This is a genomic window from Oscillatoria sp. FACHB-1406, assembly GCF_014698145.1.
In the GTDB taxonomy this organism is placed as follows: Bacteria; Cyanobacteriota; Cyanobacteriia; order Cyanobacteriales; family Spirulinaceae; genus FACHB-1406.
Window position 1 is genome coordinate 1 of the sequence record NZ_JACJSM010000008.1, and the last position, 115343, is coordinate 115343.

Here is a 115343-nt window from a genome sequence, read left to right on the forward strand (position 1 = left end):
GTTGCGAAAATCCCCCGAGCGTAGTCGAAGGGGAAGGAAACAGAAACCTAAATCGTGAGGTTTGGGAATCACCGTGGCTTTAGCCCGGTGAGGATGTCAACTTACTATTGGCATTAAGATGGGGCTGAATAATTGACAATGGATAATGGATAACGTTTTTAGGCAGTCAGAAGTTGAACTGAAATGGTGCGTTACTACTGCCGTGACACAGCTAAAAACGTAGATTAGGTAGGGTGTCGTTAGCGAAGCGTAACGCACCGAAATGCCAAGATTTGAGCGTTTTTGACTGATGCGTACAAATAAAGGTGTGTCATCGCACGACTGGAGTTAAAAGCGTCATGTACTAAGATGGTGCGTTACGGCGCGCCGAAAAATCAGTTTTTTTGGATGAAATTCAAGTTGCGCCTAACGCACCCTACTAGAAAACTTATTATTCACCCTTCATTATTCATTCCCCACGCTTGCCGAGCGAGACGATGAATTTCTTGCCAGGGTTGTTGAGTGGCGCGCGCGAGGCGGGCGCAATCTTCGTATTCGGGGTGAACATTGAGGATGGAACTATCGGGAGCGCAATTTTTGCGAGCGATTTTAACGCGAACCGTGCCGTAAGGCGTTTCGACGGGATGAATTTCTCGCGGTAGAATTTGGCGTTTTTGGAGGCGGTGGCGAATTCCCAAGGTGGTGGTTTCTTGAAATACAATCTTTTGACAAGTTTGGCTGAGTTCGGGATGACAAATAGCGGTTAGGAGAAAACCCGATCGCGATTTTTTCATGCCGATCGCTTGAGTAAAAACATCGAGCGCTCCCGCTTCTAATAGCGCTTCCATTGTATAGGCGATCGCTTGCGGGCTGAGATCGTCGAGTTGCGTCTCTAAAACCGCGATCGTTTCAATTTCTTGCGGTTCTTCGGTGGCATTGACATCATTGAGTTGCGCGTCGGCAAGGGCGACGGTCTCAATTTCTGGCTGTCTTTGGCTAGAATGATGATGGGAATGATGTTCGTGCTGAGTTTCCACCGTTGGGGAAGATTCGCCCAACCAAAGGCGGAGAATGTTGGGGATGGGCAGGTCGCGGGAACCCGCACCTAAACCGACGCGCTCTAATTTTAGCGCGGGGGGCGGCCCGAACCGATGGGCGAGGGTCGTCGCGATCGCGGCTCCGGTGGGGGTAACTAGCTCTTTATCAATGCCGTTGCTATAAATCGGCACTTGGCGAGTTTCCCACAACTTTAATACGGCCGGAGTTGGCACGGGCAGCAAACCATGAGCCGCGCGTACCGTTCCGCCGCCGGTTGGCATCGGCGAACAATCGACGCGATCGACTCCCAACCAATCCAACCCCAAACAACTGCCGACAATATCGACAATCGCATCCGTCGCGCCGACTTCGTGGAAATGGACTCGTTCCGGTTCGATTCCGTGAACGGCACCTTCCGCGATCGCAAGATTGCGAAATACTTCTAAACTCCACCGTTCTGCCCGGATCGGCAAGTTCGCCTGTTGAATAAGAGTTTCAATCTCTGGTAAATGACGAGCTTTAGGGTGGTGCGCCTCGTCCGCCGTCAAATTCACATCGACTTTCGTGGCAATTTGACCGTTGCGATGGACTTTACGGACGCTTAGCTGATACTCTTGCTCGAGACCTAAAGCTTTGAGATGTTGGCTTAAATATTCCCAAGGAACGCCCGCATCGACGAGCGCTCCGAGACACATATCTCCTGATATTCCTGTCGGACATTCTAAATAAGCAATTTTAACCATTGCGATCGAGAGTGTTGAAACTTTTAATAAATCGCGATCCAAAATTTAACCCAAATGGCAACTTTCTACTCAATTCATCCCGAAAACCCCCAAAAGCGCAGCATAGAGAAGATAGCTCGCGACTTACAAAATGGGGCGATTATGCTCTATCCCACCGATACAGTGTACGCGATCGGCTGCGACATCAATGTTAAATCAGCAGTCGAACGAGTCCGCCAACTCAAGCGCCTCTCGAATGATAAACCGCTGACGTTCTTGTGTTCGTCCCTCTCGAACATTTCCGAATACGCTAGGGTGAGCGATCGCGCCTACCGTATCATGAAACGTTTGATTCCCGGGCCTTATACCTTCCTCTTACCCGCCACCAAGTTAGTCCCCAAACTGGTGATGGATCCCAAACGCAAAACCACCGGGATTCGCGTCCCCGACAATGCCATCTGTCTGTCACTGCTCGAAGCGCTGGGCAATCCCGCCGTTTCTACTTCCGCGCACATCCCCAACGAAGATGGCGCTTTCCCCACGTTAGGTTTGGAGAAGCAACGCCTGTTTGATACCCTGGAGCCGTTAGTGGATGCGATTATCGACGACGGTTCCGAACCGGGATCTCAAGTATCCACAATTCTAGATTTTACGAGCGAGGAACCTGAAGTCGTGCGCAAAGGTCTAGGATGGGAAGCCGTGGAAGATTTGAATGTCGCCTCGAGCTATTAAGACGCACGCCGATTGGAATTAGAGGTTTTGCTCGACTTCCGAACTGACCCTGTTCGCTGCACCTATCTCGCTTCTAAAGAAAAACTGTCCTCGAAGTCCTCTCAGTTCCGCGCGAACTGTTTTTCTTAGCGCGACGCATACACCTTCTGAGTTTGGAATTTCGATTTCGGAAAGCTTATACCAGTTCGTCGATCGGTATGCGATCGCGTTGTTTTTTTCGGGTGCTAACCCCACGATAAAAAACCCTCAAAGCTAGACAGAGCAACGATGTGAGTCACATTTTTGCCCGCTCGCCAGAGGACGCGATCGCACTAACTCTGGCTTGTGACACATTCAGTCCCCACGGATATTGCCCTGAGACCTACAGTGATAAGTGTCAGGGGCAAGGGAAAGCAACATCTCGCTTCCGCCCGAACCCAACACGACTGAATTGCAACTACCTGGGTGACTACCATGAATGCTAAACTTTGTCAAGCTAACTATTCCGCGATCGAAACCGCCTACAGCCAATTTGAAAGCCTAGAAGACGCTCACTTCCTGTCACTACAGCAACTCATCCTCGACGAAATGCAAGCTAAAGTCGGCGCGAACTCGCGTTCCTTGCAATCTGTCGCCGAACGCATCGCTCGCGAAGTCGAACGAGTCTGTCGTAAAAGCGCTCGCATTCAAAGCTCTGGCGATATCAAATCGCACCTCATCCACCTCGGACACCATCGCATTAACAAATGCCTGTATTACTACCAAAAAGGCTCGCAGCGCGGACGTACCGAACTGCACGCGAACTTAAGCATGATGGTGTATCGGCACATCGCGCGCGCCGACGCTCAACTCGGTTTCTCCGCTCGCTATAACGCCATTGAAGACTTCCTGCAAGACTTCTACGTCGAATCCTTGCGCGCCTTCCGCAAAGAAAACGAACTGCCTGCGGACTACCAACCCCGCACGCCCCTCGAACTTGCAGAATACATGGCGTTTACCGAACAGTATGCCAAGCGCCGCATCAATCTTCCCAACGGTTACAGCCAACAATTAATCATCCTGCGCGCCCAAAGCTTTGCGCGCCGCCAACCGCACGAAACCGCCATCGATATCGAACAAGCGGCAGAATACGGCAAAGGCGAAGAAGGGGAACTGCAAAGCCGCAACCCTGCCGTCCAACAAGTGCGGGCGCAAATGGTTGCTGAAACGCCGGATCCTTGGGAAGATGTACGTCGCGATCGCGTTGTTAATTCCTTGATTCAATACCTCGAAGCTCAAGGACATTCCGACTGCGCCGACTACCTCGTACTGAAGCTTGAAGACCGCTCCGCTGCTGAAATCGACGAAATTCTCGGTCTCACGCCGCGCCAGCGCGACTACTTACAACAGCGCTTTAAATACCACGTCGAAAAATTCTCCCGCGCCTCTGAAAACTGGAAACTCGTCCATCAATGGCTCGGCGCAGATCTCGACCAAAAATTAGGTCTTAATAGCGAGCAATGGCAAGCCTTACTAACGCAATTGTCCGAAGTTCAACGCGAACTGTTGCAACTCAAACAAGAAGGCAAAAATGATGCGGAAATCGCTAAAATGCTGAAGCTGAGTGCTAAAAAACTGCAAAAGCAATGGACGCAGATTCTCGAACTCGCTGCTAAAGTCCGCAACAGTAATGCCAATTGAGGGGAAATGGGTGGCGATAGCCCCAAGCACTCGACTGAGGCTTCCCGCTTCCCCCTCCCTCAATATTTTTATTTTAAAATTTAAAGTAACTCCATTAAGAACCTCACTTTTTAAGCAAGAATAAGGTACGTCTCTAAACATAATAAAGTCTTTGCTGGTGGGCGCTGCCCACCCTACAAAATGTCTCTTTAAGCAAAAATTACGATCGATAGCTAGGGCTTTGGTGCGAGAATAGCGAAAAAAGATTTGACCTCAACAGAGCAATTAACGGCTCCGAACGTTATACCAATTTAAGATTGCGTTGCCTAGAATAAACTCTCCTAAATTCTCAGGATAACGGTGCGTTACGCTTCGCGCTCCACACCCTACTTTTCATTCTATGCAGCTTCACATCAATCTGGTCTTGTCAATTATCAATTATCAGTTTTACTCTTTACGTCCTGTCAGCCAATACGTTACCATATCGCCTTTCCCTTTAACAGGAATTAATCCGCGCTTTTCAAAGGAATAGCGATCTTTCAACAGTTCGTAAGTTGCTTCAGTAACTTGAATCTTACCTGCTTCGCCTTGAGATTCCATGCGCGAAGCAACATTAACCGTATCGCCCCAAAGATCGTAAATAAACTTTTTAATTCCAATTACGCCAGCAACCACCGGGCCGCTATTAATGCCGATACGAATTTGGAAGGGGTTGTCCAAATCGTTCTTAAATTGCTGGATGCTTTCTAACATTTCTAAAGCCATATCAGCGATCGCGGCGGCGCGATCGGGGCTAGGTACGGGAAGACCGCCCGCTACCATATAAGCATCTCCAATGGTTTTAATTTTTTCCAGTCCGTGACGCTCGGCGAGTTGGTCGAAACTGGAAAAAATTTGATTGAGGAGATTGACTAACTCTAAAGGAGAAGTGCGAGCAGAAAGAGGAGTAAAACCGACAATATCGGCAAATAAAACCGTAGCATTATCGAAACGTTCAGCTAACGATCCTTCATACTGTTTGAGTTGCTCGACAATGGCTTTCGGTAAGATATTAAGCAATAAACGTTCGGATTTTTCTTGTTCGATTCGCAGCTTTTCTTCAGTTTGCTTGCGCTGGGTGATGTCATCGACCGTTCCTTCATAAAACAGTAGGTTGCCGCTATTGTCCCGCACGGCGCGCACGTTTTCCGATACCCAAATAATGCTGCCATCTTTCCGATAGAGTTGGGACTCGCAGTGGTAGACTGCTTCTTGTTCTTCGAGCATCGTGACAAGCTCGGCGCGCCGCTGCGGATCGACGTACAACTGTCGGCCGATATCGACGATATTGATTTTAAATTCGGCGGCAGAAGAATAACCGCACATTTTAACTAAAGTGGGGTTAGCGCTCAAAAAACGTCCATCAGGCGTAGTTTGAAAAATTCCTTCAGCAGCATTTTCAAAAATACTGCGATACTTAGCTTCAGCGCGAGCTAGAGCATCCATCATACGCTTGCGTTCGGTGATATTGCGCGCCACCCAAATTACACAATTGTTGGGCAGGGGGGAAACGCTAGCCGCAAACCAAACTTCTTGCACGCTGCGAGCTTTGAGTGAGGGGTCGATTTGTCCGTCGGACATGAGGACGCTATATTCGAGGTTCAGGGTTTGTCCGGTGTTGAGGACGCGCTGAATCTCGGCGACAAAAAAATCGGCTTCTTTGGGACGCAGGACATCGTAGACTGTTTTACCGATGCGATCGGGTGTCGGACTGTAGAGAATTTCGGAGTTCGTGGAAATAACTCGAACGTAGCGCCCTTCTGCGTCAAAGACGGTGATGATATCCGTCATGGCGGCAAAAAGCGCCCGAAGTTCGGCTTCAGAGTTGCGCAAGGCGATTTCAACGCGCTCGCGTTCTGCGATTTCTTTGAGCAGTTGGGCGTTGGCTTGTTTGAGGGCAGCAGTGCGCTTTTCAACGCGCAATTCGAGTTGTTCGTAAGCTTGTTGTAGGGCTTCTTCTGCTTTTTTGCGCTCGGAGATATCTTCGATGGTGCCTTCGTAGTAGAGGAGAGTCCCGGTTTCGTCGCGCACGGCGCGGGCGCTCTCAGATATCCAAGCAATGATACCGTCTTTGCGATAGATCTGCGCTTCAAAACCGATAACGCGATCGCGTTCTTCTAACAGTTGTCGAAAATACAGTTGTTGCTGGGGATCGACGTAGATTTGAGTTTTGGAACGACCGAGTTCTTGGAGCAATTCTTGAGTAGAATTGTAGCCGTAGATGCGAGCTAAGGCGGGATTGACGCTGAGATAGCGACCGCTAGGGCTAACGAGAAAGATGCCTTCGACAGCGTTTTCAACGATGCTGCGATATCGCGCTTCCGTTTCGAGGAGGGCTTTTTCGGCAGCTTTGCGATCGCTAATATCAATCCCGACGAAGAATGCGGCTTGCTTATTGTTGTATTTTTGACCGACGATCAAATAGTCGCGGCTGGTTCCTTTAACTTGTGCCGAAACTTCCCGAAAGGCTTCGGATTGGTCGCTCTTAAAAAACTCGTGCAAAAAGGTATTAAACTGCGAGCCAGTGCCGAGAAAGCCAATATCTTGACCGACAAAGGCTTCCCGACGAATGCCAAAGGTTTTAGCGAGATGCTGGTTGACTCCTAAATAACGCAGATCGGAACTCACGCAGGAGACAATACCGGGAACGGTTGCTAAGATGGCTTCGAGTTGGTCTTGGGCTGCTTTAAGTTCGATTTCCGCTTCTCGTCGTTTGGTGATGTCGATTCCGACGGTAAAAGCAGCGCGACTGTTGGCGTATTTTTTAGCGACGACGAGATAACTGCGCTGGCGCTCTCGAGCTTGGACGGAAATTTCGCAAGCATCATCTTGGCGCTCGCTGGCAAAGAAATTACTAATAAATTGACTGAATTCCAAACCCGTACCGAGAAATCCTAAATCTTGACCGACGAAGGTTTCTGGAGGTACGCCGAAGACGCGCGCTAAATTGCGATTGACTCCTAGGTAACGCAAGTCGGAACTGACGCAGGACACCATCCCCGGAACGGTTTCGAGAATGGTTGCGAGTTGGTCTCGCACGGAGGTGAGTGTGTGCTGCACTTGATAGTGTTCTACCACCTCTTGGACGAAAAATTCGTTGGATTCTTCTAAAGCGGCGGTGCGTTCTTCAACCGTGCGGGAAAGTTCGATCTCGGCGAGTTTGCGTTTGGTGATGTCAATGCTGTTGCCTTCGTAGTATAAAATCGTGCCGTCGCGATCGCGGACGGTTTTAATATTTTCAGATACCCAAAAAGTGCTACCGTCTTGGCGATAGGCTTGATACTCAAATTCTTTAACGGAGTCTTGCTCTTGGAGTAAGGTTTCTAGTTCTGCGTAGCGTTTGGGATTGACGTACACTTCCAGGGCGATATCGTTGATGCTATTACTCATCTCTAAGGGCGAGAGATAGCCGAAGATTTGCGACATGGCAATGTCAACGACCATGTAGCGGCGATCGGGGGTACTCTGGAAAAATCCTGCCGCCGTGTTGTCGAGGATGTTACGATACAGCACGAGGTCGAGGCCTTGGCGATCGCAGAGCAATCTTTCCTGTTCGGCCACGCGCTGGCGTAGAGACACTAATTCTTCAATTAGTTGAGCCTTCGTTTTATCTTGGTCTCTCATGAGTTTTGGATTGTCTGCCAAACTGGAAGGATTCATCGTTTCCCTTGAGTGCCGATCTGAACCGCACGCCCCCGGCGGGAGTCGCGAAGTCGATCGCGTCGTATCCTTCCTCTCATCACTCTCAACTTTCAATGGCTCGGTCGAGAGGGCTGCCTGTTCGCCTTCCGCAGAATTTTCGATGGCTCGACAGCCAGTAGAGACCCCGAAGATTAAACTATATTCCACCACGATAACTCGATCTTTCAGATAAGAGAAGGTATAGATCTAAAGAACAGAACTAAACTCGGCCATCGGGACATTTTTCCTTTCTTCTGGCAATCCGACTCGAGCCGAGCCATCGTTTTTAGAGCGATCGAGTTGGTTAAAAACGGCTTGGTGCGCTAGGTTCCGTTTTTTTTGAGGAGGGCGCAACGCCCAAAAACTCGATTCCTGACGGCCTACCCTTCAAAGGGTGAGGCTCGAAATCGATCCGTCGGTTGCAAAGGTTGGGTACAATTGCCAATACGATTTTGCTGCGATGACTTGGGCGCTAAGGAACCCTACCCGCGCGATCGCGTCAATGGGTTGGGAAAGCTCTACCCCTGACTTTCCCAAACCTCCGTTCAATCTTATGTTTCAGCATCAGGAGTTTTCTCAAGGGTTATGAATACCAAACTTTCTCAGATCGGTACGGCTTTAATCGCTTCATCTTTTTTCATCTCCAGCAGTCTTGTTTCTGCGAGCGCCGCCCCAAAAACGCCGCAACTGCTCGCTCAAAACCAATATCCGCAGAATTTGCGAAATGAGTACATGAATGCTTGTAAGCAACGCGCGATGGCTGAAGGGTTAAATCAATCGCAGGCTCAAAGGCTGTGCCAATGTACCCTCGGACGCTTGCAAGCGCGATTTACGACCGCTCAATTCCGCGCTCTCAATCGCCGCGCGGCGGAAACCGGTCAAACGCCTCAAGCATTTACCGATATCGGTATGGCCTGCTATCGTCAGTTAAATAGTTAAGAGCGATCGGTTATAGCGCTGCTTGACGGGTGAATGTCCGTTTCTAAACGCACAAAAGTCTTACTGGGTGGGCAACACCCACCCGATCCAATGTCTTAACCAAAGTGCGTAGCGCTAGATCGGTCAATCGTGTTGGCTATTTGATATGACGTTGCATAGAATGTAGCTCTTCCTCTAATCTTCTCGATCGAGGAAGACTCTAAAATTGACTGTTGACTGATGACTGAATGGCACTGACTTAAGGCGGGTGGGCGCTGCCCACCCTACTGTAAAGACGTTGTATACAACGTCTCTACAGGCGATTTTTTAGATTTTTTAACTCTGACTTCAGTGCCATTCACTGATAACTCGCTTATTGTTCGCCGATCGCTGCTCGCAGATAACTGTTCGCTGAAAAAATGGTAACTTGGCGCGAAAGATTAAATATTTCACGGTGGGCGATCGCGCATCCTTGGCTGACAACGAGCTTTTGGATCGCGGTTGCTGTCGCCGGAGCGCTGGCTTTTAGCAGCCTTAAATACGCACTTTTTCCCGATATTACGTTTCCCGTTATTATCGTTCGGGCAGAAGCACCGCTAACGGCAACCTTAGATACAGAACGACAATTGACGTTACCCCTAGAGGCAGCCCTAAAAACGCTCCCAGGAGTTGATAGCTTGCGTTCCTCGACCTATTCAGGGCGAAGTATCTTGAATTTAGCCTTCGCGGTAGGAAGCGACCTAGAAGGCTCAAAAACGGTAGTTGAGACGCGCCTCAAACAGGCTCAGTTGCCTCCCGATAGTACCTTCGAGGTGATGCCGCTCAATCTCAATGAATCGACGGCGGTGAGTTACGCGCTTCAGTGGCGGGGGAACGGTGCGGCGGAGACGGAGAAAATTATCGAGGATTTAACAAAAGTTGCTCGAGAAAAAATTCTACCCGCGATCGCGAAACTACCCGGAGTGCGTCGCGTCGATCTCCTGGGGAACGATACCCGACAAGAAATTGCGAACGCCGAGAAAATCGATATCCCTCAAAGTCTCGTTCGTTTGAACGGCGAAAATGTCCTCGCATTTCGGGTTATCAAAGAAGCCAAAGCCAATACCTTAGAGGTGGTGCGTCAAGTCGAAACAACCGTGCAAGCGCTGCAAAAAACGCTGCCCGATGTGCGATTAACGCTGGCAGAAACGCAAGCTGAATTCATTCGCGAAGCCACGCAAGCCACCATTGAAGCCCTATTGGGAGCCATTATCTTAGCGGTTTTGGTGATTTATCCTTTTTTGCGAAGTTGGCGAGCGACTTTGATTTCAGCGCTGGCGATCCCGCTGTCGTTGCTGGGAACGTTTATCGTCATGGCGATCGCGGGATTTAATCTAGAAACCATCACGCTGCTCGCCCTCGCCTTAGTTATCGGTATTATCGTAGACGACGCGATCGTCGATGTCGAAAATATTTCGCGTCACATCGAAGCGGGCGACGCACCCAAACAAGCCGCCCTTAAAGGAACTGACGAAATCGGCTTAGCCGTCAGCGCAGCCACCCTCACCATTGCTGCCGTTTTCCTTCCCGTTGCCTTCATGGGCGGAACCATCGGTCAATTTTTTAAACCCTTTGGCTTAACGGTTTCTGCCGCAGTTCTCATTTCCCTACTTGTCGCGCGTACCCTTTCTCCCGTTCTTTGCTTTTGGTGGTTGCGTTCTTCCCTCGGGCGCGCCAGCAAATCCCCAAACAACCCCGACGAGCCGAAATCTTCGCTGCTGGAGCGTTTATATCGCCCCCTCTTGCAATGGTCGCTCTTGCACCGCAACATCGTTATTGGACTGGCGATTCTCAGCTTTGCTGCGGGTGTTGCCCTCATTCCCTTAATTCCCAAGGGGTTTATTCCCAAACTCGATCGCGGCGAGTTTAATATCGTCTTTACTTCGCCCTTACCTTCCGTACCCGCAGGCAATCCCCAGCCTGCCCCCGCCGCCTCTCCCGCTCGCACAGAGAGCGATTCCGGTTCGAGTTTGGAAGCCGGGGCGTTTGATTGGATAAGCGAGTTAAAAAAATCGCCAGAGAAAGCCTTATTGAGCGAAGCGCGAGGAATTGCCGAGCAGATTGAAACGGTAGTTTTGCCCGCTCCGGAAATCGAATCGTCCTTTGCGGTGATGGGCGTGCGAGGACAACCCAATCAAGGGAAAATGTACTTGAAACTGAAGCGCGATCGCCAACTCTCTACCGCCGAAATTCAAGAACAACTCCGCCAACAACTCGCAGAACTGCAAGCAAAATTCCCCAACCTCAAAGCCGTTAAAATTAACGTCGAAGATATCCAATTTGTCGATACTATCGACCAAAAGCCCCTACAAATTGCTCTGATTGGCGATGATTTAGCCAGCTTGGATAAAGCTGCCGCCGAACTCAAAACCCGCGTCAAAACGCTACCGGGATTCGTTGAAGTTGAAGTATCTAGCGAAGGCAGCGATGCAAAAAATCCAGCCCTTATCGAGCGTCTCGACGGGCAGCGCGCCGTCTATTTTAGCGCCAACTTGCAGCAAGGAAACGCCCTCGGCGATGCCACGGAGGAAGTAATGGCGATCGCGCGTTCTTTAGTTCCTCCCGGCGTAACCCTCGATCTCAAAGGCGATGCAGCCTCCAGTAGTACCGTCCTCAACAGTTTTGGCGCAACCTTGGCGCTTTCCACCGTTTGTATGCTTGCCGTCTTGCTGTTGCTGTTCCGCCGCTTGCTCGAACCCCTCGTTGTCGGTTTGTCGCTGCCCCTATCCCTCGTGGGCGCGATGTTAGCCTTGCTCTTAACTCAGAGCGATTTCGGCATGATTTCCCTGATTGGGTTTATCTTTTTACTGGGATTGCTTGACAAAAATGCCGTTTTACTAACCGACTATGCCAGCCAATTACAAAGAACGGGTTTAAGCCGCGATCGAGCAATTCTGGAGGCCAGTCAAGCGCGCTTGCGCCCGATTTTAATGACTACTTTGTCTACTATTTTGGGAATGTTACCGCTTGCATTAGGATTAGGAGCGGGAGCGGAGTTGCGCCAACCGATGGCTGTTGCTATTATCGGCGGATTAGTAACCTCAACCTTACTCAGTTTAGTAGTTGTCCCCGTGTTGTATTCGCTGCTCGAAGATATTTGGGGGAAATTAAGACTTAAAAAATAGAAGATGAAGATAGAAGAATTAATTAACGCCGTTGAAAAAGCCGACTCTGCTGAGGAACTTTTAGAAACAGTGGAAGCGCTCGCTGCTGTCGCCGATGAAGCTGCAATTCCGACGTTAATTGACGTTTTAGGTTACAACAATCCTGGTGCGGCAGTTGCGGCGGTGGATGGATTAATTGCGATCGGCCAGCCCGTCGTTCCCATCCTGCTCCAAGAACTCGACGGGTATAATTATGGGGCGAGAGCTTGGGCAACGCGCGTGTTTGCAGGGATTGGCGATCCCCGCGCGATCGATTTATTGCTGCGCGCCGCTAGCAGCGACTTTTCCCTGAGCGTGCGCCGCGCCGCCGCTCGCGGTTTGGGAACCCTGCGTTGGGAGATGCTACCGGAAGAGCGACGAGAAGAGGCAAAGTCTCAGACGCTCGAAACTTTACTATTGGTGACGAAGGATCCGGAATGGGTGGTTCGCTACGCTGCCGTGACGAGTTTGCAATCCTTAGTAGCCGTCGTGCCAGAGTTTAAGCCGGAAATCTGCCAACACTTAGAGCAAATTGCAGCAACGGACGGAGAATTAGCCGTTTGCGCTCGCGCTCGTATGGCGCTGGGGGCTGCGCGTTGATTTAAATCCTCCTTCTTCCGAACCCATACCCGCAAGTTTGACAAGCGACTAAGATTGCGCGCACCGCTACGCGGATCCCCTTGGGATCGCATTTTTACCAGAGCAATTGACGGCTCCGAACGTTATCCATTGTCCATTATCTAATACGTTATCCATTATTCATTATCAATTATTCAATACGTTATCCATTGTCCATTATCAATTGTCAATTATTCAATACATTTCAGCCATAACTCGATTCCGACCTGCTATCTTTGCTTGATATAACTGTTTGTCAGCGCATTCAATAAGCGTGGAGGGAGAAGAATCTGCGATCGGAACAATCGTCGCAACTCCAAGACTTATAGAAACAAACCGATCGATGAGCGATTCAGCGTGAGGCAGTTGTAAATCTTTAACGGCTTGGCGTATGCTTTCTGCCATATGAGTAGCACCCTCAATTCCTGTATTGGGCAAAATTACTGCAAATTCTTCTCCACCATAACGGGCAGCTAAATCGTGGGAGCGATGAATTTTGCTATTGAGAGTTTGAGCGACTTATTGAAGACAACCATCACCAGCGGGATGTCCGTAGTAATCGTTGTAGCGCTTGAAATAGTCAACGTTCATGAGAATCAGCGATAGCGGCAACTGTTCCCGTACAGCCCGTTGCCATTCTTGGGTCAAGTGCAGATCGAAGCAACGACGATTCGCGACTCCAGTCAAGCCATCCACCATCGTCAGTCGTTGCAATTCCTCGTTAGCCTGCTGAAGCGCCAGAGTTCGTTCCTCAATCTTTTGCTCTAACTCCAAATTGAAGATTTGCAAAAGCCGCTTTTGTTGTTCTAGATTAGTAAATAGCCCACTAATCGCTTCGGATAATTTCGCAATTTCATCTTTTCCAGAAAAAACTGGGATATGAATATTTGTATCGCCACGCCGAATACGATGAGCGGCGATCGCGATCGCTAAAACTGGATTGAGAAACTGTTCGGCAATCCACCAAGCAAGAGCGCTACTCGCAATACCTAATGTAATGCCCCAAAGAATAATTTGTTGTTGCAGGACAGAAGCTTTTATAAAAGCTTCTTCTGTGGATTGTCGAACCAGCACAATCCAACCCAAACCCGGGTAATCTTCAAGCCCTTGAGTTGCAGCAAAGCCAGTCAGATAAGTCCCATCTGGCCACCGTTCTACTAAAAAGCCTCTTTCCCCATCCCGAACCGCCCGAACGCTTTTAAGATGAGAGATCGATGGAAACCATCCGGGTTCAAATTGTTTTTTTTGGCTGCCAGAGTCAACAGCGGGTGTCAGCAATACCTCTCCCGATTGAGACAGAATCATCGCTTCGACATGGTAGCGATCTTGTAGCGGCTTTAATAAGTCATCTCGCACATCTTTTGCCCAATTCCAGTAAAGATGCGCTCCTAATACTCCCTCAACTTTATTGGGATTTGTTGTACTAAAGACGGGTGCTGCAATATCAACAAATCTGAGGGGTTCGCCGTTGGGATTGGGGTTGGGTAGGAGAGGGGCTAATAGCTTTGCCTCATGCACATCCTCAACTACAGCACCTTGCTTACCCTGAATAAACCAAGGGCGGCTCGAGACTTTCTTTCCTTCTAAAATCTGGTTGGTACTGGCGACAACCACACCCTCAAAATTGGTTAAACCAATCCAGGCATAGTTCTTGTAAGCCTTCTGGAGTCGGTTGAGGAGAGCGCGTTTACTGGTAAGGAAGTGACGAGAATCCCGAATCACTTCCAAGGTAGAAAGCATCCGGATCTCTTGATAGTGGACGAACATATCTCGATCCAGATTCCTGGACATCTGGTAAGCTAACTGTTCCACAAAGCGACTACTATCTGCTTTGATTTGGGTTTTGCTAGTGTTACCCACAATCCAGGATAACAAGAGGGAAAAGAGCAAAGTCGTTGTTGCGATCGCTAATCCCAATCGCTTCTTCAAGCTTCGACGGGGATCCAAGCGTTTTAGCCACTTCTTCTGCATGAGGTCTTGGCAGTACAATTGCATCTTGACGAGTTCATTCCTTTGAAAGACTTTCCCCGCATTGAGATAAGTATTGCACTCGTTGCTGCCTTGGGTCTTGCATGGCTAGAAGGTATTTTAGGAGAATACAGATCTGGATTTGCTTGTGATGGTGCGCTACTTTTTAGCTGGCGCACCCTACAATACTAAGGAGCGATCGCGATCGTCAAATCTTATCTGGGTTTAGCGATCGTTGGTAAGGGCATAGCAATGCTCATTTTAAGGTGTAGGGTTGACCTTGCTATTCCGCATCAAAGTTATAAAAAAGTGGTAAAAACTAGCAATGCCTACCCTCTAGATTGTGGTAGGCAAAGTAATGAATCGAATTTTTTTTAAAATATAGCGCTACGCAACTCAGTTAGGACATCGGGTAGTAGACTAGCAAGCTTAAAACAGTGGGCAATTTCTTTTTTTGTATTTATGGTAGACATCGGGTAGGGTAGGCAGCGCCCACCAGCCCAGACTTTAATGCCTTTAGAAACGTACATTCACAACCGAGTATTGCTATAGATTGAATTGCTTTTCTCTCCCGACAAGTGGTTTCCAAAGTGAGTTATTTTGTCTCATTGTGTTGGCGCGTTTCTGTTAGCCGTCTCTAACCATTTCATTCCCATTTCAATCGGGATTCCGAGGTACGGACAAAGGATTTTGATGAGTTCGATTCCCCCAGCTAAGAACATACCGCGAATTCGGGTATTAGTTTGAACTTGTTCGTCTACGCGACGAACGAGTTGTTGTTGTTCGCTTTCGGTGGTTGCGGGGTAAGTTTGGTTGAGTTGGGTTAGTAATTGTTGAATTTCTGCGGCAGCATTAGCTAAAGTTGGAGAGGGATTATTGATAAAGTCGCGTTCCACATTTCCCGCTGCACCGGTGACGGGTGCATTAAAATTCATTTGGACTTTGCGCGATTCTGACATAGTTGTAATAGCCCGATCGAGGGAATTAAGAATGGGATGATTTTGGTAAATTTGTGCCAGAGCGGAGATCGCGTTCTGACGGACAATGGAATCGCGATCGCTTAATGCTGCTTCACAAAGTGCCGAGATCGCGTCTTCGCAATCAACTCCCATTGTAGCTAATGCTTTAGCAGCTTCGATACGCACTAAAGAAGATTCATCATTCAGCAACACGAAGCGAATCACCTGAATCACGCGAGATTTTGACTCATTCATTAGGGTTCGCTGTAATGTTCTCCTAAAGCGGTTAGAGCTAGAATCCGAACAGTAGGATCTTCGCTTTGTAAGTTTTGCAGGATGCGGGCGATTGCTTCGGGAAAGTCTTCGGGTGCGGGGGGTTGACTTACTGGGGCGCGATCGCTGGGGTTAAGGTGAATTTGTAAGCAAGGATTTGTTTCGATATCTTCGTACCGTTGAAAGTCGGCAATCAGTCCGCTATTTTTCATCACCTCAATGAGATGAAAAGCTAAAGGTGTTGCCGGAATTTCGGCGGTTAAATTTCCTGCGGTTTTCGCTGCTCGAATTCTCTCCACAATCTCGGTAATTTCATGCTCTTTTTGAAGCCGGAGGGATTCTGCGATCGGTTCCTCTGAGTCTGATTCCGAGAGAGCGCTAGGTGTTAATCCCGGTTCGAGACTCCGAGAGCGTACTAGCGACAGGACAACAACATTTTCCAAAGAAGTATTGAGTCGTTGCGCTTCAGCGAGTAGGTGTTGTTCCAGTTCATCGGGAAGTTCAATTGTTAATTTTCTCGTCATTATCTTTTAGGTTTGGATTATTTAAATTGCCTTCAACAATCCCCGCCGCCCCTGTGACATTACCATAGAAATTCATTTGTACGGATGAAGGTTCTGATTGGGTAGCTTTTGCGTCCTCAACGGGGGGAGAATGAAAAAGTGGGTAGTTATAAAACTTGCAGCGCTCTTGAATTTTTTCGATGATTTCGGTGGTGTCGTATTTTTGCCTTAAGAGTAATTCCCACATCTGAGGTAGGACGCGATCGGGCGCAATATTTCCTAATGATTCTGCTGCCGCCCCACGAACATCTGAGTCTTTATCCTGTAAAGCCGAAATTAGGGCATTGACGGCGGCTTCATTGCCGATATTTCCTAATACCTCTGCTGCCCTCCAACGAACATATGATTCTTTATCTTGTAAAGCCGAAACTAGGGTATTGACAGCGGCTTCATTGCCGATATTTCCTAATACCTCTGCTGCCCTCCAACGAACATATGATTCTTTATCTTGTAAAGCCGAAATTAGGGCATTGACGGCGGCTTCATTGCCGATATTTCCTAATGCCTCTGCTGTTGTCCTACGAACAGATGAGTCTTTATCTTGTAAATCCAAAATGAGGGCATTGACAGCGGCTTCATTGCCGATTTTTCCTAATGCTTCTGCTGCCCTCCAACGAACCGATAAGTCTTTATGCTGTAAAGCCGAAATGAGGGAATTAACGGCGGCTTCATTGCCGATTTTTCCTAATGCCTCTGCTGCCCTCCTACGAACATATGAGTCTTTATGCTGTAAAGCCGAAATGAGGGAATTAACGGCGGCTTCATTGCCGATTTTTCCTAATGCTTCTGCTGCCTTCTCACGAACAGATGAATCTTCATCCTGTAAAGCCGAAATGAGGGAATTAACGGCGGCTTCATTGCCGATTTTTCCTAATGCCTCTGCTGCCGTCCTACGAACATCTGAGTATTTATGCTGTAAATCCAAAATTAGGGAATTAAAGGCGGCTTCATTGCCGATATTTCCTAATGCCTCTGCTGCCGTCCTACGAACCGATGATTCTTTATCTTGTAAATCCAAAATGAGGGCATTGAGAGCGGCTTCATTGCCGATTTTTCTTAATGCCTCTGCTGCCGTCCTACGAACAGATGAGTTTTCATCCTGTAAAGCCAAATTTAGGGCATTGACGGCGGCTTCATTGCCGATTTTTTTTAATGCCTCTGCTGCCCTCCTACGAACATATGAGGATTTATGCTGTAAAGCCGAAATGAGGGCATTGACGGCGGCTTCATTACCGATATTTGCTAATGCTTGTGCTGCCGTCCAACGAACCGGTAAGTCTTCATCCTGTAAAGCCGAAATGAGGGCATTGAAGGTGGATTCATTGCCGATTTTTCCTAATGCTTCTGCTGCCGTGCTACGAACCCATGAGAAATCATCCTGTAAAGCCGAAATGAGGGGATTGACGGCGGCTTCATTGCCGATAGTTTCTAATGCTTCTACTGCCTCCCAACGAACCCATGAGAAATCATCCTGTAACAGTTGTGCTAAACAAGCAACCGCACAACCCGATCGCGTCATCCCCAATAGCTTAATCTTAAAATCTTCGGGAACTTCTAACTGCTCGACTAACTCAACCGTTTTGCCCTGAAACCTCGGTTGCACCTCTCCCGCCAACCTTGCCCCCAACATCAAATCCACTTCCAACGCCAACCGCACGACTCGCACCGCCTGCGTTTCTTCCTCCAACAACGCCAGCATCAAAGCTACGGGTTCCGTCCACTTCAAGTAATTCAAATAATCCCGTTTCAACTTGGCATCATTCATCTTTGCGACTTGCGGCAACAGCGCTTCTGCTGCGTAATATTCTTGCAATAATTGGTGGCGAAATTCAATTTGGTCGTTACTCGCCAGTTGCAGGAGATGATGTTCGAGCAAGTCTTCTAAAAATTCCTTCGCCCGCGTGGGAGAATAAGCAACTTTGTCCTTAAGAAATTCTGCTAGAATGCCTTCTGCTTCTCGCCGAGCAATCGCAACGCGCAGTTCCGTTGGCGTTTCTCCCTGCATCATGGCAAAGGCTAAATGCTGCAATGACTCTCCCCACCAACGCCGCGACTCCGGGGCAACAGGGACATCTTCTTTAATTTTGCATTCAAAACTTTTGGCGAAGCAGCGGAACACTAACCCCAAATTGGGCGGAATGGTTCCGGTTTGTTGGAATAACTCGCACAACATCCACAGCAGCAGCGGCGTTTGCCCGAACTCGCGCAATCTCCCTTGCAAGCGCTGCAACATTTCTTCTCCTTGTTGGGGCAGGTAAGCGCGGACAAACTGCCGCATCTGCGTTTCGTTGAGGGGCTGCATTTCCAACCGCTTCTCAATCCCTAAGTCGCCCCCCACGCCAATATCCCGCGTCGTGAAGATGGCGGGTACACGACCATAATTCTCTCGAAACGCTTTCAAGTCCCGCCGCGCTTTGTCGTTGGGTAATTCATTGACTCCATCGAACAGCAGCAACAATCGTCCACAATTGAGCAATTCTTTGATTTCTGGCTGTTTTAAGCGCAACTGGTTCCGCCGCAAGGCATTATCGATTAAATCGAGGATAGAGGTTTGATATTGCCGCAATTCCACGAGAATCGGAATTTCACCTAACCCAATCTTCCCGTCCCCTCGTCCCCCCGTCTCCCCGTCTCCCCATCCCTCCCTCATCCGCAAGGATTCTTCCAGCAGCAATCGCACCAACGCCGTCGATTTCCCCGAACCGGGCCGCCCGACTAAAAGCACGTGACCTTGCGCGTATTTCTGGATGCCTTGCAGGACGGGCAATCGTTCGATTTTTTCTTTGGCTGGTCTTTTCGGGGATTCCTCGTTTTCTTTTTTATCCTTCGGTAACACCGTCTCCACCATCAAGCCAAAATCGAAGGGCGAAAACTGCGATTCTTCGCGAATCTTGCCCTCAACATCGGTAACGGTGTAAAGATTCCACCAGCGTCGATACTTCTCGTTCTCGCAAATGGATTGAAGGTAGGCGGAAAAATCGGGTTTCACCATGCCATCGGCAGCGTGCGGGTACTGCTTCTATTTTACGTGGAGTTTTTTAGGGATTCTAGGATGAATTCGATCTCAATGGTGCGTTACGCTTTGGCTAATGCACCCTACGGTACGAGTGGGGATGGGCATGGGGCTCTTAATGGTGCGTTACGCTTTGGCTAACGCACCCTACGGTACTACGGTACGAGCGAGGATTTTGGTTAACGCGCCCTACGGTACAATCGAGCTTGGCGATCGAGGACGGAGAATAGAAGTAGTGAGAGCTTGGGTGAAAGTGCTGTTCGCGATCGCGCTTTGGTTGGGATTGGGGTTTTGCGGCAGTCCGGAGGCGCTGGCGGGGCGTTTGGGCGAGAGAGTTGCAGCCTTTCCGCAATGGCACGGCAAACCGCCCGTTGCGCCCGCAAAAGGAGATTTAGTTTATCCGGATTGGATGGCGGGAAACTGGCAAGTTACTGAGACTTTGGAGGAAATGGTTGCGCCTTTTGCGCCCGATTTAGTCACCCCCGGATTTGAGGGAAATCGCCGCTATTTAAAGGAAGCGATCGCGTTTCCGGTACGCTTTAATAGAAGTTCCACCGGAATTATTGCCGATCGCGCTTTTAATTCCCTCAACATCGGTAATGCTTATTTAGGAGAAGGGGCGGTGCGATCGGTTAAAGTCGATCCAGACAATCCCAATCGCCAAATTACTCAACTGCGAGAGGGGGGCGAATTCGTTTCTGTTATTACGAAACGAGGCAAAGAAATTCCGGCGAAAGAGCGCTTTATTACCACCGAAGTGAGCCAACAAATTTTTCGCAGTCCTACCCAACTTTATCTTAACGAAGTAGAAACAACGACCCAATATCAACACTCGGAACGCGATCGCATTTCAGCCGAACAAATGACGGCTATTTACCTCTCGCCGCGCGATCCCGACTACTTCAAAGCTGGGAATGCTCCCATCGCCCTCTATCGCTATCATTTGGAGTTATCTAAACTTCAACTTCACGAGACAGAAGATGAATAATGGATAACGTATTGAAGAATTCTGAAAACTGAGTCAACTGTTAATGATTCACCAAAGCCTTAAATAAGGACGTTGTATACAACGTCCCTACCATTAATCGCTCGGCTAGACTGAAGACGAAATCAAACCTCTATTTAAGATTGATTTAGGACTATTTAACGTCCGCCGACAGTAATCGAATCGACTTTTAAATGCGGCTGTCCGACAGTAACGTAAATGCTACCGCTGACCGAACCGCAAAAACCTGCCGCCAATCCTAAATCGTTGGAACACATCGAGATTTTATTCATAATCTCTTTGGCTTCGCCGATTAAAATTGCGCCCTTCAACGGCTTCGTAATTTTGCCGTTTTCAATTAAATAAGCTTCATCGACTCCAAAGTTAAATTCACCCGTCGCGCCGACGCTACCGCCGCCCATTTTTTTGCAATAAATGCCTTTATCAACGGAGGAAAATAGGTCATCACTGCTATAGCTTCCGGGAGCGATATAAGTATTTCGCATCCGCGAGGCGGCGGCATAGGCGTAACTTTGACGGCGGCCGCTTCCGGTGCGCGGATGTCCGGTACGGAGGGAACCGGCGCGATCGCTGAGGAAGTTTTTCAGGATACCATTCTCAATTAATAGAGTACGCTGGGTCGGCATTCCTTCATCGTCCATATCAACGCTGCCAAACGCTTCATCGGTGCGCCCTTCATCCCACGCCGTCAAGCTTTCATGGGCAATCTTTTCGCCCTTTTTATCCATAAATGGGGTCGTTTGCGCTTCGATTTGCGTTGTCTCCAGCAAATGTCCGCAAGCTTCGTGGAAAATCACGCCGCCGAATTTATTCGCCATAATTACCGGGTAGTTTCCCGATTCGACATAATCGGCATAAAGCATCTTTCCTGCCGTTTCTGCCAATCCTTCCGCTGTCGTTTCGTAATCCCAAGTGCGAAGGAAATTAGGGTTGCTGGTATCGCCGTCGCGCTGGGCGTTAGAGGAACGGTGTTCGCCATCAGCACACAGAAGATTAAAGCCGACTGACTGGGTTAAGCGAATATCGCGGGCAAAAGTACCATCGCTGGCTGCAACTAGGACTTCTTGCCAATCGCGGAAGTAGGACGCGCGGCGAGATTGAACGTGGGAGGCTTTTTGATTGAGTTTGTCGTTGGCGGCGAGTAAGATATCGCCCATTTCTTGCATGGAACTAACTTGACTCAACCACGTTTCTTTATCCTTTGCGGTGGCATAGTCGCGGAACAGTTCGAGGTAAATTTCTGGGATGTGAGCGTTGGGGGAAGGCAGGCTGAGTCCGAGAATGCCTAAAGCTTTTTCTAATGCCGATTTTAAGCCCTTGAAGGTCAGGTTGTTGGTGCTGACGTAGCAATCTCTTTTACCGCGAAAAACGCGCACGCCCGCGCCAGTGGAGAGGTTGGGTGAAATGCTGGTAATGCGATCGTCTTCGGCGAGGCAGCTAATATAATTGGTTTTTTCGAGGAAGAATTCAACGAAGTCTGCACCGGCGGCGCGTCCCAAACCGAGGAGGGTGGATAGGGGCGTTTCCCAGGTGAGGTCGAAGCGATCGGTGGGGGTAGGATATTGGAGGGTAGGAAGTTCTTTGGAGAGGAGGAGGGTCGGTGGCATAGGGTTTTTTTCGATGTTCTTAGCAATCTAGCCTTGATTTCCAGTTTGACACACTCTCCTCTAGAATTGCTACGCTACACATTGAGCTTTGGGGATGGGTTCCCCTATGGCGTTGAATTGTTTAAGGATGTTTAGGAAGATAAGATTAATGAGAGAAATTTTAATTAGCTTCGTCGCGATCGCGATTTGTGCTGTAATCTTTGTGCTGGGTTTGACGTTCGGCACGGGCGAACGTACCGATGCTGTTGCGGCCCCCGTTGAACCGGCTGCCGCTGTCGCTACTGCCCTCCCAACCGCAGAAGGAGCTATGCTGGTAGCGACAAACGAACAACAGGAAACAAAGAACATGGAAAATACCGTCACCACCGATTCGGGGCTGCAATATGTCGATATAGTGGAAGGAACGGGCGCGCAGCCCCAAAAAGGGCAAACGGTGGTCGTTCATTACACCGGAACTCTGGAAAATGGAAGCAAGTTTGATAGTTCCCGCGATCGCAATCAGCCCTTTTCTTTTAAGCTAGGAGTCGGTCAAGTAATTAAGGGTTGGGATGAAGGAGTCGGTTCCATGAAAGTGGGCGGACGGCGCAAACTCATCATTCCCGCCGACCTCGGTTATGGCGCGCGCGGTGCGGGCGGTGTGATTCCTCCCAATGCTACGCTAATTTTTGATGTGGAATTGCTGAAGATTGCTTAAGAATCGATGATGGAAGGCGGGGCAATTTCAGGAGAGGACGCGCGATGGCTAACCTTTCCGATATTGCCCCGCTTGTTGATACTGCTAAGTTTAGCTTTCTATAAAAATTAAAAGGTATGATTTGCGGACTGTTAGCAGGAGCGAGTTATCCCCTGCGTGCGATAAGACTTTTTCAGAAAGCACCCCGCCTCTTGGGTTTTCTTATCGTTCCCATCCTACTCAATGCTGTCATTGGAACTGTTTTGTACGCGGGCTTACTTTTCCCGTCTTGGCAGGGCTTAACGAGTTTAACTCAACTGCTGGATCTGAAATTCGATGCTTGGGTTGCCAATCGAGCGGCTTGGCTGCATTATTTTGACTATGCTATTTTGGCATTGGGATGGCTATTGCGGGCGCTTCTCGTGCCAATTTTATTGTTAATTACGGGCTTTATTTTTTTGCAATTTGGATCGATTTTGGGCGCGCCGTGGTATGGAAAATTATCGGAACAAATTGAAGAGTTTCAGTTAGGTCGCGTTGAGATTGTTGAGGTTAATATTTTTCAGGATATCGGGCGCGCTTTGCTTTTTGAGGTAAAAAAGATCGGGCTGTGGTTAGCGATCGGTTTGCCTTTGTTATTGCTTAATTTTATTCCGGGATTGGGAACTGCGATCGCGACGGCGGGAGGAATTACCTTAACCGCAATGATTGCCTGTTTGGACTTTCTCGATGGGCCTTCCGAACGTCGCCGTTTCAGCTTTCGCAAAAAGCTAAGCTTGGTGTTTCAAACGTTCCCCGCTAGCGTAAGTTTTAGCGCGCTTTGCTGGCTTCTTAGCAGCATTCCTTTGGTTAATTTAGTGACTATCCCCATCTGTGTCGCTTCCGGGACGCTATTTTGGTGCGATCGCGTTTTGCCGAAACTTTCGCCAGTTCGCTCTGCCCGACTTTCTAACCCTTCACTCGAATCTTAAGGGCTGCTTCAGCATACTGAAACGACCATTCCTTCCCGTGCTAAGCAAATATTAGGAGTTATCGCTCTGAGTTTCTGTTCTACGGTATCGAGAAAATTGTCATCATCGTCGGGATGATACATTGACAAGACAACTTCTTTGGCGCGAGATTCCTTCGCTAAGGTCATCCTAGAGTGCAATGATGAATTCAGGCTAGCGAGCTTTAATTTAGATTCGCCCTGTCGCAGTACCATCGGTGCATCTAAAATCACCAGTTCTGCGCCCTTCGTCAATTCCAATAACAGATCGTAGCAGCCCTCAAAGAGCGCTTGCGTCTCTGTCGCGTAGACGACAGACTTCCCTTGATACTGAATGCGATAAGCCAAGGACGGACAAGTTTCTTTTAAAAATTTGGCTTCTACTAATACATCGTCCAATTGATAAGTTTTATTCTCAGTTAGGTTATGAAATTCCATTGCCGATTGCATAACTTGCATGGGAACGGGGAAATTTGGGCCTAACATTTGGGCTTGCAGGCGCTCTTTAAATGTAGTTCCGTCGAGCGTCCCCGCCCCGTAGATATGGAAGCGATTAATGGGAATAAAACCGGGGACAAAAAAGGGAAAGCCTTGAATTCTATCCCAATGGTAGTCCGTAAAAAAGAGGTGAGCTTCGACCGGCATTTGACCGAGCAAACTATTACCCAATTGACGCAATCCCGTACCGCCATCAAAAATTAAGCGCTTGTCGTTCAAACGCATTTCCACGCAGGAGGTATTCCCGCCATAGCGGAGCGTATCTTGACCTGGAGCCGCTACTTGACCTCTAACTCCCCAAAATTGAATGTCAAAGTGTGCTGCGGGGTTTTCCTCCCGGACATCCATAGGGTTCATCTCTCGTTCTAACTTTAGGCGGGCTGACTGGGTTGCTGATACCATGTTTACAGGGGAAGAACGCTGCGGGCTGAAAGCAGTGGTGACGAAGGAGAGCGAGCTAATAATTGCTTGCCCTAAGTCGCCCGCAACGTAAAAATCGAAAGCGAAGGGCAAGACACGGCAGATTTAGATCGGTTATAGCTCCCAATATGCGTAAGGATAGGAGCTTGCCAACAAAATTGGGTCGTATAAATAATAGGAAGCTGGAAATTGCTCCCCCGATCGATTGGCACCCTCAACCCGAGCGGACAAGAAGTAAGCCGGTTGCCCCTAATACTACCGTAAGAAGCCCTAAAAATTGGTGAGCTATGTCACAGCAAAGGAGCCTTTTTAGGGCTGGGACTGCCTCTCAATTCTAGGGGAGCGATCGCCCAGTTAACCCGCCGCTTTGATACACTGTTCGATCAGTGCGGTAACATCGCTTCCTTGCTTCCAGCCGAGGATTTCTGTCTCTTTTCGCTCTAAATTCTTGTACGTCCGGAAGAATTCAGCAATTTCCTCGAGGCGATGGGGAGAAATGTTTTCTAAGGAGTGAATTTGTGCGTAGCGGGGGTCTTTAGCAGGAACGCAGAGCAGCTTTTCATCGCGATCGCCGCCGTCAATCATTTCTAGCATCCCGATGGGGCGGGCGGCAATCACGCAACCGGGGAAGGTGGGTTGGTCGATCAGAACCATTCCATCGAGGGGATCGCCATCATCGGCGAGGGTATTTGGAATGAACCCGTAGTCGTAAGGATATTGGACTGAGGAGTAGAGGACGCGATCGAGAGCGAAGGCGTTCAAATCTTTGTCAAATTCGTATTTATTTTTGCTCCCGGCTGGAATTTCGATTAAAACGTTGAGCAGTCCGGGTTTGGGTTGAGGGGGAATGCGCGATAAATCCAAGAGAGTGCCTCCGAAATAATAGACGACGTTAAAAATGCGACAGCGCAGTTTGCGATCGCGCTGCACTCGGGGGAAAAGCAAGAACTTTTCCTCCAAGCTAGCATTCTATACGCAATTCGGCCGTCTAAAACGCCAACCTCGTTGGAGTTCCAAGATTGTCTGGTGCTGATTTAACGGTGGCTGGAGTCTCTTGAATTTATAGGGGACCCAACTTGTCTAAAGCGTAAACGTTCGGGGGGGAAGATGCCCGGTTATTACTGGAGGAGTAGTACGCAATGCTTAAAGTCGGAACCAGCAAGGTTAAAATCGCGATCGCGGTTCCTAATATCTGCGCCCATCTTATACTCGGAGGGTCGGACGCAGGGGTAGAAGAGCTACTCAGATCCATAAAAAAATTGAAATGTCTAAAAGGTTAGATGCACGTTTAAAGTTCGCAGTCGAGAAGCGACTCCGCTACTTTATATTATTCTAACGACTTCTTAGAAATCGAGTTGTATTAACGATCGCGAATTCTTATCGGAAAATTCGCTACAGGCATCCGCCTTTGAGAAGAACTTTTCGAGGAAAAAGACAAAATAAAAAACCGCCGCAGCAATCGGGGCGGTCTGGATAAGCAATCGGAGGGTGTTGTTAGTCTACGATCGCGGAAAATAATAGTTTGTTACCGATTTTACAAGCTTGCCTAACGTCTCCTAATTACGAACCTTAGCGTAGGCGCGCATCGGTTCTTTGATAAAGCGAATGTAGAAATGCTTAAAGCTCGATCTCAGCACGCGCGGCAGCCCGAAATCAATCGGCATCATCGCTTCAGGTAACTTCCAATCGGGGCAGCTTAAAGCGCTCGGAGATTGCAAGGGAAATTCAATCGCCGAGCGCTCCGGCAGGAGTCCCAAACGCTGAGATGCAGCCGCAGTGGGGACAACAGCCGGATCGACATTCAAAATTTCCATGAAAGCGCGATCGAGAGCAAACACATTCGCCGATGCCCCCAAAACGCCCAAAAATTTGGGTTCGCCGCCACTCGGCCCGTTCCCCTCATGACCGATAATACCGTCAACGATAGTTAAATTCGGCGCGATCGCCCTTGCCGTCTCCACCAGCATTTCCCCAAAACGGTCGGCATCCTTCCCCGCTTCCATGTGCCACCAAGCCTTCATCTTACCCGGCACGCAACCAAACAGATTTTTCACGCCCAACGTCAGCGTTAACTGAACGTGGGACTTCACCTTGGGCAGATTAATCAAAACATCGGCTTCCATTGCTTCCTTCGACAGGCGCAAATGACCGAATTGCTCGCTTTCTGTCGCGTAGCGATGGCCGCTGAACTCCACAATCGGCAGGTCGAGGTCTTGAATCAACGGCAGATAGCCATTACTTTGGACGATACCCCGAACCGTCCCAAAAGCAGGACTATCGCCCAAAAAAGGTTCGCCGCCCGCTTCCCGCACCAACTGCGCGACGCAATAGACCAATTCCGGACGGGTAATACATTCCTTACCCGGTCTGCTACCGGTCAAAAGGTTGGGTTTGAGCAAAACGCGATCGCCTCTTTTAACAAAAGCCCCCATTCCCCCTAACGGTTCCAGGAGCTTTTCAAGATCGGCGCGCAGGCGTTGGAGTTCGTAAGACTCGGCACGAAGTAAGCTGACAGTCGGCATAGATAAATCGTTAATCGTTATAGATAGTAAAAAAAAACAAAGGTTTTGAACTGTAACCTCATTCTTACCCAAGGCTAACCATTTCTAACGTCTCATACTCGATAAAAACCTAAATTTTGAGCCTTGCGACCCAAGAATACGGCTTGCAGCTTACGATAGAGTTAGGACTTCAAACTCCGGCGAACTCGCGTCCAAAGGGCGTTTCCGCGCCGCTGATTTGATGCCGCGTCACTGGCGATGCAGTCAGAAAATTGTTCTATCGATTGCTGAAAGAGTTGACGTTCAATGAAAACAGTTAGAGAATAAGGCACATCCATCGGTCGCGTTCTGCGGGCGCTGCACCGAAAGCGCTAAATCGCCAAGTCGCTGTGAGATTTATATGAAAGATCGAGAAAATCGCAATCTCCGGTCTCCTGTTGGAGCTTCTAAGTCTTCTTCGGGAAATTCTGGAAGTCAGTTGTATCGGAGAGAGGGACAGCCAGCCTCTCGCTCTGGACTTTCAGAAACCGGTTTGCAACCGAGCCAAGAAGCGACTCGCTCTGCGGTGACTGAGACTCCGACCCCAGAGCAGTTGCCGGAAGATCGATTGGACACCGTTGACTCCGAGCGTTTTCCGGTTCCGCGTTGGGTGTTTGCGTGGGCGTTGGCTTGGCAATTTTGGGCGGTTGCGGTGTTGGGCGGAGCGGGAACATTAGGGTTTTTGGCAGCAAATTCTTTATTTAAGCTGCCCGCGCTGCCGAGTTGCCCGAGCTTATTTTTACCGCTAGCGTCCGGGTCGGTGCGCCTTTATTGCGCCCAAATCGAAGCAGATAGACAGACGACGGAGAGCTTATTAGAAGCGATCCGTTGGGTAGAAGTATTACCAAAAGAACATCCCTTGCGCGGTGAAGTCGATCGCAAAATCGAAGAGTGGTCGCTTCAAATTTTAGATTTAGTCGATGAAACCGTACAAGCGGGTTATTTAGATCGAGGGATTGCCGACGCGCGCCGCATTCCGAAGTATGTGTCAGCGTACAAGCTTGTAGAAGAACGCATCGCTAAGTGGCAGTCGCTCTGGAGTAAGGCAAACAAGATCGTTTTGGAAGCCGAAAAGTTGATGCTGGACTCGAAATGGGCTTTAGCCTTTCGGACAGCCTCGAAACTGACGACTTTAAACAATAATTACTGGGCAACAACGCGCTACAGCCAACTGGTCGAAAAAATTCGTCTGGCTCAAGAAGAAAGCGCAAAACTCGATAAAGCCTTTGCGTTGATGAGGCAAGGCGGTACGGATAATTTATTTGAGGCGATTAAGCTTGCAGAAGAAATTAAGCCGGAGAGTACCGCTCATCGCGAGGCCCAGAAGTTACTGGCAGAGGCTGGGAAAAAACTGTTAGAAATCGCGATGGAACGCTTGGAAGCAGGCGATTGGTCGGCAGTAACCGATATTACCAACCGCATCCCCGCCAAACTCGAGATTCAAGAAGAAATTAAAGATGTGAATAGTTTGGCGGAAGCGGGTTCTCAAGCGGGTTCGGGAACCGCAGATGGGCTACAAGCTGCGATTGATGCAGCAAAAAGCGTGCCTCCGGGTCGTCCCCTCTACAATCGAGCGCAGCGCTTGATTGGACGTTGGGAGTTGGAGATTCAAGATATCCAAACGCTCGCTAAAGCCGAAGAGTTAGCGAATGGCGGCGGGACAAATTATTTGATGGCGGCGATTGCGAAAGCGCGCTTGATTCCGCCCTCTCATCCTCGCTATCGCGAAGCTCAACGCAAAATCGCTCAGTGGACCGACCAAATGCAGCCTCGAGAAAGTCTACCGATAGCGCAGGCGAATCCAACAGTCGAGAGCGGGAATACGGGGGATTTGCAACGAGCAATCGACGAGACACAATCGGGTTCTTCCAGCAGTATTGCTTTTTCTCCAGATATCCCAACGCGATCGTCGCGCGCTGTCCCAGATGCCCCCAGTACGAGTACGGATAGCGCGGCGGCCAGCGGACGCGAATTGGATGGTAATGGCGAAGTGCAGCGCCAGAGCGAAGGTTTGGGCAGCGAAGTACGAGGGCGGCTCGAGTTGGACCGCGCTCGTCAAATGGCGAGGGGAGGAACCTCGAGCGCGCTTTCGTCGGCGATTCGCATCGCGCAACAGGTCTCGAGCGACAGTCCGCTTTATAACCAGAGCGTCCAAGAGAGTAACAGTTGGAGCGAGCGCATTCTGTCTTTGGCGCGAGAACAGGCGGGTTCTAATTTAAGTCAGGCGATTGAGACGGCGCAAAAAGTTCCCGACGGGACTTCGGCTTATGCCGCCGCTCGCGCTCAAATTGAAGCTTGGCAGCAGCAGTTACAGCCGCAAATTCCGGCGAATCCGCCCGCGATCGACCCGCAATCCCAAACGCCGCCCTCTACCTCGGATAATACTTCTTTTTAAGCTCCATTTTGTGGTATAATGGGGGCTTGCACTGCGGGTATAGTTTAGTGGCAGAACGACAGGTTCCCAACCTGTCAGTGCGGGTTCGATTCCCGCTACCCGCTTTTGGGAGCGATAGAAATCTTCTTTCTTAGCGCGTAGTGATTAATGCTCGAAGGTAATATGAGTGAAGATAAGGTTATTGTTCCCTTGGATGTACCGACGGTAGAGGAAGCGATCGCGCTTTTAGACCGTCTCCCGCAAGTGAGTTTCTGGAAAGTTGGCTTAGAACTTTTTGTCAGTACCGGCCCGGAACTCCTCAAAACGCTCAAACAGCGCCAAAAACGCATTTTTCTCGACCTCAAGCTGCACGATATTCCCAATACCATTGCCGGTGCTTGTCGGGCGGCGGCACGCTACGAAGTCGATTTCCTCACGATTCACCCGACAGCGGGGCGCGCGGCGTTGAAAGCGGCAGCCGAAGCGGTTGCCGGAAGCCCGACGCAACTCCTCGCCGTGACGCTACTGACCAGTCTAAATTCTCGCGACCTGGCCTTCGACCTCAAGGTTAGCCTCGAACTGCCCGACTATGCTTTACAAATGGCTCTTCTGGCGCAAGAATGCGGCATTACGGGTGCAGTGTGTTCTCCGCAGGAAGTGGAACAGTTGCGACAAGCGTGCGGCGACTCAATGACCTTTGTTTGTCCGGGAGTACGCCCTTCTTGGGCTGAAAAAGGCGACCAACAGCGCGTGATGACTCCCCAGCAAGCGTTTAAAGCGGGGGCTAATTATCTCGTCATCGGACGACCGATTACTGCGGCAGAAGATCCGGCGGCGGCGTGGAATAAAATTGTTGAGGAGATTCGCTAATCGCTAATTCCCTGACCGGCGAGAGTGAGAAGAATGGGAGATACAATTATTGGCGCGATCGCATCAATTCCGTTCTTGCTGTCGGGGACTTCAACCCTCGCCGCGCCCAACTTTAATCTTCTTCTCTCTTCAACCCAAGGCACAATTCAACCTCGTTCTGTTTGTCCTGCGGATTTAGAAACCTTAACGCAATTGATGTTGCGGGATTTGCCCGGTTATGCTAATCGGGTATTGCGGCGCTCGGATATTCTCGACGTTCCCAATGATAACTATACATTTTCCGTTATTCTCGCCGGACGCGCTGAATACGAACCCTTGGATCTCAGCACGATTCCTCAATCTCAAATCGAACAAATCCAAGACCCCAATCCCCCCAAACAAGTCTTTTTCACCACTTTAGAGCAAACTTTCACCGCCCAAAAAAGTTCGAGTCGGCAAAATTATCATTGGCTGTTTCTGGTAAAAGGAGAAAGCGGCTGGCAGCCTATCTTGCTGTTTACTCAATTTGGTTCCTCCGACAGCAAAAAATTTCCTACGCCGCCCCGGGAAACCAGTAATGGAATTGTCGGTCAAGCTGTTAAACTTTGGTTGCGGGATTGCCGCGCTGGAAGCCTGCGTTAATTAATAGAAAGAAACGAGCGATCGACAAATTTGACACCAATGCAGAGACGTTTTTTTGACAATTTTTATATTGCCGTTATTTGTCCGATTATTGTTTTTTGGTTGATTCTTTATTCCTTCGAGTATCCACCTCCGGGTATTGACGATCTTTCTTTTGTCGGAACTGCGATTCACTACGTGCAAACCGGAGATTTTGTCAATCCCTGGATGGCTGCTTGGAATGAAAGATTAAAAGATAGATTTTTTATCCAGCCGCCCTTTCATGCCTACTCGCTAGCGATTTGGTTATTTTTATTCGGGGTTTCAACCAAAAGTTTACTGTTGTTTAACTGCCTTTGTTATTGTATTTTTTCTGGCTTTACAGCTTTAACGCTGGAACAATTTAAATTTTCTCGCTGGATCGCCTTAATTATCCCTATCTTTTATAGCCTTTGGATGTTTAGGATGGGATTGCGGCAAGATGCTTTAGGGATGGCTTATCTTGCGGTTGGCGTTTGGTTTTTGACTAAAGATCGCGTTGTAGAGTATTTTTTTGGATTTTGCTTTCTCGGTTCGGCTTTTTTATCCGCTCCCGTAACGATTGCGTACTCAATTCCGTTTTCAAGCGCTCTGATTGGTTACAACTTATCCCAATCTAAGCAACCCAGAAATCGTTATTTAGCTTTAAGAAGTTTGGCATTAATAGGAGCCGTGATAACGATATTTACGGTTCTGCTGTTTTGTCTAAATTTCAGACTTAACTTATTTTTATCCGATATGGCTTGGCATTCCAGCTTTCGGAGACAGTCCCTTGTAAATGCTCTCCCTGTTGCTTTTTGGATTGTAACGATCGGGTTTGGGGAAGTGATTTATGGTTCTCTGTATGGATTGTATATTATATTATTAAATCTTCTACTATTGAAAAAAAGGTTATTTTCCTCTAAAGTTAGAGTGTTTATTTTAACGTTGACGATTGCACTCATTCTTAACTTATTTATTTATGCGTCAACCGTAACCGGAATATTTAATTTCTTTTGTTGGGTTGGCATTGTCACGCTTGTTGCTGAAGCCCAAATCAGAAATCGAAGTAAAATTATTGTTATTGCGCTTTGTCTGTTTGTTTTTTTGTTGAATAATAGCCTCAATTTTATTACGATTTTAGGTTCCGAACGAGGCTCGGAAGCAACGTACCGCACCGCTCGAGAATTTGTCAACAATAACCCCAATCGAAAGTATGTTATGGATAGCTATGCGGTTCGTTTTGCGTTCGACTATAAGCCACCTGCCGGTATAATTGATTGGACGTTTTCTAGCCCCGCTCCTTTAGCACAACCGCTTTCGCTGGCGAATAAACCCGCTGATGTGGTTTATATTGTTTCTCCGACGGAAAGGGGAGGAACGCAAGGTTTTCCGGATTCGCCTCGCATCGAGCTTTTTGGTTATCGATTTGAATCTTTGGTTCGTAAGCCTTACGACTTGTTGATTATTGAATAAATTGGAGAGCGATAAATCGGATACGATGCAATGATTTAATAGGATAATAATAGGAGGAATATGGGACAAATTCGAGCGGTATTGTGCGGTTATTATGGCAAAGGAAACGGCGGCGATGAGGCTTTGTTAGCGTCGCTGTTGCAAATGTTACCCGATCGCGTGACTCCGGTGGTGCTGTCGGGCAATCCCCAGCAAACGCGCGATCGCTACGGGGTGGAAAGTTGCGATCGCTTTTCGGCGTTTGAGGTTGGGAAAGCGTTGCGAACTTCCCAAGCGTTTATCTGGGGCGGCGGTAGTTTGATGCAGGATGCAACCAGCTTTATCAGTCCGCTGTACTATGGGGGAACGATGGCTTGGGCGCAGCAACAAGGTTTAAAAACGATCGCGTGGGCGCAAGGAATTGGCCCTCTCCATCGCCGTTCGATTCGGGAGATAACGAAGAGAGTATTGCAAGGATGCACGGCAGTTAGCGTGCGCGATCGCGCTTCGGCTCGTTTAGTGGAAGAATGGAAGATTGAACCGCTACTCGCTCCCGATCCGGTTTGGGCGCTGGAAGATACGCCGGTGGAAGCGTTGGAGAACTTACCTTCGCCGCGCATTGCCGTCACATTGCGATCGCACCCCCAACTCACCCCTCAGCGCCTCCAAGTTCTCACCGAAGCACTCTACAAGTTGCAACGCGCCACCGATGCTTGCATTTTACTCGTTCCCTTCCAATTTTCCCAAGATTTAGAAATTGCTCGCGCGATCGCCTCCCAACTCCCCGGCAGCCATAAAATCTTGATGCTAGAAGATCCCAGAGAATTAAAAGGGTTATATGGCGGGGTAGAAATGGCGATCGGAATGCGCCTGCACAGCTTAATTATGGCAGCCGCCCGAGGCTGTCGCTGCTCGGCGCTTAGTTACGATCCGAAAGTGACGCAACTGATGAACGATCTCGATTTATCGGGATGGGAACTCGCCCAATTACCCGAAGATTCTCAAGCGATTGCAGACACATGGATTGATGATTTTGTCAAGGAAAAAGTATTAGAAATAGAAAAAATTGAAGCATTACGCGATCGCGCCCTCTTACACGGCAAATTACTCGAGCAATTTGTTTGTAATTCGTAATTCGTAATTCGTAATTCGTAGTTTAGTGTTGGTTCTTTGTTTTCTTGTCGGCAATTTTCTTTTTGATTTTCTGAGTTGAGACTACCAAAATTTTACCGATTTCATTCGCTTCTTGAAGAAGTAAAGAAAACTTTTTAGAGCTAACAACCTCAGCCTCAATTAAAATTTCAAGCCAATATTGCGTTTCTCTTGCTTCTTTCAAAGCAATTTCAAGTTTATGTAAAAAATCTCGATCCGATTGTGCAGACTGCGCTTCCCTAACATTAGCTCCAATAGAAGTTCCAGAACGTAGAAGTTGCTTTGCTAACGTTCGACTAGCTCCAGACTGTTCGTCTATAAAGCTACAGGCTTTAACAATACGAACTGCAAATTGTTTCGTTCTATCTGAAATCGATCTATCGTACATCACTACAAATCAAGAACTACGAATTACGAATTACGAATTACGAATTACAAATTACAAATTATCCTCGCCTTGCGCCCCCGTCCAAGCGTAGTTCACCACTTGCCCGCGTACAATCGGGCGATCGTCTTCAGCGGGAAGGGTTTGACTGTCGCTTCCTACCGACCACAGGGGCCAATCCTCTTCACCTAAACTCCCTGCTTGGAATAAAACGCGACTGGGATCGTTTTGACTCCAACCCAAAAGGATGGCATTGGTATATTCAAAACCCTCCGGTGCAACCGTCGCTGTTGTACCGCTGCGCCGATCCCAAATTACAGCATAATCCGATGCTTCGGACGTATTGAACAATCCTTCAAACTGGCGCGCCAATAAGCGATCGCCACTTTCCGACCAAGAAATCGGGATCGCGATCGAAATCGTTCCCGGCAGTTCCGCATCCTCGCTACCACCAAAGGGATTGCTTGCTAAAGGAGAACTCGGCGCGATCGTCTGTAAATCGCCGGTTTGCAGATTTTCCAAAAATAAAACGCTCGTGACGCGATTGGTAAAAAATTCCACTTCGGCTTGCATTTGCAGGCGACTATAAGCGGCATACTGACCGTCAGGAGAAATCAGCGAAGAACTGCGGTACAGTCGCACGGATAGATCCTGACCCATCGACAATTCAGCAGCATTGGCGAGAACCCAATTCCAAGGAATCGGATGGGGACTGTTGAGCGGATCGAGGGGGAATTCAGTCATGTTAGAGAACGATTATTGTTGAGTGTTGAAGAATGAATGGAGGATTGGCAATTCCTCGATTCATGTTAGCCGGAAGACTGTTATGGTACGATTTGTTCGGTGATAATACGAGAACAGCGTGCGCGATTCGCAAGTCCCCTCCATGATAGAATCTACCGACTCCAAGCGTTCGGTCAGGAAGCGGGTAGCTTCTAAGCCCTACAATACTCCTCCGGTCAATACGAACAATCCCGCCCCGAAAGTTTCGCCCGCTAATGCTGTCGGTCGCTGGCTGGGAGGCGTTCTATTCCGCTTGTTGTTGCTAGGAGTGGGCGGCACGTTGGCGGGAATTGCAGGATTGCTATTGGCGATTTCTTATCCCCATCCGAATGGTAACGAACCGTTGGTTGTTAGAGTCTGGAATGGATTACAAGTGAAAACCAAACAGCTTGACAAAAATCTCGATCGCAGCCCGGGTTCTTTGGACTCCTTGCCCCCAGTATCGCTGACGCGGGAAGAAAAGCAACAGTTAAAAAGTCAATTAGGCGGTTTGCAACAAGATTTTAATGCGTTGCGCGATCGCACTCAAAAAATCGAAGCTCGCCTTAGTCTACCCTCGTCTAACTTTGAACTGCCCCAACGTTTGGAAACGATCGATCGCACTTTACAACGCGCGACAACGTTGGTAGGAAGTACGGCAATTGCAGTCGAAAATGCCTCTGCCGCCACTAACCAAATTAAAGTTGTACTTCCGGCGGATGTCCTATTTACGCCTCAAAATACGCTTTCTAAAGAAGCCCCTTTGATTTTGGATACGGTATTAATCGACTTGCGCCGCTATACCGGTTCGACCTTGCGGATTGGCGTTCACAGCGATTCAGGGGGCAATTCTAAAGAGGATCAAGAGCGATCGTTCCGTCAAGCCGGAATTCTCAAAGATTACCTAAAAGAGCGTTTGGGTGACAATTACCGTTGGGTTACGGTGGGTTACGGACAGTCTCGTCCCTTAGTCGCGAACGATAGCGAAACGAACCGCCAGCGCAATCGCCGCGTCGAAATTGCGATCGATTGAGCAACATTACTGATTCGTAATTCGTAGTTCGTAATTCGTAATTCGTAATTCGTAATTCGTAATTCGTAGTTCGTAATTCGTAATTCGTAATTCGTAATTCGTAATTCGTAGTTCGTAATTCGTAGTTCGTAATTCGTAGTTCGTAATTCGTAATTCGTAATTCGTAGTTCGTAATTCGTAATTCGTAATTCGTAATTCGTAATTCGTAGTTCGTAATTCGTAATTCGTAGTTCGTAATTCGTAATTTCCCCATTCATAATTTGTAATTCCCCATTCATAACTCATCATTCATAATTCATAATTAACTAATGAAAGTTGTATTTTTCGGTACGCCGCAATTCGCCGTTCCTTGTTTGGAACGGTTGCTAGAAACCCCAGAAATTGAAGTAGTAGCAGTGGTGACGCAACCTGATAAACCGAGGGGGCGCGGCAAACAGTTGATTCCGTCTCCGGTTAAGGAAGTTGCAATCGCACACAATCTCCCTGTTTGGCAACCCAAACGCATCAAAAAAAGCGCGAAAACTATCGAAAAATTGCGACAGGCAGCAGCCGATTATTTTGTCGTCGTTGCTTACGGACAAATTCTCTCTCAAGAAATTCTCGATTTGCCGCGCGGGGGCTGCATCAATAACCACGGCTCGATTTTACCGGAATATCGCGGGGCAGCACCGATTCAATGGAGCATTTATAACGGCGAGACGGAAACGGGAATCACGACAATGCTTATGGATGCGGGAATGGATACGGGTGCAATGTTGCTGAAAGCGACGACAGCGATCGCACTCTTAGAAAATTCGCAGCAACTCGCCGAACGTCTGGCTTCTATCGGGGCGGATTTGTTAATTGAAACGCTGTTTAAGTTCGATCGCGGCGAAGTCGAACCGATTCCCCAAGATAACGCCCGCGCTACCTACGCACCTTTGATTCAAAAGTCTGATTTTAACCTCGATTGGACTCGCAGCGCGATCGCGCTGCATAACCAAGTCCGCGCTTTCTCTCCCAATTGCGTCGCCCGTTGGCGCGAACAACCCCTTAAAATTCTGGCAACCGTTCCCATCGGCGAAAATTATCTCTCTTTATTACCCTCGGAGTACGAATCCTTGCAACAGCGCGCCAAGGAACTCTCGCCCGCTTCCGCGCAACCGGGAGAAGTGGTGGGCTTAATCAAGAAGTTCGGCGCGATCGTGCAAACGGGAGACGGGCTATTGTTGCTGAAAGAAGTGCAGCTTGCCGGAAAGCGCCCTCAACACGGATGGGATTTCGTTAATGGAATGCGCCTCAAGATCGGGGAAGTTTGCGAGGGGTTAAATGTTTGAGAACTTAACACATATTCACAAGCGACTGTCTGGGGAAAAAGCCGCGATTTTTTCCGGATGTCCTGACTTGCGAAGGTAGAAAGTAATGGTAGATGCACCCTGGTTCGGCTCTAGAGTTTTCCTCTAGGGCTTTTTATTTTTTCTGGAGAACTGCGATGCACCTCGAGGAAAACAAGCAATTTTTCCGGATATGGCAATTTGAGAAAGTACACAGTAATGGTAGATGCACCCTGGTTCGGCTCTAGAGTTTCCCTCTAGGGCTTTTTATTGTTTAGACTAAAGTTAACGCGCGATCGCGCTCTCTTAAACACTTCAATCCTACCTCTAAAATCGGGTTTTTAGGTTCTTTCCTTTAGAAGATGCGCTTGCCCAGACGGGTTCGCTAAAGTTTTACAGCATTCGTAAAATAGACTATAAGTTTTAAGATGAAATTTCAGTTTGCATGAAAATACTTAAAGCGAATAGACCCGATCGTTTTGCACGAGTCAATTAAATCTGTACTTTATCGAGCGAGAATTTTTCCGATAGCAAATATAAGCTTTATAATACCATGATTTTAGGATTGACGCGCTTATGTCCAGACTGAGATATGCGCTCTCACAGGGTTCTCGTCAAGTTAGTCTGCAAGTCGCTTTGGTCGTTCCCTTCGTCCTTTCCACCGTTGCAGCAGTCGGATTAGTCAGCTATTTTTCGTTTCAAAATTCGCGGCAGGCTCTAGATGATTTAGCAGAACAGTTAAATGAAAAAGTAACAGAGCAAATTGACTTGCGGCTCGAAAATTACTTAGCTCAGCCTCCTCTCTATATTGAAAGAAGCGCTTCGTTAGTTCGCGAAGGGACTCTGAAATTAAACGATTTCAATCAACTCGAACAGCAATTTACATCGGACATTCAACTCTCTAGAGGAATAGAATCAATAATTTTTGGTGACGAAGAGGGAAATTCTGTTGCTGTTCGCTACGACCCCGACGGTCAAATCGTCGCCAGAGTGAGAGAGCGCAACTCTGCCCCGCTCTCTCGACTCTATAAACTCGACCGTCAGGGGCGGCGAATGCAGGAGTTAGAGCCAGAACCATTCGATCCGCGAACGCGACCTTGGTATAAAACTGCGGTTAGTGCCATGCAAGCAAGTTGGAGTCCCATTTATAAATCAGCGAGGTATAATAAGCTTCAAATCACGGCGACACTGCCGATTTATAGCCCAACGGGTCAACTGCTTGGCGTTCTTGGCAGCAATATTTTTCTGTCAGACATCGACGAATTTTTGCAGAAGTTAGCGATCGCAAAATCGGGAAAAGCATTTGTCATCGAGCGTTCGGGCGATATTGTCGCCACCTCCAGCCGCGAACTGCAACAACTTCAGCGCGATGTACCGGATGACTCGACGCGCCTCAACATTAAAACAATCCAAGAGCCAATTCTCCAAGGTGTCGCCCAACGATTAACAACCAATCGGCGGTCATTAGCGGATATCGCCAAAACCACTAGCCTAAAACTCTCGATCGCCGGTCAGCCCTATCAAATTCGGATTACGCCGGTGGATAACGTTAAGAACTTGAATTGGCTGATTATCGTTGCGATTCCCGAATCAGATTTTATGGGAGAAATGTATGCCAATACTCGCAACACGATTCTGTTAACGTTAGGGGCCTTAGCAATAACGATCTCGCTCGGAATCATCGCAGCGCGGCGGATTGCGCTCCCCTTAGAACAGATGACGCAAGCGGCGCGAGAGATGGCTCGGGGCAATCGCGATCGCCGCGTCCGCAGCAGCCATATCGTCGAACTCGAAACTTTAAGCAAGTCCTTTAATAGCATGGCAGAGCAACTCAAAGAATCCTTCGTTACCCTTGAAGATAAAGTTGAGGAACGAACCGGCGAACTCGCAAGGGCGATGAAAGAGATTGCTGCCCTCAACAAGCGTCTGAAGCGGGAAAATCGGCGTTTAAGCGGCGAATTAGCTCTGCTCAGAGAGATGCAACAGTTGATTTTGCCTAAACCCAATGAGCTAGCAGAGATCTCGGATTTAGATATTGCCGGATTTATGGAACCCGCTGATGAAGTCGGGGGCGACTATTACGATATTCTCTACAGCGACGGCGTAGTAACAATTGGCATGGGCGACGTTACGGGCCACGGCCTCGAAAGCAGTATTTTAATGGTAATGGCGCAAACGGCAGTCCGCACCCTTTCCGAATTGCACGAAGCTGACCCAGTTCGCTTTTTGGCAACGCTCAATCGCACGATTTATAAAAATGTGGAGCGGATGAATTCAGATAAAAACTTAAGCCTTGTTATTCTGAATTACGTCAACGGGCGAGTTAGCATCAGCGGTCAGCATGAAGAAGTTTTAGTCGTTCGTAAAGGGGGAACTATCGAGCGGATTGATACAATCGATCTTGGCTTTCCAATTGGTTTAGATGCAGATATTGAAGATTTTGTCAATCGCACCGTTGTCGAGTTAGAACCGGGGGATGGTCTGATTCTCTATACAGATGGCATTACCGAAGCGGAGAATTCCGAACGACAGCTTTACGGTATCGAACGCCTCTGCGAAATGGCGGCGCGTTATTGGCATCTCAACGCCCAACAAATCGAAGAAATTATCGTTCGCGACCTGCGGCAACACATCGGAGGGCAAAAGGTTTTTGACGACATCACGCTCCTCATTTGCAAGCTCAAATCCCCCCAGGAAATGCTCGATCGCTCGCTCCTCGATGTCGAGTTTCAGGCTTAAAAGTCATGCAACTTCGATGCTAGATTTTCCGGATATCCCAACTAAAGAGAGTAAACAGGAATGGTAGATGCACCCTGGTTCGGCTCTAGAGTTCCCCTCTAGGGCTGTTTTATTTTTGAGCATTCGGTTGCGGTAACAACGAGAAAAAAGTTCGGTTTTTGTTCCGGATAGGCCGATTAATACAGAGTAAACAGGAATGGTAGATGCACCCTGGTTCGGCTCTAGAGTTCCCCTCTAGGGCTGTTTTATTTTTGAGCATTCGGTTGTGGTAACGACGGGAAAAAAGTTCGGTTTTTGTTCCGGATAGGCCGATTAATACAGAGTAAACAGGAATGGTAGATGCACCCTGGTTCGGCTCTAGAGTTCTCCTCTAGGGCTTTTTGTTTGGGAAACAGCGGCAGTTTCAGGAGCGACAACATCGGGGAGGGGACGCTTGAGGCGGTATAACCACGCGAGTCCTGCCAGTCCCAGCGCGATCGCGACTAAACTAATAACTTGAGCCATCTTCAACGGCCCCAACATCAAACTATCGGTGCGCAACCCTTCAATCCAAAATCGCCCGCAACTGTACGCCACCAAATAAGTCAGCATTATCGTTCCTACCTTCAATCGTCCCGGATGGCGCAATCCCCAGAAAAAGAGATAGAGCAAGCCCGCGAAAACCGTTAAATTCCACAGAGATTCGTAGAGAAAGGTGGGATGAAAGTATTCAAATTGCTGGAAACTTGGGGGACGATTTGCGGGGGGAATATAGAGCTTCCAAGGTAAATTAGTCGGGTCGCCAAACGCTTCCGAGTTGAAAAAATTCCCCCACCGCCCGATCGCTTGCCCTAAAATAGCCGAAGGTGCAACTAAATCTGCCAGTTGCCAGAAAGAAACTTTATTCAAGCGCGCAAAAATAAGCGCGGCCAGCGTTGCGCCAATCATCGCGCCGTGAATGGCAATTCCGCCGTGCCAAATCGCGATGATTTCTTCGGGTCGTCCGACGTAGTTTTTCCATTCAAACAGCACGTAGTAGAGTCGGGCGCAGGGAATTGCCGCGACGACAAGCCAAAGGGCAAGATCTGCCACCAGTTCGGGGTTGATGCGGCGGCGTTTGGCGAGGTATTGAGATAAGGTCATGCCGATAATGATGGCAGACACAATAAGCAGGCTGTACCAGCGCAGCACCAAAGGGCCGAATTGAGAGATGATGGGGCCGGGTGATTGGAATTGAAAAGCAAGAACCATACTGTTCCCTCGGACTGCGATCGAGGATAAGCAAATATTCAAATCCTAGCAGGACTTGAATATTTGCGTCTGGGTTGCTAGTTCTCTCTTTCTGAAAGAATGGCGTAAATGTCCCGTTTTACCTGTTCCAAAAGCTCGCTAACCTGCTTCATACGCGCGGTATTGCCGCTGCGAGCGACGTGGGCGATAACTTCTGTTAACTCGGTTGCCGCCTTGCGCAATTCGCCAAACTCTGGCGGGACATCCAACGGATTCGAGCGGGCATTCGCCTCGCGGGCTGGAGAACGCTCGGCCAAAAGTTCTCTCCCCGCATCGGTAATCGTATAAATCCGTTTTCCGCCTTCTTTGGCGCTGGTTAAGTAGCCTCCTTCTTCGAGCATTTGTAGGGTTGGATAGACCGAACCGGGACTGAGACGGCGGAATTGACCGTAGCGGTTTTCCATTTCTTTGATGAGGTCGTAACCGTGACTTGGGCCATCGGCAAGCAGTTCTAACAATATAAATTTAATGTCGCCGCGCCGCGTCCGCTGTTTGTCGCCCCAGTCTTCGCGGCAATGTCTGCCGCGCGGTCTGCCGCCGAACGGTTTGTCCCAAGGCGAACGGTGCAGGAACCAATAACGGGCGATTTCCGTATCGTGACAAGGGCCTCCCGCCCAGGCAGGACTGGGAAAGTAAACTGAGAAGTGTTTGAGCATGACTCGATTTTTAATGTGACTGAATCGATTATAACAACACATCGCGATATATCGATATTTAACCGAACGTTGTTGGGCTAAATACCGATAGTCAAGACGGGGAGAGCCTTTCAGCATTTCCCTGACAGGTAGGGGTAATCTGGCATCCTTTTCAAATCGTTACAATGGTGCGGAACGAGTCAGAATTTTGAAGGTCGTAATCATTTGTTTTGAAAAAGGAAGCGCGACGAAACATGAAACGATTCGCAATCGCGGCACTTCTCGCAGCGTTCGGGATGACGACTCCCCTTCTCGTCCGCGCGCAGGAACCGCCCGCTAATACTTATCAACCGGGCTTCTGGCAACCCGTTGCGCGTTACGATGCAACGCGATCGGCACGCATTCGCCTCGTCAATCGGACAGATTCGGCCTTGCAGTACAATTTAACGTCAGAACTCGGCGGAACTCGACGTTTGTTCGCTGGAGAAAGCGTTATTCTGAGTAATGTCGAGCCTGACTCTTATGTCATCGTTTATAGCGAGGATAAGACCGAACAAGCCGGTTTTCCCGTTCGATACCGGATTGCAGTTAGCGATAATCTGGTGACGGTTGATATCGTTCGCAGTGCGACCGCGCTAGGAGAACAGACGGTACACTTGCACCCAAACGGTGGAATTTTTGTTTATTGAGTCGGGCTGATAAGGTGAATTAAGCCCAGATAGGCTCGACTTCAAGACTGCACTTTAAAACAGTAGATAATGGCCCACTTTCATCAATTCTTCAAAGTTTGGAGGCGATCGCTCGCCTCTGTTTCGATCGGCTGCGTTCTGATAGAATCAGCTATTGTCCCCGCTTTTGCCGCTGCGCCGCGATCGCCAGATGAAACCGTTAATTGCGACGCGCTCGTTGTCGGTGGCGGATTGGCAGGGGCAGCAACCGCTTACGAAGCATTGCTGGCGGGACGCACGGTTTGCATGACCGATATTACCGATTGGGTAGGCGGACAAATCTCCTCCCAAGGAACCTCCGCCCTCGATGAGACGACGCGCCAAAGAGCGCTGCTGTATTACTCGCGCGGTTACAACGAATTGCGCAGCCGTATCGAACGCAAGTATGGCAAACTCAATCCCGGCGATTGTTGGGTAAGCGTTGCGTGTTATATCCCTGCCGATGCAAACAAGATTTTAACCGAGCAGTTGGAAGATGCTGCCCATCGGGGTGGTGGAGAGCTTCGATGGTTTCCCTCGACCGTTATTAAGGAATTAGAATTGAGTGGGGATGGTAAGCTAATTAACGGCGCGATCGCGATTCAACACCAGCCCCAAGCCGGAACCCCGCCCCTCAATACCGAACCTCTCTCCCAAACGATTGAGGATGCCTATCGCTACGAAAACTCCTCGCGCCTCAAAAAAAGAATCCTTCGCTTCGTCCCCAAAAACAAAGCCGCAAAAGGGGCTGATTGGTACGTCGTCGAAGCCACTGAAACCGGCGAACTAATTGCGTTGGCTGACGTTCCCTACAAACTCGGACTCGACCCCCGCACCCACCGCGAACCCTCCTCCCCCACCAGCGGACAAGACCCCTACTGCGTCCAAGGATTTACTTACACCTTCGCGATGGAACGGACGCAAGACCCGCAACCCCAACCCAAACCCAATTTTTACGACCGTTACGCGCCCTACTATAGCTACGAACTGCCGCGCTTGGCGAACTTCAACCTCGTGTTCACCTACCGCCGCATCTGGAGTCCGCAAACCGGCGAACCGGAAAGCTTCGGTTCCTTTAAATGGACTGCACCCACTCCCGGCGACATCTCCATGCAAAACTGGACTTGGGGTAACGACTATCGCCCCGGCACTTCGCAGGATAACCTGATCTTCTCGCGCGAGCAACTCGGACAAACCGGACAACTTTCTCCTAGCGGTTGGATGGGGGGATTGCGCGCCGATACCCTGCGGCGGGGCGAAGAAAACGCACTGGGGTATTATTATTGGCTAGTTGCAGGCACGACCGATTCACAGTTGGGCGCAAATGTCAAGAAGCCCGAACCCAATCATCGCTTCCTCGCCGGTTTTGATACGCCGATGGGAACGGCGCACGGACTATCGAAATATCCCTATATGCGCGAGGGACGGCGGATTGTCGGGCGACCGTCTTTCGGGTACGAAGATGGGTTTATGGTGTCGGAAATCGATATTTCGCGGCGAGATTACAATGCGGAATATTACACGAAAACGCTTTCGCCCCGGATGTATCGCGACTTGCGCGTTGCTTTAGCGGGTTTGGAAGCAACGAGTGCAATTGTTAAGGATACGCCAGCAGGAGAAATTAAACGGCGATCGCGCTCTACCATTTATCCCGACGCGGTAGGAATCGCTCAATATCCCATCGATTTCCATCCCTGCATGACCCAATCGCCTCCCGAACTTCCCGGTAACAAAGAGCGAGAAGGCGTTCGCATCGGTCAAGGATCCTCTTTCCCCGCGCAAATCCCGCTCAGAGCGATGATACCCCAAAAAATCGATAACCTGCTCGTTGTCGGGAAAAGTATTGCCACCAGTCATACTGCTGCCGCTGCCTACCGCGTTCACTCCTTTGAATGGTCGTCCGGTGCTGCGGCAGGAACGACAATTGATTTTGCGTTGGATAAAGGGATTTTTCCCTATCAACTGACGGCAACAATGCCCCGTCCGACTCGCGAATTGCGGGATTTGCAGCAGCGCTTGCAGTGGGATGGAAACCCAATTGCGTTCCCGAATACTTCCATCTTTAATCTCGATTGGAGTCAGTGGTAATTGTAATTTTGAATCGCAATTGACTGGCTCGATTTGCTGGCGGGCATTGCCCGCCCTACATCATTATACAACCCAATAAGAAGCACTTTTTAAGATGCCTCGATTGAGGGATGTTGCGCGATCGGTACATTTAAGGCTTTGCTTAATTCATCGGCGAGCCAAGTCTGTTCGTCATCGCTCAAACCCGCAACTCTGAAAGGCACACCTGCGACCCAAACAACAATCTCTGCTGATTTTCGCGGTGTTTTTTTCTCATCGCCGAATCGCTCCCTAGCATCGGATAATTCTAGATGAGAAACTTGCTCTCTCGGAAAAGAAGAAGTGCTAATAGCGCCATAAAGGTTAGATTTAAACAAGATAGCGTCGCGATTGACTAATACTTCATAGAGCTTGGACTTATTGAACCATTTCTGAGCCAGATAGTAGATTGGAGAAAACAATAAAAAATAATATAAAAATCTTTCCGAAAATACTATACTACCTAATAATCCTCCTCCTATCAGAGCAGTTGACATTGCAAAAGTCCATTTTAAGAGGCTTGGATAAGGCAGTATTATTCTCAATTCACAATCGTACTTTTCCAATTTTATTTTACTCTTTATTGATTTTGTAGCAGATAACGAGGGATAAACAATTGCTTCCCGGTCTGGCAGTTGCAGAATTTGATGGGGCTGAGGAAACTGCTCTAAAGTATTTGTTTGCTCCGTCGTTCTATAAGTAGTCTGCGAAGTCAATGGCAAGTGGAGATATTCGCTCAAATTTTGAGCTAATTCGGACATTGCGCGCCTATTTTGAGAGTAAACAACGTAGGCTTTAGTTCCTATATTGATAACAAGTTTAGTCGTTTGCTGGTCGAGGTGACTATTTCTTTGAACCCATTCGGGTAGCTCGAACTTGACAAAATCGAGACGTTCTATATCTCTTTTATGATGAGTCTTTCTCCAGAGTTTGAAGTTCATCAAATAAAACGAGACAGATATTTTTTCTTTATCAATCTCAATTTCATAGAAAGAGGTTTTATAGAGTTTAATAGCTACATAGATAAAAAACGGTAGAACAAGAACAAACCCAGGGTAAGCTGTCCCGGCAATTGATAAGCTTATTATTCGCCACACTGCGAGCGGAAGCAGGGCATACAATAAGCCTGTAGCTGGCATGGATGGATAAAAAGAGAAATCTGGAATTCTAACGTACAGTTTGTCATGCTGTCTTTTGAAGAAAAATCGACTTTTTAATTTTTTTGCTGCTGGCTCAGCTAAATCTTCAGAGAAAGGATGTTGTAAAAATTCGAGAGCTTCTTTTGCATGAGCGAATCGCTGAGAAGGGACAGGCTGCAACATTCGCTGAATCCAAGCAGAAAACGGGCGTGATAGCGAACTCAACTGCTCGAATTCAAGTTTTAAATCGTCTGTCATTAAATCAGCGGGATGTTACCCTGTTACCAAATAAACGAGCGTTGCACCCAGGCTGTAAAGATCGGAAACGGGAGCAATTCGACCGCTAAATTGTTCGGGAGCCATATAGCCATAAGTGCCGACAATGGTAAAGGTACTGCTATTTTTAGAAGCGGCGGTTTGTACAGAGCCAAAATCTACGAGATAAACTTGTCCGACAGAATTCCCCGAACGATCGCCAAGCAATACATTACTCGGTTTGATGTCGCGATGAATGACAGCGGGATTGAGGTGATGGAGGTAAATAAGAATATTGAGCAACGCTTCGGCAATTTCTTTAAGTTCGGCTTCGCTAAATTTACGCCCGGATTGTAGATAAGATTCGAGCGATCGCGCCTCAATATAGCTCTGAACCAGTGCAAACCCTTGATTCTCCCCTTCATTAAATTCAAAGGAGTCGAGATAGGAAGGAATTTGAGGATGAGAAAGCGCTTGCAAAACTTGAATTTCGCGCTCGAAGAGTTTAAAAGCGTCCCATTCTAACTCCCGATTAAACGTTAGCAGCTTGAGGATAACGCGATCGCCCGTTACGGTATCGTGCGCGAGAAAAGTCTGTCTTCCCGGTTTGCGGCTCAACGATTCTATAATCTCGTAGCGATCGCGTATTACTCGACTCACTGTCTTATTCTCCCGAACTTTATTACACGATTAGTACAACTTTCAACACGACTGCTACACAGAATTACGGAGTTATTGATAAAACGTTATGGATTAGCTCGAACGCCTAGTTTTACAGCGATCGCGCCTTCCGCAAATTGCAATACACTTAAATTTATGAAACAAGTCGTTATTGTGGGGGCGGGGCCGACGGGCGCAACCCTAGCATTATTATTGGTACGATGCGGTATCGGCGTAACTTTAATTGAGGCGGCGAAGGATTTCGATCGCGTCTTTCGCGGAGAAGCCCTAATGCCAAGCGGTTTGGACGCTTTAGCACAAATGGGACTTTCCCCCCTATTGGAGCGCATCCCGCACCGTCCCCTCGCCGCTTGGGAATTTATTATTGAGGGACAACAACTTTTTCGGGTTGAGGAACCGATGGGCGCGTCTCGTCCTTGCACCTTAATCGCGCAGCCGCCGCTATTAGAAGCGTTAATCGAGGAAGCGCGATCGCATCCTAATTTCGAGTTTATCGGTGGCGTAGCGGTAAAAGACTTACTTTGGGAAGAAGGGCGCGTGGCGGGCGTAAAACTTGCCGATGGGCGAGAAATCGCTTCAAGCTTAGTTATCGGGGCGGATGGGCGCGGTTCGGCGGTGCGCCAGCGAGCGGGTTTGAAGTTAATCACGCAGCCGAAAAGTATTGACGTGCTGTGGTTTAAGTTGCCCGTTCATCCCCGTTTGGTTGAAGAGAATGTTTTTTATTCAATTGTCAGCGGCGATCGCGTTTTTAGCGTCTTTCACGGCGCGGAAGCTGGCAAACTCCATTTAGCTTGGGTTCTGTTCCCCAACGACGCTAACGAGGGCAAAAACGCCAACTGGGGCGACATTTTCGCTTCGCATTCTCCCGCATGGTTGGCCGAGCATTTCCGCAACTGCCGAGACGCGATCGCAGCACCAGTGCGACTTTCCGTTCTCGTCGGGCATTGTCCCCAATGGCATCAACCGGGCGCACTGCTGTTAGGCGATGCCGCCCATCCGATGTCGCCGGTGCGCGCCCAAGGAATTAATTTAGCCTTGCGGGATGCGATCGTTGCAGCCAATCATCTCGTCCCGCTCTTGACAAACGAAGCAAATCATGAGTCGCTCGATGCGGCTCTAGGGAAAATTCAACGCGATCGCGAACCGGAAATCTTACTCGCCCAACGCTTGCAAAAAAGGGAAGCGCAGCAAGGGGAAATCCTGAGAAGCAGCAGATTGGTGCGATCTCTGCTCCTGCGCTTTCCCCCCCAACTGCGCGCCCTGGTTCGTCGTTCTTGGGTCGAGCGACAACAGAAAATGCGCAATGGCAGCGTGCCAGTTCGCTTGAGGGTTTGAGCCAATGGCTCTGCGGTAGAAGCGCTCTTCAACGCTCGGAGTGGTTCTACCGCCAAGGACAAGAGCTAAGCTACCAACAGTTTATGAAGCCACCCGATCCTTAAACAGTTTGCCCGCAGAGAAGGCCGGAACGGTCGTCGCCGGAATTTGCATGGGTTTCCCCGTTCTAGGATTGCGACCTTCGCGAGCGCGACGCTCGCGCGGCTCAAACGTGCCGAAACCCACCAGCGTGACTTTCTCGCCACCCGCAACAGCCTCTTCAATTGCCTCGGTCATAACTGAGATAATCGCGTTGACTTCCTTCTGAGACAAGCCTGTTTTTGCAGCAACAGCCTGGACTAATTCTCCTTTATTCATAATCTCGCTTAAAAGAATTGATTTGAAGCGATTTTAGCCGATTCGCGAATGATGACAAGGGGTTGGAAACACATCTTTGTCGTTCCGAACTTTGAGTGATACATTTGAACTAGCTTTTTCGGTTTGAGGAGATTTCCGAGAAAGTCAGATTTTTTCAAGGTACGAGCAAAGAAGAAGCGGTCATTAAATTTAAGAAAGATAACGGTGTTTGTGGACTGTAGAGACGTTGTATACAACGTCTCTACGCCTCTTAACAAAAAGTTAATCAGTAGTTTCTGACGATTTAGCCCTTATTTTTAATCAGCATCACCTGAATGATTTGATGAACGGTTTCCTCGGGCAGTTGCATCGCATTGCACAGACTACCGAGTAGCGATTCTTCTTCCGGGGAGACATTGCCATCCGCCAAAATGAGGTCGGTTGCGATCGCGAAGGTTGTATCGTAGAGATCGTGCGGTAACGTTGACATCGCTGCGTTGAAGAGCGCTTCCGAACCTTCGCGGCGCAGCGTATTGCAGAGTTTATCGAACATTCGCTGCATCACATCTCTAGAGTAGCTGCGAAATAGTTTCATGCGACACAGAACGGTATTGAGCAAGCTGATTTCTTCCTCAGAGAGATAACCGTCCGCAGCAACGACAATCAGCATAATCGCAGCAAACGCTTCCGCAGGACCGAGGGTAATTTGGTTCTGCTGGAGGTTGCCTGTTTTGCGGAAAGAGTCGAATAAGCCCATATCTCAAATCCTTTTTTAATGGGGAATTTGTCTATCTTGGCTCAACTGCTCGGTATTGTCCTCATAGTTTCAATTTTTGTAACCAAGCGATCCAAAATACCTCGATGTTGGAAAATAGCAAGGTTGCGATCCTGAAGGAATCCGCGTAGCGGTACGCGCAAAACACATCAATGTGGCGAAGTAAACATTTCTTAATTTTTCTCTCTCTTTTTGCCGTTACAGTTTTTGGTATTTGGTCTAAGTTTTATACGGGAGTAGGTCGCGAATGGCTGAATAATTCTTTCGGCGGTGTATTGTATGAGATATTGTGGTGTTTATTTTTCTTTGCATTCTTTCCCCGCAAAAAGGCAATTGCAGCGATCGCGGTTTCGGTTTTTGTCGGGACTTGCGCGCTAGAATTCCTACAATTGGTCAAAACGCCGTGGCTCGATGCCATCCGCGCTACCCTTATCGGGCGATTGTTGCTGGGAACGACGTTTGTCCCTTCCGATTTTATCTATTACGCGATCGGTTCTTTTCTCGGTTGGTTATGGATGTTATCTATTGAGAAAAGTATGAATAGGAGGCGCTAGCGAAGCATAACGCCTCTTATTGTCGGTTCGCGTCCGGGTAACTTTAAGCAATGACTTTATTCAGGGTTAGGCTTGTGACCTGAAATTACGAATTAATAATTATTTGGTTAATATTCCGCTCGATTCGACAAAAACAATGGCTGCTCATTCACTAATCGTTCCTCTTCAATCAATCGAACTTTCTCCGGGAAGTCATTTACTGATTCCCAAAATTTCTTGGGAACAGTACGAATCTCTCCTAGAAGAATGGGGAAGCGATCGCGTTATTCCTCGCATAAACTACAGTAACGGTATCTTAGAGTTAATGGCTCCCCTGCCAGCCCACGAACGCCCTCATCGCATCATTGGCTATATCGTAACAACCTTATTAGACGCGCAAGGACAAGATTGGGAAGATTTTGGTTCGACAACTTTTAAAAAATTTCAGCAAGCGGGACTCGAACCCGATACTTGCTTCTATATTCGCAACGCTCAACGAATACGCTCCCGCCAGCGTATCGATTTAGAAAACGATCCTCCTCCCGATTTAGCGATAGAATCCGACTTGACTTCAACCACAACTTTAGACGCTTATTTAACTATTCAAGTCCCAGAAGTTTGGATTTATGCCAATTGCCAACTCAAAATTAAGCTTCTTACCTCGGAAGGTTATCAAGAAGCTAGCGAAAGTCAGATATTTCCCGACTTAGATATCCAAAAAATGATTCCTCGCTTAATCGAGCAAGCATTTGTGGAGGGAACCCGTGCGATGTTGCGATCGCTGCGCCAGCGGTTACAATCTAATGAATGATTAATAACGTCAAAAACAATAAAACAATTGATAAAAACAATGTCTCTTAATTATTAATCATCGAGTGTTTTGAAAATTAAATTCCTAGCTTTTACGAGTCTTTTTTTGCTTTCGAGTTGTACGCTGTCACCTGCACCGCGAAAACTGACGATCGCGCCCGCTCCTGCTCCCACCTCGAAACAATATACAACCGAGGCGGAATTAGTCGCAGTGGGCGATATCCTCATGCACATGGCACTGACGCGATCGGGTTACAATGCTCAAACGAAAACTTATAATTTCGATCGCTTCTTCACCGAAACTAAATCTATCATTAGCAGTGGCAATTGGGCGATCGCGAACCTGGAAACTACCCTCGCCGGATCCGAACTTGGTTACTCAGAATTTCCGCTCTTTAATGCTCCCGCTCCCATCGTTGATGCGGCAAAAAAAGCCGGATTTAATATCTTGACAACGGCAAACAATCATGCTCTAGATAAAGGCGAAATTGGCGTTCTCAATACAATTAAAAATATTCGATCGCGCGGCGTGGCTTCAACCGGAACGGCAAGTTCTCCCCAAGAAGCCCAAAAGATTTTAATTGTTACCAAAAATCAAATCTCAATGGCAATTCTTGCCTATTCTTTTAGTACCAACGGTATCCCCATTCCTCAAGGTAAAAACTATTTAGTTTCCCTTATTGACAAAGCAAAAATTCTTAAAGATATTGCCAGAGCGAAACAGCAAGGAGCCGATGTTGTTGCGATCGCGCTTCATTTTGGGGAGGAATACCAGCGCCATCCTACCGACGAACAAAAGCAATTAGTCAAAACCTTAATTCAAGGAGGAGCGGATATTATTCTCGGCAGTCATCCCCACGTCGTACAACCCTATCAAATCTTGAATGTTGTCGGGCGAGATGGCAAGCCTAGAAAAGGAGTTGTTATTTATTCGATGGGTAACTTTATTGCTTATCAACTTGGTCATTATAAAGATTTAGGCGTTATTTTTAAAGTTAAGCTTCGCAAGCAATTTCCCGAAGAAACGCTGACCATTACTAAGGTCGAAGCGATTCCAACTTACACGCAAAACTATACCCTAAACGGTAAGTTGAATTTTCGAGTTTTACCGATCGCGGCAACCTTAAGCCGCCCGAAGGATCCCTTGATTCCCGCTTCAAAGTATCCCGTTTTAAAAGAACAACTCACAGACATGAATCGCCATTTAAATTCCTTGAGGGGAAGTAGATAATGGGCAACGTTGAGACACCAAGAGTGTATTTCTCGAATTACGAATTACGAATTACGAATTACGAATTATTTTTGAATTAGCGGCGCGAGAATTTTTGGCGGACGCGATCGCGCAAAAGCTCCAATTCCGGCAGTTTAAATTGCAGCGCAACCAGGAAAAACACCACGAACGCGATCGCGCTGGCAAATCCTAAGTCCAGCACTAAAAAGAGTGGCTTATCCGTTCCCACAGCTTGCTCCCAACCCCAATTAAACGCCCAACTACACGCACTCGCAAGGATGCTCCCCAATGTCAGTCCGGCAAAGATCGAACCCCATTCGACTAAAGGCAATCCTCCCAAGCGACGATGCAAAATCCAGAGCAGGCAAACCATCGAGAAAAAGTTTACGCTTACGGTAGCCATAACTAACCCCGGTGTGGCGAAATACTCGATCAAAAAATAATCTAAAACAGCGTTGATAAAAATATTGATAATGCTGACGCGGAAGGGCGTTTCGCCATCGCCGAGGGCGTAGAAAACCCGCACGAGAATATCGCGCCCCAGATAGAAAAACATCCCAAAACCGTAAGCCATCAATACGGGGGCGACAATTGCGGAAGCTTTAGCATCAAAGGCGTAGCGTTCGTAGATGAGGCGGACAATGGGAACGGCGAGGGCAATAAAAATCGCTGTCAGAGGCAGCATCGATAGGGCAGTAAGGATTAAGCCTTGGCGAATGCGAAGTTTGAGATCGCTGCGGTGTTCGATCCCCGTGAGGCGGGAGAAAACGGGCAGCAACGGCACCAGCAGCATATTGGAGATAATCCCCAAGGGCGTTAAGACGATGAAGTTGGCGTAGCGCATGGCAGCGGCAGCCCCTTCAATCGCTGAGGCAAAGTACAAATCGGTGTAAACGTTGATGTGTAGCATCCCGGAGGAGAGGGCGGCGGGAGCCATTACTTTCATAACATCGCTAACGCCGGGAGTGCGCCAATCGAAGCGCAGTTTTAGGGTTCCTAAACCGCCTCGCCATTGTTCCACCAGTTGCACCAACCATTGCAAGATGCCGCCCGCGAGGGTGGTTCCAGCGAGGACAATCCCGCCAAGGGTGATGTATTGGGGGGCTTGGATGCGATCGCCTAAATACAGCATCAGTCCGCCCAAACCCACCAGCGTTACGACACTCGAAAAGATAGGGCTGATACTGGGCAACCAGTAGCGATCGCTTGCATTCAGAGTGCCGAACCCAATCCCAATTAAGCCTGCCAGAATGGACAGGGGAGCCATAATCTGGAGTTGTTGAACTGCACTAGCGCGCGTCGTCGGTTCCAATCCGGGGGCGAGGATATCGATGAAGAGTCCGGCGAAGGCGATTAATACCGCGACGATCGCGATAAAGATAATGCTGACGAAGGTGGTAACGGTTTCGACAATCGGCGCGGCTTCTTCTTTTTTGCGTTTGGCGAGGACGCTGACGAGGGCGCTGTGAAAAGGCCCGTTGATACCGCCAAGCAGGATGAGAAGGAAGCCCGGGATAACGTAAGCGTAGGCGTAGGCGTTGACAACCGGGCCCACGCCAAAGGCAGCCGCGATCGCAACTTCCCGAAAGAGTCCAAAAACTTTACTGATTAAGGTAGCAACGGCAACAATGCCAGCAATTTTAGCGAGGGAACGGGAAGAGGTACGATCGGCGGACACTTTTTGATTCAATTGAGAGTAAGGGGTTGTTGGTGATGGACGAGGGGAGTTTTAGGAACACCGAGCCGTTATTAAGGCTCCGGCTTCAAGGCCTGAAACTTTAAGATTTTAGAGGATAAACTTTCCACGGATTCTCGACCAAAAAGTTCATCTTTGAGTTTTAAGTAATCTCCTTTGCCCAGATTGCAGGCTGCCCAAAACCGAGCAACTTTAGACGCTTCCATATTAGATACAAGAATGTGAAATCCTTCTTCCAAAACTTGCTGCTCGCTTTTAACTTGGATATTCATTAGCGCTCTCCAATACAAAATCCACTGGGTTTATTACTCTCAGGCTTAGTCCCGAACAGCGATTAATAAGCCGTTTGTCACAAGTAATGAAATAGTGACTCCCACTCGCTTCGGCAGACGCAATATGCAAAGCGTCGATCGCCTTCAATCCATTATCCTCTAAATTACTCGCTCTCTGAGCGATCGCATCATTAATCTCTTGTTTAAACTCAGAAAGCTGAAGATATCGATTCATTGCTTCTTGTTTGATTGGAAAAGGATTGCGACTATTCTCATACTCTAGAACTGACGAACTTATCAGTTCAAAATATTTTGCCTCAATCATTTGCAAAACGAGCGTTACCGCTTGCGACTCTAGGAAAATTTTAGGCTGCGTTTGGTCGTCAAAAGGGCGGTTATAGGCACTGGTATCTAAATAGATTCTTGTCATGCAATCGCGACGAGTTTGCTCGTCAAGCCTTTAATAACGCATCGTTCAATTTGCCGCTGCGGTAGCCTTCTAAATCGAGGGTGACGCAGACAAAACCCAAGTCTTTAAAGGTTTTTACGACTTCGGGGAGATCGATAGCGGCAATAAAAGATTGAATTTGTTCGGCTGGAATTTCGATGCGGGCAGTGTCGCGATCGCTGCGGACGCGCAAGGTATTGTATCCCAACTTGCGTAAATAAACTTCCGCCCGTCCGACGCGATGCAATTTAGCAACGGTAATTTCTTCGCCGTAAGGGAAGCGAGAAGAAAGACAGGGTTGGGCGGGTTTATCCCACCAAGGAAGTTCTAGGAGTTGGCTGAGTTGGCGAACTTCGAGTTTGGAAATTCCGAGTTCGGCGAGGGGCGATCGCGCGCCGCGTTCTTTTGCCGCTTGAATTCCGGGGCGATAGTCCTGCAAATCATCGGCATTGATCCCATCGACAACGTAGGGATAGCCTTTTTCTCGGGCGAGGGGTTTGAGGGTATCGTGCAGTTCGCTTTTACAGAAATAGCAGCGATTGACGGGGTTGGCGGTGTAGTTGGGATTTTCCATTTCTCGGGTTTCCACCAACTCGTGGGCGATACCAATTTCGGCGGCTTGAATTCGCGCGTCTTCGAGTTCTTCGGGCAGGAGGGAGGGAGAAACGGCGGTCATAGCTAGGGCGCGATCGCCGAGAACATCCCGCGCCACTTTTGCGACTAAGGTACTATCAATCCCGCCGGAGTAGGCGATTAAAGCCGTCTCCATTTCCGAAAAAAGTGTTTTTAAAGCTTGTAATTTTTGTTTAATTTCCATTTTAATAATTGTCAATTTTCCATTGTCAATTATCAATTATCATTCAATTCTTTCCAACGCAGTTCTAATTCTCCTTTCTCCTTTTCGAGAGCCGCTTCAAGTTCTTGGATTTGTTCGCGGCGGGTTTCAATTTCTAAATTGCGACGCGCAATTTCTTGACTTTGCAAGGTTAATTCTTGTCGCCAGCGTTCGATCCGGGCTTCTTCTTCTTCTAGCGAGAAAACTTCTGTTTTTTCCTCCTCTTGCCATCGTTGTAATAACAGCAAGAGCCAATCTCTGGCGTTTTCTAGACCGAGAATTTGGCGACTCTCACCCAAGTTAACTATCACTAATATCCCCTCAGAGAGATAGGGAATTTCTGTTTGATACTGCGGCGTAAGGGCGATCGCTTCCGCGTCGCCAACGACCCAAACATCATCAGACGTTTGCGCCGCAAGCAGTTGCAGCGTCATATCCCCGGTCGTCGGATTCTTTTGCACTTGGGCTAAGTGTAACATTTGGATTTGTCAGTCAATCTCAGTTACTTTAAACGTTCGAGGCGATCGCGAAGAATTTCCGACTGCTTTTGAGCTTCTTCCAAACTCTCGGCTGCGCTGCGAACGATTTCAGCAGGCGCTTTATTGATAAAACCTGGGTTTTTCAAGCGACCCGTTAGAGATTTAACCTCTGCCTCGATTTTTTGGAATTGTTTTTCGAGTTTCGCTCGCAGCGCGTCGAGATCGGCAATTCCCGACAACGGCATTAAGACTTGAATGGTGCCGACCACTCCAGCAAAGGCTCGTTCTGGCTCCGTTTCTAGAACCGATACGACTTCCAAAGTTTCGACTTTCCCTAAATCCCGAATGTAAGCTTTACAAGCTTCGAGGATTTCCCGTTCTTGGATATTTTCGCTTTGTAAAACAATCGGAACTTTAACGCCCGGTTTGATTTCGGCGGCTGCCCGCAAATTGCGAATCGTCCGGATGGTTTCGATCGCTAACTCGAACTGCTTCTCCAGTTCGGGGTCGATTAAGGTTGCTGTCATGGGTTGCAATATAGCATTCAAGCTTAGGAATGGATTTCCGAATTTTTAAAGATTAAGAAAGGAGGAGCGATCGCGAGCGGTCTTTAATTTTAAGGTTTAGCGATCGCCGATCACCTCCTCTTTCGTCTCTTGGATGATTTGAGACAGTTCTTGGCGATTTTGCGATCGCAACAGGAAGCGCACCACAAACCACGCAATATAACCCAAGCCGATCAGTTGTAGGCTGGGCGAGAGTAAGGGAATGCGGTGGATAGCCCCCAAGATTGCTTGCAGGACAAACAAAGAAACTAGCGCGCCTAAAAAGATTCCCGCAACGCTTAAGGGGCGTTGATAGCTCGAGAAAAAGCTGGCGAGTTCTTCGGGCAGATCTTCGATAAAGCGAGCGACGCGATCGAGAATTTCGGTAAATTGCGACTCAGCTTTTTCGCCGGGAGGCAGCATAGCGATGGGCGGTTCGGGTACGGGGGTGACAATCGGTTCGGGAGTGACGATAACGGGTTCTTCTTGCTCGGGCATGGGTTCGAGGTTGGTAGTAGTAGACGTTGTGGTTTTAGATAGGTCGATCGCGAGATCTTCTTCTGTTGTTGGCGTTTCTGCCTCGTCAACGATTTCAGCCTCCTCCAAAGCGGAAAGTTCCTCTTCTGGGGAAGTTTCGGACGGTTGTGCAGGCTCGTTCATGGGTCTCTCCTTGAGGATTTCATCGACTTCTGGATAGGCTTGCAGGGCTAAAAATTCCCCGTGCTTTTGCGCGAGAACGTGCCAGATTTCTTCGGTAATATGCGGCATCAAGGGATGCAACAGTTTTAGAATACCTTCTAGCACGTAGGCAAGGGTTTGTTGGGCGACCCGGCGAGATTGAACCTCGGCGGTGTCCGATCGAAGTCGAGGTTTGACAAGTTCAATATACCAGTCGCAGAAGTCTCCCCATATGAAATCGTAAAGTCCTTTTGCTGCTTCGCCTAAACCATAGGCATCGAGCGCTTCTCGGGTTTGAGCGACAGTACGGTAAAAACGCGAGAGAATCCAGCGATCGCACAATTCTAAATCTTCCACTGCCGGTAAACCGAGTTCTTGCGGCGTTTTCCCCTCGAGGTTCATCATCGCGAACCGCGCTGCATTCCAAAGTTTATTGGCAAAGTTACGCGACGCTTGTACTGACTCGGATTCGTCGGTGGCGCGATCGTATTGCAGGCTAATATCCTGTCCCGCTCCGGCAACTTCTTTAATTAAGGTATAGCGCAGGGCATCAGTCCCGTATTTCTCAATTAAAATCAGGGGATCGATGCCATTGTTAGCGGATTTTGACATTTTCTTGCCATTTTCATCCCGAACTAACCCGTGAATATATACGTCCTTAAACGGCATCTCTCCGGTAAAATAGCCCGCCATCATCGTCATCCGCGCCACCCAGAAGAAGATGATGTCGAAACCCGTTACTAACACCGAATTCGGGTAATACTTCGCTAAGTCGGTCGTTGCTTCCGGCCAGCCCATTGTCGAAAAAGGCCACAATCCCGAAGAAAACCAGGTATCGAGAACATCGGGATCGCGCTCTAGCTTGACATTTTCTCCAAACTGTGAAACGGCTTTTTCCCAGGCTTCCTCCTCGCTGTGCGCTACCACAAAGGGCGTTACATCGGTAATTTCGCCCTCGGTTTCGCTGACGGCGTACCAAGCAGGAATTTGATGTCCCCACCACAACTGCCGGGAGATGCACCAATCTTTCAGTTTCACCAACCAATCGCGATACACTTTCGTCCAACGTTCCGGGACGAAGTGGGGTGAATCTTCGTTATCGAGGCAGTGGAGGGCTTTTTCGGCGAGGGGATCGATTTTGACGAACCATTGAGTCGAAAGGAGGGGTTCGACGGGGACTTTGCCGCGATCGCTGTAAGGAACGGTATGCTTGTAATCCTCTACCTTGACCAAAAATCCTTCTTCATCCAAGCGCTGCACCACATTCTTGCGCGCCTCGAAGCGGTCTTGTCCGACGAATTCGCCGCCATTCTCGTTCAGCGTCCCATCCTTATTGAGGATATTCACGAACGGCAACTCGTGACGCTGCCCCATCTCAAAATCGTTGGGGTCGTGCGCCGGAGTTACTTTCACGCAGCCCGTCCCAAACGCGGGATCGACCAATTCATCGGCGAAAATCGGGATTTCTCGCCCGACGAGGGGCAGTTTCAACGTTTTACCGATTAAGGCTTGGTAGCGTTCGTCGTTGGGATTCACCGCTACGCCCGTATCGCCCAGCATTGTTTCCGGGCGCGTCGTCGCCACTTCCACAAATCCGCTGCCATCGGTCAGGGGATAGCGGAAATGCCAGAGTTTGCCGTCAACTTCTTTACTTTCAACTTCCAAATCCGAAACCGCCGATTGGGATTCCGGACACCAGTTGACCATGTACTGCCCGCGATAGATTAAACCGTCATTGTAGAGGCGCACGAACGCTTCGATGACGGCATCGCGCAATTTCGGGTCGAGGGTGAAGCGTTCCCGCGACCAGTCGGCAGAAAGTCCGATACGTTTGAGTTGATTGACAATTGTACCGCCGGATTGGGCGCGCCATTGCCAAGCGCGATCGAGAAATTCCTCCCGCCCGACTTCGTAGCGCGTCGTCCCGTCCTGTCGCAACTGCTTCTCGAGGATTGTATGGACGGCAATGCTGGCGTGGTCGGTTCCCGGCAAACACAAGACGTTTTTACCCAGCATTCTCTGGTAGCGCACGACGGTATCGAGAAGGGCCGTATTAAAAGCATGGCCCATGTGCAAGCTACCGGTGACATTCGGCGGCGGAATGACAACGCTGTAGGGTTCGCCGCCGCTATTGGGATTGGCTTGAAAAACTTGATGGGTTTCCCACTCCCGTTGCCATTTCGCTTCGGCAACTGAGGGGTCATACTGGGTTGGCAGGGTCATTTCAGTTATAGTTATCAGTTATCAGCGATCGCTCATCAAGAACGACGGCTTTAAGTGATTTTGAATGTATGGACAGTTAAATTTTGCCACAGGGGTGGAACCGTTATACAAAATCGATAAGAAGGGGCGCGAGTTAATTTTACTTCGCCCGAACTGTTTATTTCTCTATCGTAGGCGATCCCGTAGGAATCCGCATAGCGGATGCGCCTGAAGACATCTCCTGTGTTAATTTGTGGGTAGAGATCGAGAAGTATCGACGTTTTGTTACCCAAAGCCAGGGCTGGTTTGACGCGATCGCAATGCTGAAGTGAAGGTATTTTATTAAACAGCAGTTAGCTTACAAAGCGAGTGTTGTAAGACTTCTTATAAAACGCTGAAGCAACCTCAAAACAAACTACGCGGGATGAATCTTTAAAAATTGTAGTATGAAAAAAATTTGGCACGAGCGGACAAAACTTTGGCGGCGGGGATTGGCAATGCTGCTTGCACTGGTGGGCGCGATCGCGTTTTCGGCTTGTTCGGGGACAATGTTAAAAGGAAGCGCTGCGCAAGTTCCCCAAGTCGTTCTCAGTATTTTAAGCGATCCCAAGACCTTTAATTACGTCCTTAATGCCGAATCGCCCAATATTTTTGGATTGACCTACGAGGGATTACTGAGAGAAAATCCCCTCACGGGCGCGATCGAGCCGAGATTGGCAAAATCTTGGGAAATTTCCCCCGATAAGCTGCGAATTACCTTCACATTGCGCGAGGGGTTGAAATGGTCGGACGGACAACCGCTAACCATCAATGATGTCGTATTTTCTTACAATAAACTCTTCCTCAATGAAGAAATTCCGACGAACGTTCGCGATAGTTTGCGCATCGGTCAAAGTGGTAAGTTTCCGATTGTCCGAAAGGTGGATAATCAGCGCGTTGAATTTATCTTTCCCGAACCCTTTTCCCCCTTCGTCGGTGCGACAGGTTTAGGGATTTTACCCGCTCATGCCCTCGGAAAATTTGTTACGGAAAAAGATAGTGAAGGCAAACCTATTTTTCTCTCGAAATGGGGCGTTGATACTCCCCCGAATGAAATTATTGTTAACGGCCCTTACAAGCTAAAAAGTTATGCGACTAGCCAGCGCGTCGTCTTTGAGCGCAACCCTTATTTTTGGCGAAAAGACGCACAAGGAAATGCTCTGCCTTACATCCAAGAAGTCGTTTGGGAAATTGTTGAAAATCAGGATACTTCATTATTGCAGTTTCGTTCCGGTGATTTAGATGCAATTGGGATTTCGCCGGAATACTACTCGCTCCTCAAACGAGAAGAAAAACGCGGGAAGTTTACGATTTATAATGGCGGCCCTTCTTACGGGACGAATTTTGTATTTTTTAATCTCAATCGCGGCAGTCGCGATGGTAAACCGCTCGTCGATCCGATTAAGTCGCGTTGGTTCAATAACGTCAAGTTCCGTCAGGCGGTAGCTTACGCAATTGATTACCAACAAATGATTAATAACGTTTTTCGGGGCTTAGGCGCGCCCCAAAAATCGCCAATTTCCGTTCAATCGCCGTTCTACGATGATACTTTAAAGGGATATTCTTACAATCCCGATAAGGCTCGTTCTTTACTGAAGGAAGCTGGATTTAAGTATAACGATCGGGGGCAATTATTAGACGATCGCGGCAATCGCGTGCGCTTTGTTTTAGCGACGAATGCGGGGAATAAAACTCGCGAGTCTATGATGACGCAGATCGTGCAGAATTTGGCGCAAATCGGCATACAAGTCGATCCCAATCCTTTGGCATTTAATGTAGTCGTTGATAAGCTTTCAAACTCGTTAGATTGGGATTGCGTCTTGCTCGGTTTGACGGGTGGCAACGAACCGAATGATGGGGCAAATGTTTGGTTCCCAGAAGGAAATTTGCATATGTTCAATCAAAAGCCGCAACCCGGAGAAAAGGAGATCGAGAGTTGGGAAGCGGCGGATTGGGAACGACAAATTCAGCAGTTATATATTCAAGCAGCCGCAGAGTTCGATCTAGCGAAGCGTAAAGCGTTGTATGCACAGACGCAGCAGATAACGGAGGAATATTTACCGTTTATCTATTTAGTCAATTCTCTTTCTTTGTCAGCAGTTCGCGATCGCATTCAACCGATACAGTATTCTGCTCTCGAAGGTGCTTTATGGAACATTGAAGAGTTAAAGATTGTGGAGTAAATTCTAGATAAATATTGATGATTTACGTCTGATGTGCATTATCCAATAGTCTTGATTTCCCTCACCCCCAGCCCCTCTCCCGATCCCCCCTAACCCCCCTTACTAAAGGGGGGAAAATGCGAGGGGAGAAAGAACAGTAAGAGCATCTTTCTGGCTTCTAATTCACATTAGGCGTGATTTAGGAGCGAGTAGACTGCCAAGACGAAAAATGGACTCGCTCCTGATGAGGATTAGGGTGAATTTTCCCATTCCGGTGTAAGGCTGCGAAAATCAAAATTTTTGGCTCCCAGATGACAACTGACACAAGTTGTATGAGAAATTGGGTTAGGAAGAGGGACGCGCGGATGCAGAATTTTAAAATAGTGCGAATTGCCGAAACGATAGGGTATGGTTTCGCCTTCTTGTAGGGGGCGAGAAGCGGTACTTAAATATTCCCACATCAGCCGCAATTCCGGACGAATAATCGATTTCAGGCTCGTTCCATAATGCTCTTGGGGTTTTTGCAATAATTGCTGCCAAGTTTGCATCGGAAAAATTTCAGGCGGGATTGCTAAATGACAACTGCCGCAGCGATCGCGGTACACTTGTAACCCAAGTTGCGCGCGCGCTGGAGTCGGATCGACAGAAGCAAGCAATTGCTCGCCCGAAGCAACATTCAACGTTGGATTCCCCTTCGCCATCGCCATCGCTCCTCCCCACCCTATCAACGCGCTCCAGAGCAAGATGATAAGGATTAAGATCGAGGGGGAACGTTTTTTCGATTTTCTCTGTGCCATTTGCCAATCGATAACTCGCTACGAGTGCTTACAAGTTTAGGAGAATCAAATGCTTGGGGAGCTAACTTTTAAGTATTCAATCTTTGCTTGACTAAGGCAAGGTATGTCCCGTTACCCGCATGACTAATTTTCCATCCTTTGGATTGCGACTGAAAATAAAAGCTCCCGATTCTTCCTCCCCTCCAGACAGAAAATCAATGTTTTGCGTTCCCTCTTCTTCCACTTTGCCATCAATAATCAGTTGTGCAGTGACTTCAACCGATTCTGCTGTCTCGCCGCCGGTATTTTTTAAGGTGAAAGGAACGTAAAACTGACTTTCAACTTGACTAATTTCTTGATTTGTGGTGACTGACAGAATGGGCGGCTGGTCTTGCGCGCTTGCCCAGCGATACAATACTAAACCGACAATCGTCGTTAAAATAGCCAGGGCAATGCTGAAGCTAACCCATTCTACGGGCGATCGCGGTTCTTTTTGCTTGTTTTCTTCTGAATCTTGTTGACCTTGTTCGGAATTCTCGTTCAAACGGCTAACCTCCCTGCTGCACCGCCTACTGTGGCGGGCAATCCTAAAACCAAAGTTTGTTGAAGCCAAAGATGCCAGGGATCGCTCCAAGTCAGTCTTTGGAAAAACCAGAGCATCAATGCCGAAGCGATTAGCGAAACCAGGTAAGAGAAAACAGTTTCGCCGAGGGGACGTTGAAATAAGCCCTGCTGCTGGCGGCGTTTTTTGTGACTGGTAAAGCCCGAAGCAAAAACAATGCAGTAAGACACTAAGAGGGAAACCGCGATAACCGCTAAAAGCCAAGGGGGAGAGGCTGCTGCTGACATCATCGGTACTTCGTCAGTGGGCGCAATATTGAAAGCAATAATGATTGCCCCGATCGCCGTCGCGCTCAAATCCGTCAGCGTATCTTTCCAGAGGGAGGCTTTGCCGTTCTTAGGACTCGAATTGGAAGATTGGTTATTTTGCGAAGCCCAGCGATCGCCGCTCAAGATCGAGCGCGAGAGGGCTACCCCCAACGAAAAAGGTACGCCTTCAAAGATAATTTTCCCTAAAAGCTCGTTTAAGGGCGTTTTCGGCGTAATTTCCTGGAATAAGGCTAACATCAAGGCAGCACAAACCATACCAATCGCGATCGCCTCAATCGTTTCTCCCACGCCATTCCAAAAACCACCGCTATTGCTGCTGCGAAACCCTTCGGCACGATTGAGCAACAGCACCACCGCGAACGTTACCCCCAGAATGGCTAGTAACATCGGTGGCTGCACTTCCGAACCGATAAACCAAACCTCCATTGTATAAAGCAGAGGAATCCCAAAGAGAAATCCCCCAGAAGCACCGCCAACTATTTCGCTCAGTTCTTTTGAGACAGAGCGATTGCGAGCTTGGGAGCGAGAGTACGATTTGGATGCCATCTAACGCGAGTTAGCCGTAATTACAGGCTTAATTTTATCGAAAAATTTGGGTTTAAAACCCCGTCCACTTCAGCAGGCTCAGTGCATCGCTTCCAGGACGGCTTTTCATGTCCGTGCTAGAATATAGCACAGTGGGTCGGGTAATCAACCGCTCTAAAAACCCAGTTGCCGAAAGGTACAACGCTGAACCTTGAACAATTAAATCTATGCGGTTCTACTGCATTTTCCTAGACTCGGCCTCGCAGTAGGTAAAAGATTTAGAGGAGCTAGGCAAACAGTCCTTTGAAACATATCGTTTCACGCTTCAAAAAGAACTTGAAGCAATTCAACTAGGGTAGGGCATACCCGAAGTCGCTTGGGGAGAGTCCCACCTCTGGGGTAGGCATTGCAAGGTATCTACTTTAAGTGGTCTCGTTGAACCAAGAATCCCCACACCTTTAGGTTGGGGAGTGTCAAAGTATTATCCCGCTCTCCAATCCTGCCGAACGGGGAAAGAGTGGCAAGTCAGAAGCTATGCTATTATCTATTGAAGCGCTGGAATGGGCTAATGCTTAGAGTCAATCGCTCTTGAAAGTTTTAGAGAGAGCGAGTTTAAGTGTTGTTCTCGTCTGGTAACTTACTGACATCATCGCAACTAGCCACATCGGCATGGGGTTTTGGAAAAATTTATTTAGCAGTTCGGAATCCATCACGACATCGCCTAAGTCGATGTCCGGCGATCCCGATGCAATTTCAAACGAGACGCGAATCGTCTTCAGTACGGAGCGAGACATCGACCTCTACGAACTTGAAGAACTCTGCGATGCCGTTGGTTGGGCGCGCCGCCCGCTTAGAAAAGTTAGAAAAGCCCTCCAACATAGTTTTCTTGTGGTTACTATGTGGGAACAGCGGGGCGTAAAGCGTCGTTTGATCGGCTTTTCTCGGGCGACTTCCGATCGCGCTTTTAATGCCACGATTTGGGATGTCGTCGTGCATCCTCAATTCCAGAATCGCGGTCTTGGCAAAGCTTTGATGAAATACACGATCAAAAAGCTGCGTAGCGAAGATATCAGCAATATTACCCTTTTCGCCGACCCTCAAGTTATCGATTTTTATCGCCGCCTTGGTTTTACCTTGGATCCGGAGGGAATTAAAGGGATGTTTTGGTATCCAGATTCTTAAAAGGACGCGATCGCCTTGAGGTCTGAAGCGATCGATCTTGTGTTATGATGGTCGCTGTTATTAATACAGCGGGATGTAGCGCAGCTTGGTAGCGCGCTTGCTTTGGGAGCAAGATGCCGCAGGTTCAAATCCTGTCATCCCGATTTAACATAAAGCCCTAGAACGTTATCACTGTAACGCTTCAAGGGCTTTTTAGCTTGTAGACGAGCCGATTGAGAAAGCTGGGATGAGGGGAGATTTTGGTATTAAAGCGGTATTAAAACCAATAATACCAACTTAGTACCCATGTATTGACTAGCTTTCAGCCCTCTCGCCTTACTGTCTAAATCAGTTCACATGAACGCATATATGTAATCAATATGCAATCAGCAAAGTAGTCCAATTAAGTGGTATCGTCTGTTTTGACACGGATAAGTCAAAATAGACTCAGACAACAAAATGACCAGCGCAGGTAGTTACTGCCACTGGTCACGTAGTTTTATATGTACTCACCCCGATAATACCATGACACAACAACACCAATCGGCGATTGCTGACATTGTTTCACGCTTGTCAATTCAATTGACTCAACTTGAAGCTCAATTGATGGTTGTCACTCACGTTCAAGAACACATTTTAGAAGATTTCAGCGTCTTTGACCTACCATTACTCACTACTGACAATGAGCATCTTTTTTACGACCAATCAGCCTTTGCCAGTGAAATCTTAAAGTGTTATCGCACTTCAATGGAATCCCGACTAAAGGTAATGAACGAACAGGTTAGTTGCCATGTTGGTGTAACCATTTTTTCGTCTCAGGAAGCAGGGTGAAGTTACAGCGTATCTTTTTTTCTTTCGGTTTTGTACGCATAATGGGGAAGGTATGTGTAGAACTAACGTACTGATATTATGCCATAAGTTGTACACGGTAGTACAACCCAACGACAAAACTCTGACGGCAAGGCGTTGCAATGGGGTTGGAGTGATGGAAGGATAGATGATGCAAGTATCCCGACGTAACACACATCATGACAATTGACGTGCATACCCTTGCTGAGGAATTGGGTGTTAGCGCTGAAAGGCTGACAAAGCGACTGGTTCGATTGAGTATTGATAAGTACAGGCAGAGTCCTGAGTGTGTAGTCTTGAGATATCTAAAAAAGGTCAATGAGCCGCAATCGGTAAAGGAAATTACGTTAGGTAGTGGACTAGATGAAAGGACGATTTACCGAGCCTGCGGTGAACTTTATAGTGATGGATTGATTGAGAGTCACGGCGTTAAACCTGTACTGTATTCCCTTGTGGATGATGACACGAACTAGGTTTAGCTTTGGTATGTACAACCGTGTACCGCCTAACGTATTTACGTCGTTCTAGCTTAGTCCCTCCCTCTATTTCTGGATAATTAAATTATTAATTAAATTATTAATTTAATTATCCCCAAAGTAGGGGGGGAGGTGTCCCCTAGGATGACGTTTTATCGTTGTGTATCACCGTGTACAACTCTCAGGAAAGGACTGTCCTTCAGACAAAAGAAAGCGAGGCATAAGTCACCTCACTTTAATGTGTATAAAGCCTTTAAAGGCATTAACTACATAGGCACAATATGAGCAATGCCAGCGTCCCCTAGATAATGCTTTTCAATCATTGCCGTTGAAGTATCGCACCATTTAGCTACGATAGCAGAGCTAATACCTTTAGCTATTTGTTCGCTGATAAATGTGTCTCGACAACAGTAGGGAGTAGTACCGGGCTTAATTGGGTCAACAATCTTGTTCCACGCTCGCCTTGAAAAATCTGAATAACGAATAGGATTACCCTTGGGAGAGAGGAACACTAAGTTATCAGATTGATAACTTTCAGGACAAATGTCCAACAAAAATTGACGCAGTTCCTCATTGCAGGGAAACGTGCGTTTTTTGTTATTTTTACTTCCTTTTGTCTTTATCCATTTTCCATTTTTATTGTATAACCCACCATTAAAAGTAATACGGCTCATGTCCGGCGAAATATCTCCCCAACGCAGTCCTACAGCCTCACCAGGACGGCAACCCGAAAGGAACATGAATTTAACAAAAGGAAGATAGTGACAATATTTTATACCTGTATAGTGTTTGCTGTTATAGTTGCCGCGATGATTCTTAAACTCCTCTAGAATGTATTGCTTTTCTTCTTGAGTAAATGGGTTAGGTTCGGGGTCTTCTTCATATTTATGCTTTAACCCATCTGTTATCCCTTCATAGGGATTTTGTCCTTTCACAATTCCATGCTTGAGTCCCCATTTGAAGGCTGCATTAGTATGGGTCAATACTCGTTTGGTCATGCTTTCCGAGTAATTATCGAGTAACCATTGACGAAATTCTAGCGCTTGGTAAGGCGATTTAATAGGCGACTTTTGAAATTTGTTAGGAAAAGTCTCCGTATAACCAATGTAAGTCGTCTCCTTGATTGTTGGCTTTAAATATCCTAGATAACGGTCGTACAAGTCACCCAGTGTAGTCTCTGGGAACAGCGATTGTACTTTCTCTAAATGAGCCTTCTGTTTGTACTTCTGTTTGTACCGTTCCAGCGTTAAATCAAACTGTCCGAAGTCAATGTCCGTTTGGATAGCTTTGATACGCTTCTCAGCTTCAATACGGTTCTCTGGAGTGTCTTTCAGCCCTAATGCCAGTCGCTTCCGTTTACCGCCAAACAGGGAACGGGGGAAGTTGACCTGTAACGTGCCATTGACTGAAATAACTGAACATTGACCGTGAGGCGACTGCGTTCTGTCTGTTGAATACATAGGAACTAAATCTAAGTAACTACACCCTCATCATACTCTGAATGGTATTAAATTGGTATTATTTACGGTATTAGACCTGGTATTAAAACGCTAAGCTTATATATAGCTTGTTTCCGTTGACTCTATTTGCTTGCTTTGGGAGCAAGATGCCGCAGGTTCAAATCCTGTCATCCCGATTTAACATAAAGCCCTAGAACGTTATCACTGTAACGCTTCAAGGGCTTTTCAGCGTGTAGACGAGCGAAAAATTAAGAGTTAAGCGATCGCGCCTTACTTGTAACACACTTAAATTATGTACTACACTATAGAGGTTTGCCTTTCAATGTGACCTGATTAGTCATGGCTTCCTTTTGGCATCTGCTTAAACCCTATCGACCGTACCGCGCGATCGCGATCGCCAGTATCTTAATGTCCGGTTTCTTCGAGATGGTGGATTTGGTCGTTCCCTACGCGATCGGTCAAATCCTCAACATTCTCTCAAAGCAGCCCATCGATAACCTTTTACAAGCGTTTAACTCAAAAATTGCTGCCTTTCTCAACCTTCCCGATCGCCGTGTTGTAGATTTAGGAGTCTTACTCGCAATTATCTTCATCGTTAATGTTGTCCGCGCGCCCATTCAACTGTGGGTTAGCAGTTGGCATCATTGGGCAATCTCCTTAAAAGCACGCCGCGACCAATCGCAGCAAGTGATGGAGAAAATTCTGACGCTGCCGGTTGAATATTACGACGAAAATAACCCCGGTCGCATTGCCGGACGAGTGGCGCGCGGACTCTCCAACCAAACTTGGACATATCCAGAAATTGCCGGACAGTTAATTCCGAAACTGATGCGCGTGTTGGGAATTTTTGCAATGATTTTGCTGATTGAATGGCGCATCGCGATCGCCTTTGCAATCTCCTTCATTGTTATCCTGTCTTTAACCTTACGCGACCTCAGTCGAATTATCAAACGAGAAGAAAAAATCGATAATTACATCGAAAATACCGAAAGCCGCACGTCCGAAATTATCACCAATATCAAGACCGTAAAAGCATTTGCAAACGAGGCATCCGAACTCAAACGCCAGCAGCAGCGGTTTATTCGCGAATGTAAAGTTGTAATCGATCGCATTCATCGCAGCTACGTTTGGCTCTCGACTAAGCAGCGAACATTGACTCAAATTTGCTTTTTCTTAGTGTTATTTTTTGCTCTAACGGCTACCCTTCGCGGTCAAATCTCCCTCGGACATTTTGCAACAACTTTGACCATTGCTAGCATGGCCTATGCCGAATTAGAGCCGATTGGGATGCTTGCTGAAGTCTTAACTCGCCGCTATGCTTCAATGATACGCCTCTACGAATTTATGGAGCAGTCGGACGGTGGCGATGCAGCCAATTTATCGCCCAATACGCTATCGCCTTACCACTTTACGGGAAAAATCGATCTAATTAATGCGAGCTTTGGGTACAACCCTCACCGTCAGGTTTTGGAGAATATTAATCTCTTAATCGAACCTAATCAAACCGTTGCCTTAGTCGGTCGGTCGGGTTCGGGTAAATCGACATTAGTGAAACTGTTATTCCGCTATTTCGATCCTTCTAGCGGGCAAATTCTCATCGACGGCGAAGACATTCGCACGCTGGATATTACTCGCTATCGCCAACGTTTAGCTATCGTCCATCAAGAAGTCGATATTTTTAACGGAACGCTACTATCTAACCTCAAATACGGCAATCCGCAGGCAAGTTGGGAAGAAGTCGAGGCAGCGTGTAAAATTGCACGGGTGGATGAATTCGTGCGGGAACTGCCTGATGGTTATTCAACCATTGTTGGAGAGCGAGGCGTGCGTTTGTCGGGCGGGCAGCGTCAACGTTTAGGGATTGCGCGTGCGTTGATTGTCAATCCGGATGTGTTGATTTTTGACGAGGCGACTTCGAGCTTAGACTACGAATCGGAACGTCTGATTCAGTTAGCGATGCGATCGATTTACGGAACGCGCACGACGATTATTATCGCTCACCGTTTGAGTACGGTTCGAGAAGCCGATAAGATTGTGGTGTTAGATTCGGGGAGAATACTTGAAGTTGGGAATCATGAGGAGTTATTGAATCAACGGGGAATTTATCATCGCTTGCATTCGTTGCAAGAGACGGGAGAATTAATAGCTTGAAAAATCGCTCGAACTGCTTTTTCTTTAATGGGTAAAGAAAGAGCAGTTATTGTTTGATAGCGAAGATGCGACCGTCGGGGGCAATGGAGTCTTTTAACTTTGCTCCCGTCCAATCGACTGCGGTTAGATTTGCATGGGTAAAATCAGCATAGCGAAAGTCAATATATCTAAATTTCGCGTTTGAGAGGTTTGCGCTGCGGAAAGAGGTCGATCGCCGTGCGACTAATAAACCGACGAGATTGCCTGCTAGCGCCCCCCAAGCTGCTAAGGTTGCGAGAAACCAAATTCCTTGTAAGATTGGCTCGTCGAACCACCATTTAGGAACGAGTTGGGCGATGAAATGTGCGATCGCTTCTTTGCCCCCGAGTAGTAGAAGCGCCCAAAAAGACATAGCACTGGCAATCCCTATCCAAGTGCAGTAAGTCTTCCATTGGTAGCGTTTTAAGCTTCTGGCAGCCAGAAAGACGCAGGCGAGTAGGATGAGGCTACTGAGGCAAGAAACAATGAGGAGATCGAGGGAGAGGGCGGCGGGGAATAATAACTGCAAACTCCGAGCCATTGAAGAGATGGCGGCGATCGCTAGAACGGTAAGTAACGCGATCGCGAGACTGCGCCGCCGATTGAGGCTTAGAGTTAAGGCGGTTAAACTGACAACTAATCCTGCGGTAAAACAACTGAGAACAAAGGGTACGTGCGCCATCCAAAAATCCCAGGAAAGCTCTAGCGGCCCGGTGACGAGTAAGCCCAAGGGAGAACCGAAAAAGAATCCCCACAATAACAGTTGAGCGAGGAGTAAGCCGAAACCCACGGGAATCCACCAAGGGAAAAATTTTTCAATGTTTTGCTGAGAACCTCGCAGCCAGATGTTGGAGGCGCGAGTCAAGTTTGCTCCGTTTAAGTCGGCGCGATCGAAGTTTACTCCCCACAGGTTTGCCGAGCTAAAATTTGCCTGACTCAGATTTGTATTCATAAAGTTAACGCCAATCAGTTTGGCTTGCCTAAAGTCTGCACCTTGGAGATTTGAACCTTGAAAGTTTGCCCCGGTTAAGTCTTTTCCAACAAAAGAAATTCCGCCGATATTATGATTTCTGACTGTTTTTATAACATTGAGTTTTAATAAGATTGAATGAAAAAAAGCAACTAAAAATAGAGAGATTCCGTAAATATACCAATTAATAAAACTTTTCTTTTTAGAATTTGCTATTATCGCCGGAATTAGACCAAAAATCAAGTTAGGAACGAGGAGTAAAGTTCCGATCCCATCAGAAAAACCATTAACAAAAACTCCACCCAAAAATAAGGCAATAATGCTGTAAGGATTGAAACCGTTTAAGAAGGCAGAATGAAGGGTAGCGGGAAAGTATAGATTTAAACCATAGGCATACCAAGCCCAAAAACTGCGTCCGCGATTATAGGCAACAGTGGCAGGAATTAGGGCTAAAAATAAACCCGCAAAAAAATTAAAATGGAGCAGCCGACAAAAAATAATAAATAATAAAAAACCGAAGCCCAATAAAACTAATTCGCCAACTCCGATGAGGGATTCTAATTTGGGCTTTGGGGAAGGGGATAAGGAAGAAGCTTCAAGCGGGCGATCGCGGGTCGGGGAATCTTTATCGCTGAGATTGAATTCGTAAGTCCAAATGGGGGAGAATGAGCCTTCTTGTAGGGATTGCAGCCGAATGATTTCAATGCCTTCGGGGTTAAGTTGGAGCAATCGCTTCTGCATTCCTGCGATCGCAACCTCTTTGTTCAATGCTTTCGGAGATTCAAGCAACAGCAGCAGGCAATCGCGCTCTCGTACTGCTTTGACGGTAACACCTTTGGCGCTAAGCTGGCGATTGAAAAGAGTCGCGATCGCGGATGGATCTCCCTGTCTGGCGAGTTGAACGAGGTCCGAATCGGTCATTGATTACCCTAAACGGTGAGAGAAGCTAGATTAACCATAAAAGCATAGAATCGATCCCCTTCATCGCCTCAATTGTCGAACGAAGGCTGAATTTGAGAAATCTTTAAATAAGTTATTAAATAAGTTTGCAGCTTGCCGATCGACAAATGTTTTATAAACGGTTCCGACAGGGCGCGCTTCACTGTAAATATCGAATCCAGGCTTCCCGAACCTCCGGAGAACCGTACCACAAACGACCGCCGCGCGGCGAGTGCATCACTCCTTCTAGCGTCAAGTTTTCTGCATTTTTGAGGTGCGCCGCAACGATGGGAGTAATGCCATCTCCCCAACAATTGCCAATTCCACAAGTGAGTTTGTAGCTATTGTAAGCCAGCCAATGCTGGCGAAGAGAACCATAAATCGCTTTCCCGGCAACGCAAACATATTTAACCTCCGGATAGAATGCGCCGGGGTAATTATCATTAACAAAGTTGAGATTGCGCCGCGTCCATCGTTCTTGGCTGAGATGGGGCGTACCGAGCGTGATGAGAGTCGCGACGCGATCGCGCGCATTCCAGAGCGTTTCAGTATCGCCGTGAATATTGTAATGCTTCTGACCCAAGTAAATGCGAGCAATCCAGCCCCCCGCCGAATGAGCGACTAAATTAACGCGATCGCTGTTATGCTGCTGCAATAATTGCCCAACCGCGCGATCGATCTGGCGCAAAATCGGCACCATCGAGCGCCCGCCCAGCGTCGGAACCCAACTGCGCGCCAGCAGCGGAACAGTAATTGTCGGAATGCCTAGGGTGTTGAGTTCCCATTCAAGCGGTTTATACTCAGTAGCACTGGCAAAATAGCCCGGTAAAATAACAGTGGGTAACGGCATTAGGTCAAACTCGAAACTCGACAGGCTGAGACTCAATGGGTAGCATCGTACTATATTGCCGCTCCCGTTCGCAGAACCAAGACCCTGCAAAGGGACATTCTATAGCTATTCGCTGGACGCAGAAGAAAACGTGCAAATCGGTACTCTTTACGGTATTAGCGTCGGTCCGGGCGATCCGGAACTGATTACGCTCAAAGGATTGCGACTGCTGAGAACGGCAAGCGCTATTGCCTTCCCCGCAGGAATAAAAGGGAAACCGGGGAAAGCCGAACGAATTATCGCTCCGTGGTCGATCTCGGAGCAAAAAATGCTGCCGTTGAACTTTCCTTACGTCCCCGACTTCGACGTTCTCACCCGCGCTTGGCACGAAGCCGCCGAACAAGTTTGGCAATATCTCGAACGCGGCGAAGATGTTGCCTTTGCTTGCGAAGGCGACATTAGTTTTTATGGAACCTTCGCTTATTTAGCCCAAACGCTGCAACAATTACACCCAGAAGTCGTCATCGAAATCGTTCCAGGCGTATCTTCTCCCTTAGCCGCCGCAGCCACACTCGGTTTGCCCTTAACGGCTCGCGACCAGCGCCTTGCGGTATTGCCTGCCATTTATACAATCGGAGAATTAAAATCGGTCTTGCAATGGGCGGATGTATTGGTCTTGATGAAAGTCAGTTCTGTGTACGAGCAAGTTTGGCAGATTCTACAGGAGTATCGCCTCCTCGATCGCGCTGTTGCGGTGGAAAATGTAACGCTCCCCGAACAAAAGATTTATACTGACCTATGCGATCGCCCAACCCTCAAACTTTCCTATTTTTCCTTGATCGTCGTCCAAGTTCGGGATCCCGTTCTCGCCAACACGGAAATCTCGGACGGAAGACCGTAATATAAAAAGCAATCTTGCCCGATTCCCTCGCTCTCAATTAATTCTTATGTTTAAACTCGGCCTTAGCAGCGTCAGTCCGCCCACCGCCTTTGCTGTGTTAGGTTCCGTTGGCGCTCATGCCTTACTCGGTATCTCTTTGCCCGTACTGCCCCTTTTCTCAAAAGCACCACCCGGCCCTCTCGAAGTTCCCATCGTCGAGTTAAGTCCGGAGGAAATGGCTCGCATTCCTGCCCTACAATCGGCTCCCCCCGTCGCCTTCATCCCGCCGAATGCGACTCAACTCCTGCCCTTACCCCCGAATTTTCAACTCCCCTCCGCCACGCAGCGAGCGACTCCAGCGGCTCCTACCATGCCCGCAACTCCAGCAATTCCAGTAACGCCGAAAGTTACGACTCGCTCCCTACTGCCGACGAGGCCCAGCAGCGAAGCGCCTCCTTATCAATATCCGACCTTCACCAGACCGCAGCGCGTTGTAACTCGCGGTCGCGGCGGACTGCCCCTAACGCCCTCCGTTCCCGTGGGGATGGGTTCGAGGATGGGGCGCACGGTAGCCAGTTCTGAGGGCTTAGCCAGAGGTACTCGCACTGTTGGATCCCGCACGCCAGAGTTTGTCCCCAATCCCAATGCGAATCCGATGGGAACGCTCAGGGACTCGCTTCAACAATCCTTCAATCAAACCCCAGCGCAACCTTTGCCCGTACTTCAAGGACGAGAGAAAGATCATACCAATCCTAATGAAATTGGTCTGGTCAATCCGGCTAATGGTTCGCAAGGTGCAACGCCCGCAACTCCAGCGGTTCCGCTCCCCGTTTTGACACCAGAACGAGGCAATCTCACGCCTCTTAAGCCGTCTGAAACGCCGAATACGCCGGGAAGTCAACCGCAAGAAGCCCGGAACGGCAGCGTTTCTCCTGCCCCGGCAAGCGAGCCTCCCCAAGCTTTGCCAACGCCTCGAGGGACTGAAACCACGCGGACGAATGAAAACCGCGCGCCGCTTCCTCCTTCAGAAAACCGGGTTCGAGAACCGTTAGATCCTCCTAAAGTCACAACTTCTAGCGAGTCCAACGACCCTCGCAACGTCGCGCCGAGCCGCCAGCAGCCAGAAACGCCCGCTCCTCGCCGCCAAGAACGGGAAAACCTCGTTCCTCGCCCCCAAGAGCCAGAAACGCCCGCTCCTCGCCGTCAGGAACGGGAAAGCCTCGTTCCTCGCCGTCAGGAATCCCGCGATCGCGATTCGGCAGAAAATACGCCTCCCCAAAACTCAGATGCTCGTTCTAACCCGCCGAGTTCTCAACCCGAGGTTAAGAAAGACAAACCCGTTGCCTCAGAAAACAACGATACTGCTCCAGCCGAATAAGCAGGCGAATTGTAGGGGGTGTGCGAGAACCATTAGTGTCAACTTAGCGTGAAATCGCCCTCACCCCCAGCCCCTCTCCTAACCCCAGGCTACCGTGTACACACATCTCGATCGCGGAACCGTTTCGGAACATTCCGATGTCTCAAGAGCCGATAGCTCGTTTCTCTTTCTCAATAAGCTTGAGTTGTTAAGAATCAACTCCGAATTGCGAAAGCCTTGCCTAGCAAGGCTTATACAGATTGGGGGTCTCAATTTTCTACTTGTGTGTACACAGTAGCTTTTTAAGGGGGATTTTAGGGGCGCTGTTTTCGAGGTTTTAGGGGCGCGGATTTCGAGGTTTTAGGGGCGCGGATTTCGAGGTCTCCTCGAAATTAAACGCCGCCCCGTCTCGAAAATTGGAGCCGCCCCGTGAGGGATCGACCCAGCTTGCCACTCAACCAATGAGTTGTGTGTACACCGTAGTAACCCCAGGAGAGGGGAGAAATAGAGAATTCCTCCACCCTCGCAATATTTACGGGCTAGGGGCTTGAATTTTGTCAATTTTGCCGGAAGCTCGCATTTTTTAGCGAAACAATGTCGGTTTGAGGGCGCTCAATGTTACCCCCTGGCTCAGTCAAATAACGTTACGAAACGTTGAGCGACAGAAGGGGGTTGCTCCGGTGCGATCGCGATCGCATTAAACTAATTTGAGCCACAAAACATTGAGACTTATTTTATAAAATTACGCTATGTTTCCCGTCCATCGCCCTCGCCGCCTCCGCCAAAGTGACCCCCTGCGCCGCATGGTGCGCGAAAACACCCTCACGGTCAACGATTTGGTCTACCCCCTTTTCGCCGTTCCCGGTGAAAGCGTTGCTAAAGAAGTAAGATCGATGCCGGGAGTGTACCAACTCTCTATCGATAAGATTGTTGAAGAAGCGAAAGAAGTTTACGATCTCGGTATTCCCGCAATTATCCTCTTCGGCATTCCCGCTGATAAAGATGATGAAGCAACCGGCGCTTGGCACGACTGCGGTATCGTCCAAAAAGCAGCAACGGCGGTAAAAGAAGCAGTCCCTAATTTAGTCGTCATTGCCGATACTTGCTTGTGCGAGTATACTCCTCACGGTCACTGCGGTTATTTGCAAGTTGGCGACCTCACCGGGCGCGTTTTGAACGACCCCACTTTAGAATTATTGAAGAAAACTGCTGTTTCCCAAGCGCAAGCAGGGGCAGATATCATTGCGCCTTCCGGAATGATGGATGGGTTCGTACAAGCGATTCGCCAAGGATTGGACGAAGCTGGCTTTGAGAATACGCCAATTCTTTCCTACGCGGCAAAATATGCTTCAGCTTATTATGGCCCATTCCGGGATGCGGCAGAATCTGCGCCGCAATTTGGCGATCGCCGCACCTACCAAATGGATCCCGCTAACGGCACTGAAGCGATTAAGGAAGTCCAACTCGATATCGCAGAAGGCGCGGATATGCTCATGGTTAAGCCCGCTTTGGCTTATATGGATATCATTTGGCGCGTGAAAGAAGTCACGCAACTTCCGGTTGCTGCTTATAACGTTTCGGGCGAATATGCAATGGTGAAAGCAGCCGCGCTTAACGGTTGGATTGACGAACAGCGCGTCGTGCTGGAAACTTTAGTCGGCTTCAAGCGCGCCGGGACGGATTTAATCTTGACATATCACGCAAAAGATGCTGCGCGCTGGTTGCAAGCTTAAGGATGGGGTACGGGAGTTCAGCATTGGTCATTAGCCTCAATTTAAGGTAAAAGGTATAGCCCGCCAAATGTAGGGACGTTCAATTGAACGTCCCTACCGTTGAAATGGGTTAACGAGCGAGCGTGAATTTAACATTTCAAGAGCCATTGTTGGCCACCTTTAATCCCTCTATAAGGGCTTAAGGCAGTCTCGCCGCTTACCGCTCGATTCGATCGCATAAATCTATCAAATCGGCTTCCCCAAGAGCGAGAAAGCCGATCGCATACTACAACAGCGATCGCCGTTCTAAATAATAAGATTCTCGAACTCGGTTCGCCGCCTCGGTTGCTTTTTCTGTCGAAGCGAGAGTTTCCGAGCGGCTTTCAGAAATGGGCGCGAGCGTTTCAGGCTTTTCGGGCTTCCGGCTGTCGAGAAAATGTTTGTATAATGGGATAAAAAACATAGCCTGTTACCTCCACAGGATTCCCCAATCTCTTTGCAACACAAAAAATACAAGCCGTTAAGTGTAGGGGGATTTATCTTAACGGCAACCTTTGTAGTTTTCGCTTGTACAAAACTTCTACAACCTGGGGACGCGATATTCCCGAAAGAGCGATCGCCGTTTTTCCAGTTTTATCTAAAACCTTTTATAAAACCCCTTCTAAAACCCTAAAACAATGAACATTTTAAAATTGCTCGCGCTCAAAACCCTTCAGTTTGTTTTGTTGACGTTACTGTTCGTTCTGCCTGCATCGGGCATCGCGCTAGCCGAAGAAACTGCCTCCCCTCAAGCGCCGCCCGATAAGACCGTTGAGGAGGTTGTGCCGCTAAAACCCACTAATGAGTTGCCCACTCGACCGGAAATAGCGCCAAAAGAAGAAAACAAACCGCTAGCTACACCTTCAACTCGCCGTCCTACCGCGCGTCCTTACGATTACAACGCGATCGATCGCTTTACGACTGAATTGTATGGTGAGGGAGAGGGAAATTAATGCAATTTGAGTCCCCTCGCCTTCTCACAAAGGAGTTGCGGGTAGGGATTTCGGGGGGGCAGAAAAAGGACTGTAGCCCCCCTGACCGACCTCGAACTGGGCCATCATGGCGTGGTCTTCGTGAACCAGGTTGTGACAGTGCATCATGTAGCGACCGATTTGGGGACCAAATTTGCCAATGACCTGCACGGTTTGAAATTCGCCAACATAAAAGACATCTTTCCAACCGATTTCGTAAGGACGCGGACTGCTGCCGTTGCGGGCGAGAAGCTGCATATCGAGCAAATGAATATGGATGGGGTGGAACCATCCTCCCGTCGAAACCAGGTTCCAAATTTCGATATCTCCATAGTTCGGGTTAGCTTCGCTGCGATTTTTATTCCAGGTTCTACCGTTAATCGTCCAGTTGTTGATGTTGCGTTCCAAGCGAAAAGTTCGAGTTCGCACGGCTAGGGCGGGATCGATGGGTTTGAAGTCGCGCAGAACGGCAGGAATGGTACTATCATCGCTTTCGCGGCGCACGACTTCAAAGCGCATAAGCTCTTGGGTGTTGCTGCTGTAATCGACACTGAGGGGTACGCCGAGGTTACGCAGGACGATTTGCGTTCCGACGGGATATTTAGAGAAGTCAATGATGAATTCGTAACGTTCTGCGGGAAAAATCTCGAAATTTTTGGTTTTAAGCGGCGTACCGCGCAATCCTGCGTCGGTTCCGATGACAATAAGGTCGTCTCCGGTACTGAGGGCGAGTTGATAGCCTCGGCTTACGGAAGCGTTGAGGAGGCGGAAGCGATATTTGCGGTTGGCAACTTCCATATGCGGCCAAGGTACGCCGTTGACGAGAATGATGTCGCCGAAGAGACCTTTTTGTCCGCGATCGTCGAAGATGAAGGAGCCATCGGTAGCAAAACGTTTGTCCTGAAGAATGAGAGGGACATCGTATTCGCCTTGGGGGAGATTTAATTGGGTCAGTTCGTAGTCGTCTTCGACGATATACATTCCCGCCAAACCCATGTAGGCATTGCGCGAAGTGAGGTCTATTGCGTGGTCGTGATACCAGAGGGTCGCAGGGCGCTCGTTTGGATAGATATAGTCTTTATATTGACCGGGCGCGGTTAAGTCTTCGGCGTAGCCGTCGTATTGGGGCAGGGAAGCCATTCCGTGGAGGTGGACGGAGGTTTTGATGGGTCTGCCTTGAGGATCGGTGCCGAGTTGATTGATGAAGCGGATGATGGACTGACGGCCGCCGAGATCGCGTTTTCCGCCTTTTTGACGGATAAGCGGCCCGGGAGTCATGCCGTTATACCCCCAAATTTCTGTGGTTTTCCCGGGCAGAATTTCGACCCGAGACTTCTGCATGGTTATCTCGTAGTAGTCTGTGGTGTCGTCGCTGCGGACGGGTTGCAGAAGAGGCGGTCGGCGGAAGGGAAGGTCGAATCGCTTAACTTGCGGGCTAAATTGGGCTTGTGCTGGGGGTTGATAGCCAAAGGGTAAGAGTAACCCGCCGCCGCCGACAATGCCGAGTCGAATTGCTTCTCGTCTGGTTAGTTTCATATTGGCCTCGAGCGAAATGCGCTCTTTTGCGAATTGAATATTCCCGAAAGGCGTGCAAATTTGTTCGAGAATCCAGAAGCCGAGGGTTTTACGCGATCGGGATGCTTAATCCTAACAATTGCATAACCAAACACCGCAAGAGGCTGTAGCAATTCTTTATTTCACCCGTCCCCCCGTCTCCGGTACACTGAGTCTCGACTTCGCTCGACTGCCGCGAAGTCGAAGTGCCGTCTCCCCGTCAGCCTTAACTTAGGTCATTCAACCGGATTTTAGATTAAGGGTTGTCTTTGCAGAACGCGATCGCTAAAAACAGCGTTTCCTCAATTTTCTGGCGCGTCTCTTTGCTAACATCGCACTCGCTGTTGAGACATTGCATTAAGAGTTTATTTGCCTCCCAATAATCCATAAGTAACGCTCTTTGTTCATCGCTAAACTTCCAATTGTGACCTATATTGCGATGTTGAATCATTACTCGTCTAAGGTTTATATTCCAGTTTTGACTATTTTCTATCCACCAATCGCTAGAAATTGTCTTTCTTTCGTCTGGAAGTTGTTCATTTAATTGTTTTAGCTTTTCATGCAAGATTTTCCCTGACTTCGAGAGGTGTAAACAATGATATAAGTCTGAAATTATTTCGCTGTGAACATTTCTCAAATGCTGATTGAATCCCGGATAGGTTGCGTGAAATATAGATTTTTCATGAAATCTTCCCGACAGATATATTGAGCGAGAGAGCAACCGAAGTAAATTTGAGTCAAGAGATAAAGAAGGTTCTAAATATATGTATACTAAACTGTAATTCATGGCAGAAAAAGATCGTGGGTACGGTAAAAAACTGGATATACCCAAGGGAGTAAATAAGTATTGATACAAGTAAGTATAAATATAAAAAGAACGAGTACGAGATAAATCGTTTTCAATCTTAAACTTCAACAGATTTGACACTTTTTCCACCATTTCAGGCGTATAACTCACCTTAACCGATCGCGCTTTTTCCATCCCCCAAGTCAACCACTCTTGAATCTTCTCATCCCCCGCCACCATTGCATCTGCGCGTTCCTTCATCAACAGTAATAAACGGTCTGCCTTCGGTGACATCGCCGCTGCCAACAGAAAAACCTCCTGCCAGCGTGGTTCTGTCAAATGTACCGTTAATTCCTGCAACTTCTCTAGTGCAGACTGTTGCACGGTCACAATCTCTCGCGCGGCAAAATACTCGTGAAAAGTCAGGTGAGAAAAGGAATAAATTCCCTTTGCTCGCTCCACTAACAGACCGTGTTGCGCCTCAATCGACCGCAACACCTTTTCGCTGTCGAGTTGCAACGCTTCTTCGTCATCAGCCGCCCCCGGTAAATTGCGAATATACTCGACAATTTCTCGTTCCGCTCGCTCCTGCTTGAAAAAATAATCGCTCTCTACAAACGTCGTCCAAGCCAGTTGACTCAACAAATCTTCCTTGCGCCCCAGCGAAAGTTTTTTATAAGGATTGTTGCGCTTGATGCCTCGCTCTGCATCCCATTTTTTCAGCAGCGCATCGACTCCTTCTTTATACAAATTCGCCCGATTTTCTGAGAAATCTCCCGACTCTTCAAATACCAAACAGAGCAGCGTCAATAGCAGTGGATCTGTTGCCAACTTCTTAACCGCTTCTTGTCCATTTAGCCGTTCAAGAAACTTTTCCGATCGCACTTGTTTGTCTTTGAACCAGTTGTTCGCGAACGTCGCAATCTGCTCGTCGTCAAAATCGGCAATTTCAACCTCTGTAAACTTTTCAAAGATATATTCTTTTGCAGCAATGCGACAGGTTAAAATAACCCGGTTGTTGGGATAGTCATAGCAAAAATTGTCAATCTCTTTGAGAACGCGACTGCTATCTTCCTCTCTGACCTCATCCAAACCATCCAATAAAACTAGAGTAAAATTTGCTTTTAAAATATTCTTTAATCGTTCTGGAGTGACCGCAGATTGAAAGCGAGTCGCAATATAATCGAGTAAATTCGGACTATTCTGAGCTTCCGCAAAATCTTTTAACGTCACAAAAAAGGGAACGCATTCTTGACAAAATTTTCCGTCAAGGCAATGAATGGCAAGAAATTTTAGAAACGTGGTTTTCCCGGCTCCCGGTTTTCCTAAAATCAGCAAGTGAGGATAATCTTTGACCGCTGTTAATGCAGGGACTCGCTTTTCTTTAACTTGACTCAATCCCCACCGATTAAAATCATCGTCAAAATTAAAGTTTTCCAATAATTCATTGATATTTTTGCGGCGGCTTGCCGTAATTTTTTCGAGAATATTAACGTCGGTATAAATTTCATTCAATCCTATCGGGTGCGTCATATCGAGAATCCGCATTTTTCCGCAACGCTCTCGAATCTGCTCGCTTATCGCTGCCCGCACTTCCCGGACAATAACGTCTGTTTCTTCTTCTGTTTCATCGTGTGAAGGTTTTTCGATAATTTCCTGCCAATCTAACTCTAACCAATCGCAAATTTTAATCAAGTTATTGCGAACAATTGGCTTCCGAGCAAAAAAGTTAGTGACTGTACTGCGGCTGATTAGCAAGCTTTCTGCTAGCACAGTTTTAGAAATCCTTTGTCGTTCGAGGGCGCGTTCGGCTTTTTTAATTCCTTCTTCCGAAGCAACGAGCGAGCGTCCAGTCATAGTTAGGTGAATGAAGCGATCGCGTCCAATTGTAGCCTGTTTCTCAAAATGCCGGTAGGGATATAGCAGCGTTCATTCGCGTCAACTTATGGTGAAACGCTTAGCCCGCCAGGAACTCAAGTTCCTGGCTAATAGCTGAAACCCGTTGAAACGGGTTGGATACATTGGTATTAAGGTGAAACACTTAGCCCGCCAAGAACTCAAGTTCTTGGCTAATAGCTGAAACCCGTTGAAACGGGTTGGATACATCTAAATTTACCAATCCTATAAAGAGGACTTGAGTGATTAACCTTGGGTTGAACCCAAGGCGGGCTGTGCGAGCAGGTTTAAGCTTAAGTTGACACCAATGAGTAGTGCTATGCCCTCGGCATTGTACTTAATTTTTAATTTTTAATTTTTAAAAGTCATGCAACTCGGGCGCAAACTCGGGCATGAAAACCAGCAGCCCTTTTTTAGAGTGAGAAGACAACGAACTCAAAGGGAACAAGCAATGGAGAATATTCTGTTTTTATTCGGTTGGTGGGCTGTCCAAAAGATTGCTGATGCTGTCTTCGCTAAAGTCCTGGAAAAAGCGCTTAGCGATGAAAATTTGAAGCGTTGGACTAGCGCATCCAAGCGTCAAGTTTTAGCGTTTTACTTAACTTATTTGTTGCGAACTCAGCCCTTGCAAAGCTCGCAGCAACAAACACAGAATGAGGAGGCTTAAGGTAATGCCTAAAAAAACAATGCACTAAATGCGATATAAGTCAACCACCCGGCAATGAGGAGGAAGAGGGGGGTTGCGATCGCGGCGACGGATTCAGGTAAGTTATTAATCTGGGTGCAACCGTGGTACAAAATCAGAACGGTATAGCTACTCCCTAACACAGTCAGGGCGACAGCTACGGGCAATCCCCACTGCGTCGAAAAGGCACTCGCCAGCGCTAAGAATCCTGTCGGAAGTACGGTTAACCCCGCGACAAAGATATCTCCCGCCCAACTGCCGGAACGCCGCCAGCTAAATCGCGCGATCGCGCCCAGAACAGTCAGCGCTAAAAAGGGAACCAGTCCAACCAACAGCAAATCGAAGAAGGAATAAATAAACCACTTGCGCCAGCCCCAAAACGCCCCCGTAATGAAGGCACAATTCGCGATCGCGGCGAACACCGTCCCCACTGCCACCGCCTCACCGCGATCCAAGCGCAGATAGGCGTTCAGCAAGCCCCCGTTCGGATTGCGCGCCACATCCCATAAGGTTAACAGCGTCATCCCAGCAATCCGACTCGCTCCAAAAAAACCGTCTCCGAGTGGGTTTTCGCCCCAACGCCAGCGTTGCTTTTTCAACCGCCGCAAGCTATCCCGCGCCAGCTTGTAGCCGCTGCCATCGCCTTGCGCTTGGAACATCGCGATCGCGGTTTGCCAATCCTTCACTGCCATTGCCATCTCGTTGAGATCGTGATGGGCTACGCCGCGATGATAATACGCTTGACCATCATCCGGTTCTATAGCGATCGCTTGATTGTAAGCTTCGATCGCGGACTGAGTATAACCCAGCCGATAGCGGGCGCGACCTTGATAATAGTAAGCATCGCTATAATTGGGATCGATAGCGAGGGCGAGGCGGCAATCTTCCAACGCGCCGCGATCGTCGCCCAGCTTGTGGCGTACTTCTGCCCGTTTGAGGTAGGCTTCGACAAAATTGGGATTGAGGCGAATGGCGCGATCGTACTGCGCGATCGCACCCCGATAGTTTTTCTCTAAGATTTTCTTCGCACCCCGCACGTAAAAATCGTAAGCATTGGGCGCTGAATCTCGCGGTTCCGGAGTGCCGGTGCGATCGTACAATTGACGCTGAGCCAGATCCGAAAGCACTTCATACGCTTCGCAAATCCGTTTAAACTCTGCCTCCGCTTCGGGATTATCCGGATGCAAATCGGGATGATACTGACGCGCTAACTTCCGAAATGCGGCCTTAATTTCCTCCAGATTAGCTCGGTGCGAAATGCGGAGAATTTGATAGTAATCTTGATTCACTGCCCGCTGTTTGCCAAATACACCTTCAACTCTTCTTCACCCTTCACCGTTCATTATTCATTGCTCACTATTCATCATTCATTATTCATTATTCATTCTTTCGGCAATTCGTACTGCCCGACAATTCGCTTTGCATATTCCGGAACGTGCGCTTCGAGCTTTTCGGGATGATTGCGCCGCACGTAAAGATAATTGCGCGTAAAATGAGAATCAATCGAAAAACGGGCGTATTCCAAACCCTGCGGCCCGATTTTATCAATAACCACACCCATTAACTTCGCCGCCCACATCGGTAACGTCACGCCCGCATCGTAAGCCGGGATTCCCTGTTGAACGGCAGCTTGACGTTTGCCCTTAGAAAAAACCGGCTGCGTGTTGAGTTGTTCGTTCACTAAATCCAGCATTTCTTGCCCGGTTTCGTTGCGAACCACAATCCACTGCCAGCCGAAGGGCGCGCCCATATAGCCCACGACTAAATCGGCGAGGGAGTTGACATAATCGAAGCAACTTAAACAGGAAGGCGCGAAGATATCTTTTAACTTTTTAGTATTCAAACCGAAGAAGGGAACGGTTTCGATCGAACCGTCCTCGTGTTTGAAATGAATGCGGAAATCTTGCATGAATTCATAATGCACCACTGTTTCCGGCGATCGGCTGGTGGTTTCGAGGAATTTTTGCAATCCGGCGCGAGAAACATTATCAACGCAGGGCGTACCCAGCACGTAGAGTTTTTCGAGTCCTAATTCTTTCTCCACTGCGCGCAGGGCTTGAATTTGACAGCCAACGCCGATAACAAGCAAGCGTTTTAGCCCCGACTGTTCGATCTGTTCGAGGACGGAAAGATTGGGGGAGAGGGTGGGTTTATTGACGCGCGCGGCGAGGACTTCTTCGGGAGTGCGGGCAATAACTGGCATCGGCTGAAAGCGATCTTCGGCGGTATTCTGGACGCAGACTACGCCCTCGACTAAGCCGCGATTCAGCATTTCGCAGGCAATGGTGCTGACAATTCCCGTCCACTGCGCGCCTTCAATCGGTTCCTTTTTTTGGGCTGCCATCATGCTTTGATGAACTCCGAAGTACCAATCGTCTTGGTTTTCTAGATCGCGCGATCGCCCGTGAGTTTGTTCCTCCAGTTCGGCGATTTGCTGGTTGAGAAAAGCGCAGGCATCCTTGACATAATGGATATAATATGTATCGCACAGCCCGCATTCGCTACAGAGTTCTTTCGCAGGGCGGCGACTGTCCGCTTTCAAGGCTTTGGATTTGAGGTGTTTGCGCGTCGGGGCTGAAGTCATGGGTTCGAGCAGTAGAGTTTTAAAGAGGGAGTGCTGTTGTCAGAGTAGCAAAGAATATGGATACAAGCGTGCCAGAGTTCAAAGAAGGGCAGATGCGATCGTACCGAATGCGCCCAAACGAGTCGGGTTCGACGGTGTTGATTAACAAAATTCACCTTTTCTCAACCACCTGAACTTCAGTAACGGGCATTTCCAACCAAATACCCAGTTCGTTCGCCAACCATTCCGCTTCGCCTTGGGATAACCAAAAGGTTCGATTGCCGACTAAAAAGTCATCTTTGTTTGAATAACTCGTCACCAATTTGATGTGATAAAAATTGTCTTTATGGACTAACTGTACTTTTCTGATATTAGCGGAAAATGCTTGTTTTAGGCAAATAGATTCCCGCTCTTTATCTTGAAATTGTCTCCAAAGAAAAATCTCATTTTTATCAATTTTTAAGACAATATAGCTTGATTCAATACTACTTTTTCGGTCTTGCAAAATACTTCTAAAAATTGCGAAAATTCCGATTACATTAAAAAAGCTTGCTAAAGATGGCTGGTCTATATTATTCAGAATCGGAGCTAATACCAAAAATCCTAAAAATAGACCAATACTGACCCCGGAAAACCTAAAAAAATCTGGTGCAGTAATGCTAATCTCTTCAGGCTCTTTTTTGATAAAGCACCGAGCAGAGTCCGGACGAGCAAATGGCTTTAGGTTACTTGCAAGCGTTTTAGTAAGGGGAGATAATTGTTCTGAAGTCTCCCTAAATTGGGGATTATTTAAAGCTTGAAGCGCTTCCTTGGCACTAGCAAATCGTTGGGAAGGGGTTGATTGTACCATCCGCCAAAGCCAATGGGTAAATTGAGCCGATAATTGAGTGGATTGCTGAAAATCCAGTCGTAAGTCATCGGTCATGAACTCGGCGGGATGTTGTCCCGTTGCGAGATAAATGATTGTTGCCCCTAAACTGTATAAATCGGAGAGTTGGGTCGCGCGTCCGCCAAACTGTTCGGGAGGCATATAACCATAAGTCCCGACAATAGTCATTGTTCCCGAATGAATTGCGGTTTGCACCGAGCCAAAATCGACGAGATACACTTTTCCGGGACTATTGCCGGTGCGCCCCGCTACGCGGTTCCCTGCGGGATCGCCGAGTAAGATATTACTGGGTTTAAGATCGCGGTGAATGACGGGCGGTTTGCGATCGTGGAGGTAGCTTAAAATCTCCAGTAATTCCTTAGCAATGGCTTTTAATTCTGCCTCGCTAAAACTGCGCCCGCTTTGAATCCAATCTTGGAGCGATCGCGCTTCGATATAATTTTGGACTAAGGCAAACCCTTTACCCAACTCCGTCTCAATTTCAAAAGAATCAAGATACTGCGGGATTGAGGAGTGTTCGAGAACTTTTAAGGTTTCTGCTTCTCGCTCGAACAGTTTGAGATCGTCCCAGGTGAAGTCGGGACCGAACAAGAGTAACTTGATGATAACGGTGGCCTGGGTTTGCAGATCCTTGGCTAAAAAGGTTCGCCGTCCGGTTTTGCGACTGAGGAGGGATTGAATTCGATAGCGATCGCGCAATACTCGATTAATCAGTTGCTCCATTGCTCTTAAAGCGCAAAATAAGTTGTATCGCTTTTCCCCTTTCTATTCTATCCTCACTTTCTCATGCCACTTTAAATTTGTCTCAAAATCGTTAATTGTTCGTTATTCAGGATTTTCCCGTCTTCCCTTTCCCCGTCAATCTTCAATTCGCGATCGCAACTCGACCAATTCTTCTGGCGGTGGCATGGGGATTTTTTCAGGATTGAATAAGTCCACCATACTTTTAATAAAACCGGCAATGGGAACGGCTATCACTAAGCCGAGAAAGCCAGCAATCTTAGCCGCAATTAACAGAGAAATCAGAATCCAAACGGGATTGAGTCCAATAAATCCACCTAGAAGACGGGGCGCGATCGCGTTTTCAATCGCTTGTTCGACGGCTAGGGCAATGATGAAGACTTTACCGCCCAACCAGATACTATTTAAGCCAACTAAAATACTAATTAACAAGATTCCAGAAACGCCACCAAAAGGAATTAAGGCAAAAATCCCCTCAATGATTCCAAATAGCAGTCCGAAAGGAACTTGCAGTAGCAGCAGTGTAAGGGTGATACTTACGCCGATAATGGCAGCGAGTGTCGCTTGCCCAACATAGTAGTTATGAAAGTTTTGTCCGAGAGATTCGCGAACGCGATCGCGAAATTTAGCCGGAAAGATCGAAAATAATCCATCCCATAACTCTGCGCCATGCAGCAGCATATAAAAGGTCAGAACTAAGGTTAAAACAAGATCTAAAACTCGTCCGATCGCCGAAACAAGTCCGCCCAATAAGTGACCGCTGACATCTTGCAATTGCGACGATAACCGTTCTAAAGATTGAGCCGTCAAACTACCGACATTACTAATGAGTCGATATTGGGCTGCCCATTTTTCAAATCCTTGCAGTTGCAAGCGCGCGGATTCCAACCACGAGGGCAGACGCTCTAGGAAAGTATTGCCTTGATCGATCGCGATCGGAACCAGGGTTACGCCTAAAATTGCTAATACTATAATTAAACCCAGCAACACGAGCAAAATCGCTATAGGCCGTTTGAGTCGATAGCGCTCTAACAGTTTTACCGGATAGTCTAAAATAAACGAGAGTAGGGTTGCCGCGACGACGACGTTAATGAGCGATTGAAAATACTGAAGAATTAATAATAAAATCCAGCCATTTAGTGCTAGCAAAGGGAGAAACAATCCCACAATAAACCACTGCACAAACCTTCGTATTGTTCCTTTCATTTCCCGTCTAACCTAAGTTAAGCTGTCAATTGCGCAAATTGGATTTGCATTTACAATATTATCGCTTCTACAGTTTACTGGGGGATTGGCGCGGTAAATTGGCTCGGAAGCGCGATCGCTCGGACGAGGTGACAAGCAAGCGTGTTACAAGAATGGGGAACCCGTCAATCAACCCATTAATTCTCATTTAAAAAAGTCTTAGGCTTGACATTATACAATAATTTTTTTTAATGACGCTTGCTTTAAAAACGTTTTCTGAGGGTAAAAACGACACTCGATACGAAAAAGATTATCGCGATCGCAACGCCAATCGAGGGCCACTCGAAACCTCGCTCTGAGGAGGTGGGAGTTTTCACAATGATAGCCGTTGTCGGCGAAACTTCAGTACGAGAACTCGGACTAACGGTAACGGGATAACTTAACCGAAAAGCCTGAAATTCTCCCGCTTTTTTTGGCGTTCCTTTCAATTCCACTTGGTAGAGTCCGGCAGTCGGAAACTCGAAACTTGCTGCTGGAATGCTACGATAGCGCTCGACATCGATCGCGCTTAAATTAGGCTCGATAATCTTCTTAAACGGCGTTGTCGAGCTATCGTAAACTGTTAACTGACAATTACACGCTTCGAGGGGAATCGGTTCGCCGCCCCGATGCGTCAGCGCGAACCAAACGCGGGCTGTTTCTCCGGCGCGCGGTTGATGGTTGGGTTCGAGGTGAAAGGTTGCCCCGACATCGGCATCCGTTTCAATGTTATGGGCGATACGATCGCGATTCAAAAAACTCTTATAATCAATGACAATTGTCATTTTAATGCTCTCTCTTTTAGCAATTAAAAATTACCTTTTACTTTTTATAATTTAGCCTTTAAAACTCATGATTTATCTTTGACGACTTGTCATTTGTTGCTCATCCTTTATAATGCTTTATTTATAACTCATAATTGATGATTTATCGTGTTAGATTTATCGCTTTTAGTCGCATTAGGATTTTTAGGAAGTTTTGGGCATTGCGTGGGAATGTGCGGCCCCTTGGCGGTCGCTTTCTCGCTCTCAAATGAAACTTCCCAATCGTCCAACGGGTTGCAAAACTTACGATTTCATCTCCTCCTTAATAGCAGTCGTCTTTTGAGTTATGCAGTCGTGGGTGCAATTTTAGGGGGGGTGAGTGGCGCGATCGCAACGGGGGGACAACTGGCAGGAGTTGGGAGCAGTTTTCGGCAAGGAATCGCGATTTTGACGGGTTTAATGCTGATTTGGTTTGCTTTAGTGCAGCTTGCGCCCAATTTCTTACCCCGTCTCCCTTTTTTGCACCCCGGACGCGGATTGTGGCATCAAGGTTTAGGGGGAATGCTAACCGGGCTATCGGGCGGGCAGCAATGGTGGACTCCTGCTGTTTTAGGCGCACTTTGGGGATTGATGCCCTGCGGTTTTCTGTATGCGGCTCAAATTAAAGCGGCGGCGACGGGGAGTTGGTTTTTAGGAGCGCTAACAATGTTGGGGTTTGGGCTGGGAACGCTGCCGACAATGGTAGGAGCGGGGCTTTCAGCTTCGCACTTCAGTGCCGCCCGCCGCAGTCAGTTGTTTCGGTTGGGGGGCTGGATAACGCTAGCGATTGGCTGCCTCACCTTATTCCGCAGCGATGTCATGCTTGATTATACGGGTCATGCTGCCCTGTTGCTGCTAGCCCTGGCCTTAAGCGCGCGTCCGATCGCGGGATTTTGGGCTGCACCGCTCCGATACCGCCGCGCGATTGGCGTGGGGGCTTTCATCCTCGCTGCGGCGCATACGGGGCAGATGATGGAACATTCATTAAATTGGAATTTCGAGGCGATCGCGTTTCTGTTGCCGGAGCATCGTTGGGCATTATTATCCGGCGCGATCGCGTTGTTACTTTTAACTCCCCTCGCTCTGACCAGTTTCGACTATTGGCAGCGAATTTTGGGGCGTTACTGGCGGCGCTTGCACTTGCTTGCCGTGCCTGCTTTCCTACTCGCCGCACTCCATACGGTTTTCTTTGGTTCGAGTTATTGGGGCGCTCTGGATGGCGGATGGCAGAATTCTCTCCACGCCTACAGTCTTGGGGCGATCGCGCTCCTCATTCTGGCGCTGCGATCGCCGCTTGTTTGGTCGCTTTTCTCTCTAGCTCGGTTTTACCGCAAACCCGGAAATTAAGTAATTTCGCGGATAACGGGTTCTCCGTCTTTAATTTCGCCCACCAAAATCACATCGGCAACGCCAACAAACAAGCCATTTTCTAATACGCCAGGAATGTTATTCAGCGTCTTTTCCAATTCGGCGGGATTATCGATGTTATCAAATTTAACATCGATTACTAAATTTCCCTGATCCGTCACGACCGGGCCTGCTTTTTTCACGCCCATGCGCAATTCCGGCTTGCCGCCCAGTTTCTCGATCGCGCGCGTTACCGGCGCAACCGCCATCGGAATCACTTCTACCGGCAGTAAAAAGGTCGAGCCTAATTTATCGACCAACTTACCGCCATCCACCACCACGATAAACTCTTCGGCGAGGCAGTCTACTACTTTCTCGCGGGTGTGGGCTGCACCGCCGCCTTTAATCAAGTTTTTGTTCGGATCGACTTCATCGGCCCCGTCGATGGCAATATCGATGCGATCGATCGCGTCGAGGGTGACTAGGGGAATACCGTACTTCTTCGCTAAAACTTCCGCTTGAAAGGAAGTTGGAACCCCGACAATATCTTTTAATTCTCCTGAAGCGAGCCGCTCGCCCAAATACTCAATGGCGTAAGCTGTGGTCGATCCCGTTCCCAAACCAACAATCGACCCGGAGCGAACTTTTGCCGCCGCCGCTTTGCCGACTTCTTGTTTCATTACAATTACCGGATCCGTTTCCCCTGACACGCTGACCTCTCCTTAAACTTTGCAATCGATCGAGTTAAAATTGGCGCGCCAAATCCTCCCAATCGGTTTTGACGCGAAAGTCTTTGATTCCTCTATTTGAGGACGAGAAAAAAGCATCGCACAGCAGAAAATCTCGCCGACTTTCTCCCGTCATCCTCCGGTTTTAGCTATTCGTCGCTTGAGCGCTGAGCATCTCTTTCAATTTAGCTAACTCGTCTGCCCAACGCGGATCGGGTTGAACGCCTCCCGCATTCGCTGTCGAGGTACTGCTGCTGCTGCTGCTGCGATCGTTGCGCTTGGCTTTGTTGCCGCGATCGCTGCGCTTGCTCGACCCACTGCTGCCGACGTTCGTAATCGGTTTCGGTGCGCTCTCGCTTGTTTCGTCGCCCCCTTCCGGTTTCGACTTCGCACGCGGGAGGGCTTTTTCGATCTTCAGGGTCGTATCCATAAAGGCTTGACCGTTATGCTTTTCGATTAGCTCGTTAGCCATCTCATCAGTCGGAACCGTGACAAAGGCAAAACCTCTACACTTCCCCGTTTTCCGGTCTTTGATCACCTTGGTGGAGACTGCATCCCCAGCGTCGGCGAATACCGCCTGTAAATCCTTGCGCTCGATGGGTTCTTTGGGTAAATTGCCCACATATAGCCGAATAGACATCTTGAGAATTACCTCCGGATTGTTATGAAATCAAAACTTGACAGGCTGGCTCGGGGCGGCTTGATGCAAAATCTATTACGACTCAAAGTGCAAATTCTCAATTCATCGAACAATTTAGTTCGCCTTCCCCTGCGCTCGCCAACTGCTCTCTCTTCCTGCGGCGATTTAAATCTTTGCTTCAGCAAACCGCTCTTTCCTCATACGACGTTAATTTGACGTTCTCTTGGATTGGAACTGCTCGAACTACTTGTAGAGCTACACAGGTCTCACCGCCGTTGCCGAGCGAGCATTACAACAGGTTTAAACCCTTTACAAACTTATCACGCTCCGAGCATTTTTACACAAAATCAGCGAGTTTGTGGCCCTCGAGCGAGCTTACTTCCAGGGAAAGTTGACACAATTTGTTCGCTCCGAGCTTTTTCCGCCTGCTGCAATTGGTACAACTACCAGCGAACGAGATTTCCCTCGTCCTTTCGGATTTTCTCCCCCTGTCGAAAGAAGGATGGCACTTTTGTCAAACGTTTGTTATATTTCTTCATAAGCTAGATCGAAGTCGAAGTTCTCCCGAACCGGAAAGCCTCCAAGATCGGCTTATTGCTTCCATTCTGTCCTGTTGTTTGTTTCGTTTGGAGATTGGGTAATTATGTTTCAACCGTCAGACTTCACTTTAGAGCAACAATTCAGCATCCGTTCCTTTGAGACTCAGGTTCAGCAGATGAGTCGCGAGCAAGCTCAGGATTTCCTGGTCAAGCTCTACGAACAAATGCTCGCTCGTGAGAATATGTACAAATCTTTCCTCAAGCATGAATGGGGCTTAGATACTCCCTGGCAGGCTCAGTAATGAGTCCGCAATTGCTGCGGTTGCCTCTTTCTTTAGCTAAGTTCCCGAAGACGGAAAGAAGCTGAGGATGCTGGGGTACCCTAGCGAGAGTCTCAATGCTGTTGGTTCGCTCCACTAGCGGCTATCCTCACACGATTGGATTATTTTTTATTTTTACTTCAGGTCCCGGCTTAGCGATAAGCTGTTATGAGTTTTTTCCTAAACTAACGCCTCACTTAACCCTTCTGTGCGTAATTATTAAGCAGCAACTTTGCTAGGGTGCGAGCGATCGCGCTCGAAAACTCGGTCAATCGGAACTACACTAGAGAGGTAGAGCAACTTGCTGGTAACACAGCCTATGTTTACGCGCAGCCTCATTTGCACTGATTTTTCCGATAGTTTAGACCGACTGACTCGCTTTGTGCCTCAACTCGCCCACGGCGGGTTGCGTCAAATCGTCTTCGTCCACAGCGTTCCATTATGGGAAGGCGGTCAAATTCCCCACATTGACGAAGAAAAGGTGGAGAAGGCGAAAGTACGCCTGAATGAAGCGTTAAGTGACATTCCCGAAGGGATAGAAGTCATTGTGGAAACGCCTTCGGGTCGTCCGGTCGATACTCTTCCCAAGCTCGTTGGTAAATATCAGAGTGAAGTTGTTATTACGGGAAGTTCGATTCGCAATTTACTCCAAGAGAAAGTAGCAGGAAGTACGACCTTGGAGTTGACGAGATTGACAGCAACGCCGCTGATGATTCTTCGCCCTCAACTGATTTCAACCTATCGCTCGCCAGAGTTAGCGCTGCGATGCGAGAATTTGTGGAGTTATTTGTTGATTCCCTATAATGACGGGGATACGGCACGTTATTTGCTCGATCGCGTCAAAAATTGCCTTGAGAAGAGTCAGCAGGGGACTTCGACTCAATGTATGCTGTTGTGGGTGGTGGACGACGGACAAAAGAACATCCCGGTTGAATATCGCATTCAAGAAGCCGAACAAAAGCTAGCAGCCGCAAAAGTAGAGTTAGAAGCGTTGGGGGTAGCGGTGCAGACGCAAGTGCGTACCGGCACGCCGTTTTTAGAGATTATTAAGACAGCCGGGGAATTTGATATCAGTGCGATCGCGACTTCCCACCTGACGCGCGGCGCTCTTTTAGATTGGACGGTTCCCAGTATCGCCAACGAAATTTTACGCCGTTCCTGGTTTCCCGTCCTCTTTTTCCCGCCGAGGTGAAAAAGCGATCGCGATCGCTCTTTTAGCCCGCCTACCAACCGCCGATCGCGTAGCTGGGTTGCGGGTTCGTCGTCGGAGTGGCGATCGCGTCCGGTAACGTCACCTCGCCATCCACCCGCGCTTCGATGCAAAACGTCGCCGTACTCAAACCGCCGAAGCGCTTCACCGTACTGCTACGCAGGCGCACATCTGGCGACAAAAACCAGAAGCGCTCGATAATGCTCATGCTTTCGTACTCGGTAATCAGGTTTAACCCTTCCTCGTCGTCCACCTCGTAATGCCCAGCAACCGGGACGATTTCAGCGTACCCGCGTTCGCGCAACAATTGTCCTTTGCGAGGATTATCCGGATCCGGGATTAAGGAAAATACCGTCGATCCGGCGTGATCTTCTCCCTCCTTATCCCACGCCATCGCCCCATCCCACGTTACAAACGCGCCGCCGCAAGCCAAACTCGGATCGACATCGTGCATTTGACAGATTTCAATAATTTTGGGATCGTCGGCGGCGAGGGTTTCGACGACGATATCCGAACCGCCACTCTCGGCGCGACGGAAGGGGAGATGATGGGTAGTGCGTTGCGATCGCCACCGTCCAGCACTTCGCTGGAAAAATTCCATTGCATCCACGATCTTGCTCTTTCCCTAGAATGTGTAGAGTTCTATTCTCTATTTCAACACAAATAGGTATAGCTGTTCAAACTATGTTCGTAATTTTGCAGCAGTCGTTGCGATTCTTCGAGGCTAATTTTTCCCTCTTGGAGGGCTTCTTCGGTGCGGCGGCGAATCCGTTCGACTAAATCTTTAACATCGTATTGAACGTAACCGAGTACATCCGCGATCGCGTCTCCTTTAACAACGTGCTCGACTTGATAACCTTTCGGAGTCATGCGGATATGAACGACATTCGTATCGCCGAAAAGATTGTGTAAGTTTCCCATGATTTCTTGATAAGCACCCACCAAAAACATTCCCAAGTAATAAGGTTTTCTTTCCTTACAATTTCCAGGATATTCCATCCATTCTAAAGGATGAAGTTCTAGGATCGATTTAATATCGCGCAGGTCGATAAACTTGTCGATTTTACCATCGCTATCGCAGGTTAAATCGGCAAGAATTCCGCGTTGGGTAGGTTCTTCGTTGAGACGATGAATAGGGAGAATGGGAAAAAGTTGATCGATCGCCCAAGCATCGGGAGCCGATTGAAAGACGGAAAGGTTGGCATAATAAATCGATGCCATATTTTTTTCCAAATCTTCTAAGTCGTCGGGAACGTAATCTTGCGTGCGAGTAATATCTAGAATTTTTCGGCAGCACGCCCAATACAATTGCTCGGCTCGGGAGCGTTCCTTTAAACTCAGATAGCCGAAGCTAAATAAACTAATCGCCTCATCCTTAAACTGAATCGCATCGTGATAGGTTTCTTGGTAGTTTTCAAGATTAATCGATTCGTAAGTTTCCCGAAGATTGCGCAGAATCAAATGTTCTTTGGATTGGGGGGGCTGCGGTAGGGCTGCCGACACTTCGTTCGTGCTGAGAACATCAAAGATCAGGACGGCTTGATGAGACGCGATCGCGCGGCCGCTTTCGCTAATGAGAATCGGGGCAGCAATATTGCGTTCGTCGCAGGCTTCCTTCACTTCGGCCACGATATCGTTAGCATAATTTTGCATATTGTAGTTTTTGGAAGCATAAAAGTTAGTTTTCGAGCCGTCGTAGTCCACCGCCAAACCGCCGCCGACATCGAGATATTGCATTTTTGCCCCTAATTTTGCTAACTCGCCGTAAATTTGCGCGGCTTCGCGGATGGCATCTTTAACGACCCCGATCGCGGAAATCTGCGAACCGATATGATAGTGCAAAAGTTGCAAGCAATCTAACATTCCGCAGGCTTCTAATTTCTCGACAACTTCGACAATTTGCGGCACGGTTAACCCGAATTTGGCGCGATCGCCCGTGGAATCGCCCCAATGCCCGGAACCTTTCGCACTCAACTTTGCCCGCACCCCTAAAATCGGTAAAATTCCGAGTTTCTGGCTGAGTTCGATCGCGACATACAACTCTTCTAACTGTTCGATAACGATGACGGGAGTATGCCCTAATTTGGTCGCCAGCAGCGCCATTTCAATGTATTCGCGATCCTTATAACCGTTGCAGATTAAGAGGGTTTCTCGGGCATTTTTCGGCGGGTGGAGAGAGGGTTCGAGGGTGGCAAGGGCGATGGTAAGTTCGGGTTTCGATCCGGCTTCCAATCCGAAGTGATAGGGCTTGCCAAACTGGACTAAAGCTTCGACGAGATGGCGATTTTGGTTGCATTTAACTGGGTAAACGCCGCGATATTGATTGGGGTAGTTATAACGCGCGATCGCTTTGGCAAAGCAAGCATTTAAGCGTTCGATGCGATCGGCGAGAATATCGGAGAAGCGAATTAAGAGGGGCAATCCGAGATTGCGCTTGCGTAAAGATTCGACCAGTTCGTAAAGGTCGAGGGAACCGCCGCGATCGCCTTGGGGGGACACGATTACCCGTCCGGCCGCATTGATGGAAAAATAGGGATCGCCCCATCCTTTAATGCGGTACAGTTCCTCGCTATCTTCAATCGTCCAGGTTTCCCGAACCTCCGGACGTACAAAATCGTCTCCCGAAGCGGGGAGTAACGCCCGTTCATTTCTCAGTTTCGTCTTTGCACCCATTGCGATCGCCGCCTCTTACATTTAAACATTTCGCATTTCATGGTAGCGACTTTTGAGAAAGATTCGGTTGAGGTTAGCGATACTTCTTCGTGCAAGTCTTTCCCGCTGCAACTTGTCCGGCGTAGTAAGCATCGGCAGAAGCCATATCGCCGAATTTTCGGATCGAAGTTATCGTTTGACCTTGGGCTTTGCATTCTACCGCGTAAGGCGCGCCAAAGACTAGCGCCCAACTTCCCGCGATCGCAATAATCGCGCCCAGCATCAAACAGCCGCAGCCCGTTTTGAGAAACTCAGCTTTAGAGATAACAAGGGATTTTACGCTTTGCTGTTCGGTGGAGTTATCTTGTTGTTCGGTTGAATCGGACATGATAGGTAGGGATTGCTGAATAATTGACAATTGACAATTGACAATTGATAACGTTTGAAGCAGTACATCAACGTTGTCCATTATCCATTATCCAATGGCACTGAAATAAGAGTTGAAAAATCGCCTGTAGAGACGTTGACTTGCAACGTCTCTACAGATAATTTCGTAGGGTGGGCAGCGCCCACCAGCCTTAAGTCAGTGCCATTCATCCATTATCAATTCTCAATTGATATAGTATAATAGTATTACCGAGTTTGAGGTAGCTATGGCAACTTCTCAAATAGAAGTACCGACACCAGTCGATATTAATTATCCAGACAGCGACGGCAAGCCAATGTCAGATAATACCAAGCAATTCCGCTGGATTACCGTTATTTATTACAACTTAGACTGGCTATTTTCTCAAGATGAAAACGTCTTTGTCGCGGGCGATTTACTGTGGTATCCCGTGGAAGGAAATAACAAATTACGTCAAGCCCCCGATGTTATGGTAGCCTTTGGCGTGAAAAAAGGCGATCGCGGCTCTTATATGCAGTGGAAAGAAGGAGGAATCGCCCCTCAAGTCGTCTTTGAAATTCTCTCCCCCGGCAATCGATTGACCCCCATGAATCAAAAGCAAGTCTTTTACAATCGTTACGGGGTTGAAGAATACTATGTTTACGACCCAGATCGGAATGATTTAAGCGGTTGGTTGCGAGGAGAAAATGGTCTAGATGTCATCGAAGAAATTAAAAACTGGGTCAGTCCTCGATTGGGTATTCAGTTCGATTGGTCGGAAGAAAGATTGCAACTTCTGCGTCCGAACGGAGAACCCTTTATCGGCTACATTGAAATTTCCCAGCAACTAGAACTTGCCCGCCAAGAAGTCGAGCAAGAACGAGAACGAGCCGAGCGAGAACGAGAACGAGCCGAGCGAGAACGAGAACGAGCCGAGCGATTAGCAGAACGCTTAAAAGCGTTAGGAATCGATCCGGAAGCGCTCGATTAAAACCTATTTTTCGCGAACTATTCTAAGTAAGCGTTGTGTGGGCATTGCCTTTTCTTGAGCAAACAAAAAAATATCTAAAAATTGGCAATGTCTACCTTTTTTGTTAGCCTCGTTTTTTAACCACCACTAAAGTAATATCATCCCAAACCTTATGCGAGCCAATATATTGCCGAACATTAGCAACAATCGCATCCCGAATTTCAGCGGCAGCCAGCGCTCGATGTTCCTGTACAACATCGTATAAGCGCTGCTGTCCGTAAAGTTTCCCCTCACCATTTTCCGCTTCTGTAATCCCGTCGCTATACAAAACTAGCGCATCTCCGGGCTGTAGAATAAAACTTTCCGCAGCAACAAAATCGCTAATTTCTTCCTCTAAACCCAGAGGAAATCCTAGGGGAAGAGTATCAATAATTTCCATCTCTCCGTTAGCGCGAGCGATAATTGCTTCTTCATGTTGCCCGCTTAACCAAAACTCTCCATCTCGATAATCTAATGTTGCTAACGTCATACTTCTTTCTACTTTAAGGCGATCGATGTTGGCATAAAGAGTGCGATTGAGAATGTCGAAAAAACGAGCCGGATCGCGCTCTCCGCTTTGTTGCAAAGTTTGAACTGCCGTCTGCGCCATCATCATTAATACACCGCTTTCTAAGCCGTGTCCGGTGACATCGCCGATCGCAATTTTAACGCCATCCTCATCTTGAAGCACATCGTAGTAATCGCCGCCCACTTCATCGGCGGGCTGCATAAATCCAGCGATATCGAGGTCTTTGACAACTTCTAACTCTTCAGTTTTAGGAAGAACCATTTGCTGCAACTGCTTGACCACATCGAGTTCGGCACTCATGCGAAGATTCTCTTGTTTCAAGCGTTGATTGAGGAGCGTAATTTCTTCATTGGCGGTCGCGAGTTGCTCGGTACGTTCTTTGACTTTTTGCTCTAAAGTTCGGTAGAGTCTAGCATTTTCTAAGGAGATAGCAGCTTGGGAAGCAAGAATCTGGAGAACTTCTAAACGTGCGGGAGTAAAAGCATTAGTGACGAGATTATTTTCAAGGTAAAATATTCCAACAATTTTCCCTTGATTGAGAATTGGAGCCGCTAAAATTGACCGGGGTTGCGCTTGTAGAATGTAGGGATCGTTGCGATAGCGTTCTTCGTACCGAGCGTCGGCAACGACGACTTCAGATTGCGCGTGCTGGACGTATTGAATAATGGAAAGGGGAAGGTTTTGACTTTCTTCTAAAGGAAGTGGCGAGATTGCTTGTGCTGTTAAGATATCGGTCATTTCTCCCGTTGCTTCAATCTTCCAAGCATCGCCCTCGACTAGGATAAGAATGCCTCGTTGCGCGCCAGCATTTTCGATTAAAAGGGCCATTAACTGCGCGATCGATTTATCGAAAACAATTTCGCTAGAGAGATTTCGAGCAGCTTGAGTAATAGTTTTAAGATCGAGACGTTGCGACTGTTCGTTAGTGCTACTCAATGAAGGTAAATCGCCTCCGTCGATTGTCGTAGCTTCTGCAACCGCTTTCGAGCCTAAAAATTGAGGATAGTTTTGTTCTAAATGAGCGATTTTTCCTCGTGCGTTCCAGCGAATGTAAGCATCGTATGCGTCCTGGAAGTATCCAGCAGCAATTCTTTCTTTTCCCCAAGCGAGATAGAATTTAGCAGCAAGTTCGCTAGCGAGGGCTTCATCTTGGGTAAAATGATGGGTTTTGGCTCCAGCAATAGCGCGATCGTAATAATCGCTTGCTTCGGAATTTTTACCCAAAACGCGATACTTTTCTGCTTCAATTAATTCTACATGATGTTGATAGTTTTGAGGAGCGTGGTGCGCCCAAGTTTGGAGAATCGTTTGACAAGAATTGACGCGATCGAGTCTCTCGTTTAAGTCGAGTTGCGATCGCGCTGCTGAAAGATAGATGAGAGCAGTATAAACGTTGTAATATAAAGATTGAATAATTCCGGCTGCGGCTCGAACGTAAGACTGACCCTCCTCCATATGTTTGAAAGAGCGATCGTAGTCGCCGAAGTAATAAGCCAGAATCATTTTGTAAGTATAAACAACAGCGATTGCGGCAATCTCATTACTTTGAAGATGCTTGGGCATCATGACCGTTTCGTCGTAAGCTTGACCGATTAATACATCTGGACAACTGACTTGTTCTTGTAAATTAGCCATCGCTTGCTGCGCCGTCCCAAAATAAATTAAGGGGGACGATTGCTGGAGCGTTTTTAAGGTGGCTTCGTACTTAGACATTTCTGCCCGACTTTCATCAAGCGAAATTCCAGAAAAGAAGTATTTAGAGAAGCAACTTGCAATGCTATAACCAGCAAACAAAAAGTTGCCGCTTTCCATCCCGACGAGATACCCTTCTTTTGAGGTTAAAATACTCTCGCAAATGCTTTCTTTTCGATATTGAATGAAGGCAGTAAAGAGGAGTAAAGTCAAAGCTCTAAATTTTTGCGCCTTCAAGCGATCGCATAAACTCAATGCTAATTTACTGAATTGATAACTCCTTTCAACGTCAGCAAAAGCATTACAAAGTACGATTCCGTAACCGACGTATCCTACAACAGATGCAGAAGTATTGCCAAACTTCAGCGACAAGTTAACCATCGTCGTACAAAGTAAAGGCAATAAAGCAGAATTTCCAAAAAAGACGGGAGGATACAAAAGAGCGAGCAATTCCATCGCCGCAATCGTTCGCTCGTCTGTCATTAACGGAAGATCGATTAATGCTTCAATCTCTCGATTTTGGAGTTGTTGGGCTGTATTTTTTAAGACCCGCTCGGTTGTAGACTGATTGGGTTGGGTGACGAATTCAACCTCTAATTCTCCTAAAGCGATTCTGCCGATCGCGATCGCGTCCAGCATTTGTCCTTGTGTTGTCTTGGCATTAATTTGAACTTCATAAATTTTAACTTTATCGAGGGCAGTTCCAGCCGAGTTTAGAACGCGGTTTGCTAGCGCTTCAGCTTCCTCAAAGTTGCCGTTTAAATACGCGGCTTCTGCTGCCAAGGTCGATAGCTTTAGAGTGAGATCGTATTGGCTCTGCCAGCAATTATTCCGCAGTAATGAAAGCCCAGTTTTTAGGTAATTATAAGAAGCTTTAGAAGCGGTCGCATTTTTTGCTTTTTGAGCGGCAGATAAATTGAGCCTTGCTAAAGACTCTCGGTCTTTGGCGCGCTCGATCAAGGCTAAGCTTAAATTCAAATGACCGACAATATCAAATAATCTTTCTTCCTTTTCAGTCTCGCTTAATTTTTGCTGAAGGAGTTGACCGATTCGGTAATGAAACTGTTGCTGTTGGCTGGGAGGAATGGCAGAATAGGCAGCTTGTTGTATGCGATCGTGAAGGAAACGATAGGTCGCATTTGCGGAAACCTTCAAAACTTTTTCTTCTTCTAAACGAACAAAAAACTTATAGTTTTTATCAACCGGAATGACTAATTCTTCTTGTAAGGCAAACCAGAGATGACTGGCGATCGCTTCAGATGTGGATTCGCTGACAATGGCTAATGTATTGAGATCGAATTGCGGCCCGATACAAGCGGCAAGTTTGAGAATTTCTTGAGTCTGAGTTGGAATTTTTCGGAGGCGAGTTGCCACAAATTCGACAATATCGTCGGGAAGCGTCAAGGCGGTAACGCCCATAATATCGCACTGCCAGTGATTGATATCCCAGTTAAAGGTAATGTAAGCTTCTTCGTAGAGAAATTTCAAGAACTGGCTGGCAAAGAAAGGGTTGCCTTGCGTTTTTTGATGGATAAGTTGGGTTAAGGGTTCGGCAAGAGTGGGGGTTGACTGAAGGGTATCGGCAATGAATTGATTTAAGTCTGAGAAGGATAAAGGAGATAGGGTTATGGTATTAACTCTCGCTCCGTTGCGAGCAATTTTTTCGACTGTTTTAATTAAAGGATGGTCTGGAGAAACTTCATTGTCTCTGTAGGCTCCTAACAGCAACAAATATTGTTGATTTTTCAGTAACAGTTCTAATAAATCTAAAGAGGAAGAATCGAGCCATTGAAGATCGTCTATGAATAAAACAAGAGGGTGCTTTTTTTGGGTAAAAACTTTGAGGAACTTTTCAAATACAACATTGAAACGATTTCGGGCAGCTACCCCTAGTAGTTCTGGGACGGGCGGTTGTTCGCCAATAATTGTTTCGAGTTCTGGAATAACATCAATGAGTAGCTGTCCGCTTTTACCCACAGCTTTAAGAATTTGGGTTTTCCAAGCTTGCAGTTGTTCGTCGGATTCAGATAGAAGTTGCGATGTTAGATCGCGAAAAGCTTGGACTAAGGCGCTAAAAGGAATGTTGCGTTGATATTGCTCGTATTTACCTTTAATAAAATAGCCTCGTTGACGCACGAGCGGTTTATGAATTTCGTTGATGAGCGCGGTTTTCCCAATGCCAGAAAATCCGGCGACGAGCATCATTTCAGCACGCCCCGCACTGACGCGATCGAAGGCAGAGAGAAGTTCTTGGACTTCTTTATTTCTACCGTAAAGTTTTTCGGGAATGGGAAAACGATCGCAAATATCTCGTTGCGCGATCGCAAAAGATTTGACTGTACCCGTTGTTTGCAGTTGCGTCAAACATTGTTCCAAGTCGTGCTTTATTCCTAATGCGGTTTGATAGCGATCTTCGGTATTTTTTGCCATTAATTTATAAATAATATCGGCTATGGCTGGAGAAATTTCAGGAGAAATCGAATCAACGCGCGGCGGATTTTTGGCAAGATGACAGTGGACTAATTCCAGCGGATCGTCCGATTGAAAAGGGAGTTGCTGAGTCAGTAATTCAAATAGCGTCACTCCCATTGCATAGAAGTCGGCGCGATAGTCTAGCCCGCGATTCATACGTCCTGTTTGTTCGGGGGCGATATAAGCTAAGGTTCCTTCTAAGACGTTAGGCGTTTCAATTTCTGTGGTTTCTTTGGGTAATAGCGAGGCGATACCAAAGTCGATGAGTTGAATTTGTTGAGTCGCTGGCTCGATCAGAATATTGGAGGGTTTAATATCTTTATGGATGATGCAAGCTTGATGTATGTTGTGGAGAATTTGGGCGAGTTGAATCGCAATTTTTAAGACTTCTAGGAGGGATAAAGTCCGTTCGCGTGCATACTTTTTTAGGGAAATTCCGTTGAAATCTTCAAAGATAAGGGCGTAACTATTGCCGTTGGGAATAAAATTTGTGGGACGGACGATACCAGGAATATCGAGGTTTTTTGCGCCCAGCGAAGCGGTTCCTCGCAGGATCGCGTATTGATTTCGGAATTGCAACAAATCGTTGACGTTTGCATGATTTTGTTGCAGCAATTTAACGATAACCGATCGCGCTGTTTCTGTTTCGACAGCACGATACACTGTCGTTCGGGAACTTGTATGAAGTTCCTCGATACAAGTGTAACCGGGGATGATAGGGAAGGAAGGCATAAAGGTGCGTGCAGATTTCAAGGTTGCTTTCAATTCAACTATGTTTTAAACTTTTTTTTTATGCAAGGGCGATCGCAAAAAAAACAGGAAACGGATTTACAAATCGACGTTTCCTGAATGGACAAGAAGCTTGTTATTTAATTTTTTTAGCGACTTGTGGACTTGCGTTAGTAGCTTTCTTCTTGATTTCCTTTGTTTTTGACGGTATGCAGCGCTAAATCGCGATTGGCACGCTCGAGGCGTTCTGCGATCGCTTGTCGCATAATTAAACTTACGTCTTCGTCTGCTAGCACTTCCTGCGCTTGTTCGCGATGGGCGGCACTTTCAGCTAAATCTTCGCGATCGAGGTGTAAGAGGTTGTGGTAAACCTGTTTGGGGGAAATGTTCACGCTCTTGTTTCCTTACGAATGGGATGCTCTCAGAAACTTCATCGATCCGACTGAAGTACGGTAAGTAATTACACTTATTCACGAAGGGGGGAGTTTTGCTGAACTTTCCCGACCTTTCGCAAATCCGTTGGCTTCGTTTCAGTCACGCTCTCACTCTAGCTCTGTTTTTGGGAACCTTTCGCGAGATCTACTAGATATTTATTTTGATGTAATAAAATGCAATGAATATCAATATCGCTTAACAAATCCAGGTATATTTACTATATTTAAATCTCAAAAAATAAAAAACTGATTTTTATGCGTTAATTTACGCAATGCGCTGAGTGTTGGCGTATCCGTACAAAACTTTAAGCCGCGATCGCTACTTGCCCCCTTTCTCTCCTAAAATTTGAAAGTCGTTTAGCCTACAACCGCCATGCAAAGCCTGTGGAATGACGAAGAAGCCGCCCAATATTCGGGCGACTTAGCGCTGAGAGTGTATACTTCCCGCTTATTAGGGCGCGATCCTTCCCTGGTTCTCCACGGTGGCGGTAACACTTCAGTGAAAATTCGCGAAACCAATCTCGTCGGCGAATCCGAAGATATTCTTTATGTCAAAGGAAGCGGTTGGGATTTAGCAACCATTGAAGCGGCGGGTTTTTCGCCGGTACGGATGCCGCATCTACTGAAATTGGCGAAGTTGGAAGTGCTGTCGGATCCGCAAATGGCGAACGAACTGAAAACGCAGATGACACGCGCTGACGCTCCTGCGCCTTCAGTAGAAACAATTTTACACGCAACGCTGCCTTACAAATACGTCGATCATACCCACGCCGATGCTGTCGTTGCAATGACCAATACTGCTAACGGCAAAGAACGCATTGAAGAGATTTACGGCGATCGCGTCGTCATTATCCCCTATATTATGCCGGGATTTGACCTCGCTCGCCTCTGCGCCCGTGAATTTGCTGCCGCTGCGACGGAAAAAACTATCGGCATGGTACTAATGAACCACGGTATCTTTTCCTTTGGGGAAACGGCGCAAGAATCCTACGAACGGATGATTGCATTAGTCTCGCTGGCGGAAGATTATTTAGTGCGGCAAGGTGCAACGGTTGAAACATCAGAGATTGAACCGGAAGAAGGAACGTTTCGCGACGAACTGGCGCAATTGCGGCAAGAACTGTCCCAAGCGGCAGGATTTCCGGTTATTTTAACGCGCGATCGCGCCCCCAAAACCCTCGCCTTCGCCCGTCGCGACGATATCGCCACGATATCCCAACAAGGCCCCGCTACGCCAGATCATGTGCTGCGTACCAAACGTATTCCCCTACTCGGGCGCGATGTTGCCGATTATTGCCAAGCTTACCAAGACTATTTCAAAGCCCACGCCACCCCCGATTTAACCCAACTCGATCCGATTCCCCGCGTTATTTTAGATGCAGAATTGGGGATGGTAACAGTAGGAAAAACGGCGAAAGATGCGAAGATTGTTGCTGATATTTATTGTCATACTATCGACATTATCGATCGCGCTACAAAACTAGGCGGTTACAAAGCGCTGTCTCCGAAAGAAATCTTTGCGGTTGAATATTGGGATTTAGAACAGGCGAAACTGCGAAAAGGCGGTAAAAGTCCGATGTTTCTCGGCGAAATTGCCCTCGTTACCGGCGCAGCTTCGGGAATCGGGAAAGCCTGCGTTGCATCGCTACTCGAACGCGGTGCGGCGGTGGTAGGGTTGGATATTAATCCGGCGATTGAAACGCTCTACCAACGCGCGGATTATTGCGGGATTTGCTGCGATGTTACTGAGGAAAGCGCGATCGAACAAGCCTTAGAAACTGCGGTGCAACGATTCGGCGGTATTGATATTTTAATCTTAAATGCCGGGATTTTTCCCCCCGCGCGCGCGATCGCGGAATTAAGTCTGGAAGAGTGGCACAAAGTCACCCAGATTAACCTCGATGCCAACTTAATTTTAATGCGCCAATGCTATCCCCTTTTAAAGCTAGCACCGAAGGGAGGGAAAGTGGTCGCGATCGGCTCGAAAAACGTCCCCGCACCCGGCCCCGGAGTCGCCGCTTATTCCGCTTCCAAAGCCGCTTTCAACCAACTGATGCGCGTCGCTGCCCTCGAATGGGGCAAAGATAACATTCGCCTCAATTCTGTCCATCCGAACGCCGTTTTCGATACCGGAATTTGGACGGAAGAAGTGTTAGAAAAACGCGCCCAGCATTATGGGTTAACGGTGGCAGAATATAAGACGAATAATGTGTTAAAGGTGGAAATTACTAGCGCATCGGTTGCGGAATTAGTAGCGGAACTTTGCGGGCCGTTATTTGGTTGCACGACGGGCGCGCAAATTCCGATTGATGGAGGGAACGAACGAGTCATTTAATTAGTAGATATTAGATTGGTAGGAGCGAATGCCCTTCGCCCGCGTGATGTACCTCGCGCCAACGAAATAATGCTATATCGAGTCAAACTAACCAGCGTTGATAGGTTATTTGTTCGGTATCCCGAACCCCCATCCTACCCCTTATCACCCTAATAAAAAGCGTTATAATTAGTTAATAATGCTTGCCTTGATTTCCCTAATATGAACTTACTTTGGTTTCGCCGAGATTTGCGCTTAACCGATAATGAAATTGTTGCTCTCGCCGCTGAAAATAACGCTAGCGTTCTTCCTTTTTTCATTATCGATCCTTGGTTCTATCAATGGGAAGATGTGGGACAGGCAAGAGTCCGATTTTTGTTTGAATCGTTAGAAGACTTACATAAAAACTTACAAAGACGGGGGAGTTATTTAACCTTATTTGAGGGCAATGCGGTTGAGATTATCCAACAATTAACCCAATATTTCCTCGATCGCGAACAATCCCCCAAACTCTACTTCAATCGCGACGTACAGGTTGAATATGGGGTAACGCGCGATCGCGAAATCGTTGAGTTCTACCAAGCGTCTAACCTCGATTATCACCTCGGACTCAACCATTTTCTGCAACTAAAAGACGATCGCGATCGCTGGTTCTCTGAATATTATACCTATCAACGCGCCACTCCTTATACGTCTCCGAGCAATATTAATACGCCGCCACTCTCCATTCCCATAAAACAACTCTCCTTTCCCCAACTCAAGCGCAAATATCGCGAGTTTTGGCAGATGAAAAAAGTTTATTTTAAAGGGGGAGAATCGCGCGCGATGGCTACTTTAGACTCTTTTTTAGAGCGCCGATTTGAAGGCTATCATTGGAAACTTTCGCGTCCTTGGTTAGCACAACGGGGCGCAACTTCGCATCTTTCGCCCCACCTCACCTTTGGCACAATTTCTACCCGCGAAGTTTATCAGCAAACCAAAGCAAGAGCGGTACAATTGAGCCACATTCCCAAAGTAGAGTTTAGTCTAAAAAACTTTCGCGATCGCCTGCGCTGGCACGATAGTTTTACCCAACGCTTGTACTTCTATCCTGAAATCGCCTACCAGAACCGCTATCCAGAATTTGACGACTGGTATACGCCCGCCCAATTGTCCCCCCAAAAACAAGAATTATTTCAAGCTTGGCAGGACGGAATGACAGGATTTCCGTTAGTTGATGCGAGTATGAGACAGCTTAAAGTTATGGGCTGGATGAACTTTCGGATGCGAGCGATGTGCGCGACGTTTTTAACGATTAATTGCGGTATTTCCTGGCATCACGGCGCGCGTCACTACATGAATTATTTAGTCGATGGGGATTTAGCGATCGATAATTGGCAGTGGCAAATGCAGGCGGGAATTACCAATCCCTTAAGCGAGACTTTCCGCATTTATAACCCCAATAAAAATATCCAGGAAAAAGACCCTAACTTACGCTTTATTCACCATTGGGTAGAAGAACTGAAAGTGTATAATATCTCCGATATTTTAGCGGGAAAATATTTAACGGAGAGCGCCTACCCCAAACCTATCCTCGATTGGTCGCAAACTCGTAAAATTAACGGTAAAATCGTCTCTAACCTTCGCAAGCAAGTGAAGGAACGATTGCTCGCCGAGGGAGGAGAAGAATACGATAATGCTAAGGTTGCTAAGCGAACCGTAGAAAAATATCGGCAGTATCAGGAGCGGGAGTACGCTCAAATGAATTCTAATTTAGATGAGACTGCATCGCGCTTTTCCAGTTAACCTCCTACCGTTATAATTAAAGTTAGTTTATTTGTACCGATCGCGATGGTTGCCCAACTCCCCAAAACAACCGCTTCTCCGATTGTCTACCCCGATGATGACGGCTTACCCATGTCCGACAACACGCTTCAGTTTGAATGGATTATGACGTTTTACTACAACCTCGATTGGTTGTTTGCCGATAGTCCCGAAGTGTTTGTGGCTGGAAACTTACTGTGGTATCCCATCGAAGGACAAGTGAAAACGCGCCAAGCGCCCGATGTCATGGTTGTTTTTGGTGCAAGAAAAGGCTATCGAGGTTCCTACAAACAATGGCAAGAGAAAAATATTGCCCCTCAAGTCGTGTTTGAGATTCTCTCTCCCGGCAATACGCAAACGGAGATGTCAAAAAAACTGCTCTTTTACAACTTCCACGGAGTTGAAGAGTATTATATCTATGACCCGCACAAGAACGAACTGAGCGGTTTAATACGTCCCGAGCAGTCAGAAATACTAGAAACAGGAGCGCCATACCTTCAAGTCATCGAAGAAATGCAAGGGTGGACGAGTCCGCGTGTGGGGATTCGCTTTGAGTTAAGCGAGGAAACGTTGCAGGTGTATCGTCCTGACGGCGAACCTTTTGCAACCTATCTCGAAGCCCAACGGCAACTCGAAGAAGTTCGCCAGCGCGCCGAACAAGCTGAAATTGCTTTAGCCCAGGAACGACAAAAAGCTCAACTGTTAGCAGAAAAATTGCGGCAGATGGGGGTTAATCCTGATGAATTGTAGGTAATGCTTCCATCGTTTGACATCATGTCAGAGCGAAGAACTTTCGCTCCTTACAATTGTCATTTTTCTAAGATATCCGAACTGCTTTCCTCCGCAAGCGTCGCCTTGTCTCCCCAGAACAGCGTCTGGAAAATAGAGCCAAAAAACCAAAGCGAACCCAGAACTAAGAAACAAATCATTAAGGGAGCTAAGCCTGCAAACGGCGCTAAAATCACCGAAAGCAATAAAGAAAAGAGGACAAATTTATTGAGCGGACGGTTCATGAGTTTTCTTTGTTAAAAAATAAAGCGCGATCGAAGTTTTGGTAAAACCGCGATCGCACCATTCTATTTACAGAACAAATCCTTAGACTAAGAAATCTTCTGTTTTTCGTTAAGATCGGCGTTCATCGGATCTGCAATATAGCGAAAATCGGGTTCTTTATTCCAGGATCCGCGCTCGTCAGTTCCTTGCTTTCCTTCTGTCGATAAATTGTAGTAAATATCGACGGTTTCATCAGGTTTAATATTCCCGAAGAAGGGGTCAGTTAGCTTCCCTAAAGATTCCAGCGCATTCATAAACATTTTCGTGTGCGAAATTTCGCGAGTCAGTAAATGAACGAGCATTTCTTTACTATTTTCATCGGGAGCCATTTTAATTAATGCCTCATAAGTTTGGCGCGCCCCTGCTTCTGCTGCAATATTTGCCCGCAAATCGCGTACAACATCGCCGCCTTCGTTGAGGTAGCTAGCGCTCCAAGCCACACCTTGAGAATCTAAAAAGTGGGGACCTTGACCGCGCACGGCAAACAAAGTGCTTTTAAAGGCTTCAGTTTGATCGACATTTTTGGTATGAACTTCGATCATTTTGCCAATCATTTCTAAGTGGCTGAACTCTTCAACGGCGATATCTTGTAGCATATCTTTGATGCCGGGATTCTCGATATGAAAAGATTGTACCCAGTATTGCAAAGCTGCCGAAAGTTCCCCCGTTGCACCGCCAAACTGCTCTAGAAGCAGTTGAGCAAATTTCGGATCTGGATCCTTGACATTAATATCCTTATGGATTAACTCTTTTTTGTGAAAAAACACGCTACTTGGTTCTCCCTCTGGGTAATAAAAGTCTGACCCAGTTGCCCGCCAATTGAATTCTAACGATTAGGGAGCTAAACTGGTGTTCATAACTCTAGGTTAAACATCTATTTTCGATCGCCCCTCCCTCGAAATGCAGACTTTAGCGATCGCCGCTCGATAGATATGTCTAACTATTGAAGGACGACAAGTTAAAGCCCTATGCACATCCCAACTGCACAACTGTTACGAGTTACAGCATCTCAACCTTACCCGCTCTTATTTGCCAGTCTCAGCGGGGCGCACCTCTACGGGTTTCCCTCCCCAGACTCCGATTTTGACCTACGGGGCAGCCATCTGCTTCCCCTACGCGAAATCGTCGGGTTGTACCCCCTTCGCGAAACTATTGAGGTTTCTGAAGTGCGGGACAATACTCTCGAACTCGATCTCGTTACTCACGATGTCAAAAAGTTGTTCGAGATGTTGCTGAAAAAAAATGGCTATGTTTTGGAGCAGATTTTCTCGCCTCTAGTTCTTCATGCTGCCCCCGAATATGAAGAGTTAAAGGCGATCGCAAAAAGCTGTATCACGCGCTATCATAGCTATCACTATCTCGGTTTCGCGCGGACGCAGTGGCGAGCATTCCAGCAAGAAGACCCCCCGCGCCTTAAACCTTTGCTTTATGTTTACCGCACGTTGCTCACCGGAATTCATTTAATGCAAACGGGGGATGTTAATGCAAATTTAATCGAACTCAATGAAGAATTTAAGCTGAGTTATATTTCTGAATTGGTCGCTCGAAAGTTACAAGGACAAGAACAATCGACGTTAGCGAGTCAGGATATCGAGTTCCATCAGCGGGAATACGAGCAACTGCAAGCTCGCTTACAAGCAGCCGCAGAAGAGACTTTTTTACCGGTCGTCCCCTCAGCGAAAGCAGCATTGCACGATCTATTAGTGCGCTTGCGTTTATCTTAGAATCCCCTTTTTGCGGGTTTGCGGCACAAAGGCGGGTGGAAATCGAAACGGGAGCAGGTCAAACTTGCGCCGCGATCGCCCTCATCCCCCGGCCCCTTCTCCCAACCTTGGGCGAAGGGGAGTAGCCTCAAAGTCCCTCTCCCAAAGTTGGGAGAGGGATTTAGGGAGAGGGCGACAAACGTGACTTGCTCCCATCGAAACAGACCGTTCAAAATAGCTGGGAGTCGCCTGGGAAGCTCGCTTTGAATTCTGAATTTTGGCTTCCGCCTAATGATAAGATAGAAGGTAACTTGTTTGAAATCGATGGTTTTAACGCAAAACTTATGGATATCTTGACACTGGGTTGGGTTGGATTGCTCTCGCTGTTTACATGGTCGATCGCGATGGTTGTCTGGGGACGAAACGGGTTTTAGATTGTGGAAACGAGTTCAATTCTCAATACCCTCTTTTTAGCTGCGTTGGGGCTGCTCGTCCTCGTTAGCGCCGGTATTGCGTACTTAACCATCATGGAGTGGCGCGATCGCCGCCGTCAAGACCGCGACAAAAAATTGAAAAAATAAACGAGGGTGGGATAAATCGCCGATACCCCCTTGCCAAGAAGCCCGATTTATGCTAAGAATCGGGCTTCTCTGATTGAGATTAACGCTGCTGCACCGGAATTTCGATATTAAACTCCGCGCCTCTGCCCAACTCCGAATGACAAGTCATCTCGCCGCCGTGCCGTTCGACGACAATTTGATAGCTAATCGATAGCCCCAAACCCGTCCCCTTACCCACAGGTTTAGTGGTGAAAAAGGGATCGAATAATTTCTGAGTTACGTCCGGTTCGATACCGGGGCCATTATCGGCAATTTTAATCCCAATCCGGTCTGGCGCGATCGCGCGCGTTTCGATCCAAATCGTCGGCGCTTTATGCCCGTTCGATTTCCACCCATCCGCCCAAACACTTTCGAGCGCATCAATCGAATTGCTCAACAAATTCATAAACACTTGATTGAGTTGTCCCGCATAGCATTCAATTCGCGGTAACTCCCCATAATGCTTCACAACATTCAATCCCGGACTGTCGCTTCCCAGTTTGTGGGCAAAGTTCTTAAAGCGATTTTGCAAAATCATCAACGTACTCTCAATCCCTTCATGGATATCAACCTGCTTCACCTCCGCTTCATCCAAGCGCGAAAACGTGCGCAGCGAAGCCACAATTTCTTGAATGCGTTCTGCCCCCACCAACAAAGAATCTTGTAACTTCAAAAAATCGTCCCTAAGAAACTCCAGATCGATATCTTCGATAGTTCTTTTAATCTCTGAAGGCGGCGTGGGATACTCTTGCTGATAAAGCGAAACTAAATGCAGCAAGTCTCTAGCATAATTCTTCGCATAAACGAGATTGCCGTAAATAAAATTAACGGGATTGTTGATCTCGTGGGCGACACCCGCCACCATCTGCCCCAAACTCGACATCTTTTCGCTTTGAATTAACTGCGTTTGCGTGCGTTGCAACTTTTCCAACGCTTGTTCCAATTTTTCGCTTTTCTCGCGCGCGCGAGCCGTTTCCTCCGCCTGCTTGCGTTCGGTAATATCGCGCAGCGTACCCATATAAAACGAACGCGAACCCACTTGCACGCGAGCTAGACTAACTTCCAACGGAAACACCGCACCACTCGCCCGATGTCCGACAACCTCCGACCAAGACCTATCCAATAACTTGCTCAATAAACGAGCTTTGTTGGCAATGCTACTCTCCGACCAACCCATTAATTTATCGATAGGCATTCCGATGAGTTCGGAGCGGGAGTAGCCAAAAATTTTTTCAGCACTGGGATTAGCACTAATAATTTCCAGTGTTGGCGTAGAAAACGTGATAATCGCATCGCTCGCGGCTTGGACGACTGCTTCAGTGCGCGTTACAGCCTCTTCCATCGCTTCCATCACTTGATTGTAGCGAGAGGCAATGCGTCCGACATCCGTGAAGGGTTCGACGGGAACGCGCAGGCTTAAATCTTTGGTCAGCGCTTGCTCTTCCATTGCTTCGAGCAGCGCGTAGGTTTCTGTTGTAGCGCGGTGTTCGGATACATTCAGTCCCATTTCTTCTTCATCGGGAGAAACGCGCAAGCCGAAGATAGTATTAATCGCGTAAACCAAGACGAAGGTTACGCCAAAAGCCCACAGAAAAGCAGCGCTAATTCCCCACAACTGCACGCCTAATTGCTCCGCGCGCGTCAGTCCCGTCTGCCAGCGTTCCGGGTCTCCAAAGAGTGCCACGGCGAGCGTTCCCCAAACGCCAGCGCCGACATGAACGGCAACAGCATCCACCGCATCGTCAATGCGAAAGCGCTGTAAGAGCAGGCTGACCGCGATCGCGATAATACTGCCGATCGCGCCAATAATCGCGGCATCGGTTGTCGAAACAACATGGCAACAGGCAGTAATCGAAACGAGTCCGGCGAGGGAACCATTCACCATCGACTCGACTTCCGGATGCTTGCGCAGCATCCAGGAAAGCATCGATCCAGAAACCATACCCGCAGAACCCGCGAGAATAGTTTTAACGATAATTCCAGCGACTTCGTAATTGAGGACGAACAGACTGCCGCCGTTGAACCCCAACCAACCAATCCAAAGCAACATCGCCCCCAATACCGATAAGGGAAGATTAGCACCTTGGATTTTCCGAACGGCTCCATCATCGGCAAAACGTCCCATTCTCGGCCCGACAATCAGTAACACCGCCAGGGAAACCCACCCACCGACGCTGTGAACGACCGTCGAACCCGCAAAATCAATGAATCCCATCTGCTTGAGCCAGCCGAGGGAAGGGTCGGTATGCGTGCCTTTCCAGGCCCAGTGACCGAAGATGGGGTAAATCAGCCCCGAAATGAGAACGGTAACGATTAAGTAAGCCGGAAATTTAAGACGCTCGGCAACAGCCCCCGATACAATCGTGGTCGCTGTGCCGCAATACATCATCTGGAATAAAAAGTAAGTTGCTATGGCCGGAGCGGACTCGACGCTAAAAGAGAACCCAGTCGAACCAATCCACCCCGAACGAGAAACTCCAAACATTAAGGCGTATCCAAAACCCCAAAATAATAGGGCGGAAACGCCGAAATCTGCTAGGTTCTTAACAGCAACGTTGATGCTATTTTTTGAGCGCGTGAGTCCCGACTCCAGGCACATAAAGCCTGGTTGCATCAGAAAAACCAAGCCAGAGCAACCAATCAGCCAAAGAGTATCAATCACTGCAAACTTGCTCTATCTTGGGACAGTTTCTCTATTCTGAGAGACTTTTACGGAATTCGGCTGTACTCTTGGATACAAACAAGCGAAATTACAGCACGTTTCGATCGAGTAACAGTACGTTCCCGAACAAAACCGTCCCCAAGTTATTAGGAACGGTTTTGTCGTCTTACTGAGAACCTTCGGGGACAGCTAAAGAAAGTGCTGAAGTCGGCACTTCCAAGAGTCTCCCTATAGCGCTGCGAGATTTACGAATTTCGCAAGCAGGCTCCTAGTTTTTACTCTCTTTCTTAGCTGCGTCGCCTGCTTTCTCTGCTTCGTTGCCTGCTTTTTTAGCTGCGTCGCCTGCTTTCTCTGCCGCGTCGCCCGCTTTTTTGGCTGCGTCGCCCGCTGTTTCCTTCGCTGCCGCACCGGTTTCTTTAGCAGCTTCGCCTGTTTTAGCGGCGCTATCTTTTGCCGCAGCACCAGCCGCAGCACCCGCTTCTTTAGCCGCTTCGCCCGCTTTAGCCGCGCTTTCCTTAGCCGCAGCACCCGCTTCTTTAGCCGCTTCGCCCGCTTTAGCTGCACTGTCTTTCGCTGGCGATTCAGTGCTTGCCGCCGGACTGGTGGTTCCTGCATCTGGCGTTGCGGTGTCGCTGGTTTGAGTGCAAGCACCGAGGGTAGCAGCTAAGCTTATCGCTAGAAACAATTGGACGGTCTTCGATCGCATGATTTTAATCCTCACACATTGATTTTATTGATTTTAATGATTGGCGACTGGCACTCTCACGAGAGCGTTCAGTGAACCCAAATACCCCGCTCGGTTGAAACTAAGGATATTCTGGGTTCGGCGACTTAACCGTATTAAGTTTTTTGTCGAACCAATTGCCAAAAATTCTACTATATCAGTCCGAGTACAGCAGCAAAAATCAGGATAAATCATCTAAAGACGCGCAATCATTTCTACTACTTCATCAATGCGCGCCCTCAATTAGCCTTCGCCGCCTTCACCCCCTTCATCATTCTTTTTCTCGGATTCCTTTGTAGCGGGAGTGCTTTGACCGCCTTCGTTACTTTTTTGCTGAGACTCGACTTTATCGGGCGTGCTACCGCCGCTTTCGCCTGCTTCTGGGGATCCCCCACCGGAACCGCAAGCGACCAGCGTCGCAGATAAGCCTAAAGCCAGGAACAATTCAACTGTTTTGGAGTGCTTCATTTTCTATTCTTGCCTTACACATTGAGTCGAGCGTGTCAGTGTTCGGGAGACAGCCTAATTTTGTCTACCTCGGACAACTCTTAGTAATAATTCTCTTTTAAATAATAGAGTAACTAAGAGATTTTGCAGCAAAGATAATGAGGGATAATCGGGAATCGTCGAATTTATAAGGATAAAAGAGCGATCGCGCGTTGCTGTCAGCAGGAAAACCTGGGACAATCGCCAAATCCTATAATGCTAATAGTTCTCAAAAATGATTCTCCTGATGGATGGCGTGCTTGCGCTGGAAGAATTAGACTCGCTCAAAGGTTTGCTAGAGCGCGTCGTTCCCGTCGATGGTAAAACGACGGCGGGATGGTACGCCAAGAGCGTTAAAAACAATTTACAACTCGATCGCGATGCGCCCGAAACCCAGGAAGCACAGGAGTTCGTCTCCCAAGCGTTCGCTCGCAACGCCCTCTTTCAAGCCGCCGTAAACCCGAAGAAAATTCATACAATCCTCTTCAGTCGCTACGATCGCGGGATGTCCTACGGAACCCACGTCGATAATGCTTTCATGGGCAAGGAAGCATTCTGGCGCGCGGATGTTTCCTTTACCTTATTTCTCAGTCCGCCCGACAGCTACGAAGGCGGCGAATTGGTTATTGAGGAGGGCGACGGCGAACGCAGCTACAAACTCGAAGCGGGTTCGGCGATTGTGTATCCCTCCTCTAGCTTGCATCGCGTCGAAACCGTTACGGCGGGAACGCGATGGGCGGCGGTGGGCTGGGTGCAAAGTCTGCTGCGCGATCCCCGCGATCGCGAACTCCTGTTCGACCTCGACACCGTGCGGCGATCGATCTTTGCTAAAGAAGGAAAAACCTTAGAGTTCGATTTAATCTCGAAAACTTACTCCAACTTACTGCGGCGCTGGGCAGAGTAGTAGGGGGTGATGGGGGAATGGTGAATTATGAATGATGAGTGATGAATTATGAATGGTGAGTGGTGAGTGATGAATTATGAGGGGTGATGGGGGAATGGTGAATTATGAATGGTGAGTGATGAATTATGAATAATGAGGGGTGATGGGGGAATGGTGAATTATGAATGGTGAGTGATGAATAATGAGGGGTGATGGGGGAATGGTGAATTATGAATGGTGAGTGATGAATTATGAATGGTACGTGGTGAGTGATGAATAATGAGGGGAGATGGGGTGACGGGGTGATGGGGGGATGAGGGAATTGGTATGACCTTAAGACTTTTTCGGTACAATTCAAAG

94 protein-coding genes, 3 tRNA genes and 1 pseudogene are annotated in these 115343 nt (G+C 48.0%); 46 read left to right on the forward strand and 52 right to left on the reverse strand.

Annotated elements, in window-relative coordinates; all coding sequences use genetic code 11:
• Positions 1–434: 434 nt before the first annotated feature.
• A complete protein-coding gene (larC, locus tag H6G50_RS10380; RefSeq protein ID WP_190715888.1) occupies positions 435–1760 on the reverse strand; it encodes a nickel pincer cofactor biosynthesis protein LarC in 1326 nt (441 codons plus the stop codon).
• Between the two features lie 54 nt (positions 1761–1814).
• Between larC and H6G50_RS10385 the strand changes: the two genes are divergently transcribed.
• Together H6G50_RS10385 and H6G50_RS10390 are read left to right on the forward strand one after the other, a co-directional pair.
• On the forward strand, positions 1815–2471 hold the full coding sequence (locus H6G50_RS10385; RefSeq protein WP_190715890.1) for an L-threonylcarbamoyladenylate synthase: 657 nt from the start codon (positions 1815–1817) through the stop codon (positions 2469–2471).
• 453 nt (positions 2472–2924) lie between these two features.
• The gene (locus H6G50_RS10390) at positions 2925–4130 is read left to right on the forward strand and encodes a HetZ-related protein (protein WP_190715892.1); all 1206 of its coding nucleotides are present in this window, start codon (positions 2925–2927) and stop codon (positions 4128–4130) included.
• A gap of 426 nt (positions 4131–4556) precedes the next feature.
• On the opposite strand, the gene H6G50_RS10395 is transcribed toward H6G50_RS10390, so the two are convergent.
• Both H6G50_RS10395 and H6G50_RS10400 read right to left on the reverse strand, forming a co-directional pair.
• Positions 4557–7997 carry a PAS domain S-box protein gene (locus tag H6G50_RS10395; RefSeq protein WP_347239917.1) on the reverse strand — a complete coding sequence of 1147 codons (3441 nt, stop codon included), beginning with the start codon at positions 7995–7997 and terminating at the stop codon, positions 4557–4559.
• A 219-nt stretch (positions 7998–8216) separates the two neighbouring features.
• Positions 8217–8378: a hypothetical protein gene (locus tag H6G50_RS10400; protein ID WP_190715894.1), complete on the reverse strand. Its 162-nt coding sequence runs from the start codon at positions 8376–8378 to the stop codon at positions 8217–8219.
• 36 nt (positions 8379–8414) lie between these two features.
• On the opposite strand from H6G50_RS10400, the gene H6G50_RS10405 reads away from it, so the two are divergent.
• The 3 genes from H6G50_RS10405 to H6G50_RS10415 all read left to right on the forward strand — a co-directional run bounded on the left by H6G50_RS10405 (position 8415) and on the right by H6G50_RS10415 (position 12529).
• Entirely contained in the window at positions 8415–8768 is a 354-nt protein-coding gene (locus H6G50_RS10405; RefSeq protein WP_190715896.1) for a hypothetical protein, read from the forward strand.
• Positions 8769–9166: 398 nt separating this feature from the next.
• A complete protein-coding gene (locus H6G50_RS10410) occupies positions 9167–11911 on the forward strand; it encodes an efflux RND transporter permease subunit (RefSeq protein WP_190715897.1) in 2745 nt (914 codons plus the stop codon).
• Positions 11912–11914: 3 nt separating this feature from the next.
• Positions 11915–12529 (forward strand): HEAT repeat domain-containing protein, encoded by a 615-nt coding sequence (locus H6G50_RS10415; RefSeq protein WP_190715899.1) that lies wholly within the window; start codon positions 11915–11917, stop codon positions 12527–12529.
• Between the two features lie 213 nt (positions 12530–12742).
• Here H6G50_RS10415 and H6G50_RS10425 read toward each other — a convergent pair.
• The 4 genes and pseudogenes from H6G50_RS10425 to H6G50_RS10440 form a co-directional block, all read right to left on the reverse strand.
• Positions 12743–14542: pseudogene (locus H6G50_RS10425) on the reverse strand (diguanylate cyclase).
• A 578-nt stretch (positions 14543–15120) separates the two neighbouring features.
• Positions 15121–15729 carry a HEAT repeat domain-containing protein gene (locus tag H6G50_RS10430; RefSeq protein WP_190715903.1) on the reverse strand — a complete coding sequence of 203 codons (609 nt, stop codon included), beginning with the start codon at positions 15727–15729 and terminating at the stop codon, positions 15121–15123.
• On the reverse strand, positions 15729–16271 hold the full coding sequence (rpsH, locus tag H6G50_RS10435; protein ID WP_190715905.1) for a 30S ribosomal protein S8: 543 nt from the start codon (positions 16269–16271) through the stop codon (positions 15729–15731). Before rpsH ends, H6G50_RS10430 begins: the two co-directional genes overlap by 1 nt.
• On the reverse strand, positions 16249–19302 hold the full coding sequence (locus H6G50_RS10440; RefSeq protein ID WP_190715907.1) for a HEAT repeat domain-containing protein: 3054 nt from the start codon (positions 19300–19302) through the stop codon (positions 16249–16251). The genes rpsH and H6G50_RS10440 overlap by 23 nt, the downstream gene beginning before the upstream one ends.
• A 127-nt stretch (positions 19303–19429) precedes the next feature.
• Between H6G50_RS10440 and H6G50_RS10445 the strand changes: the two genes are divergently transcribed.
• Positions 19430–20311 (forward strand): DUF6816 family protein, encoded by an 882-nt coding sequence (locus tag H6G50_RS10445; RefSeq protein ID WP_347239918.1) that lies wholly within the window; start codon positions 19430–19432, stop codon positions 20309–20311.
• A gap of 155 nt (positions 20312–20466) precedes the next feature.
• On the opposite strand, the gene H6G50_RS10450 is transcribed toward H6G50_RS10445, so the two are convergent.
• The gene (locus H6G50_RS10450; RefSeq protein ID WP_190715909.1) at positions 20467–21936 is read right to left on the reverse strand and encodes a TldD/PmbA family protein; all 1470 of its coding nucleotides are present in this window, start codon (positions 21934–21936) and stop codon (positions 20467–20469) included.
• 148 nt (positions 21937–22084) lie between these two features.
• On the opposite strand from H6G50_RS10450, the gene H6G50_RS10455 reads away from it, so the two are divergent.
• Together H6G50_RS10455 and H6G50_RS10460 are read left to right on the forward strand one after the other, a co-directional pair.
• Entirely contained in the window at positions 22085–22630 is a 546-nt protein-coding gene (locus H6G50_RS10455; RefSeq protein ID WP_190715911.1) for an FKBP-type peptidyl-prolyl cis-trans isomerase, read from the forward strand.
• Between the two features lie 116 nt (positions 22631–22746).
• The gene (locus tag H6G50_RS10460; RefSeq protein WP_190715913.1) at positions 22747–23580 is read left to right on the forward strand and encodes an EI24 domain-containing protein; all 834 of its coding nucleotides are present in this window, start codon (positions 22747–22749) and stop codon (positions 23578–23580) included.
• An 8-nt stretch (positions 23581–23588) separates the two neighbouring features.
• On the opposite strand, the gene H6G50_RS10465 is transcribed toward H6G50_RS10460, so the two are convergent.
• The 3 genes from H6G50_RS10465 to H6G50_RS10475 all read right to left on the reverse strand — a co-directional run bounded on the left by H6G50_RS10465 (position 23589) and on the right by H6G50_RS10475 (position 27037).
• A complete protein-coding gene (locus H6G50_RS10465; RefSeq protein WP_242032782.1) occupies positions 23589–24497 on the reverse strand; it encodes an MBL fold metallo-hydrolase in 909 nt (302 codons plus the stop codon).
• A 372-nt stretch (positions 24498–24869) separates the two neighbouring features.
• The gene (locus H6G50_RS10470; protein WP_190716157.1) at positions 24870–25379 is read right to left on the reverse strand and encodes an inorganic diphosphatase; all 510 of its coding nucleotides are present in this window, start codon (positions 25377–25379) and stop codon (positions 24870–24872) included.
• A 692-nt stretch (positions 25380–26071) separates the two neighbouring features.
• Positions 26072–27037 carry a DUF362 domain-containing protein gene (locus H6G50_RS10475; RefSeq protein ID WP_190715915.1) on the reverse strand — a complete coding sequence of 322 codons (966 nt, stop codon included), beginning with the start codon at positions 27035–27037 and terminating at the stop codon, positions 26072–26074.
• Positions 27038–27416: 379 nt separating this feature from the next.
• Between H6G50_RS10475 and H6G50_RS10480 the strand changes: the two genes are divergently transcribed.
• From H6G50_RS10480 to csaB, 6 genes are all read left to right on the forward strand, one after another.
• The gene (locus H6G50_RS10480; RefSeq protein WP_190715917.1) at positions 27417–29450 is read left to right on the forward strand and encodes a chromosome segregation ATPase; all 2034 of its coding nucleotides are present in this window, start codon (positions 27417–27419) and stop codon (positions 29448–29450) included.
• Between the two features lie 33 nt (positions 29451–29483).
• Positions 29484–29554 (forward strand) — tRNA-Gly (locus H6G50_RS10485).
• A 58-nt stretch (positions 29555–29612) separates the two neighbouring features.
• Entirely contained in the window at positions 29613–30299 is a 687-nt protein-coding gene (gene pyrF, locus H6G50_RS10490) for an orotidine-5'-phosphate decarboxylase (RefSeq protein WP_190716158.1), read from the forward strand.
• Positions 30300–30332: 33 nt separating this feature from the next.
• Positions 30333–30920 carry a hypothetical protein gene (locus tag H6G50_RS10495; protein WP_199302793.1) on the forward strand — a complete coding sequence of 196 codons (588 nt, stop codon included), beginning with the start codon at positions 30333–30335 and terminating at the stop codon, positions 30918–30920.
• A gap of 39 nt (positions 30921–30959) precedes the next feature.
• Positions 30960–32393, forward strand: a complete 1434-nt coding sequence (locus tag H6G50_RS10500; RefSeq protein ID WP_190715919.1) for a hypothetical protein — start codon at positions 30960–30962, stop codon at positions 32391–32393.
• A 60-nt stretch (positions 32394–32453) separates the two neighbouring features.
• On the forward strand, positions 32454–33506 hold the full coding sequence (gene csaB / locus H6G50_RS10505; RefSeq protein ID WP_190715921.1) for a polysaccharide pyruvyl transferase CsaB: 1053 nt from the start codon (positions 32454–32456) through the stop codon (positions 33504–33506).
• 22 nt (positions 33507–33528) lie between these two features.
• Here csaB and H6G50_RS10510 read toward each other — a convergent pair whose 3' ends face one another.
• Positions 33529–33912 (reverse strand): four helix bundle protein, encoded by a 384-nt coding sequence (locus H6G50_RS10510; protein ID WP_190716161.1) that lies wholly within the window; start codon positions 33910–33912, stop codon positions 33529–33531.
• A gap of 51 nt (positions 33913–33963) precedes the next feature.
• Entirely contained in the window at positions 33964–34653 is a 690-nt protein-coding gene (locus H6G50_RS10515) for a hypothetical protein (protein WP_190715922.1), read from the reverse strand.
• 142 nt (positions 34654–34795) lie between these two features.
• On the opposite strand from H6G50_RS10515, the gene H6G50_RS10520 reads away from it, so the two are divergent.
• The 3 genes from H6G50_RS10520 to H6G50_RS10530 all read left to right on the forward strand — a co-directional run bounded on the left by H6G50_RS10520 (position 34796) and on the right by H6G50_RS10530 (position 39756).
• Positions 34796–35704, forward strand: a complete 909-nt coding sequence (locus tag H6G50_RS10520) for an OmpA family protein (protein ID WP_190715924.1) — start codon at positions 34796–34798, stop codon at positions 35702–35704.
• A gap of 308 nt (positions 35705–36012) precedes the next feature.
• Positions 36013–37020, forward strand: a complete 1008-nt coding sequence (gene fmt / locus H6G50_RS10525) for a methionyl-tRNA formyltransferase (protein WP_190715926.1) — start codon at positions 36013–36015, stop codon at positions 37018–37020.
• A 573-nt stretch (positions 37021–37593) separates the two neighbouring features.
• On the forward strand, positions 37594–39756 hold the full coding sequence (locus tag H6G50_RS10530; RefSeq protein ID WP_190715928.1) for a SpoIIE family protein phosphatase: 2163 nt from the start codon (positions 37594–37596) through the stop codon (positions 39754–39756).
• 357 nt (positions 39757–40113) lie between these two features.
• Here the strand turns inward: H6G50_RS10530 and lgt are convergent, their stop codons facing one another.
• Together lgt and H6G50_RS10540 are read right to left on the reverse strand one after the other, a co-directional pair.
• On the reverse strand, positions 40114–40986 hold the full coding sequence (gene lgt, locus H6G50_RS10535; RefSeq protein ID WP_190715930.1) for a prolipoprotein diacylglyceryl transferase: 873 nt from the start codon (positions 40984–40986) through the stop codon (positions 40114–40116).
• Positions 40987–41063: 77 nt separating this feature from the next.
• Positions 41064–41798, reverse strand: coding sequence for a PadR family transcriptional regulator (locus tag H6G50_RS10540; RefSeq protein WP_242032783.1), 735 nt, complete (start codon positions 41796–41798; stop codon positions 41064–41066).
• A gap of 116 nt (positions 41799–41914) precedes the next feature.
• Here H6G50_RS10540 and H6G50_RS10545 point away from each other — a divergent pair, with 116 nt between their 5' ends.
• Together H6G50_RS10545 and H6G50_RS10550 are read left to right on the forward strand one after the other, a co-directional pair.
• Positions 41915–42349 carry a hypothetical protein gene (locus H6G50_RS10545; protein WP_190715932.1) on the forward strand — a complete coding sequence of 145 codons (435 nt, stop codon included), beginning with the start codon at positions 41915–41917 and terminating at the stop codon, positions 42347–42349.
• A 69-nt stretch (positions 42350–42418) separates the two neighbouring features.
• On the forward strand, positions 42419–44455 hold the full coding sequence (locus H6G50_RS10550) for an FAD-dependent oxidoreductase (RefSeq protein ID WP_190715933.1): 2037 nt from the start codon (positions 42419–42421) through the stop codon (positions 44453–44455).
• Between the two features lie 89 nt (positions 44456–44544).
• Here H6G50_RS10550 and H6G50_RS10555 read toward each other — a convergent pair whose 3' ends face one another.
• Positions 44545–45870, reverse strand: coding sequence for a hypothetical protein (locus H6G50_RS10555; protein ID WP_199302794.1), 1326 nt, complete (start codon positions 45868–45870; stop codon positions 44545–44547).
• Positions 45871–45885: 15 nt separating this feature from the next.
• Positions 45886–46527, reverse strand: a complete 642-nt coding sequence (locus H6G50_RS23860) for a serine/threonine-protein kinase (protein WP_199302795.1) — start codon at positions 46525–46527, stop codon at positions 45886–45888.
• A 156-nt stretch (positions 46528–46683) separates the two neighbouring features.
• On the opposite strand from H6G50_RS23860, the gene H6G50_RS10560 reads away from it, so the two are divergent.
• On the forward strand, positions 46684–47883 hold the full coding sequence (locus H6G50_RS10560; protein ID WP_190715935.1) for an FAD-dependent monooxygenase: 1200 nt from the start codon (positions 46684–46686) through the stop codon (positions 47881–47883).
• Positions 47884–47964: 81 nt separating this feature from the next.
• On the opposite strand, the gene H6G50_RS10565 is transcribed toward H6G50_RS10560, so the two are convergent.
• Positions 47965–48240 (reverse strand): HU family DNA-binding protein, encoded by a 276-nt coding sequence (locus H6G50_RS10565; protein ID WP_190715937.1) that lies wholly within the window; start codon positions 48238–48240, stop codon positions 47965–47967.
• Between the two features lie 283 nt (positions 48241–48523).
• Positions 48524–48976 (reverse strand): tellurite resistance TerB family protein, encoded by a 453-nt coding sequence (locus H6G50_RS10570; protein ID WP_190715939.1) that lies wholly within the window; start codon positions 48974–48976, stop codon positions 48524–48526.
• Positions 48977–49146: 170 nt separating this feature from the next.
• Here H6G50_RS10570 and H6G50_RS10575 point away from each other — a divergent pair, with 170 nt between their 5' ends.
• From H6G50_RS10575 to H6G50_RS10585, 3 genes are all read left to right on the forward strand, one after another.
• Positions 49147–49548 carry a DUF2809 domain-containing protein gene (locus H6G50_RS10575; protein WP_190715941.1) on the forward strand — a complete coding sequence of 134 codons (402 nt, stop codon included), beginning with the start codon at positions 49147–49149 and terminating at the stop codon, positions 49546–49548.
• 136 nt (positions 49549–49684) lie between these two features.
• Positions 49685–50338, forward strand: a complete 654-nt coding sequence (locus H6G50_RS10580; protein ID WP_190715943.1) for a Uma2 family endonuclease — start codon at positions 49685–49687, stop codon at positions 50336–50338.
• A gap of 69 nt (positions 50339–50407) precedes the next feature.
• Positions 50408–51568 (forward strand): CapA family protein, encoded by a 1161-nt coding sequence (locus H6G50_RS10585; RefSeq protein ID WP_190715945.1) that lies wholly within the window; start codon positions 50408–50410, stop codon positions 51566–51568.
• A 76-nt stretch (positions 51569–51644) separates the two neighbouring features.
• Here the strand turns inward: H6G50_RS10585 and murJ are convergent, their stop codons facing one another.
• From murJ to H6G50_RS10620, 7 genes are all read right to left on the reverse strand, one after another.
• Positions 51645–53246, reverse strand: a complete 1602-nt coding sequence (gene murJ, locus H6G50_RS10590) for a murein biosynthesis integral membrane protein MurJ (RefSeq protein ID WP_190715947.1) — start codon at positions 53244–53246, stop codon at positions 51645–51647.
• 71 nt (positions 53247–53317) lie between these two features.
• A complete protein-coding gene (locus H6G50_RS10595) occupies positions 53318–53536 on the reverse strand; it encodes a hypothetical protein (RefSeq protein ID WP_190715949.1) in 219 nt (72 codons plus the stop codon).
• On the reverse strand, positions 53520–53966 hold the full coding sequence (locus H6G50_RS10600; protein WP_190715951.1) for a PIN domain-containing protein: 447 nt from the start codon (positions 53964–53966) through the stop codon (positions 53520–53522). The genes H6G50_RS10595 and H6G50_RS10600 overlap by 17 nt, the downstream gene beginning before the upstream one ends.
• A gap of 22 nt (positions 53967–53988) precedes the next feature.
• Complete coding sequence (larE, locus tag H6G50_RS10605) at positions 53989–54801, reverse strand: ATP-dependent sacrificial sulfur transferase LarE (protein WP_190715954.1); 813 nt, start codon at positions 54799–54801, stop codon at positions 53989–53991.
• Positions 54802–54833: 32 nt separating this feature from the next.
• Positions 54834–55298: a hypothetical protein gene (locus H6G50_RS10610; protein ID WP_190715955.1), complete on the reverse strand. Its 465-nt coding sequence runs from the start codon at positions 55296–55298 to the stop codon at positions 54834–54836.
• A 23-nt stretch (positions 55299–55321) separates the two neighbouring features.
• On the reverse strand, positions 55322–55825 hold the full coding sequence (locus H6G50_RS10615; protein WP_190715956.1) for a hypothetical protein: 504 nt from the start codon (positions 55823–55825) through the stop codon (positions 55322–55324).
• A gap of 96 nt (positions 55826–55921) precedes the next feature.
• Positions 55922–58744, reverse strand: coding sequence for a valine--tRNA ligase (locus tag H6G50_RS10620; protein WP_190715959.1), 2823 nt, complete (start codon positions 58742–58744; stop codon positions 55922–55924).
• 425 nt (positions 58745–59169) lie between these two features.
• Here H6G50_RS10620 and H6G50_RS10625 point away from each other — a divergent pair, with 425 nt between their 5' ends.
• Positions 59170–60945: an ABC transporter substrate-binding protein gene (locus H6G50_RS10625; protein WP_190715961.1), complete on the forward strand. Its 1776-nt coding sequence runs from the start codon at positions 59170–59172 to the stop codon at positions 60943–60945.
• A gap of 230 nt (positions 60946–61175) precedes the next feature.
• Here H6G50_RS10625 and H6G50_RS10630 read toward each other — a convergent pair whose 3' ends face one another.
• From H6G50_RS10630 to H6G50_RS10640, 3 genes are all read right to left on the reverse strand, one after another.
• On the reverse strand, positions 61176–61721 hold the full coding sequence (locus H6G50_RS10630) for a cytochrome C (RefSeq protein WP_190715963.1): 546 nt from the start codon (positions 61719–61721) through the stop codon (positions 61176–61178).
• Between the two features lie 91 nt (positions 61722–61812).
• Entirely contained in the window at positions 61813–62244 is a 432-nt protein-coding gene (locus H6G50_RS10635) for a TIGR02588 family protein (protein ID WP_190715965.1), read from the reverse strand.
• Positions 62241–63137: a TIGR02587 family membrane protein gene (locus tag H6G50_RS10640; protein ID WP_190715967.1), complete on the reverse strand. Its 897-nt coding sequence runs from the start codon at positions 63135–63137 to the stop codon at positions 62241–62243. The genes H6G50_RS10635 and H6G50_RS10640 overlap by 4 nt, the downstream gene beginning before the upstream one ends.
• A 648-nt stretch (positions 63138–63785) precedes the next feature.
• Between H6G50_RS10640 and H6G50_RS10645 the strand changes: the two genes are divergently transcribed.
• The 3 genes from H6G50_RS10645 to H6G50_RS10655 all read left to right on the forward strand — a co-directional run bounded on the left by H6G50_RS10645 (position 63786) and on the right by H6G50_RS10655 (position 65108).
• Positions 63786–64298, forward strand: coding sequence for a GNAT family N-acetyltransferase (locus tag H6G50_RS10645; RefSeq protein WP_190715969.1), 513 nt, complete (start codon positions 63786–63788; stop codon positions 64296–64298).
• Positions 64299–64367: 69 nt separating this feature from the next.
• A tRNA-Pro gene (locus tag H6G50_RS10650) sits at positions 64368–64441 on the forward strand.
• A gap of 361 nt (positions 64442–64802) precedes the next feature.
• Positions 64803–65108 carry a hypothetical protein gene (locus H6G50_RS10655; protein ID WP_190715971.1) on the forward strand — a complete coding sequence of 102 codons (306 nt, stop codon included), beginning with the start codon at positions 64803–64805 and terminating at the stop codon, positions 65106–65108.
• 760 nt (positions 65109–65868) lie between these two features.
• Here H6G50_RS10655 and H6G50_RS10660 read toward each other — a convergent pair.
• On the reverse strand, positions 65869–67062 hold the full coding sequence (locus tag H6G50_RS10660) for a tyrosine-type recombinase/integrase (RefSeq protein WP_190715973.1): 1194 nt from the start codon (positions 67060–67062) through the stop codon (positions 65869–65871).
• A 65-nt stretch (positions 67063–67127) separates the two neighbouring features.
• Between H6G50_RS10660 and H6G50_RS10665 the strand changes: the two genes are divergently transcribed.
• Positions 67128–67238 (forward strand) — tRNA-Pro (locus H6G50_RS10665).
• A gap of 163 nt (positions 67239–67401) precedes the next feature.
• Positions 67402–69213 carry an ABC transporter ATP-binding protein gene (locus tag H6G50_RS10670; protein WP_190715975.1) on the forward strand — a complete coding sequence of 604 codons (1812 nt, stop codon included), beginning with the start codon at positions 67402–67404 and terminating at the stop codon, positions 69211–69213.
• Positions 69214–69259: 46 nt separating this feature from the next.
• On the opposite strand, the gene H6G50_RS10675 is transcribed toward H6G50_RS10670, so the two are convergent.
• Positions 69260–71122 (reverse strand): pentapeptide repeat-containing protein, encoded by a 1863-nt coding sequence (locus tag H6G50_RS10675; protein ID WP_190715977.1) that lies wholly within the window; start codon positions 71120–71122, stop codon positions 69260–69262.
• Between the two features lie 178 nt (positions 71123–71300).
• On the reverse strand, positions 71301–71990 hold the full coding sequence (locus H6G50_RS10680; RefSeq protein ID WP_190715978.1) for a lipase: 690 nt from the start codon (positions 71988–71990) through the stop codon (positions 71301–71303).
• 130 nt (positions 71991–72120) lie between these two features.
• On the opposite strand from H6G50_RS10680, the gene H6G50_RS10685 reads away from it, so the two are divergent.
• The 3 genes from H6G50_RS10685 (at position 72121) to hemB (ending at position 75939) form a co-directional block, all read left to right on the forward strand.
• Complete coding sequence (locus H6G50_RS10685; RefSeq protein ID WP_190715980.1) at positions 72121–72870, forward strand: precorrin-2 C(20)-methyltransferase; 750 nt, start codon at positions 72121–72123, stop codon at positions 72868–72870.
• Positions 72871–72916: 46 nt separating this feature from the next.
• Positions 72917–74227 carry a hypothetical protein gene (locus H6G50_RS10690; RefSeq protein WP_190715982.1) on the forward strand — a complete coding sequence of 437 codons (1311 nt, stop codon included), beginning with the start codon at positions 72917–72919 and terminating at the stop codon, positions 74225–74227.
• Between the two features lie 728 nt (positions 74228–74955).
• Complete coding sequence (gene hemB / locus H6G50_RS10695) at positions 74956–75939, forward strand: porphobilinogen synthase (RefSeq protein ID WP_190715984.1); 984 nt, start codon at positions 74956–74958, stop codon at positions 75937–75939.
• 265 nt (positions 75940–76204) lie between these two features.
• Here hemB and H6G50_RS10700 read toward each other — a convergent pair whose 3' ends face one another.
• On the reverse strand, positions 76205–76381 hold the full coding sequence (locus H6G50_RS10700) for a hypothetical protein (RefSeq protein WP_190715986.1): 177 nt from the start codon (positions 76379–76381) through the stop codon (positions 76205–76207).
• Positions 76382–76595: 214 nt separating this feature from the next.
• Here H6G50_RS10700 and H6G50_RS10705 point away from each other — a divergent pair, with 214 nt between their 5' ends.
• A complete protein-coding gene (locus H6G50_RS10705; RefSeq protein WP_190715988.1) occupies positions 76596–76910 on the forward strand; it encodes a hypothetical protein in 315 nt (104 codons plus the stop codon).
• A gap of 24 nt (positions 76911–76934) precedes the next feature.
• Here H6G50_RS10705 and H6G50_RS10710 read toward each other — a convergent pair whose 3' ends face one another.
• Together H6G50_RS10710 and H6G50_RS10715 are read right to left on the reverse strand one after the other, a co-directional pair.
• Positions 76935–78464: a multicopper oxidase family protein gene (locus H6G50_RS10710; protein WP_190715990.1), complete on the reverse strand. Its 1530-nt coding sequence runs from the start codon at positions 78462–78464 to the stop codon at positions 76935–76937.
• Positions 78465–78738: 274 nt separating this feature from the next.
• Entirely contained in the window at positions 78739–81126 is a 2388-nt protein-coding gene (locus H6G50_RS10715) for an NACHT domain-containing NTPase (RefSeq protein WP_190715992.1), read from the reverse strand.
• A gap of 406 nt (positions 81127–81532) precedes the next feature.
• On the opposite strand from H6G50_RS10715, the gene H6G50_RS10720 reads away from it, so the two are divergent.
• Complete coding sequence (locus H6G50_RS10720; protein ID WP_206756567.1) at positions 81533–81832, forward strand: hypothetical protein; 300 nt, start codon at positions 81533–81535, stop codon at positions 81830–81832.
• 8 nt (positions 81833–81840) lie between these two features.
• Here the strand turns inward: H6G50_RS10720 and H6G50_RS10725 are convergent, their stop codons facing one another.
• The 5 genes from H6G50_RS10725 to H6G50_RS10745 all read right to left on the reverse strand — a co-directional run bounded on the left by H6G50_RS10725 (position 81841) and on the right by H6G50_RS10745 (position 88052).
• Positions 81841–83139 carry a DnaJ domain-containing protein gene (locus H6G50_RS10725; RefSeq protein ID WP_190715996.1) on the reverse strand — a complete coding sequence of 433 codons (1299 nt, stop codon included), beginning with the start codon at positions 83137–83139 and terminating at the stop codon, positions 81841–81843.
• Between the two features lie 92 nt (positions 83140–83231).
• Positions 83232–84434: a Coenzyme F420 hydrogenase/dehydrogenase, beta subunit C-terminal domain gene (locus H6G50_RS10730; RefSeq protein WP_190715998.1), complete on the reverse strand. Its 1203-nt coding sequence runs from the start codon at positions 84432–84434 to the stop codon at positions 83232–83234.
• 151 nt (positions 84435–84585) lie between these two features.
• A complete protein-coding gene (locus H6G50_RS10735; protein WP_190716000.1) occupies positions 84586–86025 on the reverse strand; it encodes a serine/threonine-protein kinase in 1440 nt (479 codons plus the stop codon).
• A gap of 135 nt (positions 86026–86160) precedes the next feature.
• On the reverse strand, positions 86161–87225 hold the full coding sequence (locus H6G50_RS10740) for an AI-2E family transporter (RefSeq protein ID WP_347239919.1): 1065 nt from the start codon (positions 87223–87225) through the stop codon (positions 86161–86163).
• Positions 87226–87491: 266 nt separating this feature from the next.
• Positions 87492–88052 (reverse strand): hypothetical protein, encoded by a 561-nt coding sequence (locus H6G50_RS10745; protein WP_190716004.1) that lies wholly within the window; start codon positions 88050–88052, stop codon positions 87492–87494.
• Positions 88053–88199: 147 nt separating this feature from the next.
• Here H6G50_RS10745 and H6G50_RS10750 point away from each other — a divergent pair, with 147 nt between their 5' ends.
• Positions 88200–89417, forward strand: a complete 1218-nt coding sequence (locus H6G50_RS10750) for a sulfite exporter TauE/SafE family protein (protein WP_190716006.1) — start codon at positions 88200–88202, stop codon at positions 89415–89417.
• Here the strand turns inward: H6G50_RS10750 and rpiA are convergent.
• Together rpiA and H6G50_RS10760 are read right to left on the reverse strand one after the other, a co-directional pair.
• Positions 89414–90127 carry a ribose-5-phosphate isomerase RpiA gene (rpiA, locus tag H6G50_RS10755; RefSeq protein ID WP_190716008.1) on the reverse strand — a complete coding sequence of 238 codons (714 nt, stop codon included), beginning with the start codon at positions 90125–90127 and terminating at the stop codon, positions 89414–89416. The two genes, H6G50_RS10750 and rpiA, sit on opposite strands and share 4 nt — an antisense overlap.
• A 163-nt stretch (positions 90128–90290) precedes the next feature.
• Positions 90291–90785, reverse strand: a complete 495-nt coding sequence (locus tag H6G50_RS10760; protein ID WP_190716010.1) for an RNA-binding protein — start codon at positions 90783–90785, stop codon at positions 90291–90293.
• Positions 90786–90809: 24 nt separating this feature from the next.
• Here H6G50_RS10760 and H6G50_RS10765 point away from each other — a divergent pair, with 24 nt between their 5' ends.
• The 3 genes from H6G50_RS10765 (at position 90810) to H6G50_RS10775 (ending at position 92836) form a co-directional block, all read left to right on the forward strand.
• Positions 90810–91001, forward strand: a complete 192-nt coding sequence (locus tag H6G50_RS10765; protein ID WP_190716012.1) for a hypothetical protein — start codon at positions 90810–90812, stop codon at positions 90999–91001.
• A 427-nt stretch (positions 91002–91428) separates the two neighbouring features.
• The gene (locus tag H6G50_RS10770) at positions 91429–91626 is read left to right on the forward strand and encodes an NblA/ycf18 family protein (protein WP_190716014.1); all 198 of its coding nucleotides are present in this window, start codon (positions 91429–91431) and stop codon (positions 91624–91626) included.
• A 337-nt stretch (positions 91627–91963) separates the two neighbouring features.
• Positions 91964–92836 (forward strand): universal stress protein, encoded by an 873-nt coding sequence (locus H6G50_RS10775; RefSeq protein ID WP_190716016.1) that lies wholly within the window; start codon positions 91964–91966, stop codon positions 92834–92836.
• 31 nt (positions 92837–92867) lie between these two features.
• Here H6G50_RS10775 and H6G50_RS10780 read toward each other — a convergent pair whose 3' ends face one another.
• From H6G50_RS10780 to H6G50_RS10790, 3 genes are all read right to left on the reverse strand, one after another.
• Positions 92868–93464: a phycobiliprotein lyase gene (locus H6G50_RS10780; RefSeq protein WP_347239920.1), complete on the reverse strand. Its 597-nt coding sequence runs from the start codon at positions 93462–93464 to the stop codon at positions 92868–92870.
• A gap of 44 nt (positions 93465–93508) precedes the next feature.
• A complete protein-coding gene (gene speA, locus H6G50_RS10785; protein ID WP_190716018.1) occupies positions 93509–95527 on the reverse strand; it encodes a biosynthetic arginine decarboxylase in 2019 nt (672 codons plus the stop codon).
• 73 nt (positions 95528–95600) lie between these two features.
• The gene (locus tag H6G50_RS10790; protein ID WP_190716020.1) at positions 95601–95894 is read right to left on the reverse strand and encodes a hypothetical protein; all 294 of its coding nucleotides are present in this window, start codon (positions 95892–95894) and stop codon (positions 95601–95603) included.
• A gap of 265 nt (positions 95895–96159) precedes the next feature.
• Here H6G50_RS10790 and H6G50_RS10795 point away from each other — a divergent pair, with 265 nt between their 5' ends.
• Complete coding sequence (locus tag H6G50_RS10795; protein WP_190716022.1) at positions 96160–96882, forward strand: Uma2 family endonuclease; 723 nt, start codon at positions 96160–96162, stop codon at positions 96880–96882.
• Between the two features lie 103 nt (positions 96883–96985).
• Here H6G50_RS10795 and H6G50_RS10800 read toward each other — a convergent pair whose 3' ends face one another.
• Together H6G50_RS10800 and H6G50_RS10805 are read right to left on the reverse strand one after the other, a co-directional pair.
• Positions 96986–102346, reverse strand: a complete 5361-nt coding sequence (locus H6G50_RS10800) for an AAA family ATPase (RefSeq protein WP_190716024.1) — start codon at positions 102344–102346, stop codon at positions 96986–96988.
• A gap of 146 nt (positions 102347–102492) precedes the next feature.
• A complete protein-coding gene (locus H6G50_RS10805) occupies positions 102493–102714 on the reverse strand; it encodes a hypothetical protein (RefSeq protein WP_190716026.1) in 222 nt (73 codons plus the stop codon).
• Positions 102715–103129: 415 nt separating this feature from the next.
• Here H6G50_RS10805 and H6G50_RS10810 point away from each other — a divergent pair, with 415 nt between their 5' ends.
• The 3 genes from H6G50_RS10810 (at position 103130) to H6G50_RS10820 (ending at position 107623) form a co-directional block, all read left to right on the forward strand.
• Positions 103130–105091 carry a bifunctional aldolase/short-chain dehydrogenase gene (locus tag H6G50_RS10810; RefSeq protein WP_190716028.1) on the forward strand — a complete coding sequence of 654 codons (1962 nt, stop codon included), beginning with the start codon at positions 103130–103132 and terminating at the stop codon, positions 105089–105091.
• A gap of 201 nt (positions 105092–105292) precedes the next feature.
• Positions 105293–106855: an FAD-binding domain-containing protein gene (locus H6G50_RS10815; protein WP_190716030.1), complete on the forward strand. Its 1563-nt coding sequence runs from the start codon at positions 105293–105295 to the stop codon at positions 106853–106855.
• 45 nt (positions 106856–106900) lie between these two features.
• Positions 106901–107623, forward strand: a complete 723-nt coding sequence (locus H6G50_RS10820; protein ID WP_190716032.1) for a Uma2 family endonuclease — start codon at positions 106901–106903, stop codon at positions 107621–107623.
• A 59-nt stretch (positions 107624–107682) separates the two neighbouring features.
• On the opposite strand, the gene H6G50_RS10825 is transcribed toward H6G50_RS10820, so the two are convergent.
• Positions 107683–107886: a hypothetical protein gene (locus H6G50_RS10825; protein WP_190716034.1), complete on the reverse strand. Its 204-nt coding sequence runs from the start codon at positions 107884–107886 to the stop codon at positions 107683–107685.
• An 87-nt stretch (positions 107887–107973) separates the two neighbouring features.
• The gene (locus tag H6G50_RS10830; protein ID WP_190716036.1) at positions 107974–108693 is read right to left on the reverse strand and encodes a manganese catalase family protein; all 720 of its coding nucleotides are present in this window, start codon (positions 108691–108693) and stop codon (positions 107974–107976) included.
• 201 nt (positions 108694–108894) lie between these two features.
• Between H6G50_RS10830 and H6G50_RS10835 the strand changes: the two genes are divergently transcribed.
• The 3 genes from H6G50_RS10835 (at position 108895) to H6G50_RS10845 (ending at position 110210) form a co-directional block, all read left to right on the forward strand.
• Entirely contained in the window at positions 108895–109650 is a 756-nt protein-coding gene (locus H6G50_RS10835) for a nucleotidyltransferase domain-containing protein (protein WP_190716038.1), read from the forward strand.
• Positions 109651–109973: 323 nt separating this feature from the next.
• The gene (petN, locus tag H6G50_RS10840) at positions 109974–110063 is read left to right on the forward strand and encodes a cytochrome b6-f complex subunit PetN (protein WP_190716040.1); all 90 of its coding nucleotides are present in this window, start codon (positions 109974–109976) and stop codon (positions 110061–110063) included.
• A 3-nt stretch (positions 110064–110066) separates the two neighbouring features.
• A complete protein-coding gene (locus H6G50_RS10845) occupies positions 110067–110210 on the forward strand; it encodes a hypothetical protein (protein ID WP_190716042.1) in 144 nt (47 codons plus the stop codon).
• 79 nt (positions 110211–110289) lie between these two features.
• Here the strand turns inward: H6G50_RS10845 and amt are convergent, their stop codons facing one another.
• From amt to H6G50_RS10860, 3 genes are all read right to left on the reverse strand, one after another.
• Positions 110290–112890: an ammonium transporter gene (gene amt / locus H6G50_RS10850; protein ID WP_190716044.1), complete on the reverse strand. Its 2601-nt coding sequence runs from the start codon at positions 112888–112890 to the stop codon at positions 110290–110292.
• Positions 112891–113158: 268 nt separating this feature from the next.
• A complete protein-coding gene (locus H6G50_RS10855; protein WP_190716045.1) occupies positions 113159–113596 on the reverse strand; it encodes a hypothetical protein in 438 nt (145 codons plus the stop codon).
• 261 nt (positions 113597–113857) lie between these two features.
• Complete coding sequence (locus H6G50_RS10860) at positions 113858–114082, reverse strand: hypothetical protein (RefSeq protein ID WP_190716047.1); 225 nt, start codon at positions 114080–114082, stop codon at positions 113858–113860.
• 253 nt (positions 114083–114335) lie between these two features.
• On the opposite strand from H6G50_RS10860, the gene H6G50_RS10865 reads away from it, so the two are divergent.
• Positions 114336–115004 (forward strand): Fe2+-dependent dioxygenase, encoded by a 669-nt coding sequence (locus tag H6G50_RS10865; protein ID WP_190716049.1) that lies wholly within the window; start codon positions 114336–114338, stop codon positions 115002–115004.
• Positions 115005–115343 lie beyond the last annotated feature (339 nt).

Coding starts and splice junctions, on each gene's coding strand:
- larC (WP_190715888.1), bottom strand. CDS start 1,760: ATGGTTAAAATTGCTTATTTAGAATGTCCGACAGGAATATCAGGAGAT.
- H6G50_RS10385 (WP_190715890.1), top strand. CDS start 1,815: ATGGCAACTTTCTACTCAATTCATCCCGAAAACCCCCAAAAGCGCAGC.
- H6G50_RS10390 (WP_190715892.1), top strand. CDS start 2,925: ATGAATGCTAAACTTTGTCAAGCTAACTATTCCGCGATCGAAACCGCC.
- H6G50_RS10405 (WP_190715896.1), top strand. CDS start 8,415: ATGAATACCAAACTTTCTCAGATCGGTACGGCTTTAATCGCTTCATCT.
- H6G50_RS10410 (WP_190715897.1), top strand. CDS start 9,167: ATGGTAACTTGGCGCGAAAGATTAAATATTTCACGGTGGGCGATCGCG.
- H6G50_RS10415 (WP_190715899.1), top strand. CDS start 11,915: ATGAAGATAGAAGAATTAATTAACGCCGTTGAAAAAGCCGACTCTGCT.
- H6G50_RS10430 (WP_190715903.1), bottom strand. CDS start 15,729: ATGAATGAGTCAAAATCTCGCGTGATTCAGGTGATTCGCTTCGTGTTG.
- rpsH (WP_190715905.1), bottom strand. CDS start 16,271: ATGACGAGAAAATTAACAATTGAACTTCCCGATGAACTGGAACAACAC.
- H6G50_RS10440 (WP_190715907.1), bottom strand. CDS start 19,302: ATGGTGAAACCCGATTTTTCCGCCTACCTTCAATCCATTTGCGAGAAC.
- H6G50_RS10445 (WP_347239918.1), top strand. CDS start 19,430: ATGGGGCTCTTAATGGTGCGTTACGCTTTGGCTAACGCACCCTACGGT.
- H6G50_RS10450 (WP_190715909.1), bottom strand. CDS start 21,936: ATGCCACCGACCCTCCTCCTCTCCAAAGAACTTCCTACCCTCCAATAT.
- H6G50_RS10455 (WP_190715911.1), top strand. CDS start 22,085: ATGAGAGAAATTTTAATTAGCTTCGTCGCGATCGCGATTTGTGCTGTA.
- H6G50_RS10460 (WP_190715913.1), top strand. CDS start 22,747: ATGATTTGCGGACTGTTAGCAGGAGCGAGTTATCCCCTGCGTGCGATA.
- H6G50_RS10465 (WP_242032782.1), bottom strand. CDS start 24,497: ATGGTATCAGCAACCCAGTCAGCCCGCCTAAAGTTAGAACGAGAGATG.
- H6G50_RS10475 (WP_190715915.1), bottom strand. CDS start 27,037: ATGCCGACTGTCAGCTTACTTCGTGCCGAGTCTTACGAACTCCAACGC.
- H6G50_RS10480 (WP_190715917.1), top strand. CDS start 27,417: ATGAAAGATCGAGAAAATCGCAATCTCCGGTCTCCTGTTGGAGCTTCT.
- pyrF (WP_190716158.1), top strand. CDS start 29,613: ATGAGTGAAGATAAGGTTATTGTTCCCTTGGATGTACCGACGGTAGAG.
- H6G50_RS10495 (WP_199302793.1), top strand. CDS start 30,333: ATGGGAGATACAATTATTGGCGCGATCGCATCAATTCCGTTCTTGCTG.
- H6G50_RS10500 (WP_190715919.1), top strand. CDS start 30,960: ATGCAGAGACGTTTTTTTGACAATTTTTATATTGCCGTTATTTGTCCG.
- csaB (WP_190715921.1), top strand. CDS start 32,454: ATGGGACAAATTCGAGCGGTATTGTGCGGTTATTATGGCAAAGGAAAC.
- H6G50_RS10510 (WP_190716161.1), bottom strand. CDS start 33,912: ATGTACGATAGATCGATTTCAGATAGAACGAAACAATTTGCAGTTCGT.
- H6G50_RS10515 (WP_190715922.1), bottom strand. CDS start 34,653: ATGACTGAATTCCCCCTCGATCCGCTCAACAGTCCCCATCCGATTCCT.
- H6G50_RS10520 (WP_190715924.1), top strand. CDS start 34,796: ATGATAGAATCTACCGACTCCAAGCGTTCGGTCAGGAAGCGGGTAGCT.
- fmt (WP_190715926.1), top strand. CDS start 36,013: ATGAAAGTTGTATTTTTCGGTACGCCGCAATTCGCCGTTCCTTGTTTG.
- H6G50_RS10530 (WP_190715928.1), top strand. CDS start 37,594: ATGTCCAGACTGAGATATGCGCTCTCACAGGGTTCTCGTCAAGTTAGT.
- lgt (WP_190715930.1), bottom strand. CDS start 40,986: ATGGTTCTTGCTTTTCAATTCCAATCACCCGGCCCCATCATCTCTCAA.
- H6G50_RS10540 (WP_242032783.1), bottom strand. CDS start 41,798: ATGCTGAAAGGCTCTCCCCGTCTTGACTATCGGTATTTAGCCCAACAA.
- H6G50_RS10545 (WP_190715932.1), top strand. CDS start 41,915: ATGAAACGATTCGCAATCGCGGCACTTCTCGCAGCGTTCGGGATGACG.
- H6G50_RS10550 (WP_190715933.1), top strand. CDS start 42,419: ATGGCCCACTTTCATCAATTCTTCAAAGTTTGGAGGCGATCGCTCGCC.
- H6G50_RS10555 (WP_199302794.1), bottom strand. CDS start 45,870: ATGACAGACGATTTAAAACTTGAATTCGAGCAGTTGAGTTCGCTATCA.
- H6G50_RS10560 (WP_190715935.1), top strand. CDS start 46,684: ATGAAACAAGTCGTTATTGTGGGGGCGGGGCCGACGGGCGCAACCCTA.
- H6G50_RS10565 (WP_190715937.1), bottom strand. CDS start 48,240: ATGAATAAAGGAGAATTAGTCCAGGCTGTTGCTGCAAAAACAGGCTTG.
- H6G50_RS10570 (WP_190715939.1), bottom strand. CDS start 48,976: ATGGGCTTATTCGACTCTTTCCGCAAAACAGGCAACCTCCAGCAGAAC.
- H6G50_RS10575 (WP_190715941.1), top strand. CDS start 49,147: ATGTGGCGAAGTAAACATTTCTTAATTTTTCTCTCTCTTTTTGCCGTT.
- H6G50_RS10580 (WP_190715943.1), top strand. CDS start 49,685: ATGGCTGCTCATTCACTAATCGTTCCTCTTCAATCAATCGAACTTTCT.
- H6G50_RS10595 (WP_190715949.1), bottom strand. CDS start 53,536: ATGAATATCCAAGTTAAAAGCGAGCAGCAAGTTTTGGAAGAAGGATTT.
- H6G50_RS10600 (WP_190715951.1), bottom strand. CDS start 53,966: ATGACAAGAATCTATTTAGATACCAGTGCCTATAACCGCCCTTTTGAC.
- larE (WP_190715954.1), bottom strand. CDS start 54,801: ATGGAAATTAAACAAAAATTACAAGCTTTAAAAACACTTTTTTCGGAA.
- H6G50_RS10610 (WP_190715955.1), bottom strand. CDS start 55,298: ATGTTACACTTAGCCCAAGTGCAAAAGAATCCGACGACCGGGGATATG.
- H6G50_RS10615 (WP_190715956.1), bottom strand. CDS start 55,825: ATGACAGCAACCTTAATCGACCCCGAACTGGAGAAGCAGTTCGAGTTA.
- H6G50_RS10620 (WP_190715959.1), bottom strand. CDS start 58,744: ATGACCCTGCCAACCCAGTATGACCCCTCAGTTGCCGAAGCGAAATGG.
- H6G50_RS10625 (WP_190715961.1), top strand. CDS start 59,170: ATGAAAAAAATTTGGCACGAGCGGACAAAACTTTGGCGGCGGGGATTG.
- H6G50_RS10630 (WP_190715963.1), bottom strand. CDS start 61,721: ATGGCACAGAGAAAATCGAAAAAACGTTCCCCCTCGATCTTAATCCTT.
- H6G50_RS10640 (WP_190715967.1), bottom strand. CDS start 63,137: ATGGCATCCAAATCGTACTCTCGCTCCCAAGCTCGCAATCGCTCTGTC.
- H6G50_RS10645 (WP_190715969.1), top strand. CDS start 63,786: ATGGGGTTTTGGAAAAATTTATTTAGCAGTTCGGAATCCATCACGACA.
- H6G50_RS10655 (WP_190715971.1), top strand. CDS start 64,803: ATGACACAACAACACCAATCGGCGATTGCTGACATTGTTTCACGCTTG.
- H6G50_RS10660 (WP_190715973.1), bottom strand. CDS start 67,062: ATGTATTCAACAGACAGAACGCAGTCGCCTCACGGTCAATGTTCAGTT.
- H6G50_RS10670 (WP_190715975.1), top strand. CDS start 67,402: ATGGCTTCCTTTTGGCATCTGCTTAAACCCTATCGACCGTACCGCGCG.
- H6G50_RS10675 (WP_190715977.1), bottom strand. CDS start 71,122: ATGACCGATTCGGACCTCGTTCAACTCGCCAGACAGGGAGATCCATCC.
- H6G50_RS10680 (WP_190715978.1), bottom strand. CDS start 71,990: ATGCCGTTACCCACTGTTATTTTACCGGGCTATTTTGCCAGTGCTACT.
- H6G50_RS10690 (WP_190715982.1), top strand. CDS start 72,917: ATGTTTAAACTCGGCCTTAGCAGCGTCAGTCCGCCCACCGCCTTTGCT.
- hemB (WP_190715984.1), top strand. CDS start 74,956: ATGTTTCCCGTCCATCGCCCTCGCCGCCTCCGCCAAAGTGACCCCCTG.
- H6G50_RS10700 (WP_190715986.1), bottom strand. CDS start 76,381: ATGTTTTTTATCCCATTATACAAACATTTTCTCGACAGCCGGAAGCCC.
- H6G50_RS10705 (WP_190715988.1), top strand. CDS start 76,596: ATGAACATTTTAAAATTGCTCGCGCTCAAAACCCTTCAGTTTGTTTTG.
- H6G50_RS10710 (WP_190715990.1), bottom strand. CDS start 78,464: ATGAAACTAACCAGACGAGAAGCAATTCGACTCGGCATTGTCGGCGGC.
- H6G50_RS10715 (WP_190715992.1), bottom strand. CDS start 81,126: ATGACTGGACGCTCGCTCGTTGCTTCGGAAGAAGGAATTAAAAAAGCC.
- H6G50_RS10720 (WP_206756567.1), top strand. CDS start 81,533: ATGCAACTCGGGCGCAAACTCGGGCATGAAAACCAGCAGCCCTTTTTT.
- H6G50_RS10730 (WP_190715998.1), bottom strand. CDS start 84,434: ATGACTTCAGCCCCGACGCGCAAACACCTCAAATCCAAAGCCTTGAAA.
- H6G50_RS10735 (WP_190716000.1), bottom strand. CDS start 86,025: ATGGAGCAACTGATTAATCGAGTATTGCGCGATCGCTATCGAATTCAA.
- H6G50_RS10745 (WP_190716004.1), bottom strand. CDS start 88,052: ATGACAATTGTCATTGATTATAAGAGTTTTTTGAATCGCGATCGTATC.
- H6G50_RS10760 (WP_190716010.1), bottom strand. CDS start 90,785: ATGTCTATTCGGCTATATGTGGGCAATTTACCCAAAGAACCCATCGAG.
- H6G50_RS10765 (WP_190716012.1), top strand. CDS start 90,810: ATGAAATCAAAACTTGACAGGCTGGCTCGGGGCGGCTTGATGCAAAAT.
- H6G50_RS10770 (WP_190716014.1), top strand. CDS start 91,429: ATGTTTCAACCGTCAGACTTCACTTTAGAGCAACAATTCAGCATCCGT.
- H6G50_RS10775 (WP_190716016.1), top strand. CDS start 91,964: ATGTTTACGCGCAGCCTCATTTGCACTGATTTTTCCGATAGTTTAGAC.
- speA (WP_190716018.1), bottom strand. CDS start 95,527: ATGGGTGCAAAGACGAAACTGAGAAATGAACGGGCGTTACTCCCCGCT.
- H6G50_RS10790 (WP_190716020.1), bottom strand. CDS start 95,894: ATGTCCGATTCAACCGAACAACAAGATAACTCCACCGAACAGCAAAGC.
- H6G50_RS10795 (WP_190716022.1), top strand. CDS start 96,160: ATGGCAACTTCTCAAATAGAAGTACCGACACCAGTCGATATTAATTAT.
- H6G50_RS10810 (WP_190716028.1), top strand. CDS start 103,130: ATGCAAAGCCTGTGGAATGACGAAGAAGCCGCCCAATATTCGGGCGAC.
- H6G50_RS10815 (WP_190716030.1), top strand. CDS start 105,293: ATGAACTTACTTTGGTTTCGCCGAGATTTGCGCTTAACCGATAATGAA.
- H6G50_RS10820 (WP_190716032.1), top strand. CDS start 106,901: ATGGTTGCCCAACTCCCCAAAACAACCGCTTCTCCGATTGTCTACCCC.
- H6G50_RS10825 (WP_190716034.1), bottom strand. CDS start 107,886: ATGAACCGTCCGCTCAATAAATTTGTCCTCTTTTCTTTATTGCTTTCG.
- H6G50_RS10835 (WP_190716038.1), top strand. CDS start 108,895: ATGCACATCCCAACTGCACAACTGTTACGAGTTACAGCATCTCAACCT.
- petN (WP_190716040.1), top strand. CDS start 109,974: ATGGATATCTTGACACTGGGTTGGGTTGGATTGCTCTCGCTGTTTACA.
- H6G50_RS10855 (WP_190716045.1), bottom strand. CDS start 113,596: ATGCGATCGAAGACCGTCCAATTGTTTCTAGCGATAAGCTTAGCTGCT.
- H6G50_RS10860 (WP_190716047.1), bottom strand. CDS start 114,082: ATGAAGCACTCCAAAACAGTTGAATTGTTCCTGGCTTTAGGCTTATCT.
- H6G50_RS10865 (WP_190716049.1), top strand. CDS start 114,336: ATGATTCTCCTGATGGATGGCGTGCTTGCGCTGGAAGAATTAGACTCG.